The 114,662-nt window shown below is 72.8% G+C and carries 101 protein-coding genes, 2 pseudogenes and 1 riboswitch (1 of these 104 running past the window's edge); of the genes and pseudogenes, 57 read left to right on the forward strand and 46 right to left on the reverse strand.

Annotated features, from left to right (window positions below; all coding sequences use genetic code 11):
• Positions 1-852 (forward strand): annotated as a pseudogene (locus ACIP67_RS36385) (glucose-6-phosphate isomerase); the annotation flags it as partial.
• A 71-nt stretch (positions 853-923) separates the two neighbouring features.
• Complete coding sequence (locus ACIP67_RS36390) at positions 924-1,826, forward strand: hypothetical protein (RefSeq protein ID WP_401697664.1); 903 nt, start codon at positions 924-926, stop codon at positions 1,824-1,826.
• 32 nt (positions 1,827-1,858) lie between these two features.
• On the opposite strand, the gene pgl is transcribed toward ACIP67_RS36390, so the two are convergent.
• From pgl to tkt, 5 genes are read right to left on the reverse strand one after another with little or no spacing between them, the layout of a single operon-like run.
• Entirely contained in the window at positions 1,859-2,641 is a 783-nt protein-coding gene (pgl, locus tag ACIP67_RS36395) for a 6-phosphogluconolactonase (RefSeq protein WP_401697666.1), read from the reverse strand.
• The gene (gene opcA / locus ACIP67_RS36400) at positions 2,638-3,798 is read right to left on the reverse strand and encodes a glucose-6-phosphate dehydrogenase assembly protein OpcA (RefSeq protein WP_401697668.1); all 1,161 of its coding nucleotides are present in this window, start codon (positions 3,796-3,798) and stop codon (positions 2,638-2,640) included. The genes pgl and opcA overlap by 4 nt, the downstream gene beginning before the upstream one ends.
• Positions 3,795-5,333, reverse strand: coding sequence for a glucose-6-phosphate dehydrogenase (gene zwf / locus ACIP67_RS36405; protein WP_401697670.1), 1,539 nt, complete (start codon positions 5,331-5,333; stop codon positions 3,795-3,797). The genes opcA and zwf overlap by 4 nt, the downstream gene beginning before the upstream one ends.
• 4 nt (positions 5,334-5,337) lie before the next feature.
• The gene (tal, locus tag ACIP67_RS36410; RefSeq protein WP_401697672.1) at positions 5,338-6,456 is read right to left on the reverse strand and encodes a transaldolase; all 1,119 of its coding nucleotides are present in this window, start codon (positions 6,454-6,456) and stop codon (positions 5,338-5,340) included.
• Positions 6,457-6,489: 33 nt separating this feature from the next.
• Positions 6,490-8,577, reverse strand: a complete 2,088-nt coding sequence (gene tkt / locus ACIP67_RS36415) for a transketolase (RefSeq protein WP_401697674.1) — start codon at positions 8,575-8,577, stop codon at positions 6,490-6,492.
• A 658-nt stretch (positions 8,578-9,235) separates the two neighbouring features.
• On the opposite strand from tkt, the gene ACIP67_RS36420 reads away from it, so the two are divergent.
• From ACIP67_RS36420 to ACIP67_RS36430, 3 genes are all read left to right on the forward strand, one after another.
• A complete protein-coding gene (locus ACIP67_RS36420; protein WP_401697861.1) occupies positions 9,236-10,189 on the forward strand; it encodes a heme o synthase in 954 nt (317 codons plus the stop codon).
• A gap of 99 nt (positions 10,190-10,288) precedes the next feature.
• Complete coding sequence (locus ACIP67_RS36425; protein ID WP_401697675.1) at positions 10,289-10,621, forward strand: hypothetical protein; 333 nt, start codon at positions 10,289-10,291, stop codon at positions 10,619-10,621.
• Between the two features lie 92 nt (positions 10,622-10,713).
• Positions 10,714-11,823 carry an amidohydrolase family protein gene (locus ACIP67_RS36430; protein WP_401697677.1) on the forward strand — a complete coding sequence of 370 codons (1,110 nt, stop codon included), beginning with the start codon at positions 10,714-10,716 and terminating at the stop codon, positions 11,821-11,823.
• A 118-nt stretch (positions 11,824-11,941) separates the two neighbouring features.
• Here the strand turns inward: ACIP67_RS36430 and ACIP67_RS36435 are convergent, their stop codons facing one another.
• Genes ACIP67_RS36435 through ACIP67_RS36445 form a run of 3 tightly spaced genes read right to left on the reverse strand, consistent with a single transcriptional unit; the run spans position 11,942 to position 14,703 of the window.
• Complete coding sequence (locus ACIP67_RS36435) at positions 11,942-12,955, reverse strand: heme A synthase (protein WP_401697862.1); 1,014 nt, start codon at positions 12,953-12,955, stop codon at positions 11,942-11,944.
• A 57-nt stretch (positions 12,956-13,012) separates the two neighbouring features.
• Entirely contained in the window at positions 13,013-13,729 is a 717-nt protein-coding gene (locus ACIP67_RS36440; protein ID WP_401697863.1) for an ABC transporter permease, read from the reverse strand.
• Between the two features lie 50 nt (positions 13,730-13,779).
• A complete protein-coding gene (locus ACIP67_RS36445) occupies positions 13,780-14,703 on the reverse strand; it encodes an ABC transporter ATP-binding protein (protein WP_401697678.1) in 924 nt (307 codons plus the stop codon).
• A gap of 361 nt (positions 14,704-15,064) precedes the next feature.
• On the opposite strand from ACIP67_RS36445, the gene ACIP67_RS36450 reads away from it, so the two are divergent.
• The 10 genes from ACIP67_RS36450 (at position 15,065) to dapD (ending at position 23,319) form a co-directional block, all read left to right on the forward strand.
• Positions 15,065-15,808: a helix-turn-helix transcriptional regulator gene (locus ACIP67_RS36450; RefSeq protein WP_401697680.1), complete on the forward strand. Its 744-nt coding sequence runs from the start codon at positions 15,065-15,067 to the stop codon at positions 15,806-15,808.
• Entirely contained in the window at positions 15,805-17,226 is a 1,422-nt protein-coding gene (gene sufB, locus ACIP67_RS36455; RefSeq protein WP_389524438.1) for a Fe-S cluster assembly protein SufB, read from the forward strand. The genes ACIP67_RS36450 and sufB overlap by 4 nt, the downstream gene beginning before the upstream one ends.
• A gap of 93 nt (positions 17,227-17,319) precedes the next feature.
• Positions 17,320-18,540 (forward strand): Fe-S cluster assembly protein SufD, encoded by a 1,221-nt coding sequence (gene sufD / locus ACIP67_RS36460; RefSeq protein ID WP_401697681.1) that lies wholly within the window; start codon positions 17,320-17,322, stop codon positions 18,538-18,540.
• Positions 18,537-18,857 (forward strand): non-heme iron oxygenase ferredoxin subunit, encoded by a 321-nt coding sequence (locus ACIP67_RS36465; RefSeq protein ID WP_401697682.1) that lies wholly within the window; start codon positions 18,537-18,539, stop codon positions 18,855-18,857. Before sufD ends, ACIP67_RS36465 begins: the two co-directional genes overlap by 4 nt.
• A 7-nt stretch (positions 18,858-18,864) precedes the next feature.
• The gene (sufC, locus tag ACIP67_RS36470) at positions 18,865-19,629 is read left to right on the forward strand and encodes a Fe-S cluster assembly ATPase SufC (RefSeq protein ID WP_401697683.1); all 765 of its coding nucleotides are present in this window, start codon (positions 18,865-18,867) and stop codon (positions 19,627-19,629) included.
• The gene (locus ACIP67_RS36475; RefSeq protein WP_401697684.1) at positions 19,626-20,882 is read left to right on the forward strand and encodes a cysteine desulfurase; all 1,257 of its coding nucleotides are present in this window, start codon (positions 19,626-19,628) and stop codon (positions 20,880-20,882) included. Before sufC ends, ACIP67_RS36475 begins: the two co-directional genes overlap by 4 nt.
• Positions 20,883-20,898: 16 nt before the next feature.
• On the forward strand, positions 20,899-21,363 hold the full coding sequence (sufU, locus tag ACIP67_RS36480; RefSeq protein ID WP_389524451.1) for a Fe-S cluster assembly sulfur transfer protein SufU: 465 nt from the start codon (positions 20,899-20,901) through the stop codon (positions 21,361-21,363).
• Positions 21,360-21,692 carry a metal-sulfur cluster assembly factor gene (locus ACIP67_RS36485; RefSeq protein ID WP_004989638.1) on the forward strand — a complete coding sequence of 111 codons (333 nt, stop codon included), beginning with the start codon at positions 21,360-21,362 and terminating at the stop codon, positions 21,690-21,692. Before sufU ends, ACIP67_RS36485 begins: the two co-directional genes overlap by 4 nt.
• 228 nt (positions 21,693-21,920) lie before the next feature.
• Positions 21,921-22,241, forward strand: a complete 321-nt coding sequence (locus tag ACIP67_RS36490; RefSeq protein WP_401697685.1) for a DMT family transporter — start codon at positions 21,921-21,923, stop codon at positions 22,239-22,241.
• Positions 22,242-22,329: 88 nt separating this feature from the next.
• Positions 22,330-23,319: a 2,3,4,5-tetrahydropyridine-2,6-dicarboxylate N-succinyltransferase gene (dapD, locus tag ACIP67_RS36495; protein ID WP_401697686.1), complete on the forward strand. Its 990-nt coding sequence runs from the start codon at positions 22,330-22,332 to the stop codon at positions 23,317-23,319.
• A 58-nt stretch (positions 23,320-23,377) separates the two neighbouring features.
• Here dapD and ACIP67_RS36500 read toward each other — a convergent pair whose 3' ends face one another.
• Both ACIP67_RS36500 and dapA read right to left on the reverse strand, forming a co-directional pair.
• Positions 23,378-23,884, reverse strand: a complete 507-nt coding sequence (locus tag ACIP67_RS36500) for a hypothetical protein (protein WP_401697688.1) — start codon at positions 23,882-23,884, stop codon at positions 23,378-23,380.
• A gap of 40 nt (positions 23,885-23,924) precedes the next feature.
• The gene (gene dapA, locus ACIP67_RS36505; RefSeq protein WP_401697689.1) at positions 23,925-24,881 is read right to left on the reverse strand and encodes a 4-hydroxy-tetrahydrodipicolinate synthase; all 957 of its coding nucleotides are present in this window, start codon (positions 24,879-24,881) and stop codon (positions 23,925-23,927) included.
• Between the two features lie 175 nt (positions 24,882-25,056).
• Between dapA and ACIP67_RS36510 the strand changes: the two genes are divergently transcribed.
• Complete coding sequence (locus ACIP67_RS36510; RefSeq protein ID WP_401697691.1) at positions 25,057-25,476, forward strand: phage holin family protein; 420 nt, start codon at positions 25,057-25,059, stop codon at positions 25,474-25,476.
• The gene (locus ACIP67_RS36515) at positions 25,473-26,102 is read left to right on the forward strand and encodes a DUF3618 domain-containing protein (RefSeq protein ID WP_401697693.1); all 630 of its coding nucleotides are present in this window, start codon (positions 25,473-25,475) and stop codon (positions 26,100-26,102) included. The genes ACIP67_RS36510 and ACIP67_RS36515 overlap by 4 nt, the downstream gene beginning before the upstream one ends.
• 154 nt (positions 26,103-26,256) lie before the next feature.
• Here ACIP67_RS36515 and ACIP67_RS36520 read toward each other — a convergent pair whose 3' ends face one another.
• The gene (locus ACIP67_RS36520) at positions 26,257-28,080 is read right to left on the reverse strand and encodes an endonuclease/exonuclease/phosphatase family protein (RefSeq protein ID WP_401697694.1); all 1,824 of its coding nucleotides are present in this window, start codon (positions 28,078-28,080) and stop codon (positions 26,257-26,259) included.
• Between the two features lie 251 nt (positions 28,081-28,331).
• Between ACIP67_RS36520 and ACIP67_RS36525 the strand changes: the two genes are divergently transcribed.
• Both ACIP67_RS36525 and ACIP67_RS36530 read left to right on the forward strand, forming a co-directional pair.
• Entirely contained in the window at positions 28,332-29,759 is a 1,428-nt protein-coding gene (locus ACIP67_RS36525; protein ID WP_401697696.1) for a hypothetical protein, read from the forward strand.
• A gap of 184 nt (positions 29,760-29,943) precedes the next feature.
• Entirely contained in the window at positions 29,944-31,413 is a 1,470-nt protein-coding gene (locus ACIP67_RS36530; RefSeq protein WP_401697697.1) for an alkaline phosphatase PhoX, read from the forward strand.
• Positions 31,414-31,462: 49 nt separating this feature from the next.
• Here ACIP67_RS36530 and ACIP67_RS36535 read toward each other — a convergent pair whose 3' ends face one another.
• The 7 genes from ACIP67_RS36535 to ACIP67_RS36565 all read right to left on the reverse strand — a co-directional run bounded on the left by ACIP67_RS36535 (position 31,463) and on the right by ACIP67_RS36565 (position 39,097).
• Positions 31,463-32,677 carry a TerD family protein gene (locus ACIP67_RS36535; protein WP_401697865.1) on the reverse strand — a complete coding sequence of 405 codons (1,215 nt, stop codon included), beginning with the start codon at positions 32,675-32,677 and terminating at the stop codon, positions 31,463-31,465.
• A gap of 178 nt (positions 32,678-32,855) precedes the next feature.
• Positions 32,856-33,845 (reverse strand): zinc-dependent alcohol dehydrogenase family protein, encoded by a 990-nt coding sequence (locus tag ACIP67_RS36540; protein WP_401697698.1) that lies wholly within the window; start codon positions 33,843-33,845, stop codon positions 32,856-32,858.
• Positions 33,842-34,684 (reverse strand): carbohydrate ABC transporter permease, encoded by an 843-nt coding sequence (locus ACIP67_RS36545; RefSeq protein WP_401697700.1) that lies wholly within the window; start codon positions 34,682-34,684, stop codon positions 33,842-33,844. Before ACIP67_RS36545 ends, ACIP67_RS36540 begins: the two co-directional genes overlap by 4 nt.
• Positions 34,681-35,619 (reverse strand): carbohydrate ABC transporter permease, encoded by a 939-nt coding sequence (locus ACIP67_RS36550; RefSeq protein WP_401697702.1) that lies wholly within the window; start codon positions 35,617-35,619, stop codon positions 34,681-34,683. The genes ACIP67_RS36545 and ACIP67_RS36550 overlap by 4 nt, the downstream gene beginning before the upstream one ends.
• Positions 35,616-36,989 carry an ABC transporter substrate-binding protein gene (locus ACIP67_RS36555; protein WP_401697704.1) on the reverse strand — a complete coding sequence of 458 codons (1,374 nt, stop codon included), beginning with the start codon at positions 36,987-36,989 and terminating at the stop codon, positions 35,616-35,618. Before ACIP67_RS36555 ends, ACIP67_RS36550 begins: the two co-directional genes overlap by 4 nt.
• A 106-nt stretch (positions 36,990-37,095) precedes the next feature.
• Entirely contained in the window at positions 37,096-37,866 is a 771-nt protein-coding gene (locus tag ACIP67_RS36560) for a DeoR/GlpR family DNA-binding transcription regulator (RefSeq protein ID WP_401697705.1), read from the reverse strand.
• A gap of 421 nt (positions 37,867-38,287) precedes the next feature.
• Positions 38,288-39,097, reverse strand: a complete 810-nt coding sequence (locus tag ACIP67_RS36565; protein WP_401697706.1) for an NAD-dependent epimerase/dehydratase family protein — start codon at positions 39,095-39,097, stop codon at positions 38,288-38,290.
• A 251-nt stretch (positions 39,098-39,348) separates the two neighbouring features.
• Between ACIP67_RS36565 and ACIP67_RS36570 the strand changes: the two genes are divergently transcribed.
• From ACIP67_RS36570 to ACIP67_RS36670, 21 genes and pseudogenes are all read left to right on the forward strand, one after another.
• Complete coding sequence (locus ACIP67_RS36570; RefSeq protein ID WP_401697708.1) at positions 39,349-40,299, forward strand: 5-dehydro-4-deoxyglucarate dehydratase; 951 nt, start codon at positions 39,349-39,351, stop codon at positions 40,297-40,299.
• Positions 40,300-41,502 carry a hypothetical protein gene (locus ACIP67_RS36575; RefSeq protein WP_401697710.1) on the forward strand — a complete coding sequence of 401 codons (1,203 nt, stop codon included), beginning with the start codon at positions 40,300-40,302 and terminating at the stop codon, positions 41,500-41,502.
• 148 nt (positions 41,503-41,650) lie between these two features.
• On the forward strand, positions 41,651-42,247 hold the full coding sequence (locus ACIP67_RS36580; RefSeq protein ID WP_401697711.1) for a TIGR03086 family metal-binding protein: 597 nt from the start codon (positions 41,651-41,653) through the stop codon (positions 42,245-42,247).
• A 125-nt stretch (positions 42,248-42,372) separates the two neighbouring features.
• A pseudogene (locus tag ACIP67_RS36585) lies at positions 42,373-43,160 on the forward strand (MBL fold metallo-hydrolase).
• 169 nt (positions 43,161-43,329) lie between these two features.
• A complete protein-coding gene (locus ACIP67_RS36590; RefSeq protein ID WP_401697713.1) occupies positions 43,330-43,998 on the forward strand; it encodes a GntR family transcriptional regulator in 669 nt (222 codons plus the stop codon).
• Positions 43,995-44,906: a dihydrodipicolinate synthase family protein gene (locus ACIP67_RS36595; protein WP_401697714.1), complete on the forward strand. Its 912-nt coding sequence runs from the start codon at positions 43,995-43,997 to the stop codon at positions 44,904-44,906. The genes ACIP67_RS36590 and ACIP67_RS36595 overlap by 4 nt, the downstream gene beginning before the upstream one ends.
• On the forward strand, positions 44,903-46,639 hold the full coding sequence (gene araD, locus ACIP67_RS36600) for an L-arabinonate dehydratase (protein WP_401697716.1): 1,737 nt from the start codon (positions 44,903-44,905) through the stop codon (positions 46,637-46,639). Before ACIP67_RS36595 ends, araD begins: the two co-directional genes overlap by 4 nt.
• Positions 46,640-46,887: 248 nt before the next feature.
• A complete protein-coding gene (locus ACIP67_RS36605; RefSeq protein WP_401697717.1) occupies positions 46,888-47,823 on the forward strand; it encodes a carbohydrate ABC transporter permease in 936 nt (311 codons plus the stop codon).
• A complete protein-coding gene (locus ACIP67_RS36610; RefSeq protein WP_401697718.1) occupies positions 47,820-48,719 on the forward strand; it encodes a carbohydrate ABC transporter permease in 900 nt (299 codons plus the stop codon). Before ACIP67_RS36605 ends, ACIP67_RS36610 begins: the two co-directional genes overlap by 4 nt.
• On the forward strand, positions 48,716-49,999 hold the full coding sequence (locus ACIP67_RS36615) for a polysaccharide lyase family 1 protein (protein ID WP_401697720.1): 1,284 nt from the start codon (positions 48,716-48,718) through the stop codon (positions 49,997-49,999). The genes ACIP67_RS36610 and ACIP67_RS36615 overlap by 4 nt, the downstream gene beginning before the upstream one ends.
• Positions 49,996-51,174: a Gfo/Idh/MocA family protein gene (locus ACIP67_RS36620; protein ID WP_401697721.1), complete on the forward strand. Its 1,179-nt coding sequence runs from the start codon at positions 49,996-49,998 to the stop codon at positions 51,172-51,174. The genes ACIP67_RS36615 and ACIP67_RS36620 overlap by 4 nt, the downstream gene beginning before the upstream one ends.
• Entirely contained in the window at positions 51,174-52,022 is an 849-nt protein-coding gene (locus ACIP67_RS36625; RefSeq protein WP_401697723.1) for a PmoA family protein, read from the forward strand. The genes ACIP67_RS36620 and ACIP67_RS36625 overlap by 1 nt, the downstream gene beginning before the upstream one ends.
• Positions 52,019-53,545, forward strand: a complete 1,527-nt coding sequence (locus tag ACIP67_RS36630; protein WP_401697725.1) for a glycoside hydrolase 43 family protein — start codon at positions 52,019-52,021, stop codon at positions 53,543-53,545. The genes ACIP67_RS36625 and ACIP67_RS36630 overlap by 4 nt, the downstream gene beginning before the upstream one ends.
• 40 nt (positions 53,546-53,585) lie before the next feature.
• Positions 53,586-55,565: a pectinesterase family protein gene (locus ACIP67_RS36635; RefSeq protein WP_401697726.1), complete on the forward strand. Its 1,980-nt coding sequence runs from the start codon at positions 53,586-53,588 to the stop codon at positions 55,563-55,565.
• 51 nt (positions 55,566-55,616) lie between these two features.
• Entirely contained in the window at positions 55,617-56,960 is a 1,344-nt protein-coding gene (locus ACIP67_RS36640) for an ABC transporter substrate-binding protein (protein ID WP_401697728.1), read from the forward strand.
• 150 nt (positions 56,961-57,110) lie between these two features.
• Positions 57,111-57,908, forward strand: coding sequence for a rhamnogalacturonan acetylesterase (locus ACIP67_RS36645; RefSeq protein ID WP_401697729.1), 798 nt, complete (start codon positions 57,111-57,113; stop codon positions 57,906-57,908).
• Between the two features lie 47 nt (positions 57,909-57,955).
• The gene (locus tag ACIP67_RS36650; RefSeq protein ID WP_401697730.1) at positions 57,956-59,269 is read left to right on the forward strand and encodes a polysaccharide lyase family 1 protein; all 1,314 of its coding nucleotides are present in this window, start codon (positions 57,956-57,958) and stop codon (positions 59,267-59,269) included.
• A 98-nt stretch (positions 59,270-59,367) separates the two neighbouring features.
• Positions 59,368-60,498 carry a pectinesterase family protein gene (locus ACIP67_RS36655; RefSeq protein WP_401697732.1) on the forward strand — a complete coding sequence of 377 codons (1,131 nt, stop codon included), beginning with the start codon at positions 59,368-59,370 and terminating at the stop codon, positions 60,496-60,498.
• Position 60,499: 1 nt separating this feature from the next.
• A complete protein-coding gene (locus ACIP67_RS36660) occupies positions 60,500-61,525 on the forward strand; it encodes a pectinesterase family protein (RefSeq protein ID WP_401697734.1) in 1,026 nt (341 codons plus the stop codon).
• Positions 61,512-62,669 (forward strand): dienelactone hydrolase family protein, encoded by a 1,158-nt coding sequence (locus ACIP67_RS36665; RefSeq protein ID WP_401697735.1) that lies wholly within the window; start codon positions 61,512-61,514, stop codon positions 62,667-62,669. The genes ACIP67_RS36660 and ACIP67_RS36665 overlap by 14 nt, the downstream gene beginning before the upstream one ends.
• 60 nt (positions 62,670-62,729) lie before the next feature.
• Positions 62,730-63,842: a pectate lyase gene (locus ACIP67_RS36670; protein WP_401697866.1), complete on the forward strand. Its 1,113-nt coding sequence runs from the start codon at positions 62,730-62,732 to the stop codon at positions 63,840-63,842.
• 5 nt (positions 63,843-63,847) lie between these two features.
• On the opposite strand, the gene ACIP67_RS36675 is transcribed toward ACIP67_RS36670, so the two are convergent.
• Entirely contained in the window at positions 63,848-66,010 is a 2,163-nt protein-coding gene (locus ACIP67_RS36675) for a family 43 glycosylhydrolase (protein ID WP_401697736.1), read from the reverse strand.
• A 236-nt stretch (positions 66,011-66,246) separates the two neighbouring features.
• Between ACIP67_RS36675 and ACIP67_RS36680 the strand changes: the two genes are divergently transcribed.
• Positions 66,247-67,407: a right-handed parallel beta-helix repeat-containing protein gene (locus ACIP67_RS36680; RefSeq protein WP_401697738.1), complete on the forward strand. Its 1,161-nt coding sequence runs from the start codon at positions 66,247-66,249 to the stop codon at positions 67,405-67,407.
• A 194-nt stretch (positions 67,408-67,601) separates the two neighbouring features.
• On the opposite strand, the gene ACIP67_RS36685 is transcribed toward ACIP67_RS36680, so the two are convergent.
• Positions 67,602-68,459 (reverse strand): hypothetical protein, encoded by an 858-nt coding sequence (locus ACIP67_RS36685; protein WP_401697740.1) that lies wholly within the window; start codon positions 68,457-68,459, stop codon positions 67,602-67,604.
• Complete coding sequence (locus ACIP67_RS36690; protein WP_401697741.1) at positions 68,456-69,025, reverse strand: SigE family RNA polymerase sigma factor; 570 nt, start codon at positions 69,023-69,025, stop codon at positions 68,456-68,458. Before ACIP67_RS36690 ends, ACIP67_RS36685 begins: the two co-directional genes overlap by 4 nt.
• Positions 69,026-69,305: 280 nt before the next feature.
• Between ACIP67_RS36690 and ACIP67_RS36695 the strand changes: the two genes are divergently transcribed.
• The gene (locus ACIP67_RS36695; protein WP_401697743.1) at positions 69,306-70,757 is read left to right on the forward strand and encodes an NCS2 family permease; all 1,452 of its coding nucleotides are present in this window, start codon (positions 69,306-69,308) and stop codon (positions 70,755-70,757) included.
• Between the two features lie 86 nt (positions 70,758-70,843).
• On the opposite strand, the gene ACIP67_RS36700 is transcribed toward ACIP67_RS36695, so the two are convergent.
• The 3 genes from ACIP67_RS36700 to ACIP67_RS36710 form a co-directional block, all read right to left on the reverse strand.
• The gene (locus tag ACIP67_RS36700; protein ID WP_401697745.1) at positions 70,844-72,295 is read right to left on the reverse strand and encodes a peptidoglycan D,D-transpeptidase FtsI family protein; all 1,452 of its coding nucleotides are present in this window, start codon (positions 72,293-72,295) and stop codon (positions 70,844-70,846) included.
• A gap of 104 nt (positions 72,296-72,399) precedes the next feature.
• Entirely contained in the window at positions 72,400-72,864 is a 465-nt protein-coding gene (locus ACIP67_RS36705) for a GNAT family N-acetyltransferase (RefSeq protein ID WP_401697747.1), read from the reverse strand.
• Positions 72,865-72,867: 3 nt separating this feature from the next.
• Positions 72,868-73,641: an IclR family transcriptional regulator gene (locus ACIP67_RS36710; RefSeq protein WP_401697749.1), complete on the reverse strand. Its 774-nt coding sequence runs from the start codon at positions 73,639-73,641 to the stop codon at positions 72,868-72,870.
• Between the two features lie 111 nt (positions 73,642-73,752).
• Here ACIP67_RS36710 and ACIP67_RS36715 point away from each other — a divergent pair, with 111 nt between their 5' ends.
• The 3 genes from ACIP67_RS36715 (at position 73,753) to ACIP67_RS36725 (ending at position 77,578) form a co-directional block, all read left to right on the forward strand.
• Complete coding sequence (locus tag ACIP67_RS36715) at positions 73,753-75,282, forward strand: aldehyde dehydrogenase (NADP(+)) (RefSeq protein WP_401697751.1); 1,530 nt, start codon at positions 73,753-73,755, stop codon at positions 75,280-75,282.
• A 45-nt stretch (positions 75,283-75,327) separates the two neighbouring features.
• On the forward strand, positions 75,328-75,936 hold the full coding sequence (locus ACIP67_RS36720) for a DUF1349 domain-containing protein (RefSeq protein ID WP_401697753.1): 609 nt from the start codon (positions 75,328-75,330) through the stop codon (positions 75,934-75,936).
• Positions 75,937-76,381: 445 nt separating this feature from the next.
• Positions 76,382-77,578: an aminotransferase class V-fold PLP-dependent enzyme gene (locus tag ACIP67_RS36725; protein ID WP_401697755.1), complete on the forward strand. Its 1,197-nt coding sequence runs from the start codon at positions 76,382-76,384 to the stop codon at positions 77,576-77,578.
• Between the two features lie 37 nt (positions 77,579-77,615).
• Here ACIP67_RS36725 and thpD read toward each other — a convergent pair whose 3' ends face one another.
• The 5 genes from thpD to ACIP67_RS36750 all read right to left on the reverse strand — a co-directional run bounded on the left by thpD (position 77,616) and on the right by ACIP67_RS36750 (position 82,324).
• Complete coding sequence (gene thpD / locus ACIP67_RS36730) at positions 77,616-78,542, reverse strand: ectoine hydroxylase (protein ID WP_401697757.1); 927 nt, start codon at positions 78,540-78,542, stop codon at positions 77,616-77,618.
• Between the two features lie 7 nt (positions 78,543-78,549).
• Positions 78,550-78,960 (reverse strand): ectoine synthase, encoded by a 411-nt coding sequence (locus ACIP67_RS36735; RefSeq protein ID WP_401697758.1) that lies wholly within the window; start codon positions 78,958-78,960, stop codon positions 78,550-78,552.
• A 29-nt stretch (positions 78,961-78,989) separates the two neighbouring features.
• Complete coding sequence (ectB, locus tag ACIP67_RS36740) at positions 78,990-80,261, reverse strand: diaminobutyrate--2-oxoglutarate transaminase (RefSeq protein ID WP_401697759.1); 1,272 nt, start codon at positions 80,259-80,261, stop codon at positions 78,990-78,992.
• Positions 80,262-80,300: 39 nt separating this feature from the next.
• Complete coding sequence (ectA, locus tag ACIP67_RS36745) at positions 80,301-80,810, reverse strand: diaminobutyrate acetyltransferase (RefSeq protein ID WP_401697760.1); 510 nt, start codon at positions 80,808-80,810, stop codon at positions 80,301-80,303.
• 413 nt (positions 80,811-81,223) lie between these two features.
• Positions 81,224-82,324 (reverse strand): pyridoxal-phosphate-dependent aminotransferase family protein, encoded by a 1,101-nt coding sequence (locus ACIP67_RS36750; protein WP_401697867.1) that lies wholly within the window; start codon positions 82,322-82,324, stop codon positions 81,224-81,226.
• A gap of 170 nt (positions 82,325-82,494) precedes the next feature.
• On the opposite strand from ACIP67_RS36750, the gene ACIP67_RS36755 reads away from it, so the two are divergent.
• The gene (locus tag ACIP67_RS36755) at positions 82,495-83,586 is read left to right on the forward strand and encodes an amidohydrolase family protein (RefSeq protein ID WP_401697762.1); all 1,092 of its coding nucleotides are present in this window, start codon (positions 82,495-82,497) and stop codon (positions 83,584-83,586) included.
• 69 nt (positions 83,587-83,655) lie between these two features.
• Here the strand turns inward: ACIP67_RS36755 and cobC are convergent, their stop codons facing one another.
• Genes cobC through cobM form a run of 6 tightly spaced genes read right to left on the reverse strand, consistent with a single transcriptional unit; the run spans position 83,656 to position 90,126 of the window.
• Positions 83,656-84,717: an Rv2231c family pyridoxal phosphate-dependent protein CobC gene (gene cobC, locus ACIP67_RS36760; RefSeq protein ID WP_401697764.1), complete on the reverse strand. Its 1,062-nt coding sequence runs from the start codon at positions 84,715-84,717 to the stop codon at positions 83,656-83,658.
• Positions 84,707-85,654, reverse strand: a complete 948-nt coding sequence (locus ACIP67_RS36765) for a sirohydrochlorin chelatase (RefSeq protein ID WP_401697766.1) — start codon at positions 85,652-85,654, stop codon at positions 84,707-84,709. Before ACIP67_RS36765 ends, cobC begins: the two co-directional genes overlap by 11 nt.
• Positions 85,651-86,337 (reverse strand): precorrin-8X methylmutase, encoded by a 687-nt coding sequence (locus ACIP67_RS36770; RefSeq protein WP_401697868.1) that lies wholly within the window; start codon positions 86,335-86,337, stop codon positions 85,651-85,653. The genes ACIP67_RS36765 and ACIP67_RS36770 overlap by 4 nt, the downstream gene beginning before the upstream one ends.
• Before the next feature lie 5 nt (positions 86,338-86,342).
• Positions 86,343-88,046, reverse strand: coding sequence for a precorrin-3B C(17)-methyltransferase (gene cobJ, locus ACIP67_RS36775; protein ID WP_401697767.1), 1,704 nt, complete (start codon positions 88,044-88,046; stop codon positions 86,343-86,345).
• Complete coding sequence (gene cbiE, locus ACIP67_RS36780; protein WP_401697768.1) at positions 88,043-89,311, reverse strand: precorrin-6y C5,15-methyltransferase (decarboxylating) subunit CbiE; 1,269 nt, start codon at positions 89,309-89,311, stop codon at positions 88,043-88,045. The genes cobJ and cbiE overlap by 4 nt, the downstream gene beginning before the upstream one ends.
• Positions 89,308-90,126, reverse strand: coding sequence for a precorrin-4 C(11)-methyltransferase (gene cobM, locus ACIP67_RS36785; protein WP_401697769.1), 819 nt, complete (start codon positions 90,124-90,126; stop codon positions 89,308-89,310). The genes cbiE and cobM overlap by 4 nt, the downstream gene beginning before the upstream one ends.
• Positions 90,127-90,655: 529 nt before the next feature.
• Here cobM and ACIP67_RS36790 point away from each other — a divergent pair.
• Positions 90,656-91,384 carry a ZIP family metal transporter gene (locus ACIP67_RS36790; RefSeq protein ID WP_401697770.1) on the forward strand — a complete coding sequence of 243 codons (729 nt, stop codon included), beginning with the start codon at positions 90,656-90,658 and terminating at the stop codon, positions 91,382-91,384.
• Positions 91,385-91,395: 11 nt separating this feature from the next.
• Here ACIP67_RS36790 and cobI read toward each other — a convergent pair whose 3' ends face one another.
• The 9 genes from cobI to ACIP67_RS36835 form a co-directional block, all read right to left on the reverse strand.
• Positions 91,396-92,127, reverse strand: coding sequence for a precorrin-2 C(20)-methyltransferase (gene cobI / locus ACIP67_RS36795; protein WP_401697772.1), 732 nt, complete (start codon positions 92,125-92,127; stop codon positions 91,396-91,398).
• Positions 92,124-93,524 (reverse strand): cobyrinate a,c-diamide synthase, encoded by a 1,401-nt coding sequence (locus tag ACIP67_RS36800; RefSeq protein WP_401697774.1) that lies wholly within the window; start codon positions 93,522-93,524, stop codon positions 92,124-92,126. Before ACIP67_RS36800 ends, cobI begins: the two co-directional genes overlap by 4 nt.
• Positions 93,518-94,117, reverse strand: a complete 600-nt coding sequence (gene cobO / locus ACIP67_RS36805; protein WP_401697775.1) for a cob(I)yrinic acid a,c-diamide adenosyltransferase — start codon at positions 94,115-94,117, stop codon at positions 93,518-93,520. The genes ACIP67_RS36800 and cobO overlap by 7 nt, the downstream gene beginning before the upstream one ends.
• The gene (locus ACIP67_RS36810; protein WP_401697776.1) at positions 94,117-96,189 is read right to left on the reverse strand and encodes a putative cobaltochelatase; all 2,073 of its coding nucleotides are present in this window, start codon (positions 96,187-96,189) and stop codon (positions 94,117-94,119) included. The genes cobO and ACIP67_RS36810 overlap by 1 nt, the downstream gene beginning before the upstream one ends.
• A gap of 169 nt (positions 96,190-96,358) precedes the next feature.
• Positions 96,359-100,012 carry a cobaltochelatase subunit CobN gene (gene cobN / locus ACIP67_RS36815; protein WP_401697778.1) on the reverse strand — a complete coding sequence of 1,218 codons (3,654 nt, stop codon included), beginning with the start codon at positions 100,010-100,012 and terminating at the stop codon, positions 96,359-96,361.
• Positions 100,009-101,517 (reverse strand): cobyric acid synthase, encoded by a 1,509-nt coding sequence (locus tag ACIP67_RS36820; protein ID WP_401697780.1) that lies wholly within the window; start codon positions 101,515-101,517, stop codon positions 100,009-100,011. The genes cobN and ACIP67_RS36820 overlap by 4 nt, the downstream gene beginning before the upstream one ends.
• Positions 101,514-102,458: a cobalamin biosynthesis protein gene (locus ACIP67_RS36825; protein ID WP_401697782.1), complete on the reverse strand. Its 945-nt coding sequence runs from the start codon at positions 102,456-102,458 to the stop codon at positions 101,514-101,516. Before ACIP67_RS36825 ends, ACIP67_RS36820 begins: the two co-directional genes overlap by 4 nt.
• A gap of 99 nt (positions 102,459-102,557) precedes the next feature.
• Positions 102,558-102,678: riboswitch (cobalamin riboswitch) on the reverse strand.
• Positions 102,679-102,892: 214 nt separating this feature from the next.
• Positions 102,893-103,114 (reverse strand): hypothetical protein, encoded by a 222-nt coding sequence (locus ACIP67_RS36830; RefSeq protein WP_401697784.1) that lies wholly within the window; start codon positions 103,112-103,114, stop codon positions 102,893-102,895.
• Positions 103,115-103,148: 34 nt separating this feature from the next.
• Complete coding sequence (locus ACIP67_RS36835; RefSeq protein ID WP_401697786.1) at positions 103,149-104,405, reverse strand: anion permease; 1,257 nt, start codon at positions 104,403-104,405, stop codon at positions 103,149-103,151.
• A 148-nt stretch (positions 104,406-104,553) separates the two neighbouring features.
• Here ACIP67_RS36835 and ACIP67_RS36840 point away from each other — a divergent pair, with 148 nt between their 5' ends.
• From ACIP67_RS36840 to ACIP67_RS36850, 3 genes are all read left to right on the forward strand, one after another.
• Positions 104,554-105,246 (forward strand): class II aldolase/adducin family protein, encoded by a 693-nt coding sequence (locus ACIP67_RS36840; RefSeq protein WP_401697788.1) that lies wholly within the window; start codon positions 104,554-104,556, stop codon positions 105,244-105,246.
• 282 nt (positions 105,247-105,528) lie between these two features.
• Positions 105,529-106,656: an alpha/beta hydrolase family protein gene (locus ACIP67_RS36845; RefSeq protein WP_401697790.1), complete on the forward strand. Its 1,128-nt coding sequence runs from the start codon at positions 105,529-105,531 to the stop codon at positions 106,654-106,656.
• A gap of 320 nt (positions 106,657-106,976) precedes the next feature.
• Positions 106,977-108,410, forward strand: coding sequence for a hypothetical protein (locus tag ACIP67_RS36850; RefSeq protein WP_401697792.1), 1,434 nt, complete (start codon positions 106,977-106,979; stop codon positions 108,408-108,410).
• Positions 108,411-108,454: 44 nt separating this feature from the next.
• Here the strand turns inward: ACIP67_RS36850 and ACIP67_RS36855 are convergent, their stop codons facing one another.
• Positions 108,455-108,868, reverse strand: coding sequence for a VOC family protein (locus tag ACIP67_RS36855; protein ID WP_401697794.1), 414 nt, complete (start codon positions 108,866-108,868; stop codon positions 108,455-108,457).
• A gap of 231 nt (positions 108,869-109,099) precedes the next feature.
• Between ACIP67_RS36855 and ACIP67_RS36860 the strand changes: the two genes are divergently transcribed.
• The 3 genes from ACIP67_RS36860 to ACIP67_RS36870 all read left to right on the forward strand — a co-directional run bounded on the left by ACIP67_RS36860 (position 109,100) and on the right by ACIP67_RS36870 (position 112,220).
• Positions 109,100-110,698 carry an ABC-F family ATP-binding cassette domain-containing protein gene (locus ACIP67_RS36860; protein WP_401697796.1) on the forward strand — a complete coding sequence of 533 codons (1,599 nt, stop codon included), beginning with the start codon at positions 109,100-109,102 and terminating at the stop codon, positions 110,696-110,698.
• 335 nt (positions 110,699-111,033) lie between these two features.
• The gene (locus tag ACIP67_RS36865; protein ID WP_004002281.1) at positions 111,034-111,255 is read left to right on the forward strand and encodes a helix-turn-helix domain-containing protein; all 222 of its coding nucleotides are present in this window, start codon (positions 111,034-111,036) and stop codon (positions 111,253-111,255) included.
• Between the two features lie 161 nt (positions 111,256-111,416).
• Positions 111,417-112,220: an enoyl-CoA hydratase/isomerase family protein gene (locus ACIP67_RS36870; RefSeq protein WP_401697798.1), complete on the forward strand. Its 804-nt coding sequence runs from the start codon at positions 111,417-111,419 to the stop codon at positions 112,218-112,220.
• 109 nt (positions 112,221-112,329) lie between these two features.
• Here the strand turns inward: ACIP67_RS36870 and ACIP67_RS36875 are convergent, their stop codons facing one another.
• Complete coding sequence (locus ACIP67_RS36875; RefSeq protein ID WP_401697800.1) at positions 112,330-113,073, reverse strand: nucleopolyhedrovirus P10 family protein; 744 nt, start codon at positions 113,071-113,073, stop codon at positions 112,330-112,332.
• 87 nt (positions 113,074-113,160) lie between these two features.
• Between ACIP67_RS36875 and ACIP67_RS36880 the strand changes: the two genes are divergently transcribed.
• The 4 genes in view from ACIP67_RS36880 to ACIP67_RS36895 are tightly spaced (at most 35 nt apart) and all read left to right on the forward strand, a layout consistent with a single transcriptional unit that may run on beyond the window.
• On the forward strand, positions 113,161-113,643 hold the full coding sequence (locus ACIP67_RS36880; RefSeq protein ID WP_401697801.1) for an Asp23/Gls24 family envelope stress response protein: 483 nt from the start codon (positions 113,161-113,163) through the stop codon (positions 113,641-113,643).
• Between the two features lie 35 nt (positions 113,644-113,678).
• Positions 113,679-113,864 carry a hypothetical protein gene (locus tag ACIP67_RS36885; protein ID WP_389524663.1) on the forward strand — a complete coding sequence of 62 codons (186 nt, stop codon included), beginning with the start codon at positions 113,679-113,681 and terminating at the stop codon, positions 113,862-113,864.
• Complete coding sequence (locus tag ACIP67_RS36890; protein WP_401697803.1) at positions 113,861-114,280, forward strand: Asp23/Gls24 family envelope stress response protein; 420 nt, start codon at positions 113,861-113,863, stop codon at positions 114,278-114,280. The genes ACIP67_RS36885 and ACIP67_RS36890 overlap by 4 nt, the downstream gene beginning before the upstream one ends.
• Positions 114,277-114,662: the 5' portion of a DUF6286 domain-containing protein gene (locus ACIP67_RS36895; protein ID WP_401697804.1), read on the forward strand. Its footprint extends 265 nt past the window's final position; 386 of the gene's 651 nt are visible here — the first part of the coding sequence; its start codon is at positions 114,277-114,279; the stop codon falls past the right edge of the window. Before ACIP67_RS36890 ends, ACIP67_RS36895 begins: the two co-directional genes overlap by 4 nt.

Genomic DNA, 114,662 nt, shown 5'->3' on the forward strand with positions numbered 1-114,662 from the left:
GACTGGGTCGGCGGCCGCTACTCCTACGACTCCGCGATCGGCCTGTCCCTGATGATCGCGATCGGCCCGGAGCGGTTCCGTCAGATGCTGGACGGCTTCCACACCGTCGACGAGCACTTCCGCACCGCGCCCGCCGAGGCCAACGCGCCGCTGCTGCTGGGCCTGCTGGGCGTCTGGTACGGCAACTTCCACGACGCCCAGGCGCACGCGGTCCTCCCGTACAGCCACTACCTGTCGAAGTTCACCGCCTACCTCCAGCAGCTGGACATGGAGTCCAACGGCAAGTCGGTGGACCGGGACGGCCGTCCGGTGGAGTGGCAGACGGGTCCGGTGGTGTGGGGCACGCCGGGCACCAACGGGCAGCACGCCTACTACCAGCTGATCCACCAGGGCACCAAGCTGATCCCGGCCGACTTCATCGGCTTCGCCCGGCCCGTGGACGGGCTGAGCGACGGGCTCAAGGCGCAGCACGACCTGCTGATGGCGAACTTCTTCGCCCAGACCCAGGCCCTCGCTTTCGGCAAGACCCCCGAGGAGGTCCGTGCCGAGGGTGTGCCCGAGGAGCTGGTCGCCCACAAGACCTTCCGGGGCGACCATCCCACCACCACCGTCCTCGCCAGCGAGCTGACCCCCTCGGTCCTCGGCCAGCTCGTCGCCCTCTACGAGCACAAGGTGTTCGTCCAGGGAGCCGTCTGGAACATCGACTCCTTCGACCAGTGGGGCGTCGAACTCGGCAAGGTCCTCGCCAAGCGCGTCGAGCCCGCGCTGACCGAGGGCGCGGACGTGCCAGGCCTGGACCCCTCGACCCAGGCCCTGGTCGCCGCGTACCGGGAGCTGCGCGGGCGTAGCTGAGCGGGCGTAGCTGAGCGGGACTCTTGTAGACTCCCCGGCGGTCATGAACACGATCGTCGGGGGAGTGCAACGTGGCGCGTGCGCGGGGGAGTTGGACCGGCGGCAGCCTGACCGCCGGCTCCTTCCTCAAGCCCCACCGGGTGGCACGGGCGGTGTTCCACCCGGTGTGGATCCCGGCGGCGCTCGACCCGACGGTGGAACGCCTCAAACGGATCCGGGTCGTCGCCGGAGTGGTCGCGGCCCTCGGCGTCTACTCCTTCATCGAGGGCGGTTTCGCCTTCGACGAGATGCTGGACAACGCGGTGACCGCCTCCGCCGTCCTGTTCCTCCTCACGCCGCTCACGGTCGGCGTGATGCTCCTCGTCTGGCGGCGCACCGGCGCCGTGAGCCAGTTGAGGACGCCGCTCGTCAACTCGCTCAAGCTGCTGCTGCTCTTCGTCGCCTCGGTCGTCATGACCCTGGTGCTGTTCCGGCTGGGCGACACGCTGGGGGCGGTCGCGAGACTGGTCTCGACGCTGCTGGGCCTCTGGGCGGCCTTCTTCGTGGTCGCGGGCGCGATCCGGCTCACCGGGAACTTCTTCGGCACCGCCGCCGTGCACCGCTGCCTGCCGCCGCTGCTCGCCACGGTGACGACCTGGCTGATGGCCGTCCCCGATCTCGTCACGGGCGATCTGCACGGCCTGGGACTCACCCTCGGCGTCGTCTTCATCCTGGGAGCACCGGTGACGGTCACCGCGATCGCCCTCCTGGAGACCCGTCGCCTCGGACGGCGCTACGGCATCCGTCTGACGGCTCACCCGGCGACCCTCCCGCCCGTCCCGGCACCGCCCCCGCCGGCCTCACCCACCCCTCCGGCGCCGATGCGACCGACGGCACCCCCGTCGGTCCCCCGGCAGGGGCAGCCGTACGGCCCGTACAGCCACCCGTACGGCTCCTCCGGCCCCCACAACGGACGGAACCCGTACGGCCGTTGACCGTACGGGTTCCGGGAGGGGGCGGGTTTCCGTCAGGGGGACGCCGGCGGATACAGCGCCTTCGGGAGCTGGGAGGCCGCCGCCGAGTCCAGGAGCCACAGGGTGCGGGACCGGCCGCGGGCTCCCGCCGCCGGGGCCTGGATCTCGCCCGCGCCGGACAGGGCGATGGCGACCGCCTGCGCCTTGTCCTCGCCGGCCGCGAGCAGCCACACCTCACGGGCCGCCCGGATCGCCGGGAGGGTGAGGGTGACGCGGGTCGGCGGGGGCTTCGGCGCGCCGCGCACGCCGACCACCGTGCGCTCGGTCTCCCGTACGGCCGGCAGCTCCGGGAAGAGCGAGGCCACATGGGTGTCCGGGCCGACGCCCAGCATCAGGACGTCGAAGGTGGGGACGGCGCCGTGGTTCTCCGGGCCGGCCGCCCGGGCCAGCTCGTCGGCGTAGGCGGCCGCGGCCGCCTCCACGTCGGTGCCGTGGGGACCGTCGGACGCGGGCATGGCGTGCACGCGCTCGGGGTCCACCGGGACGGAGTCCAGCAGCGCCTCGCGGGCCTGTGTGACGTTGCGCTCCGGGTCGCCCTCGGGCAGGAAGCGCTCGTCACCCCACCACAGGTCGAGCCGGGCCCAGTCGACGGCGTCCCGGGCGGGAGCGGACGCCAGCGCGGCCAGCAGGCCGTTGCCGTTGCGGCCACCGGTGAGGACCACGGACGCGTGGCCCTGGGAGGCCTGCGCGTCCACGATCTTCGTGATCAGGCGGGCCGCGGCGGCCTGTGCCATCAGTTCCTTGTCGTGGTGCACGACGAGCTGCGGAACGCTCACTTCGCCGCAGCCTTCTTCGTCGGCACCTTGCGGGCGGTCTTCTTCGCCGCCTGCTTGGCGGGCGCCTTCGCGGCCTCCTCGACGGGAGTCCCGACGGCGACCGGCTCACCCGACGCCACCGGTTCTCCGCCGGGGGCGGCCTCCTCACCGGAGACGGCCTGTTCCCCGTCGGCGGCAGGCTCGCCGGGCGCCGCCGACGGTTCCTCCACGGCGGCGTTCGGCGCGGAGACGACCGCGTTCAGCCGCTCCACCCCGAACCGCAGCGTGGCGGCGTACGTGTCGTCCGGGTCGAGCCGGCGCAGTTCCTCCGCGATCAGCTCGGCCGTGTCCCGGCGCTTGAGCGCCACCGCACGGTCGGGCTGGCCCTCGATGGACAGCGTGGCCAGCGAGCCGTCGGCCCGGTCCAGCGCGATCGGCCCGCAGTCGGTGGACAGGCGCACCGCCGTGAGACCCGGCCCGCCGGACAGCGAGCGCTGGACGGGGACGCCCAGCCGGTCGCCGAGCCACATCGCGAGCAGCTCGCAGCTCGGGTTGAACTCCTCGCCCTCCACCTCGACCGCCTCCACCGTGCAGGTGACCTGGTCCAGGGCCGCGGCCAGCATCGAGCGCCAGGGCGTGATGCGGGTCCACGACAGGTCGGTGTCGCCCGGGGTGTAACGCTCGGCGCGGGCCACCAGGTCCCGTACCGGCTGCTCGGCGGCGTAGGTGTCGGTGACACGGCGCTGGGCCAGTGCGCCGAGGGGGTCCTGGGCCGGGTCGAGGGGCGCGCTCACCGGCCACCAGACGACGACGGGCGCGTCGGGCAGCAGCAGCGGCAGCACCACCGACTGCGCGTGGTCGGCCACCTCGCCGTACAGCCGCAGCACGACCGTCTCGCCGGTGCCCGCGTCGGCACCCACCCGCACCTCGGCGTCGAGCCGGGACTTCGTGCGGTCGCGGGGCGAGCGGGAGACCCGCTTGATGACCACCAGCGTGCGCGAGGGGTGCTCGCGCGACGCGTCGTTGGCGGCCTTGAGCGCGTCGTAGGCGTTCTCCTCGTCCGTGACGATGACCAGCGTGAGCACCATGCCCACGGCCGGTGTGCCGATCGCCCGGCGGCCCTTCACCAGCGCCTTGTTGATCTTGCTGGCCGTGGTGTCCGTGAGGTCTGTCTTCATGGCCGGCGCCAGCTCCGTCCGTCTCGTTCGAGCATCTGGTCCGCCTCGACGGGTCCCCAGGTGCCGGCCTGGTACTGGGCCGGCGTGCCGTTGGCGTCCCAGTACTCCTCGATCGGGTCGAGGATCTTCCAGGACAGCTCGACCTCCTCCGTGCGCGGGAAGAGGTTGGAGTCGCCGAGGAGCACGTCCAGGATCAGCCGCTCGTACGCCTCCGGCGAGGACTCGGTGAACGACTCGCCGTAGGCGAAGTCCATCGACACGTCCCGGATCTCCATCGAGGTGCCCGGCACCTTGGAGCCGAAGCGGACGGTGACGCCCTCGTCGGGCTGGACGCGGATGACGATCGCGTTCGACCCGAGTTCCTCGGTGGCCGTGGTGTCGAAGGGGGAGTGCGGGGCCCGCTGGAAGACGACCGCGATCTCGGTGACGCGGCGGCCCAGGCGCTTGCCGGTGCGCAGGTAGAACGGGACGCCCGCCCAGCGGCGGTTGTCGATGTTCAGCTTGATCGCGGCATAGGTGTCGGTCTTCGACTTCGCGTCGATGCCCTCCTCCTGGAGGTAGCCGATGACCTTCTCGCCGCCCTGCCAGCCGGCCGCGTACTGGCCGCGCACGGTGTCCTCACCGAGGTCCCTGGGCAGCTTCACCGCGCCGAGCACCTTGGTCTTCTCCGCGGCGAGGGCGTCCGCGTCGAAGGAGGCGGGCTCCTCCATCGCGGTGAGCGCCATCAGCTGGAGCAGGTGGTTCTGGATGACGTCACGGGCGGCGCCGATGCCGTCGTAGTACCCGGCCCGGCCGCCGATGCCGATGTCCTCGGCCATGGTGATCTGCACGTGGTCCACGAAGGACCGGTTCCAGATCGGTTCGAACATCGTGTTGGCGAAGCGCAGCGCCAGGATGTTCTGGACGGTCTCCTTGCCCAGGTAGTGGTCGATGCGGAAGACCTGGTCCGGGGCGAAGACCTCGTGCACGATCGCGTTGAGCTCCTCGGCCGACTCCAGGTCGTGGCCGAACGGCTTCTCGATGACCGCGCGCCGCCACGAGCCGTCCTTCTGGTCGGCGAGACCGTGCTTCTTCAGCTGCTGGATGACCACCGGGAAGGACCGCGGCGGCACGGACAGGTAGAAGGCGAAGTTGCCGCCGGTCCCCTGTGCCTTGTCGAGCTCCTCGATGGTGGCCCGCAGCCGCTCGAAGGCGTCGTCGTCGTCGAAGGTGCCCTGCACGAAGCGCATCCCCTGGATGAGCTGCTGCCAGACCTCCTCGCGGAAGGGCGTGCGGGCGTGCGCCTTGACGGCGTCGTGCACCTCGGCCGCGAAGTCCTCGTGCTCCCACTCACGGCGGGCGAAGCCCACCAGGGAGAAGCCCGGCGGCAGCAGACCCCGGTTGGCGAGGTCGTACACGGCCGGCATCAGCTTCTTGCGGGAGAGGTCCCCCGTGACGCCGAAGATGACCAGGCCCGACGGCCCCGCGATGCGCGGGAGCCGTCGGTCCGCGGGGTCACGGAGCGGGTTCGCCCCGGAACCGGAATGAGGGGACAAATCCTCAGCCCTCCGAAGGGGCGAGGCGCTCCAGCTCCGCCTCGGTCGACTTGAGCAGGTCGTTCCAGGACGCCTCGAACTTGTCGACGCCCTCGTCCTCGAGCAGCTGCACGACCTGGTCGTAGGAGATGCCGAGCTTCTCCACCGCGTCGAGGTCGGCGCGGGCCTGCTCGTAGGTGCCGGCGACGGTGTTGCCGGTGATCTCGCCGTGGTCCTCGGTGGCGTACAGCGTCGCCTCCGGCATGGTGTTCACCGTGTTCGGCGCCACCAGCTCGTCCACGTACAGCGTGTCCTTGTACGCCGGGTCCTTCACACCGGTGGAGGCCCACAGCGGACGCTGCTTGTTGGCGCCCGCCTGCTCCAGCGCGCTCCAGCGGTCGGAGGAGAAGACCTCCTCGTAGGCCTGGTAGGCGAGCCGGGCGTTGGCGACACCGGCCTTGCCGCGGGCGGCCTTGGCCTCGTCGGTGCCGAGCGCGTCGAGGCGCTTGTCGATCTCGGTGTCCACGCGGGACACGAAGAAGGAGGCCACGGAGTGGATCTTCGACAGGTCCAGGCCGCGCTCCTTGGCCTTCTCCAGGCCGGCCAGGTACGCGTCCATGACCTGGCGGTAGCGCTCCAGGGAGAAGATCAGCGTGACGTTGACGCTGATGCCGAGGCCGATGACCTCGGTGATGGCCGGCAGGCCGCCCAGGGTCGCCGGGATCTTGATCAGCGTGTTCGGCCGGTCGACCAGCCAGGCCAGCTGCTTGGCCTCGGCGACGGTCGGCTTGGTGTGGTGGGCCAGGCGCGGGTCGACCTCGATCGACACCCGGCCGTCCTGGCCGCCGGTGGCGTCGAAGACCGGGCGCAGGATGTCGGCGGCGTCCCGGACGTCCGCCGTCGTGATCATGCGGATGGCCTCTTCGACGGTGACCTTGCGGGCGGCGAGGTCCGACAGCTGCTGGTCGTAGCCGTCGCCCTGGGAGATCGCCTTCTGGAAGATCGACGGGTTGGTGGTGACGCCCACGACGTGCTGCTGGTCGATCAGCTCGGCGAGGTTGCCGGACGTGATCCGCTTGCGCGACAGGTCGTCCAGCCAGATCGCGACGCCTTCCTCGGAGAGGCGCTTGAGTGCGTCTGTCATGGAATTACATCTCCTACAGGTCGTGTGTGAGCGTCAGCGCTGGGCGGCCGCGAGCGATTCCCGGGCCTGGGCGGCCACGTTCTCGGCGGTGAAGCCGTACTCGCGGAAGAGGACCTTGCCGTCGGCCGAGGCACCGAAGTGCTCCAGGGAGACGATGCGGCCGGCGTCCCCGGTGTACTTGTGCCAGGTCAGTCCGATGCCCGCCTCGACGGCGACACGGGCCTTCACGGACGGCGGCAGCACGCTGTCCCGGTACCCCTGGTCCTGCTCCTCGAACCACTCGACGGACGGCATCGACACGACCCGCGTCGGCACCCCGCCGGCCTCCAGCCGCTCGCGCGCCTCGACGGCGACGTGCACCTCGGAGCCGGTCGCGATCAGGACCACCTCGGGGGTCCCGGTGGACGCCTCGAACAGCACGTATCCGCCGCGCGCGGCGTTCTCGTCCGGCTCGTAGGTCGGCACGCCCTGGCGGGTCAGCGCGAGGCCGTGCGGGGCGCCCTTGCCGAACTCCTTGGTCCAGCGGCGCAGGATCTCGCGCCAGGCGATGGCGGTCTCGTTGGCGTCGGCCGGGCGGACCACGTTCAGGCCCGGGATGGCGCGCAGGGAGGCGAGGTGTTCGACGGGCTGGTGGGTGGGGCCGTCCTCGCCCAGGCCGATGGAGTCGTGGGTCCACACGTAGGTCACCGGCAGGTGCATCAGCGCCGACAGCCGCACGGCGTTGCGCATGTAGTCGGAGAACACCAGGAAGGTGCCGCCGTAGATGCGGGTGTTGCCGTGCAGGGCGATGCCGTTCATCTCCGCGGCCATGGAGTGCTCGCGGATGCCGTAGTGGACCGTGCGGCCGTACGGGTTCGCCTCGGGCAGCGGGTTGCCGGCCGGGAGGAACGACGACGTCTTGTCGATCGTGGTGTTGTTCGAGCCGGCCAGGTCGGCGGAGCCGCCCCACAGCTCGGGGATGACCGCGCCGAGCGCCTGGAGGACCTTGCCGGAGGCCGCGCGGGTGGCGACGGCCTTGCCGGGCTCGAAGACCGGGAGCTTCTCCTCCCAGCCGGCCGGCAGCTCGCCCGCGGCGATCCGCTCGAAGTCGGCGGCGCGCTCGGGGTTGTTGTCGCGCCACTGCTGGAAGGACTTCTCCCAGACCGCGCGGGCCGCCTGGCCGCGTTCCAGGGCCTTGCGGGTGTGGGTGATGACCTCGTCGGTGACCTCGAAGGTCTGCTCCGGGTCGAAGCCGAGGACGCGCTTGGTGGCGGCGACCTCGTCGTCCCCCAGGGCGGAGCCGTGGGCGGCCTCGGTGTTCTGCGCGTTCGGGGCCGGCCAGGCGATGATGGAGCGCATCGCGATGAACGACGGCCGGTCGGTGACCGCCTTGGCGGCCTCGATCGCGTCGTAGAGGGCGTGCGGGTCCAGGTCGCCGTCCGGCTTCGGCGCGACGCGCTGGACGTGCCAGCCGTAGGCCTCGTAGCGCTTGACGGTGTCCTCGGAGACGGCCGTCTCGGTGTCGCCCTCGATCGAGATGTGGTTGTCGTCCCACAGCAGGACCAGGTTGCCCAGCTTCTGGTGGCCGGCGAGGGAGGACGCCTCGGCGGAGATGCCCTCCTGGAGGCAGCCGTCACCGGCGATGCAGTACACGAAGTGGTCGAACGGGGACTCGCCCTCGGCGGCCTCCGGGTCGAACAGACCGCGCTCGTAGCGGGCGGCCATCGCCATGCCGACGGCGTTGGCGACACCCTGGCCCAGCGGGCCGGTCGTCGTCTCCACACCCGTGGTGTGCCCGTACTCCGGGTGGCCCGGGGTCTTGGAGCCGTGCGTCCGGAACGCCTTCAGGTCGTCCAGCTCCAGGCCGAAGCCGGCCAGGTACAGCTGGGTGTAGAGGGTCAGGGACGAGTGGCCCGCGGACAGCACGAAACGGTCGCGGCCGACCCAGTCGGCGTCCGCCGGGTCGTGCCGCATCACCTTCTGGAAGAGCGTGTACGCGGCCGGCGCCAGGCTCATCGCCGTACCGGGATGGCCGTTGCCGACCTTCTGTACGGCGTCGGCGGCCAGGACACGCGCGGTGTCCACGGCCCGCTGGTCCAACTCGGTCCACTCGAGGTCTGTGGTGGTCGGCTTGGTGCTCACCCTGGGTCAGGGCTCCTCTCCACATGTCGAATACCGGCTGCTTCGGGCGCGCGCCCACCGGCTGCCGGTGCACTGGGTGCCCACCGGCCGCTGTCGAGCCTACCCCCGTAAGGACGTGCGTTTTTTCGAGTCATTCCAGACTGCCGGGCCTCACCGCGATCCGCCTCCCGACCGGCCGGAACCGCATTCGGCACATGAATACGGAGCCGCTCATCTGACTGCTCAATCGAGCTTCCGGGCGACCGATGAGCGGGCCGGTCGCGCGCCCCTCGGACACCCGGCACACACGCTCGGTGGCACCCCCCCCGTCGCGGTGCCTGCGACTCCCCCCGGGCGGTCCTGGGGATCGCTGCGACTCCCCCCGGGCGGTCCTGGGGATCGCTGCGACTCCCCCCCCGGGGGTCCCGGGGATCGCTGCGACTCCACCCCCCGGAGGCCCCGGGGATCGCTGCGACCTGCCCCCGGCGGCCCAGGGAATCTCTGCGGTCGCACCCCGGGCGGCCCCGGGGACCCCTGCGACCACACCCCCGGGTGGCCTCTCCCAACACGACCCCACCCCCGCGAAGAGCGGGGTATGGGCAACGTCTACAGTGGCGTGGTACGCGCGAGCTTTACCGGGACTTCACACGGGGGGCTTGCAAGGATGTCTCTGTCAGGGGTGTGCGTGACGGCCGTTGAATCCCGTCCAGCGGGGGTTATCGGGACGAGCCAGAGCCCGAGTCGGCGGCCGGTCGGGGCCCGGGTCAAGGCGTTCGTGGCGCTGACCAAGCCACGGATCATCGAGCTGCTGCTGATCACCACCGTTCCGGTGATGTTCCTGGCGCAGCGGGGTGTGCCGGATCTGAAGCTGGTCCTGCTCACCTCCATCGGCGGCTACCTGTCCGCGGGCGGCGCCAACGCGCTCAACATGTACATCGACCGTGACATCGACGCGCTCATGGACCGCACCTCCCAGCGTCCGCTGGTGACCGGCATGGTCAGCCCGCGCGAGTGCCTCGCCTTCGGCATCACCCTCGCGGTCGTCTCGACCCTCCTGTTCGGCCTCACCGTCAACTGGCTGTCCGCCTGGCTCGCCCTCGGGGCACTCCTCTTCTACGTCGTCGTCTACACGATGCTCCTCAAGCGCCGTACCTCGCAGAACATCGTGTGGGGCGGCATCGCGGGCTGCATGCCGGTGCTGATCGGCTGGTCGGCCGTGACGAACTCGCTGTCGTGGGCCCCGGTCGTCCTCTTCGCGGTCATCTTCTTCTGGACCCCGCCGCACTACTGGCCGCTGTCCATGAAGGTGAAGGAGGACTACGCGCGCGTGGGCGTCCCGATGCTGCCGGTCATCGCCTCCAACAAGGTGGTCGCCCGGCAGATCGTGATCTACAGCTGGGTCATGGTCGGCGTGTCGCTGCTGCTCACCCCGCTCGGCTACACCGGCTGGTTCTACACGGCGGTCGCGCTCGCGGCCGGCGGCTGGTGGCTGTGGGAGGCGCACGCCCTGCAGAACCGCGCCCGGGCGCAGGCCACGGGCGTGAAGCTGAAGGAGATGCGTCTCTTCCACTGGTCCATCACCTACGTCTCGCTGCTGTTCGTGGCGGTGGCGGTCGACCCGTTCCTGCGCTGACCCTTCGACATCATGTACGGCCGGACGGCCGGGGTGGGTGGCCAAGGCCACCCACCCCGGCCGTCGCCGTTCGGTCTACCCGTCGGTAGCATCCTGGCCATGGCAGACACCAAGCAGGTTGAGGCGAAGGGCGGCCGCGAGGTCGCCCGGCTCGCCAAGCGGATCGGCGCCTTCTCCACGGCGCACGGCGGGGCCGAGGGCCAGATCGCCTACCTCGGGGAGCGCGGCGCCCGGATCGTGCTGGTCGGCGCGGACGGCGGCTGGGGCGACCTGGTGGCGACCTCGGTCGACACCGCCCGCAAGGCCGTCGAGAAGGCCGGGATCACCGTCCACGAGACGTTCGACGGCGAGTTCGCGGCCAGGGTGCGCACCGGGCCGTACGAGTGGACGCGTATGGCCGGGATCCAGATCGGCGGCCCGTCCAACAGCTGAGCACCGGCCGACCAACACCTGACACCGGGTTCACCCGTTAGGCCGTGTGAGGAGCACGCCGAACACACGGTCCAGCCGTCGGGGAGTCCCGGATGATCGAAACGCCGTCCCTGGTGGACCAGTACTGCCACGGCGTCCTGAGAACGGAGCTGGGCCTCGGCACCTTCGAGGCCCAGCTGGCGCGCACCGCGGGCCCGCCCGCCCCGGGCACCACCCTCTTCGACACCCAGACGGGCTTCGCGGTACGCCGCTGGTGCCCCCCGCTCCTCGGCCTGGAGCCGCACTGCCCGCCCGCCCGCTACCTCGCCCGGCGTCGTGAGATCGGCGTACTGGAGGCGGGCCGCCGGCTGCTGCGCGGCAGCGGCATCACGACCTACCTGGTCGACACCGGGCTGCCCGGCGACCTGACGGGCCCCGACGAGATCGCCTCCGCGGGCGGAGCGCAGGCCCGCGAGATCGTGCGTCTGGAACTCCTCGCCGAGCAGGTGGCCGACACCTCCGGCACCGTCGAGTCCTTCCTCGCCAACCTCGCCGAGGCCGTGCACGCCGCCGCCGTGCACGCCGTCGCCTTCACCTCCGTGGCCGGCGCCCGGCACGGCCTCGCGCTCGCGCCGGAGCCGCCCGGGCCGGGGGAGGTGCGGGGCGCGGCGGGACGCTGGCTGGCCGCACGCCGGGTCGGCGGGGAGCTGAGCGACCCGGTGCTGCTGCGGCACCTGCTGTGGATCGCCGTCGCCTCGGGGCTGCCGCTGCAACTGCACGCGGGGCTCGGCGCGCCGGGCCTGCGCGTCGACCGCACCGACCCCGTCCTCCTGACGGACTTCGTCCGTGCGACGGCCGGACTGGGCACGGACCTGGTGCTGCTGCACGGCTACCCCTACCACCGCCACGCCGCCCACCTCGCCGGCGTCTTCCCGCACGTCTACGCCGACTCCGGCGCGGCGCTCGTGCGCACCGGTGCCCGCGCGGCGGCGATCCTGGCCGAGATCCTGGAACTGGCGCCCTTCGGGAAGATCCTGTTCTCCACGGGCGCCCAGGGCCTGCCCGAACTGCACGTGGTCGGCGCCCGGCTCTTCCGCGAGGCCCTCGGCCGGGTGCTGGGCACCTGGGTCGCGGAGGGCGCCTGGTCGCCGGCGGACGCGCATCGGGTCGCGGGGTTGGTGGCGGCGGGGAACGCGCGGCGGGTGTATGGGCTGGGTGACTGAGGAACAGTCCGATCGTCGAGACGGCAGGCGTGCGCCGCCTGCGGGGATGGTCCGTACTGGACGTACCCGATCACGCCTTGGGCGAGTTCGTCCCCGCCTCGCGCGGCGCACGCTCCCGTCAGCTCGAAGCGGGCTCCAGCCGGTCTCCGGGGGCGGCAGCAGGAAGGTCAGGGCCGGTGTGCAAGCGTTCACGCAACGACAGGAGCACCCGCACCACCCAGATCCACATCACGGCGGAGCCCAGCATGTGGAGGCCCACCAGAGCTTCGGGAAGGTCCGTGAAGTACTGGACATAGCCCACCGCACCCTGGCACAGCAGGATGACGAACAGCTCGCGGGTGCGATGCAGCGGGGCCTTCGGGGCGTCGACCGCCTTGAGGACGAACCACAGGGCGAACGTCAGCGACACCACGATCCAGGCCAGCACGGCGTGCATCTTGGTGACCGTCTCCCAGTCGACCGGCATCCGCTCGACCTCGCTGGAGTCGCCCGCGTGCGGGCCCGCGCCGGTGACGACCGTGCCGACCAGGATCAGCAGCACCGAGGCCGCCACCAGGAACCACACCAGCTGCCGCACCGCCCCGCCGACCAGCGGGCGGGGTGCCGCGTCGCCCTCCCCGGCGCGCTGCCACATCACGGTGGCGATCGCGATCAGGGCCGACGTGGCCACGAAGTGCGCGGCGACGGTGTACGGGTTGAGGCCGACGAGGACCACGATCCCGCCCAGGACCGCGTTGCTCATCACGACCCAGAACTGCGCCCAGCCCAGCCGGGTCAGACCGCGCCGGGACGGCTTCTGCGCGCGGGCGGCGATGATCGCCCAGCCGACCGCGGCGCACAGCACGTAGGTGAGCATGCGGTTGCCGAACTCGATGGCGCCGTGCAGGCCCATCTCGCTGGTCGCGGTGAGGGAGTCGGCGGTGCACTTGGGCCAGGTCGGGCAGCCGAGCCCGGACCCGGTGAGCCGCACGGCACCGCCGGTGACCACGATGATCACCGACATCACGAGCGCGGAGAGGGCCGCCCGTCGGACCGTCCGGGGGGCGGGGGTCCAGCGTTCGGCGATGAAGGCGAGGGGGTTGCGGACAGCCGCTGCGGCGTCTGCACGGGTCACGTTCGGCACGCCCTCCATCGTAGGGGGCCGCTTGTGCACGCGTTCACGAGGGGCCCCGCCGGCGTTCGGAGCGGGCTACTCCCAGCGGAAGAACCGCCCGGCGGCCGCCAGGCCCGCCACCGCCCACACCGCCAGCACACCGAGGTCGCCCCACGGCATGCCGGCCCCGTGCTGGAGCACGTCGCGCAGTCCGCCGGAGAGGGCGGAGATCGGCAGCAGGCCCAGGACGTCCTGCGCGGCCGGCGGGAACTTCTCCAGCGGCACGACGACCCCGCCCCCGACCAGGAGCAGCAGGAAGACCAGGTTGGCGGCGGCCAGCGTCGCCTCCGCCCGCAGTGTGCCCGCCATCAGCAGGCCGAGCCCGGAGAAGGCGCCCGTGCCCAGGACCAGCAGGAGCAGCACGGCGAACGGGTTGCCGTGCGGGGACCAGCCCAGCGCGAAGGCGATCGCCGTCAGCAGGGCGACCTGGAGGACCTCCGTGACCAGCACGGACAGCGTCTTCGCGGTCATCAGGCCCCAGCGGGGCAGCGGGGAGGACGCCAGCCGCTTCAGCACCCCGTACCGGCGTTCGAAGCCGGTGGCGATCGCCTGGCCGGTGAACGCGGTCGACATCACGGCGAGCGCGAGGACGCCGGGGGTGAGGAAGTCCACCGCCTCGCCCTCGCCCGTGTCGACGATGTCCACCGAGCTGAACAGCACCAGCAGCAGGGTCGGGATCACGACGGTGAGCAGCAGTTGCTCGCCGTTGCGCAGGAGCATCTTCGTCTCCAGCGCCGCCTGGGCGGCGATCATGCGCGGGAGAGGGGCCGCCCCGGGGGCGGGGGTGTAGGTGCCGGCGGTGGTCACGAGCGCAGCTCCTTGCCTGTGAGCTCCAAGAACACGTCCTCCAGGGTGTGCCGCTCCACCGAGATCCGGTCCGGCAGCACGCCGTGCTGCGCGCACCACGAGGTCACGGTCGCCAGCAGCTGCGGGTCGATCTTGCCGGTCACCCGGTACGAGCCCGGCGTCGGCTCGGCGGCGGTGGAGTCCGCGGGCAGGGCCTTGAGCAGCGAGCCGACGTCCAGTCCGGGGCGGCCGGTGAAGCGGAGCGTGTTCTCGGCGCCGCCGCGGCACAGCTCGTCGGGGGAGCCCTGGGCGATGACCCGGCCGGCGTCGATGATCGCGACGTCGTCGGCGAGCTGCTCGGCCTCGTCCATGTAGTGGGTGGTCAGGATGACCGAGACGCCGTCGGCGCGCAGGTCGCGGACCAGGTCCCAGGTGGCGCGGCGGGCCTGCGGGTCGAGGCCGGCGGTCGGCTCGTCCAGGAACACCAGCTCCGGTCGGCCGACCACGGCCATCGCCAGCGCGAGCCGCTGCTGCTGCCCGCCGGACAGCCGCCGGTAGGCGGTCCGGCCGCAGCTGCCGAGGCCGAGTCGCTCGACGAGGGCGTCCACGTCCAGGGGGCGGGCGTGCAGCCGGGCCACGTGCCGGAGCATCTCGTCGGCCCGCGCGCCCGAGTACACGCCCCCCGACTGGAGCATCACGCCGATCCGGGGGTGCAGCGCGCGGGCCTGTCCCACCGGGTCGAGCCCGAGGACGCGCACGGTGCCGGAGTCCGGCGCGCGGTACCCCTCGCAGGTCTCGATCGTCGTCGTCTTGCCGGCGCCGTTCGGGCCGAGGACGGCGGTGACACCGGGCCGGGCCGTGAGGTCCAGGCCGTCCACCGCGGTCTTCGTCCAGTACCGCTTCACCAAGGCCCGTACCTCGACGACAGGCTCAGTTCGCATGGCTCCAGAGTCTAGGTTCGCGGGCGGGCGCCCGGACGGGCGGGTGCCCGCTCCCTCCTCGCGGTGCCGGGCACAGGCCACCCCGCGCGGGCGCAGACGATTTCTCCTCTTTCGCACCTCCGTGTGCCGAGCTGTGCGGAGAGAGGGTCGCGGGCGGCAAGTGGGCCGGTCGGAGGGGGTGTGGGCGGGGTCCGGCAGGGCTCTGGAGGAGGTGCTCCGGGAGGGGTGGGGCAGGTGTGGCTCTGATCGATCAAAGATCGTTTCCGCAGGTCAGATTAGGTTTACCTAAGTGACGCAGGGCACCGTCCACCCGTCCGGGTGCGGCTTGCCTGGCTCCGATGAATTACGCAACAATGGCGTTGTGAAAAACGTCGGCGAGGCTCGGGAGACCCCCACGGGGGCCCCTCAGGAGGAGCTAGCGACCGGTGAGCGCTCCACGCGCAACCGGGTCGCGCGGTCCATCCTGGACCACGGGCCGTCGACCGTCGCCGAGCTGGCCGGACGGCTGGGACTCACCCAGGCGGCCGTACGCCGGCACCTCGACGCGCTGGCCGCCGACGACGTCGTTCAGGCCCGTGAGCAGCGGGTGTACGGAGCGCGGACCCGCGGACGCCCCGCCAAGGTCTTCGCCCTCACCGACTGCGGCCGGGACGCCTTCGACCAGTCGTACGACAAGCTCGCCGCGGACGCGTTGCGGTGGATCCAGCAGCGGTTCGGCGGGGACGAGGCCGTCGTCGCCTTCGCGCGCGCGAGGATCGCCGAGCAGGCCGCCGCCTACCGCGAGGCGGTCGAGGCCGCCGCGCCCGAGGAGCGCACCGAAGCGCTGGCCAAGGCCCTGAGCGTGGACGGGTACGCTGCTACGGCGCGCAGCGCCCCCCTCCCGCAGAAGGGCGAGCAGTTGTGCCAGCACCACTGCCCGGTGGCCCACGTCGCGGAGCAGTTCCCGCAGCTGTGCGAGGCGGAGACCGAGATCTTCTCCCAGCTGCTCGGAACACACGTCCAGCGGCTGGCGACCATCGCGCACGGCGACGGCGTCTGCACGACGTTCATCCCCAAGATTTCCCACAACGCATCTGCAAGCACGGCCGGGAGGAACCCCGCATGACTCTCCCCACGGAGACTGCCCACCCCGAACTCGAGGGCCTGGGCAAGTACGAATACGGCTGGGCCGACTCCGACGAAGCCGGCGCCTCTGCGAAGCGCGGTCTGAACGAGGACGTCGTCAAGGACATCTCGGCGAAGAAGTCCGAGCCGGAGTGGATGACGAAGCTCCGCCTCAAGGGCCTGCGGCTCTTCGAGAAGAAGCCCATGCCCACCTGGGGCTCGGACCTGTCGGGCATCGACTTCGACAACATCAAGTACTTCGTGCGCTCCACCGAGAAGCAGGCGGAGTCCTGGGAGGACCTGCCCGAGGACATCAAGAACACGTACGACAAGCTCGGCATCCCCGAGGCGGAGAAGCAGCGCCTCGTCGCCGGTGTCGCGGCCCAGTACGAGTCCGAGGTCGTCTACCACCAGATCCGCGAGGACCTGGAGGAGCAGGGCGTCATCTTCCTCGACACCGACACCGCCCTCAAGGAGCACCCGGAGCTCTTCAAGGAGTACTTCGGGACCGTCATCCCGGTCGGTGACAACAAGTTCGCCTCGCTGAACACCGCCGTGTGGTCGGGCGGCTCCTTCATCTACGTGCCGCCGGGCGTGCACGTCGAGATCCCGCTCCAGGCCTACTTCCGTATCAACACGGAGAACATGGGCCAGTTCGAGCGGACCCTGATCATCGTCGACGAGGGTGCCTACGTGCACTACGTCGAGGGTTGTACGGCCCCGATCTACAAGTCGGACTCGCTGCACAGCGCCGTGGTCGAGATCATCGTCAAGAAGAACGCCCGCTGCCGCTACACGACCATCCAGAACTGGTCGAACAACGTCTACAACCTGGTCACCAAGCGCGCCGTCGCCTACGAGGGCGCGACCATGGAGTGGATCGACGGCAACATCGGCTCCAAGGTGACGATGAAGTACCCGGCCGTCTACCTGATGGGCGAGCACGCCAAGGGCGAGACCCTCTCCATCGCCTTCGCGGGCGAGGGGCAGCACCAGGACGCCGGCTCCAAGATGGTCCACATGGCGCCGAACACCTCCTCCAACATCGTCTCCAAGTCGGTGGCGCGCGGCGGCGGCCGTACCTCCTACCGGGGTCTCGTCGAGATCGGTGAGGGCGCGGCCGGATCGAAGTCGAACGTGCTGTGCGACGCGCTGCTCGTCGACACCATCTCCCGCTCCGACACCTACCCCTACGTGGACGTCCGCGAGGACGACGTGTCCATGGGGCACGAGGCGACCGTCTCCAAGGTCTCCGAGGACCAGCTCTTCTACCTGATGAGCCGTGGTCTGAGCGAGTTCGAGGCGATGGCGATGATCGTGCGCGGCTTCGTCGAGCCCATCGCCAAGGAGCTGCCGATGGAGTACGCGCTGGAGCTCAACCGGCTGATCGAGCTGCAGATGGAGGGCGCGGTCGGCTGACGACCGCACAGCCCTTCCGGCAGCACCGGCCCGCCCCCTCCGGGCGGGCCGAGGATCACCCACTGACGTAGGAAAGAGAGCACAACGACAGCCATGGCTGAGGCCCAGAACTCCCCCACCTCCGGCTCCGCTCCGGCGGGGGGAACCCCACCCGTGGGGTCCACCACCGCCGGCGCGATCGCGGTCGCCGCGGAGTCGACCGTCGTCTCGCGCATGAGCGCCCCCCCGTCCTTCGACGTGGCGGACTTCCCCGTCCCGCACGGCCGTGAGGAGGAGTGGCGGTTCACCCCGCTGGAGCGCCTGCGCGGGCTGCACGACGGCACCGCCGTCGCCTCCGGCGAAGGCGTGAAGGTCACGGTCGAGGCCCCCGAGGGCGTCACCGTCGAGAGCGTCGGCCGCGACGACGCCCGCCTCGGCCGGGCCGGCACCCCCGTCGACCGGATCGCGGCGCAGGCCTACTCCGCCTTCGAGCAGGCCGGCGTGGTCACCGTCCCCAAGGAGACGGTGCTCACCGAGCCGGTCCGCATCGCCGTGCACGGCGAGGGCGGCACCGCCTTCGGCCACCAGATCATCGAGCTGGGCGCCTTCGCCGAGGCCGTCGTCGTCATCGACCACACCGGTGACGCCGTGCTCGCCGCCAACGTCGACTACATCCTGGGCGACGGCGCCAAGCTGACCGTCGTCTCGGTCCAGGACTGGGACGACAAGGCCGTCCACGTCGCCCAGCACAACGCCCTCATCGGCCGCGACGCCTCCTTCAAGTCCGTGGTCGTCACCTTCGGCGGCGACGTCGTCCGTCTGCACCCGCGCGTCGAGTACGCCGGCACCGGCGGCTCGGCCGAGCTCTTCGGCCTGTACTTCACCGACTCCGGCCAGCACCAGGAGCACCGCCTCCTGGTCACCCACAACACCCCGCACTGCACCTCGAACGTCGTCTACAAGGGCGCGCTCCAGGGCGAGGACGCGCACGCGGTGTGGATCGGCGACGTGCTGATCGAGGCCAAGGCCGAGGGCACCGACACCTACGAGATGAACCGCAACCTGGTCCTCACGGACGGCGCGCGCGTCGACTCGGTCCCCAACCTGGAGATCGAGACGGGCGAGATCGTCGGCGCGGGCCACGCCTCCGCCACCGGCCGCTTCGACGACGAGCAGCTCTTCTACCTGATGGCCCGCGGCATCCCGGAGCACGACGCCCGCCGTCTCGTGGTCCGCGGCTTCTTCGCCGAGCTGGTCCAGCAGATCGGTGTCCAGGACATCGAGGAGCGCCTCATCGCCAAGATCGAAGAGGAGCTGGAGGCGTCGGTCGCATGACGTCGTTCGTACGCGCCTGTGGGCTGAGCGAGCTGGAGGAGGACACCCCCAAACGGGTGGAACTCGACGGCACGCCGGTCTCGGTCGTCCGTACCGAGGGGGAGGTGTTCGCCATCCACGACATCTGCTCCCACGCGAACGTCTCGCTCTCCGAGGGCGAGGTGGAGGACTGCCAGATCGAGTGCTGGCTGCACGGCTCCTCGTTCGACCTCCGCACCGGCAAGCCGTCCGGCCTTCCCGCGACGCGCCCCGTCCCCGTATACCCCGTAAAGATCGAAGGGGACGACGTGCTCGTCTCCCTCACCCAGGAGTCCTGAGGCACCCATGGCAACGCTTGAAATCCGAGACCTGCACGTCACCGTCGAGGCAGACAACGCCACGAAGGAGATCCTCAAGGGCGTCGACCTCACCGTGAAGCAGGGCGAGACGCACGCCATCATGGGCCCCAACGGCTCCGGCAAGTCGACCCTCGCCTACTCGCTCGCGGGTCACCCGAAGTACACGATCACCGGCGGCACCGTCACCCTCGACGGCGAGGACGTCCTGGAGATGTCCGTCGACGAGCGCGCCCGCGCCGGCCTGTTCCTGGCGATGCAGTACCCCGTCGAGGTCCCCGGCGTCTCGGTCTCCAACTTCCTGCGCACCTCCGCCACCGCCATCCGCGGCGAGGCCCCCAAGCTGCGCACCTGGGTGAAGGAGGTCAAGGAGGCCATGGAGCGCCTCAACATGGACTCCTCCTTCGCCGAGCGCAACGTCAACGAGGGCTTCTCCGGCGGTGAGAAGAAGCGCCACGAGATCCTCCAGCTGGAACTGCTCAAGCCGAAGGTCGCGATCCTCGACGAGACCGACTCCGGTCTCGACGTCGACGCCCTGCGCATCGTCTCCGAGGGCGTCAACCGCGTCCGCGAGACCGGCGAGGTCGGCACCCTGCTGATCACGCACTACACGCGCATCCTGCGCTACATCAAGCCCGATTACGTGCACGTCTTCTCCGGCGGCCGGATCGTCGAGTCCGGCGGTGCCGAGCTCGCCGACAAGCTGGAGAACGAGGGCTACGAGGCCTACTCGAAGGGTGGCGCATCCGCGTGACGCAGTTGCCGGGCCTCCTCGACACCGAGGCGATCCGCAAGGACTTCCCGATCCTGGACCGTCTGGTCCACGGCGACCGGAAGCTCGTGTACCTGGACAACGCGGCGACCTCGCAGAAGCCGCGCCAGGTGCTGGACGCCCTGAGCGAGTACTACGAGCGGTACAACGCCAACGTCCACCGCGGTGTGCATGTGCTCGCCGAGGAGGCCACGGCGCTGTACGAGGGCGCGCGCGACAAGGTCGCCGCCTTCATCAACGCGCCCAGCCGCGACGAGGTGATCTTCACGAAGAACGCCTCGGAGTCGCTGAACCTCGTGGCGAACATGCTGGGCTGGGCCGACGAGCCCTACCGGGTGGACTCCGAGACCGAGATCGTCATCACGGAGATGGAGCACCACTCCAACATCGTGCCGTGGCAGCTGCTGTCGCAGCGCACGGGCGCGAAGCTGAAGTGGTTCGGCCTGACCGACGACGGCCGGCTCGACCTGTCGAACATCGACGAGGTCATCACCGAGAAGACGAAGATCGTCTCCTTCGTGCTGGTGTCGAACATCCTCGGCACCGTCAACCCGGTCGAGGCGATAGTCCGCCGAGCGCAGGAGGTCGGGGCCCTGGTCCTGATCGACGCGTCGCAGGCGGCGCCGCACATGCCCCTCGACGTGCAGGCCCTCCAGGCCGACTTCGTGGCCTTCACCGGTCACAAGATGTGCGGCCCGACGGGCATCGGCGTCCTCTGGGGCCGCCAGGAGCTCCTGGAGGACCTGCCCCCGTTCCTCGGCGGCGGCGAGATGATCGAGACGGTGTCGATGCACTCCTCGACCTACGCCCCCGCGCCGCACAAGTTCGAGGCGGGCACGCCGCCGATCGCGCAGGCGGTCGGCCTGGGCGCGGCGATCGACTACCTGTCCTCCATCGGCATGGACAAGATCCTCGCGCACGAGCACGCGATCACCGAGTACGCGGTGCGGCGGCTGGCGGAGGTCCCGGACCTGCGCATCATCGGCCCCGCCACGGCCGAGGACCGCGGCGCCGCGATCTCCTTCACGCTGGGTGACATCCACCCGCACGACGTGGGCCAGGTGCTGGACGAGCAGGGCATCGCGGTACGGGTGGGCCACCACTGCGCCCGCCCCGTCTGCCTGCGCTACGGAATTCCCGCGACCACGCGAGCGTCGTTCTATCTGTACTCCACGCCTGCCGAGATCGACGCGCTGGTCGAGGGGCTGGAGCACGTACGGAACTTCTTCGGCTGACGGGACGAGCGATCGCATGAAGCTGGACTCCATGTACCAGGAAGTCATCCTGGACCACTACAAGCACCCGCACGGGCGGGGCTTGCGGGATGGCGACGCCGAGGTGCACCACGTCAATCCGACGTGCGGCGACGAGATCACCCTCCGTGTCAAGTACGACGGCACCACGGTCGAGGACGTCTCGTACGAGGGCCAGGGCTGTTCCATCAGCCAGGCCTCGGCCTCCGTACTGAACGACCTGCTCGTCGGCAAGGACCTGTCCGAGGCGCAGCGCATCCAGGAGACGTTCCTGGAGCTGATGCAGTCCAAGGGCAGGATCGAGCCGGACGACGCGATGGAGGAGGTGCTGGAGGACGCCGTCGCGTTCGCTGGTGTCTCCAAGTACCCCGCCCGGGTGAAGTGCGCCCTCCTGAGCTGGATGGCGTGGAAGGACGCGACGGCCCAGGCGCTGGGCGCCGACGCCGAAAGGAAGACGGCATGAGCGAGACCGTGGAGATGAAGCCGGCCTCGGAGGAGGAACTCCGCGAGGCCCTGATGGACGTCGTCGACCCCGAACTGGGCATCGACGTCGTCAACCTCGGCCTGATCTACGGCATCCACGTCGACGACTCCAATGTGGCGACCGTCGACATGACCCTGACCTCCGCGGCGTGCCCGCTGACGGACGTCATCGAGGACCAGGCCAAGTCCGCCACGGACGGTCTGGTCAGCGAACTGCGGATCAACTGGGTCTGGATGCCGCCGTGGGGCCCCGACAAGATCACGGACGACGGGCGCGAGCAGCTCCGGGCGCTCGGCTTCAACGTCTGAGGCCGCCCGACCGAGGTCGCGCGGGAGCGGCGGCACCCGGCCCGGGTGCCGCCGCTCCCGGCTGTCCGGGGTCTCCCGCACTGTCCGGGCCGCATCGGCCCGGTTCCGGGGACGCAACCGCCCCGTCCAGGACCGCATCCACCCTGTCCGGGGTCGTTCGTGACGGCCCGTCACCGTCCGCCCTGCCGGGCGGGAGGGGCGCGTGCCGTGTTGAGTACGCTCCTGCGCATGGGATACGTGACGCTCGCCGGAGCCATCGCCGCCGAGGTGGCCGCGACGACCGCCATGAAGTACAGCCACGGTTTCACCCGACTGTGGCCCTCCCTGGTGACGGCCCTCGGGTACGTCGTCTCCTTCTCCCTGCTCTCCCGGACCCTGAAGACGGTCGGCATCGGCACGGCGTACGCCATCTGGTCCGGCGTCGGGACCGCGGCGATGGCCGTCCTCGGGCTGCTGCTCTTCGGCGAGGCCCTCACCCTCACCAAGGTCGCCGGAATCCTGCTGATCGTCGCGGGAGTGGTGGTGCTGAACGTCGGCGGAGCCCACTGAGGCCGGGCCGCCGGTGCCCCCCGCCCGCCACCTGAGACGCCGCCCGGCTGGTTGGCCTCCACGGCCTCCCGCCGGTTAGGTTTCCCTCATGACCGACACGACTGCTCCTCGCACCACCGGCGCCGCGGCCGCCGGCCTCGCCACCATCGCCGCCGACGGCACGGTTCTCGACACCTGGTTCCCCGCGCCCGAGCTCGTCACCGAGCCCGGCCCGTCCGGCACCGAGCGCCTGTCCGCCGAGAAGGCCGTGGAGCTGCTCGGTGACGGCGCCGCCAAGGCGATCGGCCCGGACGCCCGCCGGGGCGTCGAGGTGGTCGCGGTCCGCACGGTCATCGCCTCGCTCGACGACAAGCCGATCGACACGCACGACACCTACCTGCGTCTGCACCTGCTCTCCCACCGCCTGGTCGAGCCGCACGGTCAGAGCCTGGACGGCATCTTCGGCCTGCTCGCCAACGTCGCCTGGACCTCCCTCGGCCCGGTCGCGGTCGAGGACCTCGAGAAGGTCCGCCTGAACGCGCGCGCCGAGGGCCTGCACCTCCAGGTGACGTCGGTCGACAAGTTCCCGCGGATGACGGACTACGTGGCGCCCAAGGGCGTCCGCATCGCCGACGCCGACCGCGTCCGCCTCGGCGCGCACCTCGCCGCGGGCACGACCGTCATGCACGAGGGCTTCGTCAACTTCAACGCCGGCACCCTCGGCACGTCGATGGTGGAGGGCCGTATCTCCGCCGGTGTCGTGGTCGGCGACGGCTCGGACATCGGCGGCGGCGCGTCCACCATGGGCACCCTGTCGGGCGGCGGCAACGTCCGGATCACCATCGGCGAGCGCTGCCTCGTCGGCGCCGAGGCGGGCGTCGGCATCGCCCTCGGTGACGAGTGCGTGGTCGAGGCCGGTCTGTACGTCACCGCGGGCACCCGGGTGACGATGCCCGACGGTGAGATCGTCAAGGCCCGTGAGCTCTCCGGCGCCTCCAACATCCTCTTCCGCCGCAACTCGGTCACCGGCACGGTCGAGGCCCGCCCGAACAACGCGGTGTGGGGCGGACTGAACGAGGTCCTGCACAGCCACAACTGACCCGACCCGTCCGGCCGAAGCGCCTTCCCGCCCGCCGGGAGGGCGCTTCGTCGTGCGGTCAGGGCGCGGTCAGGCCCGCGGCGAACCGGCCCAGCGCCTCGAAGTCCTCCGTGCGCAGCCCGATCCGGGGGTCCACGTGGTGCAGCAGGGCCGGCGCGGGGTGGTGGCGGGCGACGTACGCCGTGTCGGCGGCCGACTGCTCGTCGTCCACCCAGGCGAAGGGGCGCCCCGCGGCGTGGGCGACGAGCGCCTCCGTCTTCCAGTGCACTCCGTCGGGCCGCTCGGCGAACAGCCCGCGCCCGAAGTCGACGTACGGCAGCTCGGGCAGGCCGACGACCGGGGCGATCCAGCGGTTGGCCTCGCCCCTCCACGTGGTCGCCCAGCACAGCTCGTAGGGCAGTGCCAGCAGGGCGGCCCCGTGCCCGGGGTGGAGCCACACCCGCAGGGGACGGCCGGGCCGCACGGTGGCCCTGATCGTCGTGTAGCCCTGCGGCCGGCGCTCCGGCTTGGCCGCGTACGGGTTGAGCGGTCCGTCGACGTCGAGGTAGAGCAACGGCCGGCGCATGAGGCCACCGTAAGTCCGAACGGCGCGGCCGCGCCCGGACTTATGGCAGGGACTCGGCGGTGAACCGTTCGTAGGCCTCCCGCAGGGTGTCGAGTGCCTCCGGGCCCGCCTCGCGCAGGGGTGCCCGGACCGGGCCGGCCGGCAGGCCGAGCAGGTTCAGGAGGGCCTTGGCGGTGACCGTTCCGGGCAGGTCCGCGGCCATCATCGGCTCGATGAGCGTGAGGGCCCGCTGCTGGAGCCGGGCGGCCCGCGCGGTGTCGCCGGTGTCGAACGCGTCGAGGACGGCGCGGAGCCGGGCCGGCGCGACGTTGGCGACGGTGCTGATGTACCCGGCGGCGCCCACGGCGTACAGGGCGAGGTTCTGTTCGTCGCAGCCCGCGTAGGAGGCCAGCCCGGTGCGGGCCAGGACCTTCTGGGTGCCGAGGAGGTCGTAGGAGCAGTCCTTGACGGCGACGATCCGGGGGTGCTCGGAGAGCCGGATCACCGTCTCCGGCTCGATGCGGGTGCCGGTCCGCCCGGGGATGTCGTACAGCATGACGGGCAGCCCGCATCCGTCCGCCACCTCCCGGAAGTGCGCCTCCAGGGCGTCCTGCGGGGGCCTGCTGTAGTAGGGGCTGACCACCAGCACCCCGTCGGCGCCGGCCTTCTCGGCGGCGAGGGCGAGGCCGACGGTGTGGCGGGTGTCGGCGGTGCCCACGCCCGCCACCAGGGGGACGCGGTCGCCGACGGCCGCGCGTACGGCCCGCACCAGCTCCGTCTTCTCGGCGTCCGTGGTGGTCGGGGACTCACCCGTCGTCCCGGACAGGACGAGTCCGTCGCACCCGGCCGCCAGCAGGTGGTCGGCGAGCCGCTGGGCGCCGTCGAGGTCGAGGGCTCCCGTCGGGGTGAAGGGCGTGACCATCGCGCAGAGGGCGCGGCCGAAGGGCGCGGCGCGGGAGGGAGTGGGGGCGGTGGCAGGGGGCGGGGCGGGGTGCGGGTGCGGGTGCGGGTGCGTCATGAGGGTAGTCTCAGGCCGCCGATGGTGTAGCTCTACTTAAATTTATTACCAGATATACGTAAGCAATGCTACGCTTTCATGGTGATCGGGGGCGCGGCGCTGCGGGGCGTCGCAGGGGTAGCGGCGGGCTGCCGGGGTACACGGGTGTCTCCGAACCGAGAGGAGGCGGAACACCGTGACCGGGACCATGGACACCCGGCCCGTCCACGACGGGCACCGCACGGTCGGCGAACTCGTCGGCCAGGCCAGCGAGCAGCTCTCCCGGCTGGTACGGCAGGAGATCGCCCTCGCCAAGGAGGAACTGACCGAGAAGGGCCGTCGCGCCGGCCGCGGCGGCGGCCTGCTGGGAGCGGCGGGCGCGTTCGCCTACGCCGGTCTGCTCGCCCTCGCGGGCACGGGCGTCGCCGCCCTCTCGCTGGCGCTGCCCGTGTGGGCCGCGGCGCTCATCGTCACGGCGGTGCTGTTCGTGATCGCCGCCGTTCTGGCCGTGACCGGCCGCGGACAGCTGCGCCGGGCCACGCCCCCCACCCCCGAGGAGGCTCTCGGCAGCGTCAGGGCCGATGTCGAGGAGATCAGGGAAAGGGCGCACCGATGACGGACAGGGCAGGGGCCGACGGCACGGCGGCCGGCGCGGACGGCGCCGCGGAGCTGCGCCGGCAGATAGCGCAGACCAGGAGCCAGCTGGGGCACACCGTGGAGGAACTGGCGGCGAAGACGGACATCCGCGGCCGGGCCCGGGCCCGGGCGGCCGATCTGCGCGACCGTGCCGGCGCCATGACGGTCCAGCTCCGCAGCACGGCGGCCCAGGCGGGCCACGCCGTCCAGGACAGGGCGAAGGGAACCGGTCACGCGCTCCAGGGGAAGGCGAAGGGAACCGGTCACGCCCTCCAGGACAGGGCGAAGGGAACCGGTCACGCGCTCCAGGACAGGGCGAAGGGCGCGGGACACACCGTCCAGGACCGGGCGCGGGAGTCCGGGCACGCCCTCCAGGACCGGGCACGGGAGACCGGCCATGCCCTCCAGGACAGGGCGAAGGAAACCGGTCACGCTCTCCAGGACAGGAGCGTGCACGCCGGGCAGACCGTGGAGCAGCGCGTCCCCGAGCGGCTGCGCCCGCCGGTGCGGTCCGTGGCGCGGCACCCGGGGGCGGTCGTGCTCGTGGTGGCGGGCGCGACGCTCGTCGCGGCCGGCGTGCTGACGTGGCGCCGGACCCGGCACTGACGGGCCGTCACCGGACCGCCCCCGGGGCGCGGTCGAGCGCCGGAGGGGCGACAGCCGGGCCCGGCACCCGTGGGGCGGGTGCCGGGCCGCCGTCCGCGGCGGGGCCGGTCCGGACACCCGTCCGGACCGGCCCCGCACGTTCACCGCTCCCTGGTCACGGCCGGAAGCGCAGCACCTGCGGGTCGTGGTCGCTGATCTGGTCGTTGAACTCGGCGTTGAGGTGCACGCTGTCGTACGCGAAGGCGCCGCGCCGGATCGCCGGGCTGACCAGGATCTGGTCGAGGACCTGGCTGTTGCCCTGGTAGACGTACGAGTACCGCTCGCTCCTCGGCAGGGACTTGACGGCCGACCACAGCGCGCCGCCGTCCTCCAGGATCCGGGCCGTTTCGGAGAACTCGTAGTCGTTGATGTCGCCGAGGGCGACGACGTCCGCGTTCTTCTGGACGGCGAGGACGTCCTTGACGAAGGAGTTGACGAGCGCCGCCTGCTGGTGGCGCTGGGTCTCGGAGCTGCGCACCACCGGCTGGTACTGCGCGGTCAGGCCCTGGTCGCCGCCCTTGGAGTTGAAGTGGTTGGCGATCACGAAGACCGTCCGGCCGCGGAAGACGAACTCGCCGACCAGCGGCTTGCGGCTGGAGTCCCAGGCGCTGTCCGCCGGGGCGATGCGGCCGGGGGAGACCGTCAGCGCGGCCTTGCCCCGCTCCTCGGTGACGCCGACGGCGGTCGTGGCGTCCCCGCCCGCGCGGTCGGTGAAGGAGACCCGCTCCGGGTCGAACAGGAACACCTGACGGATGTTGCCGCCCGGCTCGCCGCCGTCGGTGCCGTCCGTCGGGTCGACCGAGCGCCAGTCGTACCGCGGGCCGCCCGCCGCGACGATCGCCTCGATCAGCCTGCCCACCGTCAGATCGGCGGCGACCGTGCCGTCGTCCGTGGCGCCGTTGTTGTCCTGGATCTCCTCCAGGGACACGATGTCGGGCGACTTCAGGTTGTTCACGATCGCGGAGGCGTGCTCCTCGAACGTGGCGTCGGACGGGTCGAGGTTCTCGACGTTGTACGTCGCGACCGCGAGCTCGCCGCTCTTCTGCCTGCGGGTCGTCTCGCGCTCCAGACCGGCGCTGTCCAGTGTGCCGATCCGGTTGGCGACGAGGGTGTAACCGCCGTACTGGTTGTAGTCCAGCGGGCCGGCGGTGGTGCCGGTGAGCGTGTCGCCGACGTTCGCCACCGGGAAGTCGGCGACCGCGCCGAGCGACTGGATCTGGAGCCGGCCGGTGTTCTGGGAGTCGTAGGAGCCGTAGAGCGCGCCGCCGCGGCGGGTGCGGTTCTCGCCCGGCTTCACCGTGACCCACAGCTCCGTGTACGGGTCGGTGGCGCCGACCACGCGGACGTCGGCGACCTGGATGTTCATGCCCTCCAGGGACTCGTAGAGGTCCAGGGCGTACGTCTCGGGCCGCAGGGTGAGGCCGTTGACGGAGTTGTTCGCGGCCGGGTCGCCCGCCGGGGCGTACGCCGCCGGGACCGACCGCGCGCTCACGACGGTCGCGGCGGGGACCGTGTTGCCGCTGGAGACGACGGTCACGGTCGGGCGGACGATCTCCGTCAGCGCCTGGTTGCCGGTCGAGGTGCCGCCCGGCACGTACTCCGAGACCGTGCCGGTGACGGTGACCGCGTCACCGACGGCGACCTTCGGGGTGGAGCTGGTGAAGACGAAGACGCCCTCACTGGTGGCCGGGTCGGCGTCCGGGTCCGGGTCCTGGATCCAGAAGCCTCTGGAGGAGCCGTAGGTGCGCACGCCGGTGACGATTCCGGTCACGTCCGTGACCTGTTGGCCGGCGTACGGCGAGACGCGTGTGGTGCCCTGGATGTCGTGGATGCGCACGGAGTCGGCCTGCGCGGGCGCGGCGACGACGACGGTGGACGCCGCGGAGCACACGGCGGCGACGGTGAGCGCGGCGAGCCGCGCGGAAGACCTGCTAGGCAACGGGTTCCCTCCGGGGACGTACGAGAGCGCCGGGACGAGGGTGAGGCGTGGGGCGCGGCGACGCGCGGAGACGATCGGTGAACACCTGTCCCCCCAACTTCTACGCGCGTCAATCTCCTGCCTGGCCACGCCTGTTGTCAAGGTTTCGGCCACGTACGGATGGCGACGGGGAGATGAACCGGGCGGCTTGGGTTGATACCCGTCTAGGCTGAGCGGTCGAGTGGCACGACCCGTCCGAGGAGAACCAGCCGATGTCAGACAGCTCCCCCCTGCCGCCCGTGCGGCTGCACCCCGAAGCGGAGCTGGCGCGCGACGCGCTGTCGACCCCGTTGCTCTCCCGGGCCGTCCGGCTCGCCCGCTGGGCCGGCCCCGACACCCGTGTCGACGCCGGGGGCGGGCTCGTCGACGAGCAGTTGCCGGCCGCCGCCGAGGTGCTCGGGCTGACCGGCGACGAGGCCGCCGCGTACGCGAGCGAGGCCTGGCGGATCGCCGTGGACGCCGGACTCGTCGAGGTCACCGACGAGGAGGCCGGCACCGTCGCCGCCGGCGCGGACCTGGCCCTGCTGACCGGCGGTTCCCCGCACGACGTGCTCGCCGTCTGGCTCGGCGCCCTGGAGACGGTGCTCGCCGACGCGACCGTGCCCGACCTCGACGAGCTGATGGAGGTCATGGACGAGGGCGGCGAGGTCGACTTCTCCCGGCTCGACTGGGACCCCGAGGCCGAGGCCGCCTTCCTCGACGGCGTCCTCGGCAACCTCTACCTGCTCACGGTCGGGGAGGACGGCCCCGGTGACGGCCCCGTGCCGCTGCCCGCGCTCGCCGCCTCCATGCTCGTCCCCGGTGACATGGCCGAACCCACCAACGACGTGCTGGAACAGGTCTCCGACGCGATGATGCGCCTCGACGACCAGTTCCGGCTGCTGGAGCCGATCGGCCTGGTCGCCTACCAGCCCGTCGACGAGGCCCTGATGGGCGACCCCGACGAGGAGCCCGCCGCCCCGGTCGACGAGACCGACGTCTCCCGCTACGGCATGGTCCGCCTCACCCCGCTCGGCCTGTACGGCCTGCGGGCCCGGCTCCAGGAGGCAGGCTTCCAGGCGCCCGCCGTCGGTGACCTCGCCGACAAGGGGGCCGACGTCCTGCTCGACGGCAGCGCCGCCTACGGGCCGCGCGCCGCGCGCGCCGAGACCGAGCAGTGGCTGCACCTGCGGGAACCCGTCGACGCCGCGCGGGAGCTGCTGGCCGCCGCCCGCGGCTCGGACGAGGGCGCGCCGCTGCGCCGGCTGCGCTGCCAGCAGGCGCTCTCCCTGGTCGGCGGCCAGGCCGAGCCCGCGGTGCGCGAGGTGCTCGACGACCCCGAACTGGGCGGCCTCGCCCGGGTCTGGCTGAGCGAGCTGGGCGCCACCGACGTACCGCCCCCGTCCGAGGCGATGGTCTTCTGGCTCACCATCGACACCGTGGCCGCACAACTGGCCGCCGAGGGCAACTCGGAGGAGCTCCAGGGCCTCGTCGAGGGGCTCGCCCAGCAGCACGGCGGCTTCTTCGCGGCGGCCTGGCGGGTGGACCACCCGGCCACCGCCGACGTCCTGGAGGCGATGGGCCGGCTGCACCCGGACAAGCGGATCGCCAAGGAGGCGCGCAAGGCCGCGTTCAAGGCGCGGTCGCAGCAGGGCGGATGAGCGCCCCCTCCCGGTGAGGGAGCCGGTGAGGGAGCCGGTGAGGGAGCCGGCGGTGGCGCGGGTTCACGCAAGCGGGCCCGCGGTGGCCGTCCGCCGTTCAACCCCCGTTCAGACCTGGGCGGGACGGTGTCGCCGACCGAGGACCGCCGGCCTCCACGGCACTCCCACCGTCTCAGGAGACACCATGTCGCTCACCCGCAGGGACTTCGCCAGGACATCAGCGGCCACCGGCGCGGGGGTCGCGCTGGCGGGCAGCGTCGGGGCCCTGGCCAGCGCGCCCAACGCGCTCGCGTCGACGGACACGGACGCGGACGCGGACGCGGACAGCGGGGACGGGACGTCGGCGGCCGGGCACGGCGGGGTCGGCTACGGGCCGCTGCTCCCCGACCCGGACGGCATCCTCGCGCTGCCCGCCGGCTTCACCTACCGCGTCATCACCCACAGCGGGAAGACCAAACTGGAGTCGGGCGAGTTCACGCCCTCCAACCACGACGGGACGGCCACCTTCGACGGCCCGCGCGGCACCACCCTCCTCGTCAACAACCACGAGCTCAAGGGACCGCGCGCCGGCTGGACCCACCCCGTGCCGCTCACCGAGGGCCTGGTCTACGACCCGGCCGCGGCCGGCGGCTGCACGGTCGTCGAGGTGCGCCCCGACGGACAGGTCGCCGAGTGGGTCGGCATCGCCGGCACCTCCACCAACTGCGCGGGCGGCCGCACCTCCTGGGGCACCTGGCTGACCTGCGAGGAGAACTCCGACCGGGCCGGCACCAACGGCATGACCAAGGACCACGGCTACGTCTTCGAGGTCGACCCCCGCGACCGCCGCGCCAACCAGGACCCCAAGCCGCTGAAGTTCTTCGGCCGCTACGACCACGAGGCCGTCGTCATCGACCCCAAGCGCGGCCACGCCTACCTCACCGAGGACGCCTCCGGCCCCAACGGCCTGCTCTTCCGCTGGACCCCGCCGCAGGGCTTCGAGCACGGCCGCGGCAGGTTCCGCACCCTCGCCGACGACGCCGGCGTCCTCCAGGCCCCCCGGTGCTTCGACTCCGGCGGCACGTTCGTCGACGACCTGTCCCGGGCCACGAAGACCGGCACGGTGTACGGCGTGGACTGGGTCGACGTCCCCGACCGCGACGCCACGACCGTCGCCGTGCGCAAGCAGTTCGCCGACGGGGAGATCACCCGCGCCCGCAAGCTGGAGGGCATGTGGTGGGCCGACGGCGGCGCCTACGTCGTCTCCTCCTACGCCCGCTCGGAGAGCCCCGGCACCCCGCACGACGGCCAGGTCTGGTTCTACGACCCCCGGCGCCGCACCCTCACCCTGAAGGTCCTCCTCGGCGTCAACCCCGACCCGTCGGCCGACGGCGCCTTCGACGGCCCCGACAACATCACCGTCTCCCCCTACGGCGGCCTCGTCATCGCCGAGGACGGCGAGGGCGTCCAGCACCTCTTCGGCGCCACCGACAGCGGCCGCACCTACCCCATCGCCCGCAACGAGCTGAACCTCGGCACCGAGGAGGAGCCGGAGTACAGCGAGTTCACCGGCGTGACCTTCTCGCCCGACGGCCGGACCCTGTACGCCAACATCCAGACGCCCGGCATCATGCTGGCGATCACGGGGCCGTGGAAGCGGCAGAAGCGCGGCTGACCGGGCTCCGGGCGGTGGGCGCGGTACCGAGCGCCCACCGCCCGTCGTCTCAGAGAGCCTGGGCGGCCGGCTTCACCATGTTGCGGACCGTCCGGGCCTTCACGAAGTCGCCCAGGGCCGTCATCTCCCACTCGCCGGAGAACTGGCGGATCAGCTTCGCCATCATCACGCCCGTCTGCGGCTCGGCGCCGGTGAGGTCGAAGCGGACGAGCTCCTCACCGGTCGTGGCGTCCACGAGGCGGCAGTAGGCCTTGGCGACCTCGGTGAACTTCTGGCCGGTGAACGAGTTGACGGTGAAGACCAGGCCCGTGACCTCCTGCGGCAGACGGCCGAGGTCGACGGTGATCACCTCGTCGTCGCCGCCGCCCTCACCGGTGAGGTTGTCACCGGAGTGCTTGATCGCGCCGTTGACGATGGCCAGCTTGCCGAAGTAGCAGCTGTCGATGTGGTTGCGCTGGGGGCCGTAGGCGATGACCGAGGCGTCCAGGTCGATGTCCCGGCCGCGGAAGGCGGGCTCCCAGCCGAGGCCCATCCTGACCTGGGCGAGCAGTGGGCGGCCGCCCTTCACGAGGGAGACCGTCTGGTTCTTCTGGAGGCTGACGCGGCCCTTGTCGAGGTTGATCTTCCCGGCGCCGGGGGCGGGCGGGGCCGGGGGAGCGGGCGGCGCGGCCGGGGCGGACACCGCGGGCGCCGGCGGCGGCACGGCGGGCATGGGCGGGGCGGCCGGCGGCACCGGGGCCGGGGCGGGGACCGGGGCCGAGGCCGGGGCGGGCTCCTCCACCGTGACGCCGAAGTCGGTGGCGATGCCGGCCAGGCCGTCGGCGTAGCCCTGGCCGACCGCGCGGGCCTTCCAGGCGCCGTTGCGCCGGTAGATCTCCACGATGACGAGCGCCGTCTCGGTGCCGAGCCGCGGGGGCGTGAACGTGGCCAGGACGCTGTTGTCGTCCGCGTTGCGGATCGTGGCCGTCGGTTCGATGCCCTGGAACGTCTGGCCCGCGGCGTCCGGGCTGGCGGTGACGACGATCTTCTCGATGCCCGGGGGGAGGGCGGAGGTGTCGACGGTGATCGCGTCGGGGGCGGCGCCGCCGCCCGAGCGGTACGCCACGCCCGGCCCGCTCGGCTGGTTGTAGAAGATGAAGTCGTCGTCGGAGCGCACCTTGCCGTCGGCGGTGAGCAGCAGGCCCGAAACGTCGAGCCGCACGGGGGCCGCGACGTCCACCGTCACACGGACGGCGGGGAGCGGGATGTTCGAGCCGGGGGTCATAGCTGTCATGCCGGATGAACGAGCGAGGCCGTTTTGCCGTTCCCTTACTTTCCCCGTTCGGAGGGACCGGACTCTCCCCGTTCGGAGGGACCGGACTCTCCCTGCTCGGAGGGACCGGACTCTCCCTGTCCGGCGGGCCGGGCGGGGGCTCCGCGGTCCGGAGCCCCGGCCGGGTTTCTCACGGCACCACGACGATCTTGCGCCCCACTCCCGCCGCGAACTGCTCCAGCGCCGCCGGGTACCGCTCCAGCGGCAGGCGGTCGCTGATGAAGACGTCCGGGTCCAGCACGCCGCCCGCGAAGAGTTCCGCCGCGCGTTCGAAGCTGTGCAGGACGGCCATCGAACCGGTGATGGTGATCTCCTGGTTGTAGATGCGGTACGGGTCGATGGTGACGCGCGTCGCGTAGTCCGCCACCCCGAACTGCAGGAACGTCCCCGCCTTGGCCACCCTGCCCAGGCCGTCCTGGATCGCCGCCGCGTTGCCCGTCGCGTCGACCACCACGTCCCAGCCCTGCGGCCGGTCCAGCTCGTCCGCGTCCGCCGCCGACCCCGACACGCCCAGCCGGCGCGCCGTCTCCAGCCGCGCCGGGTTCACGTCCACCACGTCGACGCTCGCCGCGCCGGTCCGCTTGGCGAGCTCCAGCATCATCAGGCCCATCGTCCCGGAGCCGTAGACCAGGACGTGGGCGCCGAGGCGCGAGCGCAGGACGTCGTAGCCGCGCACCGCGCACGACAGCGGCTCCACCAGGGCCGCGTCCTGGGTGCGCACGTGCTCCGGCAGCTTCACGCAGTTCGCCACCGGGGCCACCGCGTACTGGGCGGCGCCTCCGGCCGTCGTCACGCCGATCGCCGCCCACCGCTCGCAGAGGTTGTTGTGGCCGGTGCGGCAGTAGCGGCACTCGTGGCAGTACAGCGACGGGTCCACGGCGACGCGGTCGCCCACCGACACCTCCGTGACCTGCGTGCCGACCCCGACGACCTCGCCCGCGAACTCGTGCCCCGGCACGATCGGCAGCTTCGGCGCGAACTCGCCCTGGAGGATGTGCAGGTCCGTGCCGCACAGGCCGCAGGCGGCGACCTCGACGACGACCTCGCGCGGCCCGGGCGTCGGGTCCGGGACCTCGGCGACGACGGCCCGGCCCACGGACTCGATGACGGCGGCCTTCATTTCACGGCTCCCAACGACAGGCCCTGGACCAGTTTGTCCTGGGCGGCGAACCCCGCGGCGAGCACCGGCAGGGAGACGACGAGCGACGCGGCGCACACCTTGGCCAGGAACAGGCCCTGGCTGGTGATGAAACCGGTCAGGAAGACGGGGGCGGTCCCGGCGACCACGCCGGTCAGCACCCGGGCGAACAGCAGCTCGTTCCAGCTGAAGATGAAGCAGATCAGCGCTGTCGCGGCGATGCCCGGCAGGGCGATCGGGGCGACCACGCGCGCGAGGACGGTCGGCAGGCGCGCGCCGTCCACCCGGGCCGCCTCGATGACCGCCACCGGGACCTCGGCGAGGAAGGACTGCATCATCCACACCGCGATCGGCAGATTCATGGAGGTGTAGAGGACGACCAGCAGCCAGATGTTGTCGAGCAGGCCCGCGTTCTTCGCGAACAGGTAGACCGGCAGCAGGCCCGCCACGGCCGGCAGCATCTTCGTCGACAGGAAGAAGAACAGCACGTCCGTCCACTTGCGCACCGGGCGGATCGACAGCGCGTACGCGGCGGGCAGCGCCAGCAGCAGGACCAGCAGCGTCGAGGCGACCGACGCCACCGTCGAGTTGATCAGCGCCGGCCAGGGGCTCGCCCCGCCGTCCGCGCCGAAGAACTCGCGGTAGCCGTCCAGCGTCAGCGCCGCGGCGAAGGAGGGCGGGTTGGTCGCCGCGTCCGTCTCCGAGTGCAGGGACGTCAGCGCCATCCACGCGATGGGCAGGAAGAACACGATCCCCGCCAGCCAGGCGACCAGGCCCAGGCCGGCGGCCTTGCGGCGGACGCGTGCGGTGGTTGCGCTCATGGACGGGACCCCTCCTCGCGGAACAGGGACGAGACGACCCGCAGGGCGAAGGTCGCGATGACGATCGAGCCGATGACGACCAGGACGCCCGCGGCGGAGGCGAGGCCGTTCTCGTGGGCCTGGTAGAAGCTCTGGTAGACGGTGTAGGGCAGGTTCGCCGTGCCCAGGCCGCCGGAGGTCAGGGTGAAGACGGCGTCGAAGTTCTGGACGATGTAGATCGAGCCGAGGAGGGCGCCGAGTTCCAGGTAGCGGCGCAGGTGCGGGAGCGTCAGGTGGCGGAAGATCTGCCAGTCGCTCGCGCCGTCCACCCGGGCGGCCTCGATCTGCTGCTGGTCCCGGCTCTGCAGGCCGGCCAGCAGGATGAGCATCATGAACGGCGTCCACTGCCACACCAGCGAGGCCTCCACCGCGAGCAGCGGAGTCGAGGAGATCCAGTCGGGCTGCGGGCCGCCGACGTAGTGGAGCAGGCCGTTGAGCAGGCCGTACTCGGGGTTGTACAGCACGTGCTTCCACAGCAGGGCCGCCGCCACCGGGACCACGAGGAACGGGGCGATCAGCAGGGTGCGGACCACGCCCCGGCCCCGGAACCTGCGGTCCAGCAGGAGCGCGAGGAGCAGGCCGAGGACGAGACTGGCCAGGACCACCGCCACCGTGAGGAGCAGGGTCGTCCACACCGAGTGGCGCAGGTCGGCGTCGGTGAGGACCTGGTGGTAGTTGTCGAGGCCGGTGAAGCGGCGGGCGTCGGGGTAGAGGGCGTTCCAGTCGAAGAAGGAGATCACCAGCGTGGCCACGAACGGCAGCTGGGTCACGGCGATCATGAAGATCAGGGCGGGCAGCAGGGGGGCGCGGGTGGCCCAGGCGCGCAGCCGGGCGGAGGGCTGCCGTGCGGCGGGTGGCGCGGTGGTGGCCGCGGGGGCCGTCGTGGTGGCGGTCATCGTCCCTCGTACTCCTCGGAGATCCGCTCGGCGAGCTGCTGGGACTTCTTCAGGGCCGACGCGACGGACTGGCGTCCGGCGATGGCCGCGCTGATCTCCTGGGAGACCTTGGTGCCGAGGTCGGTGAACTCGGGGATGCCGACGAACTGGATGCCCGGCGCGGGCCGCGGCTGGACGCCGGGGTCGTTCGGCCGGGCCGCCTCGATGGCCGCCCTGGTCGTCTCCTGGAAGGCGGCGGCCTCCGCGGCGTAGGCGGCGTTCTCGTAGGTCGAGGCGCGTTTGCCCGCCGGGACGTTCGCCCAGCCGATCTCCTCGCCGACGAGTTCCTCGTACTCCTTGCTCGACGCCCAGGAGACGAACTGCCAGGCCTTGTCGGTGTTGCGGGAGGCCTTCTGGATGCCCCAGGCCCAGGTGTAGAGCCAGCCGGAGGAGTCGGTCTTCTCCACGGGTGCGGGGACGTAGCCCACCTTGCCCTTGACCGGGGACTTCGCCGCTTCCAGGGAGCCGGCGGCGGAGGTGGCGTCGTACCACATGGCGACCTTGCCCTGGGTCATGTTGTTCAGGCACTCGGCGAAGCCGGACTGGGCGGCGCCGGACTCGCCGTGCTCGCGGACGAGATCGACGTAGAACTCCGTCGCCTCCTCGAACTCGGGGGAGTCCAGCCGGGCCTTCCAGTCCTTGTCGAACCAGGTGCCGCCGAAGGTGTTCACCACGGTCGTGAGCGGGGCCATGACCTCGCCCCAGCCGGGCAGGCCGCGCAGGCAGATGCCCTTCATGCCGGATTCGGCGCCGTCCACCTTCGCCGCGAGGTCGGCGACCTGGGTCCAGGTGGGGTGGGCGGGCATGGTCAGCCCCTGCTCGGCGAACACGTCCTTGCGGTACATCAGGAAGGACGACTCGCCGTAGAAGGGCTGGCCGTAGAGCTTGCCGTCGTCGCCGGTGAGGGACTCGCGCATCGGTTCGAGGACGTCCTGCTCGTCGTAGTCCGGGTCCTCGCCGGCGTAGGAGTCCATCTCGTGCAGCCAGCCGTTGCGGGCGTAGATGGGGATCTCGTAGTTGGAGAGGGTGGCCACGTCGTACTGGCCCGCCTGGTTGGCGAAGTCCTGGCTGATCTTGTCGCGGACGTCGTTCTCGGGCAGCACGGTGAAGTTGACCTTGATGCCGGTCTGCCGGGTGAAGTGGGCGGCGGTGAGTTTCTGAAGCTCCGTCATCTGGGGGTTGTTGACCATCAGGACGTTGATCGAGTCACCGCCCGATCCGGCTCCGCCCGCACCGGCCCAGCAGCCGGAGAGCAGCGGGGCGAGCAGCGTCCCTGCGACGGCCAGGGCGAGCGGGGCTCGCGCTGGCCGTCGTCGGCTCTGGGTTCGCATGGATCGCTCCATCAGGTAGGGGACGTGGGGTGATGAAAAGGGAGATATGGGGTGCGACTGGGGAGGGGGGTGCCCGGGACGGGGGCGGGGCCGGTGGGCGGGTTCCTCAGACCCTGATGACCTGGGGCCCCAGCAGCGAGTAGCGGTGGGCCTCCGACGCCGGCAGCAGGGTGCTCGTCACGATCGCCTCCAAGGTGCCGACCTCGGCGAACCGGCAGAAGCTGACCGCGCCGAACTTGGTGTGCACGCCCGCGAACACCGTGCGGCGCGCCGCCCGCACGGCCTGTGCCTTGACCTCGCCGACGGCCGGGTCGGGCGTGGTCAGCCCGTGGTCGCGGGTGATGCCGTTGGCGCCGATGTACGCGAGGTCGATGACGAAGCCGGCCAGCATCTTCGTCGTCCAGTGGTCGACGGTCGCCAGGGTGCCGGCCCGGACCCGGCCGCCGAGCAGCAGGACGGAGACGGTGCCGGCCTCGGCGAGGGCTCCGGCGACCGGCAGGGACGCGGTGACCACCGTGAGCGGCCGGTCCCGGGGCAGTGCCTCGGCGATGAGCTGCGGGGTGAAGCCCTCGTCGACGAAGACCGTCTCGGCGTCCCCGAGGAGTCCCGCCGCGGCGGCGGCGATCCGGCGCTTCTCGGGCACGTGGCTGGTGGCGCGGAAGGCGAGGGTCGTCTCGAAGCCGGCGCTCTCCACGGGGTAGGCGCCGCCGTGCGTGCGGCGGACCAGACCGTGGTCCTCCAGGGCGCGCAGATCCCGCCGTACGGTCTCCTTGGCCACGCCCAGCCGGGCGGCGAGCGCGGTGACGTCGACCGATCCGGTGGCGCGCGCGACCCGTACGATCTCCCGCTGGCGCTCCTCCGCCGTCCTCACGGTCATCCCGACACCTCGCTCTCCCCTGCCCGTTCGGGCCCGGTGCGGCCCATGGGGGAAGTTGTACAGCGGGGCTGCGGCACTGACCAGGTCTGTTGCGGGCCCGATGCCGCCCGTTCGTGCCCGTTCCGCGGGGGCCGTGCCCGCCGCGGACCTGCGTGGCCGCGGCGCGGGGCGTGGGACCGGGCGGCGCGGATGCCCGAACGCGGTGCCGGGCGGGCCCGTTCGGTGCCCGCCCGCCACCGCGAACGATGCTTTTCCGCCGTGCCGGTGCCGGTGCCGGTGCCGGTGCCCGTGCTGGTGTCGTGCGTGTGCCGCGCCGGTGGCGTCGGTGCCGGTCCGGTGACGGCCTTCCGGCGGCTTCCGGCGGCGTTCCGGCGGCGTTCCGACGGCTTTCCGGCGGCTTTCCGGCGGCGTTCCGACGGTGTCAGTACGGCCAGATCGGCGGGTCGTTGACGAAGTGTCCGCCCAGGTGGGCGTGCGCGACGTTGTCCGGGTCCAGTTCACCCTGCTCGGCGATGAGCTTCTCGGCGTAGGGCTCGGAGTCGTCCTGCGGCTCGTAGCCGAGGGCCCGCGCGCTGGTGAGGTCCCACCACAGGCGGGTGTTGGCGGACGAGCCGTGGACGACGGTGTGGCCGACGTTCTCGGCGGTCAGTGCCGCGTGGAACAGGCGGGCGCCGTCGGCGGGGCTCATCCACACCGACAGCATGCGCACGCTGGTCGGCTCGGGGAAGCAGGAGCCGATGCGCACCGACACGGTCTCCAGGCCGTGCTTGTCCCAGTAGAACTGGGCGAGGTCCTCGCCGAAGGACTTGGACAGGCCGTAGAAGGTGTCCGGGCGGCGCGGGGTGCTGATGGGGATCAGCGGGTCGTCGCCCCGGGGGCGGGGGGTGAAGCCGACCGCGTGGTTGGAGGAGGCGAAGACGATCCGGCGTACGCCCTCCTCGCGGGCGGCCTCGTAGACGTTGTACGTCCCCTCGATGTTCGCCTTGAGGATCTTCTCGAAGGGGGCTTCCAGGGAGATGCCCGCGAGGTGCATGATCGCGTCGACGCCCCGTACGGCCTCCCGGACGGCGTCCTTGTCGGCGAGGTCCGCGACGATGGCGTCCGGTTCGCCCTCGACGGGGCGCAGGTCGAGCAGACGCAGTTCGTAGCCGTAGTCGGGCAGCAGGTCCCGCATGAGGGTGCCGAGGCCGCCTGCGGCGCCGGTGAGCAGGACGGTGCGCGGAGCGGGCATCCTCGGGTCTCCTTGGATCGGCGGGGCGGCGGACGAGCGACCCGGCGGCCGTATGCATGGACCTTATTCACATTCGTGGACACGCTAAGGATCTCGCGCTCACTCCGTCAAGTGGGGCGCGGGGGCGCGTACTTCACCCCTCACCTGCCGTCCGTGCGCTTGACCGGGCCGGAAACGGCTCCTTAGGGTGACCGTGTTCAGAAATGTGGACACCAGTCATAAGAATGCACGCGTCGTCCTAGGGAGAACCCGTGACGCCAGCCCCGCTCGCCGCACGACTGCGCGTCCCCAGCGGACCGCTGTTCTTCCCCGTCACCGCCTTCGGTCCCGACGGCTCCGTCGACCTCGACACCTACCGGGCGCACGTCCGCGCCGGAGTCGAGGCCGGTGCGGCGGCCGTCTTCGCGTGCTGCGGCACGGGGGAGTTCCACGCCCTCTCGCCGGAGGAGTTCGAGGCCTGCGTGCGCGCGGCCGTGGCGGAGACCGGCGGCCGGGTGCCGGTCGTCGCGGGCGCCGGCTACGGGACCGCCCTCGCGGTGCGGTACGCGCGGCTCGCGCACGACGCCGGCGCGGACGGGCTGCTCGCGATGCCGCCGTACCTCGTCGTCGCCGGCCAGGAGGGACTGCTGCGCCACTACCGGGAGATCGCGGCCGCCACGCCCCTGCCGGTGATCGTCTACCAGCGGGACAACGCGGTCTTCACCCCGGAGACCGTCGTCGGGCTGGCCCGCACCGAGGGCGTCGTCGGACTGAAGGACGGGCTCGGCGACCTGGACCTCATGCAGCGCATCGTCAGCGCCGTCCGCACCGAGGTCCCCGGCGACTTCCTCTACTTCAACGGACTGCCGACCGCCGAACAGACCCAGCTCGCCTACGACGCCATCGGCGTCACCCTCTACTCGTCCGCCGTCTTCTGCTTCGCCCCCGAGATCGCCCTCGCCTTCCACCGGGCGCTCACCACCGGCGACCGGGCCACCGTGCACCGCCTGCTGGACGGCTTCTACCGGCCGTTCGTCGAACTGCGCGCCCGCGGCCGCGGCTACGCCGTCTCCCTCGTCAAGGCCGGCGTACGGCTGCGCGGCCTCGACGTCGGCGAAGTCCGCCCCCCGCTGAACGAGCCGGGCGAGGATCATCTCAAGCAGCTCGCTCAGGTGATCGAGCGCGGATACGCGCTGCTCGCGCGGGACACGACGGAGGACTGAGTGAAGGCGTCGACATTCGTCTACCCCTGGGACGTCAACGGGGACCCCGGGGCACCGGACCGCATCGCCGCGCTGGGCGTGGACCAGGTGACGCTCGCCGCCGCCTACCACTCCACCCGCGCCCTCACCCCCCGCCACCCCCGCCACCGCGTCGTCACCGCCGAGCACGCGGCCGTGCTGTACCCCGGCGACCCCGACCGCTGGGCCGGCCGCGCGCTGCGCCCGTACCCGGCCGGCGACTGGGCCCCCGGCGACGCCTACGGGGAGGCCGCCGACGCGCTCGCGCGCGCCGGTCTGGAGGTGCACAGCTGGGTCGTCCTCGCGCACAACTCCCGCCTGGGCGCCGAACATCCGGACACCTCGGTCGTCAACGCCTACGGCGACCGCTACCCGTGGGCCCCCTGCATCGCGCAGCCCGCCACGCGCGCGTACCTCGTCGACCTGGCCGCCGAGGCCGCGGTACGGCCCGGCGCGGCCGGCACCGAGCTGGAGTCTCTCGGCTGGTACGGCTTCCAGCACCTGCACGCCCACGACAAGACCGGCGGGGTCGGACTCGGCGACGCCGGGCACTACCTGATGGCGCTCTGCTTCTGCCCGGCCTGCCGGGAGGGCTACGGCGCGCAGGGCCTGGACGCGGACGAACTGGCGGCGGCCGTGCGGGCCGCGCTGGAGCCGCTGTGGCGGGGGGCGCCCGACGGCGGGGGCACCGCCCCGTCGGGCGGACCCGAGCCCGGGGGAGGGTGGGCGGGCATCGAGAAGCTCCTCGGCGAGGGGACGGCCGCGGCCACGCGCGCGTGGCGCGACGACACCGCCCGCACCCTCCAGGAGGCCGCGGTCGCCGCCGTCCGCACGGCGGCCCCGGACGGCTTCCAGGTCCTCCTGCACGCCGACCCGGTGGCCTACCACGTCGGCGCCAACGCGGGCGTCGACCCGGCGCACATCCTGTCCGTCGCGGACGGCGTGGTCGTGCCCTGCGCGGGCGGCCCCGGCCTGCTCGCCCCCTTCGCCGAGCAGGGCCGCGAGGATGCCGTGATCGCCGCCAACCTCACCGTCGTCGTCGGCATGGGCGGCAGCCCCGGCACACTCGCGGCGGACGCGGCCCGCGCGCGGGAGCTGGGCGCCACGGAGCTCCGGCTCTATCACGCGGGGCTGGCGTCGGACGGCGACCTGGAGGCCGTCCGCCAGGGGCTCGGCGCGCTCTGAGCCGGCGCCGCGGGCTGCGCTGTGCCGCGGGGACGCCACGCGCGGGGCACGGCCGTTTCCCGGCCGCGATGAGTTCGCGCGGTGCGGCCGGTCCACCCTCCCGGGGATACACGCCCCCTCTCGGGGCACACCACCTGGAGGAGCAGCCATGACCACCGACACACCGGCCACCCTCGACCTCGGAGCGCAGGCCCGGATCGTGGCCCGCCTCGCGGCGGGCGTGCCGGACGACCGGCTCGCGGACCGGACGCCCTGCCCCGGCCACGCGGTCCGCAACCTGCTCGGGCATCTGACCGGTCTGGCCGTCGCCTTCCGCGACGCCGGCCGCAAGCAGCTGGGCCCGACGACGGACACCGACCCGACGGCCGCCGTACCGGACATCGGGCCCGGCTGGCGCGAGGAGCTGCCCCGCGTGCTCGACGAACTCGCCGCCGTCTGGCGTGACCCCGCCGCCTGGACCGGCGCGACCCGCGCGGGCGGCGTCGACCTGCCCGGCGCGGCCGCGGGCGCGGTCGCCGCGGACGAGCTGGTCATCCACGGCTGGGACCTGGCACGCGCCACCGGCCAGGCGTACCGGCCCGACCCGGCCGCGCTGCGCCTGTCGTACGCCTTCCTGCTGGCGGCCGCGGACGGGACGGACCGGGGCGGTGGTCTGTTCGGCCCGGTGATGCCGGTACCGGACGACGCCCCGCTGCTCGACCGGGCGGTGGGCCTGAGCGGGCGCGATCCCGGCTGGACACCGTAGGGGTACGCCGGTCGTCGTAGATCCGGCTACGACGGCGGCCGGCCGGGATGGACGGTCCTCCCGGCACGCCGTAGACGTGGTGGAACGGGCACGGTCGGGCCATGCCGAAACGTCCCCTCCTCACCATGCCCCTCAGCCCCACCGTCCTCGGCACCGCCTCCCCGCATCCCGGGCCCGGCCGCCCCTGCTCCGGTTACCTGCTGCGGGGCGGGGGTGCCGAGGTGCGGATGGACGCGGGGACGGGGACGTTCGCCGAGTTGCAGCGGCACACGGATCCGCGGTGGCTCACCGCGATCCGGATCTCCCCTCTGCACGCCGGCCTCCCCCGGTCTCGGCTGCGCTCGACCGGGTGGTGCCCCCACCGCCGATCTCCTGGCCGCCGCCTACGCCCTCGCCTTCGGCGGCCTCACCCCGCCGGCGCCCGTCCCGGTGTACGCCCCGCGGGACTGCGCCCGTCGGGTCGCCGCGTTCCTCGGACACCCGGACATGCGGTTCCTGAGCGGCGTGCTCGACTTCCGGCCGCTGCACGACGGCCATGCCGTCCGACACGGGAACCTCCGGCTCACCTCGCGCGCGGTGGCGCACGACACCGAGGCGTACGGGCTGCGCGCCGAGTGCCAGGGCAGTGTCCTCGCCCACTCGGGGGACAACGGACCGTGCGCCGCGCTCGCCGAACTCGCCTCGGGGGCCGGCCTTCCTGTGCGAGGCGGACATCGACCGGCATCGCGAGGGCGAACAGGTCCATCTGACGCCGGAGGACGCCGGCGACGCCGCCCGTGCGGCCGGGGTGCGGGAACTGGCCGTCACCCATGTCGGGCCCACGCTGACCAGGGAGTTGGCGACCGCGCGGGCCGGTGCCGCGTTCGGCGGCCCGACCAGGGCGGCGGCCGAGGGTGCCACCTTCTCCCTCTGACGCCCGCCCGGCCCGTATCCGGCGCAACCGCAACTTCCTCTGTCAGAAGCATTGACGAAACACAGGGCCCCTCCTAGTTTCAACGCGTCGTACTTCGTACGTCATATATGAGACGCGATACGCGAGATCCGATACGCGACGTCAGGTTCGCGACATCCGAGAGGCGCGCATGACCTCTGTGCCCACGCCGATCCCGTCCCGCACGCAGTACGTGCTGGAGGAGATCAAACGCCGCATCCTCACCGGGCAGTTGACGCCCGGGCAGGCGCTGGTCGAGACCGAGCTCGCCGCACGGTTCGGGGTGTCCAAGACCCCCGTGCGCGAGGCGCTCAAGACGCTCGCCGGCACCGGACTGGTCGTGATGAGCCAGTACAAGGGCGTCACGGTGCGCATGGTGGACGCGGACATGGCGCGCGAGGTCTACGACGTGCGGCTGCTCCTGGAACCCGAGGCGCTCAGGCGCGCGGTGCGGCGCGGCGCCTCCCTGGAGGCCGCGCGCGAGGCGCTGACCAGGGCCGACCAGGCCACCGACACCGCCGAACGGTCCCTGGCCAACCGGGAGTTCCACCGCGCCCTGTACCTGCCGTGCGGCAACCCGCTGCTCGGCCGGCTGCTCGACGAGGTCCGCGACCAGGCGGCCCTGGTCTCCGCCGTCGCCTGGGCCGCCTCGCCCTCCTGGGAGCGGGAGGCCGGCGAGCACCGCGACATCCTGCGGCTCGCCCTGGACGGCGACGCCGACGGCGCGGCCCGCGCCCTGCACGCCCACATCGCGTCGTTCGTCCACCGAGCGTTCCCCGAGGCCCAGGCAGCGGCCCAGGCAGAGGAAGGTAAGGAATGAGCAGCGTGGCGTTCGAGACCCAACGGGCGGCCCTGGCCGATGTGGTGGCCATCCCGGTGACCCCCTTCGCCGAGGACGGCTCCGTCGACCACGACGTCCACCGGGCCCTGCTGCGCCGGCTGCTCGACGGCGGGGTCACCACCCTCACGCCCAACGGCAACACCGGCGAGTTCTACGCGCTCACCCCCGAGGAGCGCCGCACGGTCACCGAGCTGACCGTCGACGAGGCCGGCGACCGCGCCGTGATCCTGGTGGGGGTCGGCCACGACGTGCCCACCGCCGTCGCCTCCGCCCGGCACGCCCGCGAGCTGGGCGCCCAGATGGTGATGGTCCACCAGCCCGTCCACCCCTACGTCTCGCAGAGCGGCTGGGTCGACTACCACCGTGCCGTCGCCGAGGCCGTGCCCGAACTGGGCGTGGTCCCCTACATCCGCAACGCGCAGCTGGCCGGCGTCCGCCTCGCCGAACTCGCCGACGCCTGCCCGAACGTGATCGGCGTGAAGTACGCCGTGCCGGACGCCGCCCGCTTCGCCGCCTTCGCCCGCGACGCCGGGCTGGAACGGTTCGTCTGGGTCGCGGGCCTCGCCGAGCCGTACGCCCCCTCCTACTTCTCCGCGGGCGCCACCGGCTTCACCTCCGGACTGGTGAACGTCGCCCCGGCCGTTTCGCTGAACATGATCGAAGCGCTTCGATCCGGCGACTACCCGGCCGCGATGAAGGTCTGGGAGCAGATCCGCCGCTTCGAGGAGCTGCGCGCCGCCAACGGCTCCGCCAACAACGTCACCGTCGTCAAGGAGGCCCTCGCCTCCCTCGGGCTGTGCCGCCGCGAGGTCCGCCCGCCGAGCCGGCCGCTGCCGGAGGACGAGCGCGCCGAGGTCGCCGCCATCGCCGCCGGGTGGTCCATATGACCGAGCCGCAGCGCAAACGCCCCGAAGAGCTCCGCAGCCACCAGTGGTACGGCACCGAGGGACTGCGTTCCTTCAGCCACCGGGCCCGCACCCGCCAGCTCGGCTACCTGCCCGAGGAGCACCTCGGCAAGCCCGTCATCGCGATCCTCAACACCTGGTCCGACATCAACCCCTGCCACGTCCACCTGCGCGACCGCGCCCAGGCCGTGAAGCGGGGGGTGTGGCAGGCGGGCGGCTTCCCGCTGGAGTTCCCGGTCGCCACGCTGAGCGAGACCTTCCAGAAGCCGACCCCGATGCTCTACCGCAACCTGCTCGCCATGGAGACCGAGGAGCTGCTGCGCTCGTACCCGGTCGACGGGGCGGTCCTGATGGGCGGCTGCGACAAGACGACCCCCGCCCTGCTCATGGGGGCGGCCAGCGCCGACCTGCCGGCCGTCTTCGTGCCGGCCGGGCCCATGCTGCCGGGCCACTGGCGCAACGAGGTCCTCGGCTCCGGCACCGACATGTGGAAGTACTGGGACGACAAGCGGGCCGGTCTCATCGGCGACTGCGAGATGGCCGAGCTGGAGAACGGCCTCGCCCGCTCGCCCGGCCACTGCATGACGATGGGGACGGCGTCCACGCTCACGGCCGCCGCGGAAGCCCTCGGCGTGACCGTCCCGGGGGCGTCCAGCATCCCGGCCGTCGACTCCGGGCACGACCGGATGGCCGCCCGGGCCGGTCTGGCCGCCGTCGAACTGGTCCACCGGGACCGGAAGCTGAGCGAGATCCTCACCCGTGACGCCTTCGAGGACGCCGTCACCACCGTGCTCGGCCTCGGCGGCTCCACCAACGCGGTGATCCACCTGATCGCCATGGCGGGCCGGGCCGGCGTCGAGCTCACCCTCGACGACTTCGACCGTATCGCCCGCACCGTCCCCGTCCTCGCCAACGTCCGCCCCGGCGGCCGGAAGTACCTCATGGAGGACTTCCACTTCGCCGGCGGTCTGCCCGGCTTCCTCTCCCGGATCCCGGACCTGCTCCACCTCGACCGGCCGACGGTCGCCCACGACACCCTGCGCGAGCAGCTCGCCGGTGCGCGGGTGCACCACGACGACGTCATCCGGACCCGGGACAACCCGGTCGCGGACGAGGGCGGGGTGGCCGTACTGCGCGGCAACCTCTGCCCGGACGGCGCGGTGATCAAGCACATCGCCGCCGAGCCGCACCTGCTCAAGCACACCGGTCCCGCGGTCGTCTTCGACGACTACAGGACCATGCAGCGCACCATCAACGACCCGTCGCTCGGCATCACCGCGGACAGCGTCCTGGTGCTGCGCAACGCCGGCCCCAAGGGCGGCCCGGGCATGCCCGAGTACGGCATGCTCCCGATCCCCGACCACCTGCTCAAGCAGGGCGTTCGGGACATGGTCCGCATCTCCGACGCTCGGATGAGCGGCACCAGCTACGGCGCGTGCGTGCTGCACGTGGCGCCCGAGTCGTACGTCGGCGGGCCCCTCGCCCTCGTGCGCACCGGGGACTCGGTCACCCTCGACGTCGAGGCCCGTCTGCTCCAGCTCAACGTGGACGACGAGGAACTCGCGCGGCGCCGGGCGCTGTGGACACCGCCGCCCACCCGCTACGAGCGCGGCTACGGCGCGCTCTACAACGAACAGATCACCCAGGCCGACACCGGCTGCGACTTCGCCTTCCTGGCCCGCCCCGGCGCGGTGCAGGACCCGTACGCCGGCTGAGCCGGAGCAGCACCACCGCGCACACCCCTGTACATGGAGAAAGCGCTTCCTGTGCAGGTGCGGCGCGACAGCACGCGCGCAAGCCCGCACCAGAGCACGCCCGCAAGCACGCAGAAACGCACGTCCGCAAGCACGCAGAAACGCACCTCCGCAAGCCCGCGCACATGCACCCCGCAAGTCCGCACACCTGCACGCACGAAAGCACACACGCTAGACGCACGCACGACGCACCAGAACGGAGAACAGTCATGGCCCAAGCCGCAGCCGTGGCGAAACCGCCCGCGCCACCCCGGCGGCGCCGTGCCTCCGCCACGCCGCGCAGGCTGCCGTACCTGCTGATCGCCCCGGCGGCCCTGCTGATGCTCGGGTTCATCGCCTACCCGGTCATCAGCGTCTTCTACTACAGCCTCCAGAACTACAACCCCACCAAGCCATGGCGGAACGGCTACGCGGGCTTCGACAACTTCGTCCATGCCTTCACCGACGACCCGGTCTTCTGGGACACGCTGACCTTCAGCGCCCAGTGGGTCGTCGTCGAGGTCGGGCTGCAACTGCTGTTCGGTCTGGCGCTGGCGCTCATCGTCAACCAGACCTTCGTGGGCCGGGCCCTGGGACGCGCCCTGGTCTTCTCCCCGTGGGCCGTCTCCGGTGTGCTGACCTCCGCGATCTGGGTGCTGCTCTACAACTCCCAGACCGGCATCACCCGTTACCTCGCGGACCTGGGCATCGGCTCCTACGGCACCAGCTGGCTGTCGGACACCTCCACCGTGTTCCCGGCGGCGGTCGTCGCCGACCTGTGGCGCGGCGTCCCCTTCTTCGCGATCCTCATCCTCGCCGACCTCCAGTCCGTCTCCAAGGACCTGTACGAGGCCGCCGAGGTCGACGGGGCGAGCCGGCTCAAGCAGTTCTGGCACATCACGCTGCCCCACCTGAAGGACGCCATCGTCCTGTCCACGCTGCTGCGCGCGGTGTGGGAGTTCAACAACGTCGACCTGCTCTACACCCTGACCGGCGGCGGCCCGGCGGGCGAGACCACGACCCTCCCGCTCTACATCGCCAACACCTCGGTCGACGCCCACAACTTCGGTTACGCGTCCGCCCTGACGACGGTCGCGTTCGTGATCCTGCTCTTCTGCTCGATGGTCTACCTGCGGCTGAGCAAGTTCGGAAGGGAGGCCAAGTGATCACCAAGGAGGCCACCGAGGTGGCGCCCCCGCCGGTGAGCGCCCCCACCGCGCCCGAGCAGCGGCCGCGCGGGAGGAACCGCTCCTGGGACGAGGTCCCGCGCTGGCAGATCTACCTGCCCCTGTCGGTCTACCTCGTCTTCACCCTGATCCCCTTCTACTGGATCCTGCTCTTCGCCCTGCGCCCGGCCGGCTCGACCTCGCTCGTGCCCTGGCCGATGACCCTCGACCACTTCGACAAGGTCTGGACCGAGCGGTCCTTCGGCACCTACTTCCAGAACAGCCTGCTCGTCGGCCTGGCCACGCTGGTCATGACGACGGTGATCGCGCTCGCCGGCGGCTACGCGCTCGCCCGTTTCGACTTCAAGGTCAAGCAGGCGTTCATGCTGGCGCTGCTCTGCTCGCAGTTCGTCCCGGGCGCGCTGCTCCTGGTCCCGCTGTTCGAGATCTTCGCCGAGCTCCGGATGATCAACTCGCTGGGCAGCGTCATCATCGCGGAGACCGTCTTCCAGCTGCCGCTGTCGATGATCCTGATCAGCAACTTCATCAAGAACGTGCCGTACTCGCTGGAGGAGGCGGCCTGGGTCGACGGCTGCAACCGCCTGACGGCCTTCCGGATCGTGGTCCTGCCGCTGCTGCGGCCCGGCCTGATCGCCGTCGGCTCCTTCGCCTTCGTCCACTCCTGGAACCACTTCCTGTTCGCCCTGATGTTCCTGAACAACCAGGCCAAGCAGACCATCCCGGTCGGACTCAACACCCTGATGAGCTCGGACAGCGTCGACCTCGGCGCGCTCGCCGCGGGCGGCATCATCGCCGCCGTCCCCGTCGTGATCGTCTTCGCCTTCATCCAGAAGTGGCTGATCACGGGCTTCAGCGCGGGGGCGGTGAAGGGGTGAGAGCACGTCACATCGCCGCCGCCGCGGGGCTGCTCGGACTGCTGTGCGTCCCCGCCCACGCCGAGGCCCGCGACATCTCCCGGGACACCCTCGCCGCGAACGACGGCTGGGCCTCGTACGGCACCGGCACCACGGGCGGCGCCGCCGCCGACGACGACCACGTGTACACCGTCACCGACCGGGCCGGCCTGGTCCGTGCCCTCGACCACGGCAGCGACACCCCGAAGATCATCAAGATCGCGGGAACGATCGACGCCAACACCGCCGACGACGGCACCCCCCTCGACTGCTCCGACTACGCCACCGACGGCTACGGCCTGAACAAGTACCTCACCGCCTACGACCCCCGCACCTGGGGCTCCGCCAAGCCGTCCGGCCCGCAGGAGGAGGCCCGGCAGGCGTCGGCGGCCCGGCAGGCCGAGCGGATCGTGCTGCCCGTCGGGTCCAACACCACCCTCGTCGGTCTCGGCTCCCAGGCCGTCCTGAAGGGCGCCGGTCTCCAGGTCAAGAACGCGGACAACGTCATCGTGCGCAACCTCGACCTGCGCGACGCCTACGACTGCTTCCCCGTCTGGCAGCCCAACACCGGCGGCCTCGGCGACTGGAAGACGGCCTACGACAACATCTGGCTCACCGGCGCCACCCATGTGTGGATCGACCACGTGACCGCCTCCGACCAGGGCCACCCGGACGCCGCCGAGCCCACCTACTTCGCCCGCAACTACCTCCGCCACGACGGCCTGCTGGACATCACGAACGGTTCCGACCTGGTCACCGTCTCCTGGAGCCGGTTCGCCGACCACGACAAGGCGATCCTCATCGGCAACGGCGACACCGCCACCGGCGACCGGGGCAAGCTGCGGGTGACCCTGCACCACAACGCCTTCACGTCCGTGGTCCAGCGCGCGCCGCGCGTCCGCTTCGGCCAGGTGCACCTCTACAACAACCGGTACGAGGTCACCGACGGCCACCGCTACTCCCTCGGCGTCGGCACCGAGTCCGCGGTGTACGCCGAGAACAACGCCTTCCACGCCCCCGGCCACATCGAGGTCGCCGACCTGGTCAAGAGCTGGAACGGCACCGCCCTGCACCAGAGCGGCACCCTCTTCGACGGCTATCCCGTCGACCTCCTCGCCATCCACAACGCCTACAACTCCGGCAGCGAGCGCGACCTCACCGCGGACGCCGGCTGGACGCCCACCCTGCACACGACCGTCGACAGCGCCGCGGTGGCCGACCGCGCGGTGGCCCGCGGCGCGGGCGCGGGGAGGCTGTCATGAGCACCGCCGAACCGAGGAGCAGGGCCGTCCCCGTCGTCCTGGCGGGCGCCCGCGGCCACGGCCGCTGGCACCTGGACAACCTCCGCCGGCTCCAGGACAAGGGCATCGTCCGCCTCGCGGGCGTCTGCGAGCTGACCCCGCTCACCCCCCACGAGATCCCGGAGGGGCTGGGCGCGCCCGAGCAGTCCGCCGACTTCGGCGCGCTGCTCGACTCCACCGGCGCGCGGATCGCCGTGATCTGCACCCCGATCCCCACCCACACCGACCTGGCCCTGACCGCGGCCCGCAAGGGCGTGCACCTGCTGCTGGAGAAGCCGCCCGCGCCGTCGTACGCCGCGTTCCGCCGGATGGCCGACGGGGTCGCCGAGGCGGGCGTGGCCTGCCAGATCGGCTTCCAGTCGCTGGGCTCGCACGCCCTGCCCGCGATCCGCGAGCTGATCGCCGAGGGGGCGATCGGCGAGGTGACCGGGGTCGGCGGGGCCGGCGCCTGGGCGCGCGCCGAGTCGTACTACCGGCGGGCGCCCTGGGCGGGCAGACGGCGCCTGAACGGCGTCGACGTGATCGACGGCGCCCTCACCAACCCGCTCGCGCACGCCGTCGCCACCGCCCTCGCGCTGGCCGGCGCCACCCGCGCCGACGACGTCACCGGCATCGAGACCGAGCTGGCGCACGCCAACGCCATCGAGGCCGACGACACCTCCTGCGTCCGGGTCACCACCGCCGACGGCCGCCCGGTCGTCGTGGCGGCCACGCTGTGCGCCGAGGACCCGGACGACCCGTACGTCCTCGTCCACGGCAGCCGCGGCCGGATCACCTTCTGGTACAAGCAGGACCGCGTCCTGCTCCAGCGCGCCGGCCACGGCCCCGAGGAGTCCGAGCACGGCCGCACCGACCTGCTGGAGAACCTCGTCGACCACCTCACCGACGGGGTCCCGCTGCTGGTCCCGCCGGCCGCGACCGAGTCGTTCATGCGGGTCGTCGAGGCGATCCGGCTCGCCCCCGACCCGCTCCAGCTCCCCGAGGACGCCTGGCACCGGCTGCCCGGCGAGGACCGCCGGGTGGTCCCCGGCATTGACGGCCTGGTCGCGGCCGCCGCCGACTCCCTCGCCCTCTTCTCCGAACTGGGCGCCGCCTGGGCGTCCCCCACCGAGCTCGCGAAAGAGGTGAGGACCTGATGACGGCACCCGACGCACCGGTCGTCCTGCGTGTCGCGGGCCGCCCGGTCGGCCGCTACGTCACCCGGCCCGAGCTGCCCGCCCGGCTCTCCCCGCGCCCCTACCTGCACCCCGTCACCACCCTGGCCGGCACGGCGGTCACCGAGCTGAGCCCCGCCGACCACATCCACCACCTCGGCGTCGGTGTCGCCGTTCCCGACGTCGAGGGGCACAACTTCTGGGGCGGGCGCACCTTCGTCCGCGACCGGGGCCCGACCGAGCTCGACAACCACGGCGCCCAGCGGCACACCGGCTTCCAGCTGCGCGACCCCGACGGCTTCGTGGAGGAGCTGCGCTGGGTCGCCGCCGGGGCCGAGCTGCTGCGCGAGCGCCGTACCGTCGCGGCCACCGGACTCACCGACACCGCCTGGGCGCTGGACTTCACCTTCTCGCTCACCAACGTCACCGCGGAGCCGGTGACCATCGGCAGCCCCGCCACCAACGGACGGCCCGGCGCGGCCTACGGCGGCTTCTTCTGGCGGGCCCGCAAGGAGGCCTCGGCGCCGGACGTCTTCACCGCCGCGGCCGAGGGCGAGGCCGGGGTGCACGGCCACCGCGCCGACTGGGTCGCCCTGGCGGGCGCCGACTGGACCCTGGTCTTCGCGGGCGCCACCGACACCACCCGCCGCGACCCGTGGTTCGTGCGGACCGCCGAGTACCCGGGCGTCGGCTCCTCCCTCGCCTGCGCCGAACGGCTCGCGATCGCGCCCGGCGACACCGCCGTCCGCCGGATCGTCACCGTCGTCTCCGACGGCCGGCTGGGCCACGCCGACGCGGCGGCCCTCGCCCGGAAGGCGGTCAGCCAGTGACCCGCGGAACGCCCTCCACCCAGGAGACCTACGACAACCCCGTCCTGAACGCCGACTGGTCCGACCCGGACGTCGTACGCGTCGGCGACGACTTCTATCTCACCGCGTCCAGCTTCGGCCGGGCCCCCGGACTGCCGCTGCTGCACTCGCGCGACCTGGTCAACTGGACCCTGGTCGGCCACGCCCTCGAACGTCTGCGGCCGGCGGCCGAGTTCGCGCGGCCCCGGCACGACTGCGGGGTCTGGGCCCCCTCGCTCCGCCACCACGACGACCGTTTCTGGATCTTCTGGGGCGACCCCGACCAGGGCATCTTCCAGGTCAACGCCCCCGGGATCAGGGGACCGTGGACCCACCCGCACCTGCTCAAGGAGGGCAAGGGCCTGATCGACCCCTGCCCCCTGTGGGACGAGGAGACCGGCGAGGCCTACCTGGTGCACGCCTGGGCCAGGTCACGCTCCGGGATCAAGAACCGCCTCACCGGACACCGCATGCACCCCGACGGCACCTCGCTGCTCGACGAGGGCAAGGTGATCGTCGACGGCGACCGCATCCCCGGCTGGTTCACCCTCGAAGGCCCGAAGCTCTACCGGCACGACGGCCGGTTCTGGATCCTGGCGCCCGCCGGGGGAGTGGAGACCGGCTGGCAGGGCGCCTTCCGCGCCCGGGACTTCTTCGGCCCCTACGAGGAGCGGATCGTCCTGGAGCAGAAGGACACCCCCGTCAACGGCCCCCACCAGGGCGGCTGGGTGCGCACCCCGTCCGGCGAGGACTGGTTCCTGCACTTCCAGCAGCGCGGCGCGTACGGCAGGGTCGTCCACCTCCAGCCGATGCGGTGGGGCGCGGACGGCTGGCCGGTGATCGGGGACGACGGCGCCCCCGTCGCCGCGCACCGGCGCCCCGCGCTGCCGCCGCAGCCGCCCGCCGCCCCCGCCACCGACGACGACTTCCCCGGCGGCCGGTTCGGCCGGCAGTGGCAGTGGACGGCCAACCCCCAGGACGGCCGGGCCACCCACCACTCGGGGGACGGGCTGCGGCTGAGCTGCGTCCGCACGGCCGACGCGCACGACCTGCGCCGACTGCCGAACGTGCTCACCCAGCGGCTGCCGGGCATCCCGTCCGTCGCCGAGGTCGCGCTGGAACTGCACGCCGAGGAACCGGGCGCGCGGGCCGGCCTCGCGGTCCTCGGGGACTCCTTCGGCTGGATCGGTCTGCAACGCGGCACCGACGGCACGGTCCACCTCGTGCACCGGTTCGCCGAGGCGGTGGCCGAGCACGAGCGGGACGCCGGCCATCCGCGGCTCGCCCCCGCCGGACGGGCCCGGCTGCGCGTGGAGATCGGCGCCGGTGCCCGCTGCCGCTTCGCCTACGACCTCGGCGAGGGCTTCCGTTCCTCCGGTCCCGTCTTCGCGGCCACGCCGTGGCGCTGGGTGGGCGCCCTGCTCGGCCTGTTCGCCGTCGCCCCCGACGGAGCGGGTCACGCCGGGGCGGCCACGTTCACCGAGTTCCGGATCAGACCCCTCTGACCCTTTTCGTCCGTACGCCTTACGCCTGTGGGGAGCCGCAATGACGCACTTCCGTAACAAGCGCTTGCCGAGACCGGGTGCGGTGCTGGCCGCCGTGGCGGGCCTGATCGCCGCGCTGGGCCTCGGCGTGGTCGGCGAGGCGCACGCGGCGTCCGCGCCGGCCGCCGCCGCCCCGCGGTGGTCCGACCGGGCCCACGGCTTCGCCTCCCTGGCCGGCGGCACCACCGGCGGCGCCGGCGGCAAGGTCGTCACGGTCACCGACCAGGCCTCGCTGGAGCGGTACGCGGCCGCCGAGGAGCCGTACGTCATCCGGGTGGCCGGGTCCATCGCCGTGGAGCCGTTCGGCGCGGAGATCGACGTCGCCTCGGACAAGACCGTCATCGGCGTCGGCGACACCGGCGAGATCGTGCACGGGGAACTGCACCTGAACCCGGGCACGCACAACGTGGTCATCCGCAACCTGACCATCCGCGACTCGGCGATCGAGGGGAACTGGGACTGCAAGGACACCGACTTCGACGGCATCCAGATGGACACCGTCCACCACGTGTGGGTCGACCACAACCGCTTCTCGCACATCTGCGACGGCCAGCTCGACATCCGCAAGGACAGCGAGTACGTCACCGTCTCCTACAACCGCTTCGAGAACAACAACAAGACCTTCGGCCTGGGCTGGACCAGCAACGTCAGGACGCAGATCACCGTCGACCACAACCTGTTCGCGCACACCAAGCAGCGCAACCCGTCCGTCGACAACGCCGCCTACGCGCACCTCTACAACAACTACCTGACGGCCCAGGAGGATCCGGGCGACCCCGTGTGGACGTACGGGAACTGGTCGCGCGGCCGGACGAAGATGGTCATCGAGAACAGCTACTACCGGGACGTCCAGCACCCCTACCAGGCCGACGCCACCGCGGAGCTGGTCCAGCGCGGGTCGATCCTGAAGAACACCACGGGCCGGCACGACGAGTGGGGTGAAGCGTTCGACCCGCGGGACTTCTACGCCTACCGGCTGGACCCGGCGGCGGCCGTGCCCGCGCTGGTGACGCGCTGGTCCGGGCCGCAGAAGCGGATCGGCGCCTCGGTGACGCTGCACGTCCCGGCGGACCACCCGACGGTCCAGGCCGCCGTGGACGCCGTGCCCGAGGGCAACACCCTGCCCGTGACCATCGCGGTCGCGCCCGGCACCTACCGCGAGAAGGTGTTCGTCCCGGCGACCAAGCCGAACATCACGTTGCAGGGGACTGGACAGGACCGCTCCGACACCGTCATCGTCTACGACACGCCCGCGGCGTACGGCGGTTCGACGGGCAGTGCCACGGTACGGATCGCGGCCCACGACGTCACCGCCCGCCATCTCACCTTCAGCAACGACTTCGACGAGGCCGCGCACGAGCTGAACGGCGAGCAGGCGCTGGCGGTGAAGACGACCGGCGACCGGATCGTCTTCGAGGACACCGCCTTCCTGGGCAACCAGGACACCCTGATGACCGACAGCCCCAGGCTGGACGTGATCAGCCGGGTCTACATCCGCGACTCCTACGTCGAGGGCGACGTCGACTTCGTCTACGGGCGGGCGACCACCGTCATCGAGCGCTCCGTGATCCGGGCGCTGAGCCGTGGCTCGGCCGACAACAACGGCTACATCACGGCCGCGTCCACCTGGACGGGCAACCCGTACGGGTTCCTGATCACCCGGTCGAGGATCGTGAGCGACGCGCCGGACGGCACCTTCCACCTCGGCCGGCCCTGGCACCCGGGCGGGGAGCCGGCGGCGGTCGCCCAGGTGCTGATCCGGGACACCGAACTGCCCGCCGCGGTCAAGTCCGCACCCTGGACGGACATGAGCGGCTTCTCCTGGCGGGACGCCCGGTTCGCCGAGTACCGCAACACCGGACCGGGGGCGGCCCAGGCCGCGGACCGGCCGCAGCTGAGCGACGAGGAGGCGCGGACCCGCACCGTCGCGCACTACCTCGCGGGTACGGACGACTGGGCTCCGTACGCCCGCCACCACTGACCCCCACCACGTCACAGAAGTCCGTTGGATCCAGAAGAAGAGAGCCGACCAATGAAGATCAGCATCCACAGAAGCAGGCGCGCCGCCACGGCCGTCGCCCTGGGGGCCGTGCTCGCCCTGACCGCCACCGCCTGCGGTGACGACGGCAGCGGCGCCGGCGGCGACAAGGGTTCCGAGGGCAGCGGCAAGGGCAAGATCGTCTTCTGGGACAACAACGGCGGTGTGCGCACCGACATCTGGAAGGAGATCATCGCCGACTTCGAGAAGGCCAACCCCGACATCGACGTCGAGTACGTCGGCATCGCCTCCACCGAGTACCAGTCCAAGGTCGACACCGCCATCCAGGGCGGCGGCCTGCCCGACGTCGGCGGCGTCGGCGCGGCGATGCTCGCCGGGATCGCCGCGCAGGGCGCGCTCGACCCGCTCGACGACCGGCTCGGCTCGTCCTCCCTCAAGGGCAAGCTGAACGAGGACATGGTGGAGTCGCTGAAGGCGGCCGGCGGCGGCGACGGCACCCTCTACTCGGTCCCGACCTCCGCCAACAACGGCGTCCTGTACTACCGCACCGACCTGTTCAAGGCCGCGGGCCTGGCGGACCCGACGACCTGGGACGCGTTCTACGCGGCGGCGGAGAAGCTCACGAACTCCAAGAAGAACGCGTTCGGCTACACCATCCGCGGCGGCGCCGGCTCCATCGCGCAGGCGCTGGACGCGATGTACGGGCAGAGCGGGATCACCTCGTTCTGGAACGGCGACACGACCACGGTCAACGACCCGAAGAACGTCGCGGCGCTGGAGAAGTACGCCGCCCTCTACAAGAAGGTCACCCCGGCGGCCGACCTCAACAACGACTTCACCAAGATGGTCGCCCAGTGGGACTCGGGCACCATCGGCATGCTCAACCACAACCTGGGCTCCTACCAGGACCACGTGAAGGCGCTCGGCGCCGACAAGTTCCGCGGCATCCCGCAGCCGACGGGCGCCGACGGCAAGCGCGTCCAGGTCTCCAACCCGGTCGACGGGCTCGGGCTGTTCAAGAGCTCCAAGAACAAGGAAGCCGCCTGGAAGTTCATCGAGTTCGCCGTCTCGAAGGCGGAGAACTCCAAGTTCAACGAGTCCGCCGGGCAGGTGCCGGCCAACACCGAGGCCGCGTCGGACACCTGGGTCACCGAGTCCGAGCCGACGAAGCTGGCGGCGCAGGCGCTGTCGGACGGGTCGACGACGATCGTGCAGCTGCCGTACTACCTGCCGGACTGGAACACGATCTCCAAGGCGGACAACGAGCCGAACTTCCAGAAGGTGCTGCTGGGCAAGATGAGCGCCAAGGACTTCCTCGACACGCTGGCTGACCAGCTGAACGCGGCGCAGGCCGAGTGGAAGCAGCAGGCCGGCTGAGTCGGCGCGTTCGCTGGATCTCGCCGTGGGGCGGCCTGTGGTTGCAGGCCGCGGGCCGTCCCCGGCTGTTCGCGCGCACGCGGCGGAAGCCGCATGTCGATACAGCCCCGCGCCCCTTAGTGACTCGCCCTGAGTTGAAAGGTCCAACCCGTGTCCCTCACGCGTCGACAAGTCGCTTCCGCCGCTCTCGCCGCCCTCCCGCTCGGCGCTGCCGTGACCGCCCCCGCGCACGCTTCCGGTCGCCGGCCCCGCACCCTCTACATCGCCGGCGACTCCACCGCCGCGCAGAAGTATGCCGATGCCGCGCCCGAGACCGGGTGGGGCATGGCGTTGCCCTTCTTCCTCCACGAGGACCTGCCCGTCGCCAACCACGCGGTCAACGGGCGCAGTTCGAAGAGCTTCGTGGACGAGGGGCGGCTCGACGTCGTCCTCGCCTCGATCCGGCCGGGTGACTTCCTGCTCGTGCAGTTCGCGCACAACGACGAGAAGACAGCCGACCCCACGCGGTACACCGAGCCCTGGTCGACGTACCAGGAGTATCTGCGGCTGTACGTGGACGGGGCCCGTGCCCGTGGGGCGCGGCCCGTGCTGCTGACGCCGGTCGAGCGGCGGCGGTTCGACGCGGAGGGGAACGCCGTGCCGAGCCACGGCGAGTACCCGGCGGCGATGCGCGCGCTGGCCGAGGAGGAGGGCGTCGCGCTGATCGACGTCCAGGCGCTGTCGCTCGCGCTGTGGCAGGAGCTCGGGGTCGAGGGGACGAAGACGTACTTCAACTGGACCGAGACCGAGCAGGACAACACGCACTTCAACCCGCCGGGCGCGATCGCCGTGGCCCGGCTCGTCGCCTCCGGGCTGCTGCACCGCCGGGTGCTGCGGCCCCGGGACGTGCGCCGGCTCGACGAGGAGATCCCCGACTCCTGGATCACCTGGCCGCCGGCCACCGCGTGACCACCCCTTCGGCACCACCCCTTCGGCAACCGGAAGAGAGCCGCACAATGCACGCACAGAAATGGCATGGGCACGTCACAAGTGTCGTGGTGGTGGGCTGCACCGCCCTCGCGCTGACGGTCACCGGCACCACGGCCCAGGCCCAGGCGCGGGACGCCGCCCGGCAGACCCTCCCGGCGAACGACGGCTGGGCCTCCTACGGGACCGGCACCACCGGCGGGGCCGCCGCCGACGCCGAGCACGTGTACACCGTCACCACCTGGGCCGAGTTCAAGGCCGCCCTCGCCGCCGGGGGCGACGCACCGAAGATCATCAAGGTGAAGGGGATCATCGACGCCGTCGCCGACGGGTGCGACGCCCTCGCCGCGCCCGGCTACGACTTCGACGCCTACCTCGCGGCGTACGCGCCGGAGACCTGGGGGCTCGACACCGACCTCAGTGCCGAGCCCGACGACAGCCCCGAAGGGCTGCGCCGCCTCTCCGCCGCCAACCAGGACCAGGCCATCAAGGCGAACATCCCCGCCAACACCACCGTCATCGGGGTGGGGAAGAACGCCGGCTTCAAGGGCGCCAGCCTCCAGATCAAGGCCGTCGACAACGTGATCATCCGCAACCTGGCCTTCGAGAGCCCCGTCGACTGCTTCCCGCAGTGGGACCCCACCGACGGGGACACGGGCAACTGGAACTCCGAGTACGACACCGCCGTCGTCTACGGCTCCACCCACGTCTGGCTGGACCACAACACCTTCACCGACGGCAGCCATCCCGACAGCGCGGCGCCCACCTACTTCGGCATGCTGTACCAGCAGCACGACGGCGAGCTGGACATCGTCCGCGGCGCGAACTACGTCACCGCCTCCTGGAACGTCTTCACCGAGCACGACAAGACGATCCTGATCGGCAACAGCGACAGCGAGTCCACCGCCGTCGGCGACCGCGGCAAGCTGAAGGTGACCTTCCACCACAACCTGTTCTCGAACCTGGTCGAGCGCGCGCCCCGGGTCCGGTTCGGCCAGGTCGACGTCTACAACAACCACTTCGTCGCCGACGACTCGTACTCCTACAGCTTCGGCGTCGGCAAGGAGTCCCAGCTCGTCGCCGAGGACAACGCGTTCACGCTGCCGACGGGCGTCAGCGCCGCCAAGGTGCTCAAGAAGTGGAGCGAGGCGCCGGTCACCGCCGACGGCAACCTCGTCAACGGCACGGCCGTCGACCTGATCGCCGTGCACAACGCGGAGATCCCCGCCGAGACCCTCCAGTCCGGCGCGGGCTGGACGCCCACCCTGCGCGCCGACGTCGACCCGGCCAAGGCCGTCCCCGGCCTCGTCCGCGCCCACGCCGGCGCCGGCGACCTCTGCTGACACCCCCCCGGTGAACGGGCCGGGGCCCGCCGCCCCGGCCCGTCGACCCCCCACCCCGAGGACCCCATCTCACGAGCCGCATCGCAAGGAGCACCGACATGTCCTCGCCCCACAGCCGACTCCCTCTGAACCGCAGGGGCTTCCTCCTGGCGAGCGCGGGCGCGGGAGCCGCCCTCGCACTCCCGGCCGGCCCCGCCCGCGCGGCCACCCGGCGGCCCTTCGGCCGCTTCGGCTCCCCGGCCGCCCGCCTCACCCCGCGGACGCTCTACGTCGACGCGCAGGGACGCGGCGACCACACCACCGTCCGGGACGCCGTCACCGCCGCCGCCGGCAGCGGCTGGACCCTCGTCCTCGCCCCCGGCACCTACCGAGAGACGGTCGCCGTCGACACCACCCGCACCGAGGCCACCTGGATCGGCGCCGCCGAGGACCCACGGGACGTGGTGATCGTGTACGACAACGCGGCCGGCACCACCAAGCCCGACGGATCCGGCACCTACGGCACCACCGGCTCGGCCACCACCACCGTGCAGGCCGACGGCTTCACCGCCCGCTGGATCACCTTCGCCAACGACTGGCTGCGCGCCGACCACCCCGGCATCACCGGCACCCAGGCCGTCGCGATCAAGGTCCAGGGTGACCGGTCCGCCTTCCACCACTGCCGCTTCCTGGGCCACCAGGACACCCTCTACGCCGACTCGATCTCGCTCACCACCTTCGCCCGCCAGTACTTCTCCCACTGCTACGCCGAGGGGGACGTCGACTTCGTCTTCGGCCGGGGGACCGCCGTCTTCGAGCAGTGCCACTTCCGCACCCTGGACCGCACCGACCTGGCCGCCGCCCCCTACGGCTTCGTCTTCGCGCCCTCCACCGCCGGCGCCAACCCGCGCGGCTACCTGGTGACGCGGAGCCGGGTCACCAGCGAGGCCCCGGACGCCTTCTACAAACTGGCCCGCCCCTGGGTGCCCAGCTCCGACACCACCGCCCGCCCCATGCTCACCGTCCGCGACACCCACCTCGCTGCCGGCCTCGACGCGGTCGAGCCCTACACGAACATGTCGGCCTCCTACCCGTGGCAGGACCAGCGGTTCGCCGAGTACCGCAACACCGGGCCGGGCGCCCGCGTCAGCGTCCCGGAGAACCGGCCCCAGCTCACCGCCGAACAGGCCGCCTCCGCGACCCGCGAGACCTACCTGGGCGACTGGACCCCGTGGAAGGAGACCTGCTGACATGCGCAGGCGCACCCTCCTGGCCGGTCTCACGGCCGGCGCCCTGACGGCGGCGTCCCCCGCCCACGCACGGTCGGACCGCGTCCTGCACGTCCGCCCCGGCGACTCCCTCCAGGCCGCCGTGGACGCCGTCGACGGACCCGGCCGGACGATCGTCGTGCACCCCGGCACGTACCGCGAGGTCGTCAGCGTCCCGGCGGACACGGCGGACCTCACCCTGCGGGGCGCCTCCCGCGACGCCCGCGCCGCCGTCGTCGTCTTCGACCACGCGGGCGGCACGACGAGACCCGACGGCACCACCTACGGCACGGCCGGCTCCGCCACCTTCACCTCCGCCGCCCCCGGCCTCACCGTCCGCGACCTCACCCTCGCCAACGACTGGCTGCGCGCCGACCACCCCGACATCACCGGCACCCAGGCGGTGGCCGCGTACGTCACCGGCGACCGCTCCCGCTTCGACAACGTCCGCTTCCTGGGCCACCAGGACACCCTCTTCGCGGACACCACCGCCCTGGACGCCTTCGACCGGCACTACTACCGCGGCTGCCACATCGAAGGAGACGTCGACTTCGTCTTCGGGCGGGCCCGGGCCGTCTTCGACACCTGCCGCTTCCACACCCTCGCCCGGGACGTGGACTTCACCCCCAAGGGCATGGTCTTCGCGCCCGCCACCGCCCGTGCGAACCCCTACGGCTTCCTCGCCGTCCGCTGCCGGATCACCTCCGGCGCCGAGGACGGCGCGTACAAGCTGGCCCGGCCCTGGGTGCCGACGTACGAGACGACCGCCTGGCCGTCGCTGGTCGTGCGGGACACCTGGATCGGCCCCGGCATCGACGCCGCCGCCCCCTACACCAACATGCGGGACGCCTACCCCTGGCAGAGCATGCGCTTCGCCGAGTACGCCAACTCCGGTCCGGGCGCGGCCGTCACGGCACCGGAGACGCGGCCGCAGCTGACGGCGGCCGAGGCGGCCGCGCACACCCCGCGGACCTACCTCGGCGACTGGAGGCCGTATGAGCGCCCGTGACGCGGTGGGACGGCGGGCGTTCGTGGTCGGCACGGGGGCCGCGCTGCTGGCGGGGACGGCGGCGAGCGGGGCGGAGGCCGCCGTCGTCGACGGACCGCTGCCCGACTTCCACCCCGCCCTCAAGGACGCCCTCACCTTCCCGCTCGCCTGGGGGAACTCCCCGATCCGCGACTTCGGTGCCTGGCGCCGGGCGGCCCGCGCCCAGGTGGAGGAGGCGCTCATCGCCGACCGGGAGGACGGCACCCCGTACGCCCCGGAGTTCGGCGCGCCCGTCCAAGGTGACGGGTACACCAGGGAACTGGTCACCCTCTCCCTCACCCGGTACGAACGCGTCCGCGCCGCGCTGCTCACCCCGGACGGCCCCGGCCCCTTCCCGGCCGTGCTGCTCCTGCACGACCACGGAGCCAAGTTCGACATCGGCAAGGAGAAACTGGTCCGGCCCTGGTACGACACCACCCGGCTCGCCTCCGCCCAGGCATGGACGGAGAAGTACTTCAGCGGCCGGTTCGTCGGCGACGAACTGGCCCGCCGCGGGTACGTGGTGCTGGCCGCCGACGCCCTCGGCTGGGGCGACCGCGGCCCCCTCGCCTACGACCAGCAACAGGCCCTGGCGAGCAACTTCTTCAACCTGGGCTCCTCCCTGGCCGGTCTCATGGCCCGCGAGGACGCCCGCGCCGCCGGCTTCCTCGCCCGCCTCGACCGCGTGGACCGGCGCCGGATCGCGGCCGTCGGCTTCTCCATGGGCGCCTTCCGCGCCTGGCAGACGGCGGCCCTCACCGACGACGTCGCCGCCACGGCCGCCGTCTGCTGGATGACCGGCCTGAAGGAGATGATGGTCCCCGGCAACAACACCCTGCGCGGTCAGTCCTCCTACTACATGCTCCACCCCGGGCTGCCCCGCCACCTCGACTTCCCCGACGTGGCGAGCATCGCCGCCCCCCGGCCGATGCTCTTCTTCCACGGCGGTCTCGATCCGCTGTTCCCCGCCGACGGCGTCCGCACGGCCCACGACAGGCTGCGCGCCGTCTGGCGCTCCCGCCACGCCGAGGAGCGGCTGCACCTGAAGACCTGGCCCGACCTCGGCCACGTCTTCGTCGACCGCATGCAGGACGAGGTCTTCACCTGGCTGGACCGCGTCCTGTAACCCCTCCACCTCCCCCCTCCCCCCTCACCACGACGGAAAGGACCGCACTCCATGTCTCGTCTGTCTCGTCGTACCGCTCTCACCGCCCTCGCCGCCCTGTCCCTGGGCGCCGGTCTCGCCGTCCTGCCCGCCCCGGCGCAGGCCGCGACCGTGGTCGTCGACACCACGGCCGAGCTGACCAGCGCGATCTCCGGCGCCACCGCGGGCACGGTCATCCAGGTCCGCGGCGGCACCTACTACCCGACCGCCACCCTCCAGTCGACCACCAACGGTTCCTCCTCCTCGCCGGTCACCCTCACCGCGTACGGCTCGGAGACGGTGAAGATCGACGGCTCCTCGCTCCCCGACGGCGACTGGATCTTCAAGCTGACCGCCGACTACTGGAACGTCTCGAACATCACCTTCCAGAACTCCCCGGACAGCGCGGTCGTCTGCCAGTCCTGCACCGGCACCACCTGGAGCAACATCAAGACCATCAACGGCGGTGACTCCGGCTTCACCCTCACCGGCGACGGCACGGTGAACAACACCGTGAAGAACATCGACAGCTACGGCCACTACGACGCCGCCAACCACGGCGAGAACGCCGACGGCATCGCCGTCAAGTACGGCTCCGGCACCGGCAACCTCATCACCGGCGCCCGCCTCTACAACAACTCGGACGACGGGATCGACTTCTGGTCGTTCTCCTCGCCCGTGACCGTCGAGCACACCTGGGCCTTCGGCAACGGCGAGAACCGCTGGAGCGACTCCGCCTTCGCGGGCGACGGCAACGGCTACAAGCTGGGCGGCGACGGCGAGGTCGTCGCCCACGTCGTCAACAACTCCGCCGCCTGGGACAACGCCGGCAACGGCTTCACCGAGAACTCCAACACCGGCGCCATCGTCATCAACCGCACCACCGCCTACGCCAACGACAAGTGGGGCTACTACTTCGCCACCGGAGCGGCCCGGCTCGGCAAGAACCTCGCCGTCGGCAACGGCAGCGGCCTGGTCAGCAAGGGCTCCTCCGTCGTCTCCGCCGGCAACAACTGGGACTCCGGCATCGCCACGCCCGCCTTCGTCTCCACGAACGCGTCCACCACCTACAACGCCCGCCAGTCGGACGGCAGCCTGCCCGTGACCACCTTCCTGACCACGGGCAGCACCACGATCGGCGCGACGATGGACTGACCGGGTCAGCCCGTGCGCACCGGCCCGATCGACTCCAGCGTCGGCACGACCGGCTCGATCGTGCCGTCGGCGGCGAACTCCAGCCGGTCGACGGTGGTCTCCCGGTGCATGCCGTCGCCGCCCGGCCGGCCGGGGCCGTCGAGGGCGAACCGGTGGTAGACGGCGTACCAGTCGTCGGTGCCGGGCACGTTCACCACGGAGTGGTGGCCGGTGGCGAGGATGCCGTACTCCGGACGCTTGGACAGGATCGTCCCCCGCTCGGTCCACGGGCCGAGCGGGGACGGTCCCGTCGCGTAGGCCACGTGGTAGTCCTCGCTGCGGGTGTCGTCCTCGGACCACATGAAGTAGTACGTGCCCCGCCGCTTCACCACGAAGGAACCCTCCCGGAAGTTCGCCGGGGTGATCTCCCGCACCTGTGCCGGGTCGAACGACACCATGTCGTCGGCCAGCGGCACCACGTAGGCATGGCTGTTGCCCCAGTAGAGGTACGACCGGCCGTCGTCGTCCGTGAAGACCGCCGGGTCGATCATCTGGCCGGACCAGGGGCCGTCCTTCGCCACCAGCGGCTTGCCCAGCGCGTCCGCGAAGGGACCGGCGGGCGAGTCCGCCACGGCCACGCCGATCTGCTGCTCGGCGCAGAAGTAGAGGTAGTACCGGCCGTCGCGCTCGGCGATCGCCGGCGCCCAGGCGTAGGCGTCCGCCCAGGTCACGTCCGGCCCCAGGTCCAGGACGACGCCGTGGTCCGTCCAGTGCACCAGGTCCTCGGAGGAGTACGCCGAGAAGCGCGTCCCGCCCCAGCCCTGGAAGCCGTCCGTCGTCGGGTAGATCCAGTACGCGCCGTCCAGGTAGCGCACGTCCGGGTCGGCGGTGAGGCCCGGCAGGAGCGGGCTGCGGGTGTGGACGGCCTCCACGGTCCAGGTGCGGGCCGTGCCGTCGGCGGCGGTCACGGTGTACGTCCGCGGTGTGCGGAAGTCACGCGGTGTGCCCGGCTCCGGGGAGACGGACGCGCCCTCGGCCGCCCACAGCGTCGGCGCGAGGTGCCGCAGGTCGGCGTCGGGCTCCATCGGCAGGACGACCTTGGAGGAGGCCTCGGTGACGATCGCGTACCCCTTCTGGTCCTTCGCGGTCACGTCCATCACGGAGGCGGGCGTGGCCGGGTAGGCGGCCAGCAGCCGGTCGTACTCCTCCCGCGTCACCGGCAGGACCGTGCCGTGCCGGGGGCTCGCCGGGAGCCGGTGGCCGGCGCACGCCGTCCAGCGGCCCGAGCCGAGGTCGGTGGTCTCGAACGGGACGTAGCCGCGGCCGCCGTACTCGTCGATGAACAGGTACCACTTGTCCTCGGTGTTCGACCTGAAGACCGTGGGCCCCTCGCCGCGGCCGACCGTGCCGCTGCCGAGGCGGTCGGCGACGAAGCCGTACGCCGTGTCCGTCAGGCTCGTCGACTTCTCCGCGGTGATGAACTTCGAGCCGGGGGAGCCGGAGGAGGGGTCCCGCTCGTCCTTGGTGTAGCGGTAGTAGGTGCCCTCGTGCGCGATGACCGTGGAGTCGATCACCGAGTGGCCGGGGTCGTGCCAGACCGTCGGCTCGCCGAAGGCGCGGAAGTCCTTCGTCGTCGCGTACAGCATCCGGTTGTACGTCTGGCCGGTGTGCGCCGGGTCGTCGTCGGCGTACAGCTTCGACGCCCAGAAGACGACGTACTCGCCCAGGGTCTCGTCCCAGTGGGCCTCCGGCGCCCAGGTGTTGCCGGCGGTGTCGGGGGAGACCTTCACCAGGCGCTGGTCGGTCCAGTGGACCAGGTCGGTGGAGTCCCACACCATGACCGACTTGCTGCCGTGGCGCTGGACCTCGTCCCAGCTGCCGCTGCTGTCGCGGTACATGCGCAGGTCGGTGGCGATCAGGTGGAAGCTGTCGCCCTCGGGGGAGCGGATCACGAAGGGGTCGCGCAGACCCCGCTCGCCGATGGTGGAGGTCAGGACGGGCCGCCCGCCGTTCAGCTCCCGCCAGTGCAGCGGGTCGTTGCCGCGGCTGAGGGCGTAGCGGATCTGCTCACCGTCGGCGGTGCCCTCGCCGGTGAAGTAGACGAAGAGGTAGCCGGCGTACTGCGGGTGTGTCACGGGGGGTGCTCCGGTGGTCGCGGTGCTGGGAGGGGAGGCCAGGACGCATGACACATCCTGTGTGAGTGTGGTGGATTCTGTTGGATGACGTGCCCTGGGGAGTCTCACCAGCCGTGGTCCGGGGCGTCAACCGGGGGCGCGGGGGCGGGCGGGGAGCGAAAGTTTCGATCTTTTCCGCGCGGACCCGGCAACCTCTCCGGCCGGGGCGGCGACTGGGGTGCGGAGCCGGACCGGGGCGGCCCCTCCGGTCCGGCTCCGCACCCCCCGCCCCTCCAGGAAAGGAACGCCCCGTGCGTTTGAGCACCGGACGCCACCGCAGGACGCGCACCCTCTCGATCGCCGCCGCGGTGGCGCTCGCGGCGGGGGCGGGCGGCGTCCACCTCGGCCTGGCCCAGGGAGGCGCGCGGGCCGTGTCGACGACGGTCACCGTCTCCACCACCGCGCAGCTGGAGTCGGCCGTGAGGAACGCGGTCGCCGGCACGGTCATCGAGGTCCGCGGCGGCACCTACCACCCGACGGCCACCCTGACGTCGACGGCCAGCGGCACCTCCACGCAGCGGATCACCCTCCGGGCCCACGACGGCGAGAAGGTGAGGATCGACGGGTCCGAGCTGCCCGCCGGCTCCTGGCTCGCCGGGATCCACGGCAGCTACTGGACCGTGCAGGACCTGACCTTCCGGAGGGCGCCGGCGCAGGGACTCGTGGTGACCTCCTCGACCGGCGGCGTCTTCGAGGACCTGGTCACCGCCGACAACGGCGGCTCCGGGTTCACCCTGCGCGGCGACGGCACCGTCGGCAACCTCGTGCGGAACCTGGACAGCCACGGCAACCACGACGCCACCGGGCACGGCCGGACCGCGGACGGCATCGCCGTCACGTTCGGCTCGGGAGGCGGCAACCGGATCACCGGCACCCGTCTCCACGACAACGCGGACGACGGGCTCGACCTGTGGCAGTTCTCCACACCGGTGACCGTCGAGCACTCCTGGGCCTTCGGCAACGGCGGGAACCGCCGGGGCGACACCGCGCTCGAGGGCAACGGCAACGGCAACGGCTTCGAGCTGGGCGGCGGGGGCGTCGCGGTCGGACACGTCGTCAACGACAACGCGGCCTGGGACAACGCGCTCGACGGGTTCGCCGAGAACTCCAACACCGGGGCCGTCGCCCTCCACCGCAACACGGCCTACGCCAACGCGCGGGCCGGGTTCTCCTTCGCGACCGGTACGGCCCGCCTGACCCGGAACCTCTCCGTGGGCAACCAGGGCGGCCCGGCGGCACGGGGCTCGTCGACGGTGTCCGCGGCCAACAGCTGGGACAGCGGCGTGAGCACCCCGTCGTTCAGGTCGACGGACGCGACGACGGCGTACGGCCCGCGCGCGTCCGACGGCTCGCTGCCCTCGACGACGTTCCTGACCACCGGCTCGACGGCGATCGGTGCCGCCATGGACTAGGGCGCTTCTGACGGATCTCCGCGGCGTCGCGACGCCCGGCACGCTCCCCCACTGCCTGAACGGCGTGGGCGGTACCCCCACTCACCGCACGGCGCGAAGGGCCAGGTGGCTCCGCCACATGACCCTTCACACCGCACGCCGAGGGCACGCACCGAACGCCGCTCCTTCTCCCACGGAGATCCGTCAGAAGCGCCCTAGTCGTCGTGGACGGCGAAGTCCCCGCCCAGGGAGCGTTCCTCTCCGTCGGCCTCGCCCGCGATCACATAGCTGTCGTCCTTGGCGTCGCGGCCGCCGCGGTCGTGGTCGTACTGCCCGGCGAACACCCACTCGCCCGCGGCGATCGTACGGCCCTCCTTGAGCACCCAGGTGTAGACCAGGAAGCCGTCCTGCTCGGTGACGGTCAGGGTGAAGTCGTCCTCCGGCAGCGAGCGCCAGGCGCCGGTCGAGGAGACCCCGCCGGTCTGAGCGATCCTCAACTGCACGGTGAGCGCGGTGATCTCCTTCTTCGCCCTCACCGTGACGTTGCTCTGCGCCCAGAAGTCGTTGCTGTGGGGGTCGATGGAACCGTCGGACCACAGCGGCCCGTCGTCGTCGTCATCGTTGGGCGGCAGCAGCGTGACGGCGGGCGGTGCCGAGGTCGTCGGCTCCACGGTCCTCGGCGGGGAGGTGCTCGGCTCGGCCGGTTCCTCCTCCGCGCCGCCGGAGCCGGGCGTCGCCGACGGGGAGGCCGGCGGGCGGCTCGTGGCGCTGGGGGACTCCACCGGCGGCGGCGAGACGGCCACCGACTGCGGCCGCGGGGGATCGTCCTTCACCGCGGACGCCACCGCGTAACCGCCGACCGCGAGCATGCCCGCGACCGCGGCCGTCGCGCCGACGATCCGCGCCCAGCCCCACAGGGGCGGCCGGGTCGCCCGGTGGCCGGCGGCCCGGTCCTGCCCCGCCATGCCGCGCTCGATCCGGGCCAGGATGCGCGCGCGGTCGGGCTCGTGCGCCTCGGCCGCCTCGTGCAGCCGGGCGCGCAGCTCGTCGTGCACGTCCTGCCGCATCGTCATCGGTTCCTTCCTCCGGCCTCACCGGTGCGTGCCGCCATCACGGCGTGCACCTTCTGCGGAGCTCCTTGAGCGCCGAGCAGTCTTTGCAACTCGGCCATTCCCTTCGAGGTCTGGCTCTTCACCGTACCCACCGAGACCCCCAGGGCGAGGGCGGTGTCCTTCTCCGAGAGGTCGAAGGCGTGCCGCAGCACCACGCAGGCCCGTTTGCGGAAGGGGAGTCTACGCAGCGCCGACTGCACGTCCACCACGCCCGCGACGTCGGGGTTCTCCGTCTTCTCCTCGCGGTGCGACCAGAAGAGGGAGATCCTGCGGCGTTCGCGGACGGCGCTGCGGATACGGGTGCGGGCCAGGTTGGCGACGACGCCCCGCGCGTAGGCCACCGGATGGTCGGCCGCGCGCACCCGGTCCCAGCGGTGCCACAGCGCCAGCAGCGCGTCCGCCGCCAGATCGTCGGCCGCGTCCGCCTCGCCGGTCAACAGATGAGCGAGACGGGACAGTTCGGCGTAGTGGCGTTCGAAGAAGGCATGGAACTCCACGGAGGCTGCGTCGTCGACGACTGTGCCCACGGGTGACCTCTTCTCGGTGACTACCGGCACCCGGCGGGGCGCCTGCCGTGCGTGTCATGTAAATGACATGAAGATGTCCCGAGAGGGTGCCGGGACGAGAGCCGGAAGCGTAGCAGCGATCTCTGTCGGTTCTTGATCGGGGGTTCGAACGCCGTATGACGGTCCGAACGTTGTCCCACCCCGATTCCGTAACACGGCGAAAACCCGAAGCGGGTTCGACGCGGGAACAATCCAGCCAGCATCCGCACACTGATCCACCAGGACACGAGGAGGGCCCGTCATGTCAGACGTGCAGAAGGCGGCCGACCGGTCGACTGTCCCGCCCCCGGCGGTGAACGGCGTCGACCGGTTCTTCAGAATCTCCGCACGGGGATCGACGTTCGGCCGGGAGATACGCGGCGGCTTCGCCACGTTCTTCACGATGGCCTACATCCTTGTCCTGAATCCCCTCGTCCTGGGAAGCGCGAAGGACAAGTTCGGGCACTCCCTCGACGTCGTCCAACTCACCACCGCCACCGCCCTGGTGGCCGCCGTGATGACGATCGTCATGGGGGTCGGCGGCAATCTGCCGCTCGCGCTCGCCGCCGGCCTCGGCCTGAACGCGGTGGTCGCCTTCCAGATCGCCCCGCTGATGAGCTGGGACGACGCGATGGGCCTGATCGTGCTGGAAGGCCTGCTGATCTGCGTCCTGGTGGTGACCGGTCTGCGCGAGGCGGTCATGCACGCCGTCCCGCAGCCGCTGAAGCACGCGATCAGCGTCGGCATCGGCCTGTTCATCGCCTTCATCGGCTTCGTCGACGCCGGCTTCGTCAGCCGCGTCCCGGACGCCGCGAACACCACGGTCCCCGTCCAGCTCGGCGGCGGCACCCTCTCCGGCTGGCCGGTCCTGGTCTTCTGCCTCGGCGTGCTGCTGACCGTCGCGCTGCTCGCCCGCAGGGTCAAGGGCGCCATCCTGATCGGCATCGTGACCATGACGGTGCTCGCGATCGTCATCGACTCGATCGCCGACGTCGAGTCCTGGGGCCTGACCACCCCGTCCTGGCCCGACGAGGTCGTCTCCACCCCCGACTTCGGGCTGATCGGTCACTTCAGCCTGTTCGGCGCGTTCGGCGAGACCACCGCCGTCACCGTCGTCCTGCTGGTGTTCACCCTGCTCCTGTCGGACTTCTTCGACACCATGGGCACGGTCGTCGGCATCAGCGCCGAGGCGAACCTGCTCGACGAGGACGGCAAGGTGCCCCACCTCGGCCGAGTGCTGCTCATCGACGGCGCGGCGGCGGTCGCGGGCGGCGCGGCCTCGTCCTCCTCCGCGACCTCCTACATCGAGTCCGCCGCCGGCGTCGGCGAGGGCTCCCGCACCGGCTTCTCCAACCTGGTCACCGGCGGCCTCTTCGCCCTCGCCCTGTTCCTCACCCCGCTGCTCACCGTCGTCCCGCTCCAGGCGGCCGCGCCCGCGCTGGTCGCGGTCGGCTTCCTGATGATGAGCCAGGTCAAGAACATCGACTGGGACCGGTACGAGATCGCCGTCCCCGCGTTCCTGACGATCGCCGTGATGCCGTTCACCTACTCCATCACCAACGGCATCGGCGCGGGCTTCCTCGCCCACGTGGTGCTCAAGACGGTGCTGGGCCGGGCGAAGGAGGTCCACTGGCTGCTGTGGGGGGCCTCGGCCCTGTTCGTCGTGTACTTCGCGATCGACCCCGTCGAGCAACTGCTCGGCGTCGGGCGGTGACTCAGGCGACGGGCGCGCCCTGAGGGGCGCGGGGGAACTGCGCGACCGGCCGCGGCGGACCGCACGCCGGTCGCGCAGCCCCCGCCTCAACCGCTCAGCGCCGCCTGCATCATGGCCTTGGCGACCGGCGCGGCCAGTCCGTTGCCGCTGACCTCCGACCGCGCCGCGTCCGACTGCTCCACGACCACCGCCACGGCGACCTGCTCGCCGTCGGCCTCGCCGTACGACGTGAACCAGGCGTACGGCGTCTTGCTGTTGTTCTCGCCGTGCTGGGCGGTGCCGGTCTTGCCGCCGACGGTGACCCCGTCGATCAGCGCGTTCGTGCCCGTGCCCTTCTCGACGACCGTCTGCATCGCCGACCGCAGCTGCTCGGCCGTGCCGGAGCTGACGATCCGCGTGGTCGAGGCCTCGTCGTCGTAGTTCTCCAGCACATCGCCGCCGCCGTCGGTGATCTGCGCGACCATATGCGGCGAGACCAGCTCCCCGCCGTTGGAGATGGCGGCGGACACCATGGCCATCTGGAGCGGGGTCGCCGTCACGTCGTACTGGCCGATACCGGTCAGGGCGGTCGACGACTCGTCCATGCCGGACGGGTACACGCTCGGGTACGCCCGCACCGGCACGTCCTGCGTCTCGTCGTTGAAGCCGAACTTCTCGGCCATCGCCTTCACCGTGTCCTGTCCGAGCTGGACCGCCAGGTGCGCGAAGACGTTGTTGCACGAGTACTGGAGGGCGACCCGGATGGAGGCGTCCTCGCAGGGCGCGGACGTGTTCTCGTTCTTCAGGACCGTCGTCGTGCCCGGCAGCGTGTAGGGGTCCGGGCTGTCCGTCTTCTCGTCCACCGACGCGTACAGCCCGTCCTCCAGCGCGGCCGCCGCGACCACCAGCTTGAACGTCGAGCCCGGCGGCAGCGGCTGCCGCAGCGCGCGGTTGGTGAGCGGCTTGTCCTCGTCCGCGGTGAGCTTCTTCCAGGCCGTGCCGGCGGAGTCGGCGTCGGTGAGGGACGACGGGTCGTACGACGGCGTCGACACGACCGCGAGGATCCTGCCGGTCGACGGGTCGATCGCGACCGCCGCGCCCTTGGTGTCACCGAGCGCGTCGTAGGCCGCCTTCTGCACGTCCGGGTCGATCGTGGTGATCACGTTGCCCGGGTCGGCCCGCCGGCCGGTGACCGTGTCCATCGCGGTCGTCAGCCGGCTGTCCGTTCCGTTGAGCAGGTCGGCGTAGATGCCCTCCAGCTGCGTCGGGGCGTAGCTCTGCGAGGCGTAACCGGTGACCGCCGCGTACAGCTCGCCGTCCGTGTACGTGCGTCTGTACTCCAGGTCGCTGCCGGCCGTGGCCGCCGAGCCGGTGACCGCCTTGCCGGCCACGATGATGTTCCCGAGCGGCTCCGCGTACGTCTTGATCGCGCCCCGCCGGTTGTCGTTGTCGTCCGCGAGCGCCTGGCCCTCGTAGAACTGCACCCAGGTCGCCCGGATCAGCAGGGCGAACACCAGCAGCAGCGCGAAGACCGAGGCGCGCCTGATCGTTTTGTTCATGGCGTCCGGAAGACGAACGGGCGGAGGGGAAACGTTCCCATCCGCCCGGTTTTCTCATCGTCCGTTCATCTGGCGCCCGTCGGGGCCGGGGCAGCGGACCGGCCTCACTCCAGCAGCAGCACGACCTCGTCGATCTCCGCACCCCGCGCGGGCGCGTACCCCCTGGCCCGCGTCGTCGCCCGGAACCCGCACTTCTCCAGCACGCGCAGCGAGCCGGCGTTGTCCGCCGCCGCCCGCGCGTACAGCGGCCGCTCCGTCACCTCGGCCAGCAGCCCGCGCAGCGCGGCCGTCGCCACGCCCCGCCCCCAGTAGGCGCGGTCCACCCAGTACGTCACCTCGCGCTCGCCGGGCTCCCCGTACACCGCCGCGTTCCCGATCACGTCCCCGTCGGCCAGGACCGTGCGGACCAGAGCGGTCGACCGGAGGCGTTCCCAGCGCGCCTCGAAGGCGGCCCGGTCGGCCGGGTCCTTTGGGGTGAACGCGGCCATGCGCAGCGCCTCGGGATCGTTGAGCTGCCGGAAGAAGACCGGCAGGTCGCTGTCGTGGACCTCGCGGAGCACCACCCGCACCGTTCAGAGCCTCCGGGTCGCCAGGGTCAGCCGGTCGCGCGCGTCGAACAGCGCGTCCTTCACCAGCTGCTCGTGCGCGGGGGTCAGCCGGGCCACCGGCACCGAGCAGCTGATCGCGTCCCGCGCCGGGGTACGGTACGGGATCGCCACGCCGAAGCAGCGCAGGCCCAGCGTGTTCTCCTCGCGGTCCACGGCGAAGCCCTGCTCGCGGATCTGGTGCAGCTCCTCGATGAGCTTCTCCCGGTCCGTGATGGTGTGCTCGGTGAGCGCCGGGAGCGTCTCGGGGAGGATCTTGCGGACCTGCTCGTCGGTGTGCGTGCTCAGCAGCGCCTTGCCGAGGGAGGTCGAGTGGGCCGGGAGGCGGCGGCCGACCCGGGTGAAGGGCCGCAGGTAGTGCTGGGACTGGCGGGTGGCGAGGTAGACGACGTTGGTGCCGTCCAGGCGGGCCAGGTGGATGGTCTCGGTGGTGTCGTCCGAGAGCCGGTCCAGCGTCGGCCGGGCGGCCGCGACCACCTCGTCGCCGTCGATGTAGGAGGTGCCCACCAGCAGGGCCCGCACGCCGATGCCGTAGCGCGTGCCCGTGGCGTCGGTCTCCACCCAGCCCAGCTCCACGAGTGTGCGCAGCAACATGTACAGGCTCGACTTGGGGTAGCCGACGGCCTCCTGGACCGCCGCGAGGGAGTGCATGCCGGGGCGACCGGCGAAGTATTCCAGCAGTTCAACCGTCCGTACCGCGGACTTGACCTGCGCCCCGCCCCCCGTCTCGCCAGCCGACATCGCCCTTGACCCCTTCCATCGACGGAAATAGTCTCCAACAGCATATTCATCATCAGAGACGGCGTTCAGTATATCGAACGCCTATGAGACAGAGCGCGTGGAGGACCCGCGGTGGCAGCAGCACCAGTCTGGAGTGTCGACCCCCGAACCGGGAAGCAGCGGGAACAGGTCGCGGTGGAGGCGACGGCCCAGGAGGTGGACGCCGTAGTCCGCGCCGCCCACGCCACCCGCGAGGCGCTCGCCGACCGCACGGTCCGCGCGGCCTTCCTGCGCACCGCCGCCGACCGGCTCGAGGCGGCCAAGGACCACCTGGTCGAGGTGGCCGACGCCGAGACCGCGCTCGGCCCGGTCCGCCTCGGCGGCGAACTCGCCCGCACCTGCTACCAGCTGCGCGCGTTCGCCGGCATCGTCGACGAGGGCGCCTTCCTCGACGTCGTCATCAACCACCCCGACGACACGGCCACCCCGCCCGTCCCGGACCTGCGCCGCTACAAGGTGTCCCTGGGCGTCGTCGCCGTCTACTCGGCCTCCAACTTCCCCTTCGCCTTCTCCGTCGCCGGCGGCGACACCGCGAGCGCGCTGGCCGCGGGCTGCCCGGTCGTCGTCAAGTCCCACCCCGACCACCCGGCCCTGTCCGAGCTGGTCGCCCAGGTGCTGCGGGACGCCGCCGCCGAACACGGCGTCGACCCGGCCGTCGTCGGTCTCGTGCACGGCTTCGAGGCGGGCGTCGAGCTCATCCGCCACCCGCTGGTCGCCGCCGCCGGCTTCACCGGCTCCATCCGGGGCGGCCGCGCGCTGTTCGACGCGGCGGCGGCGCGGCCGGTGCCGATCCCGTTCCACGGTGAGCTGGGCTCCCTGAACCCCGTCGTCGTGACCGAGGCGGCCGCCGCCGAGCGCGCCGAGGCGATCGGCACCGGCCTCGCCGGGTCGATGACGCTGGGCGTCGGACAGTTCTGCGTGAAGCCGGGCCTCGTGCTGGTGCCGTCCGGCGCCGCCGGCGACGGGCTGGTCAAGTCGCTGACGGACGCGGTCGGCGACACGGACGCCGGCGTGCTGCTCGACCACCGGATGCGGGACAATTTCATCGCGGGGGTCGCCGAGCGCACCGAGCTGCCCGACGTCGAGTCCCCGGTGACGCCGGGCGCCGGCGGCGAGCACACCGTCAGCCCCGGGTTCCTGACCGTCCCCGCGGCCCGGCTGGCCGAGGAGGGCGAGTACGACCTGCTCCTGGAGGAGTGCTTCGGGCCGGTCACCGTCGTGGCCCGCTACGACTCCGACGGCGAGGTCAAGGCGGTCCTGTCGCGGCTGCCGGGCAACCTCACGGCGACGGTCCAGCTCTCCGAGGGCGAGGCGGCGGGCGAGGGCCGCGGCTCCGAGATCCTCGCCGACCTCACCCCGCTCGCGGGGCGCGTCCTGGTCAACGGCTGGCCGACGGGCGTCGCCGTCGCCCCGGCCCAGCACCACGGGGGGCCGTACCCGGCCACGACGTCCACGTCGACCTCCGTGGGCGGCACGGCCATCGAGCGGTGGCTGCGGCCGGTCGTCTACCAGAACGCCCCCGAAGCGCTGCTGCCGCCCGAGCTGCGCGACGACAACCCGCTCGGTCTGCCCCGGCGCTTCAACAACCACCTCGAGCGCTGAGACACCCGTTGCCACGCGGAGAGAGGGAACCGGGACACTCCGATGATGGACGTCGAACTCCCCGAACTGCCCTTCCCCCTCCGCACCTACGGTCCTGACGGGCACTGGTCCTACGAGGACGGAGTCCTCACCGGATGGGCCGGTCCCCGGCAGGACCGGTTCGTGCCGCCCACCGGGGAGGCGCTGGACCCCGCCACCGACGCGCCCCGGCTGCTCGGGGCGCCCGAAGGGGACTTCCAGCTCGTCGCACGGGTCACCGTCGGGTTCAACGGGGCCTTCGACGCGGGCGTGCTCTACGTCCACGTCGGCGAGCGGGCCTGGGCCAAGCTCTGCCTGGAGTACTCCCCGGACGTGCCCACCGTCTGCACGGTGGTCACCCGGGGGCACTCCGACGACGCCAACTCCTTCACGGTGGACGGCAGCACGGTCTGGCTGCGGATCAGCCGGACCGGGCGGGCCCTCGCCTTCCACGCCTCCCGGGACGGCGAACGCTGGACCTTCGTCCGGCTGTTCACCCTGGGCGACGAGAAGGAGACGGGCGCGGCCCTGGTCGGCTTCATGACGCAGTCACCGATGGGCCAGGGCTGCGTGGTCACCTACGACCGCCTGGAGTACCGGCCGACATGGCCGGACGACCTGCGCGACGGGAGCTGAGCGCGGCGGTCGCCGCGGGCAGGGCCGCCCATGCGGAAGATGGGGTGACCGCGTGCACGAACGGTCTCATCGATCTCCCAAGAACCAACTGGGTGGCGTGATCGGCGTGCAGCTTCGGTACAGCTTCCGCTCGTACCCGGCCGCCGGTCAGCGCACAGCGCTGGCGAGGGCATTCGGGTGTGGATCCCACCCGAAGTCCTCACCCATCCGGTGGGAGCAGGCGGGAATCCCCGGCCTTCGGGCCAGGGAGGATGCCAAGTGGGCAAGGCCCGCTTCTTCGCACGTCGACGCGGGCGACGCCGGGGCCTGTGGTCCGGACGGGTGTGCGGTGCCGCGGCCCTGAGGCGGGACGGCGCAGGTGGCGCGCGTCTCATAAGCGTTCCTTGGGGGCACAGCGTAGGAATACGCGATGGACTGCGACTTCCGCGGGCCGCAGAGTGGAGCCATGGAGACCACGGAGAGCACCGGGAGCGAGACCGGCGGGACCACCGGGAGCGCGCGCACGACCACCGCGAGCACGACCATCGGGAGCGCGAGCACGGAGACCGCGCGGCGCCCGCGGGCCGGGCGGAGCAGCCCGAGTCCGCAGACCTTCGACACCCTCGTCCGCGCCGAGTTCGCCCCGAAGGGCACCTACCTCAACACCGCGAGCAACGCCCTGCTCCCGGCCCGTACGGTCACCGCCCTGCACGAGGCGGCGGTGCTGCGGGCCGAGGGCAGGCCGCTGACCCCGCTGTACGAGGACGTGGAGGCCTGCCGGGCCGCGTTCGCCCGGCTCGCCGGCGTCCCCGCGACCCGGGTGGCGGTCGGCTCCTCGGTCGCCGCGCACACCGGGATCATCGCCGCCTCGCTGCCCGCGGGCGCCGAGGTGCTCACCGCCGAGGACGACTTCACCTCGGTGCTGAACCCGTTCCACGTCCGCGGCGACCTCAAGGTCCGTACCGTGCCGCTGGAGCGGATCGCGGAGTCCGTCCGGCCCGGCACCGCGCTCGTCGCGGTCAGCGCCGCCCAGTCCGCGGACGGCCGGATCACCGACCTGTCCGCCCTGCGGGAAGCGGCCCGGACACACGGCGCACGCACCTACGTCGACCACTCCCAGTCCGCGGGCTGGCTGCCGATGCACCCCCACGTCGCCGCCGACGACTTCACCGCGGCCGTCTCCTTCAAGTGGCTGCTCGGCCCGCACGGCGCGGCCTTCCTCGTGGTCCCGGAGGACCTCGGCGGGCTGACGCCGCTGCTCGCGGGCTGGGTCGCGGGCGAGGCGCCGTGGGACAGCTGCTACGGCCCCGTGGCCGAACTCGCCCACTCCGCACGGCGCTTCGACCTCAGCCACGCCCTGTTCACGTTCGCGGGACTGCGCCGCTCCCTGGACCTAGTGGAGGAACTCGGCGTGGCCGCCGTCCACGCCCACGACGTGGCCCTCGCCGACCGGTTCCGGGCCGGGCTCGCGGACCTCGGCCACGAGCCCGTGCCCGCCCCCGGCTCGGCGATCGTCTCGGTGCCCGGACTCGGCGTCCGGCAGCGGGAGCTGAGCGGCGCGGGCATCGAGGTCTCCGACCGCGCGGGCAACCTGCGCGCGTCCTTCCACCTGTACAACACGGCCCGGGACGTGGACCGCCTGCTCGACGCGCTGTCGGGCTGAGCCCGCGGCGCGCCGGGCGGGCGGCCCCCGGCTCACCTCACCGGACGGGGGTGAAGTCCCGCGCCCCGATGAACTCGGGCCGCCGCACCGGCGCCGCGAACGGCTCCATCGCCGCGTTCTCGACGCTGTTGAACACGATGAAGACGTTGCTGCGCGGGAACGGCGTGATGTTGTCGCCGGACCCGTGCATGCAGTTGCAGTCGAACCAGGTCGCCGAACCGGCCCGGCCCGTGAACAGCCTGATGCCGTACTCGGAGGCCATCGTGGTGAGCGCCTCGTCGGAGGGCGTGCCCGCGTCCTGCATCTGGAGCGACTTCTTGTAGTTGTCCTTCGGCGTGGCGCCGGCGCAGCCGAGGAACGTCTTGTGCGAGCCCGGCATGATCATGAGCCCGCCGTTGGTGTCGTGGTTCTCGGTCAGCGCGATCGAGACGGACACCGTCCGCATCCGGGGCAGACCGTCCTCGGCGTGCCACGTCTCGAAGTCGGAGTGCCAGTAGAAGCCGGAGGCGCCGAAGCCCGGCTTGACGTTGATCCGCGACTGGTGGACGTACACGTCGGAGCCGAGGATCTGCCGGGCCCGGCCGACGACCCGCTCGTCGCGCACGAGGCGGGCGAAGACCTCGCTGATCCGGTGCACCTCGAAGACGGACCGGATCTCCTGGGACGCCGGCTCGACGATCGACCGGTCGTCGGCCCGGATCGCCGGGTCGGCCACCAGGCGGTCCAGCTCCCGCCGGTAGACGGCGACCTCGTCGTCCGTGAGGAGCTCGTCGACGGTGGCGAAGCCGTCCCGCTCGAAGGAGTGGAGGTCGAGCGGCTCGAACGGGCCGGGTGCGTCGGGCGCGCCCCAGACGACCGGGTCCTGGCGGGGGACGGTCACCTCGGTGGCGCCGCGGCTGGGGTAGAGGTCGGGGAAGCCGGTCGCGGCGGGGGCGGCGGTCGCGGGGGTCAGGTGAGTGGTCATGGGTGTCTCACACCTCCTCGGGCTCGGGTTCGGTGAGCAGCGGATAGACGCCGTTCTCGTCGTGGTCCTCCCGTCCGGTCACGGGCGGGTTGAACACGCAGATGCAGCGGAAGTCCTCCTTGACGCGCAGCGTGTGCCGCTCGTGCCCGTCGAGGAGGTACAGGGTGCCGGGCGTGATGGTGTGGGTGAGCCCGGTCTCGTGGTCGGTCAGTTCGGCCTCGCCCTCGACGCAGACGACGGCCTCGATGTGGTTCGCGTACCACATGGACGTCTCGGTGCCCGCGTAGAGGACCGTCTCGTGGAGGGAGAAGCCGACCCTCTCCCTGGCCAGGACGATGCGCTTGCTCTCCCATGTCCCGGAGGCCGACTTCACATGCCGGTCGGTGCCTTCGATGTCCTTGAACGAGCGGACGATCACGGTGGGTATTTCCTTCCTGACCAGGGATTTCAGACGGTTTCCCGGACGGCGCGGGCGAGGATGCCCAGGCCCTCGTCCAGCTCCTCCGGGGTGATGGTGAGGGCGGGCAGCAGCTTGACGACCTCGCTCTCGGGTCCGGACGTCTCGATCAGCAGCCCGAGCTCGAAGGCGCGCCGCGCCACCCGCTCGGCGCGCGCCTTGTCGTGGAACTCCAGGCCCCAGACCAGTCCGCGGCCCCGGTACTCCTTGACGTCGGCGAGGTTCTCCTCGGTGAGGGAGATCAGCGCCCGCTCGACCTGCTCGCCGCGGGTACGGGTCTGCTTCTCCATGGCGGAGCCGTCGGACCAGTACGTCTCCAGGGCGGCGGTGGCGGTGACGAACGCGGGGTTGTTGCCGCGGAAGGTGCCGTTGTGCTCGCCCGGCTCCCACACGTCCAGCTCGGGCTTGAACAGGCACAGCGACATGGGCAGCCCGTAGCCGCTGATGGACTTGGACACGGTGACGACGTCCGGGACGACACCGGCCTCCTCGAAGGAGAAGAAGGCCCCGGTGCGGCCGCAGCCCATCTGGATGTCGTCGACGATCAGCAGCATGTCCTGCCGCTCGCACAGCTCCGCCAGCGCCCGCAGCCACTCGGGACGGGCGACGTTGATGCCGCCCTCGCCCTGCACGGTCTCGACGATCACGGCGGCGGGCTTGTTCAGCCCGGACCCCTGGTCCTCCAGCAGCCGCTCGAACCAGAGGAAGTCGGGGACGGTGCCGTCGAAGTAGTTGTCGAACGGCATCGGCGTGCCGTGCACGAGCGGGACGCCCGCGCCCGCCCGCTTGAACGCGTTCCCGGTGACGGCGAGCGAACCCAGCGACATCCCGTGGAAGGCGTTGGTGAACGACACGATCGCCTCGCGCTCCTTCACCTTGCGCGCCAGCTTCAGCGCGGACTCCACGGCGTTGGTGCCGGTCGGACCCGGGAACATGACCTTGTACGGCAGGTCGCGCGGCCGCAGCACCAGGTCCTGGAAGGTCTGGAGGAAGGACCGCTTGGCGACGGTGGACATGTCGAGCCCGTGGGTGACGCCGTCGCGCAGCAGATAGTCGATCAACGCCCGTTTGAGGACGGGGTTGTTGTGGCCGTAGTTGAGGGATCCGGCACCGGCGAAGAAGTCGAGGTACTGGTGGCCGTCCTCGTCCCGCATACGGCTGCCCCGGGCGCGGTCGAAGACGACCGGCCAGCCGCGGCAGTAGCTGCGCACCTCGGACTCGAGGGTCTCGAAGACGCTGAGGTCGGGCTGGGTGATGGTCACGGCGGAACGCTCCTCGGTGTGACGGTGTGGGGGGTGAGCTCAGGCGGAGGTCAACGGGCCGATGCGGTAGAGGACTTCCGGGTCGTGCGGGCCGTCCGGGAACAGGCCGGCGCCGAACAGCGGCTCGCGGGTGACGTCCGCCCCGTGCCGGGCCGCGTAGGAGGTGAACAGCCGCTCGGAGGCGGTGTTGCCCGGGGTGATGGTGGTCTCGACGGTGGTGACGGGGTGCTCGGCGGTGATCCGTGCGGTCAGTCCGTCGAGCAGGGCGGCCGCGAGTCCGCGGCCGCGGTACGCGGCGTCGACCGCCACCTGCCAGACCAGCAGGGTGTGCGGGGCCTCGGGCCGGACGTATCCGGTGACGAACCCGACGGGCCGCCCGTCCTCCGCCCGCGCCACCGCCGAGGTGGCGGCGAAGTCACGGCACCACAGCAGATAGCTGTAGGAGGAGTTCAGGTCGAGCTTTCCGGATTCCTTGGCAATGCGCCAGAGCGCGGCCCCGTCGGCCACCGACGGGCGGTCGATCAGCAGGTCTGCTTGTGTGGCAGTCATGCGGATGGAACTTACCGAGGCGAATTAGAAAATGCATGGAGAGGGGGCGCTGGTTGTGTGATGCCCCTGTGATCGTCGAGGGGTATGTACGGTTTTGCACCGCGCAAAATGGTGCATAAAGGTAGCGCTGTGCGATGCGTCACGCGCTCGCAATCCCACCGAAAATCTCTCGCGTTTAGCTACTGTGATTCCGGGCAGAAGAACCCGGGAAAGCCGTCGGCAAGTAATTGGGTTGGGGTGGATTGCGGAATTGCCGTGAATTCGGAATCCGGTGGACCGTCTTTCGGTGGGCCGTCATCCGGGGGGCTGTCATTCGGTGGCCGTCCGCATGCGGGAGCTCGTCCGGCCGTTTCCGGGTACGCGAACGGCGCCGGGTCGCCCCGGCGCCGTCGACGCAGAACCCGCGGGACGTCCTACTGCCAGGCCGCGTCCGCCGCCCGCAGCGCGCCCTGGAGGTCCACGTCGCGTCCCTCGTCGGCGAGGGCCCCGGCCAGGGCCGTCAGGGAGCCGCGGACCGCGCCCGGCGTGGCGTCGGCGCCGTAGTGGTTGACACGGATCATCTCCTCGGCCAGCGCGCCCCCGCCCGCCGCGAGCGCGAGCGCCGGGTCGCTCGCCAGGGCCCGGGCCACCAGCTTCACGGCGGAGACACCCGACGGGGAACGCAGGGTCGTGGCGACCGGCGCCGCGTGCGCCGCCTCGTGCACGTACGGCTCCAGGCCGCCGCCCAGGGCCGCCGCGCCCGCGCGGGTCGCCGCGGCGGCGGACGCGTGCCGGGCCATCACCCGCGCCGGCCCCTCCGCCTCGATCCGTTCCACGCACGCCTCCAGCGCCAGCATCTCCAGCTGCGCCGGCGCGTGCAGCAGCGCCTTGCGGCCGCCGTCGACCCAGCGCTCCTTCCAGTCGAGGAGGGAGAGGTACGAGCGGCGCGGCGCCCGCGGGTTCGCGGCCATCCGCGCCCACGCCCGCTCGCTCACCGACACCGCCGACACGCCCGCCGGGCCGCCCATCGCCTTCTGTGCGCCGATCACGCACAGGTCCACGCCCCACGCGTCCGGCAGCACCGGCTCCGCCCCCACGGAGGCGACCGCGTCCAGGTAGAACAGCGCGCCGTGCTCCTTCACCACCTCGCCGATCTCCGCGACCGGGTTGGTGTTGCCGGTGGCCGCCTCCGCGTGCACCAGGGACACGAAGTCGATCTCCGGGTGCTCGGCGAAGGCCCGGCGGATCTGCTCGGCGCCGACCGCCGTGTGGAACGGCACCGCCAGGTCGACCACCGTGGCGCCGCAGTCCCGCAGCCAGTCGCCGAAGGTCTGCCCGTACGGGCCGGTGATGACGTTCAGGGCGGTCGTGCCGGGCCCGGCCGTCGCCCGGATCGCCCCCTCCAGCGGCAGCAGCGCCTCGCCCTGCATGATCACGACGTTCTGCTCGGTGCTCAGCAGGCGCGCCACGCGGTCCTCGATCGACGCGAAGCGGCCGGCGCTCAGCGGGGCCAGGTCCAGGAACGGGTGTGTCACGGCGGTGCTCTCTTCACTCACGGGGTGGACGTGACGAGGGTAACCGGCACGTCCCGCAGCGGCCCGGCCCGCCCGAGAGGGCCGGCACCGGCCCGCTGCTCCCTCCCCGGGGAACGTCCGGCCCGGCGGGGGCGACGGCGCCCGGCCGGTGCCTGACTAAGGTGCCGTACATGAGCGATGAGCCGGTGCTGCACGTGACGGGCCGGGTCCTGGCCGGACCCGACGACGTCCGCGACGAACTGTGGATCGTCGGCGGACGGATCTCCTACGACCGCCCCGCCGGCGCCCGGGACGTCCGCACGGTGACGGGCTGGGCCCTGCCCGGCCTGGTCGACGCCCACTGCCACGTCGGCCTCGGCGCGCACGGGCCCGTCGACCGGGACGTGGCGGAACGGCAGGCGCTGACCGACCGGGACGCCGGGACGCTCCTCATCCGCGACGCGGGATCCCCCTCCGACACCCGCTGGACCGACGACCGCGAGGACCTCCCGAAGATCATCCGGGCGGGCCGGCACATCGCCCGCACCCGCCGCTACATCCGCGGCTACGCCTGGGAGGTCGAGCCGGAGGACCTGGTGGCGTACGTCGCCCGGGAAGCCCGGCGGGGCGACGGCTGGGTGAAACTCGTCGGCGACTGGATCGACCGCGACGCGGGCGACCTGGCCGCCTGCTGGCCGCGCGGAGCCGTCGAGGCGGCGATCGCCGAGGCCCACCGGCTGGGCGCGCGCGTCACCGCCCACTGCTTCGCGGAGGACAGTCTGCGGGACCTGGTCGAGGCGGGCATCGACTGCGTCGAACACGCGACGGGGCTGACGGACGACCTCGTCCCGCTCTTCGCCTCGCACGGCGTGGCGATCGTCCCGACCCTGGTCAACATCGCCACCTTCCCCAAGCTCGCCGCCGGCGGCGAGACGAAGTACCCCCGCTGGTCGGCCCACATGCGCCGCCTCCACGAGCGCCGCTACGACACCGTCCGCAACGCCCACGACGCCGGCATCCCGGTCTTCGTCGGCACCGACGCGGGCGGCACCCTGCCCCACGGCCTGGTGGCGGAGGAGGTCGCGGAGCTGGTGGCGGCCGGTATCCCGCCGGTCGAGGCCCTCGCCGCGGCCACCTGGGCCGCCCGCGCGTGGCTCGGCCGCCCCGGCCTGGACGAGGGCGCGGCGGCGGACCTGGTGGTGTACGAACGGGACCCCCGCACCGACGTACGCGTGCTGGGAGCCCCGCTGCGGGTGGTGCTGAACGGGCGGGTCGTGGGCTGAGGAGGCTGAGCGGGCGGCGCGTGCGGGCTGGGGGAGCGTGTACCGGGGCCCTCCTCGCCCCTCCCCGCCTCACGGCGACACGGTGGCCAACGCCCGTTCCAGCGCCCGCAGGAACCCGTTCACCGTCGCCCGGTCCCGCACCGCGAGCCGCAGCCACTCCTCCCCGAGCCCGGGGAAGGTGTCCCCACGCCGCACGGCATAGCCCAGGCCGCGCAGACGCTGCCGTACCGCCGCCGCGTGCTCCAGCCGCACCAGCACGAACGGGCCCTCCGCCGGGCCCGCCACCCGCACCCCGTGCCCGGCGAACTCCTCCAGCCCGGCGACGAGGTGGGCCCGGTCCGCGGCGACGCGACGGGCCGCGTGGGCGGCCTCGGCCAGCGCCCGCGGCGACACACACGCCTCAGCCGCCGCCAGCGCCGGCGTCGACACCGGCCACAGCGGCTGCGCCCGCTCCAGTTCGGCGATCGTGTCCGGCGCAGCGAGGACGTAGCCGATGCGCAGCCCGGCCAGCCCCCATGTCTTCGTCAGACTGCGCAGCACCACCAGACCGGGCACGTCCGTCCGCCCGGCCAGCGCCTCCCGCTCGCCCGGCACCGCGTCCATGAACGCCTCGTCGACCACCAGCGTCCGCCCCGGCCGGGCCAGCCCGGCGAGCACGGACGCGGGGTGCAGCACCGACGTCGGGTTCGTCGGGTTGCCGACGACCACCAGGTCGGCGTCCTCGGGGACGGCCGCGGCGTCCAGCCGGAAGCCGTCCTCCTCCCGCAGCAGCACCCGCTCCACCACGTGCCCGGCGTCCCGCAGCGCCGCCTCCGGCTCCGTGAACTGCGGATGCACCACCACCGCCCGACGGATCTTCGAAGCGCGCGCCACCAGCACGAACGCCTCCGCGGCGCCCGCCGTCAGCAGCACCCGCCCCACCGGCAGCCCGTGCCGCGCCGCCACCGCGGCCCGCGCCGCCCGCCCGTCCGGATAGGCCGCGAGCCCGGCCAGGGACGCGGCGACGTGCTCCCGCAGCCAGGCCGGGGGCGTGTCCGCGCGGACGTTGACCGCGAGGTCGACCAGCGCGGAGCCGTCGTCGCGGACCTCCGCGTCACCGTGGTGGCGCAGGTCGTGCCCGTCAGTGCGCATGGGAGTGCGTGTGCCCTCCGTGAGGGTGGTGCCCGTGCCCGTGGCCGTGCCCGTGGTGGTGGCCGTCGTCGTCCGGGTGGAAGTGCGGCTGCTGCGGCATCCCCACCTTGTCCTCGAAGCCCGGCAGCGCGATGCGGTACACGCACGAGTCGCAGTTCATCCGCAGATCGCCCTCGACGGCCTCCGCGTACCGCTCCATCACCAGGTCCAGCAGCTCCGGCTCGGGCCCGATGACGTCCGCCGACCGCACCTCGACCTCCGGGTGCGCGGCCGCCCAGCCCTCGGTCTGCTGCCGCACCCGGTCCGGCAGGATCCCGGTGAACAGAAAGTAGGGGAGCACGACGATCCGCCGCGCGCCCAGCATCACGCACCGGTCCAGGCCGTTCGGCACGTCCGGCGCGGCCAGCGACACGAACGCCGTCTCCACGCCCGCGTACCCGCGCCCCTCCCACAGCAGCCGCGCCGCCTTGTGCACCTCGGCGTTGGCGTCCGGGTCGGTCGACCCGCGCCCCACCAGCAGCACGGTCACGTCCGCCCGGTCCCCGGGTGTGCGCCCGGACGTGCCGAGCGCCTCGTCCAGGCGCCGCTCCAGCACGTTCAGCAGCGCCGGGTGCGGTCCCAGCGGACGCCCGTAGGCGTACGAGATCCCCGGGTGCCGCTCCTTCTCACGGGCGAGCGCCGCCGGGATGTCGCCCTTGGCGTGCCCGGCGGACACCAGCATCAGCGGGACCGCGGCGAAACGCCGTACCCCCCGCTCCACGAGCTCGGCGACGGCCTCGCCCAGCGGCGGCGGGGACAGCTCGATGAAGCCGCCCGCGACGGGCAGCTCGGGGTGGCGGCGCCCCAGCTCCCGCACGAAGGCGCGGAACGCCTCGGCTCCGGCATCGTCCCGGGTGCCATGGCCGGCGATGAGCAGGGCGGGCGGCGGGGTGGTCACTGTTTCTCCTCGGAGTGGGAAGCGGAGGGGGAAGCCGGGCGGGGAGCCGGGTGGGAAGCGGAGGGGGAAGCCGGGTGGGAAGCGGAGGGGGAAGCCGGGCGGGGAGCCGGGTGGGGAGCGGGGTGGTACAGCAGGGCGTTGAGCGCGGCGGCGGCGACCGCCGACCCGCCCTTCTCGGACACGTTGCTCACGGCGGGCAGCCCGCTCTCGCGCAGCGCGGCCTTCGACTCGGCCGCCCCGACGAACCCGACGGGCAGACCGATGACGAGCGCGGGGGAGGCGTCCAGCGTCAGCAGCTCCTCCAAGGCGGTCGGCGCACAGCCGATCACCCAGAGCGCGCCCGGCCCGACCTGTTCGTACGCCAGCCGCACGGCGTGCGCCGAACGGGTCAGCCCAGGGCCGGACACGGCGTCGCTCAGCCGGCAGACGGTCTCCCGCCGGGTGATCCCGGCCGCGACCATCTCCACGTCCACGACCACCGGCGCCCCGGCGTGCAGCGCGGCGTGCGCGCCGGCCAGGTCCGCCTCGTCCAGGACGAGATCGTCCGCGTACTCCAGGTCGGCGGCGGAGTGGATCACCCGCTCCACCACCGCCCGGGTCAGCGGAGGGAAGTGCGAGGTGTCCAGGCGGGCGCGCAGCCGCCGGAACGACTCCTGCTCGATCGGGTGGACCACCCGGGTCACCTGCGTCACCGTGCCTCCTCCTGCGAGCTCTCCTGCCAGCGGTAGCCGCGCGGCGTCACCATGCGGCCCGCGATGTTCCGGGTCGCGGTGTTGCCCACCGTCACGACCGTCATCATGTCGACCGTCGCCGGGTCGAGGGCGGCGAGCGTCGTCACCCGCGCCGACCCGTCCGGACGCGAGGCGTTGCGCACGACACCCACCGGCGTCGCCGGTTCCCGGTGCCCGGCGAGGAGCGCGAGCGCCTTGGGCAGCTGCCAGTCGCGGCCCCGGGAACGGGGGTTGTAGAAGGTGACCACGAGGTCCGCCTCGGCCGCCGCCCGCACCCGCCGCTCGATGACCTCCCACGGCGTGTGCAGGTCGGACAGGCTGATCGACACGTGGTCGTGGCCCAGCGGAGCGCCGAGCAGCGCCGCGGCGGCCAGCGCCGCGGTCACCCCCGGCACCCCGACCACGTCGATGTCGTCGGACGCCTCGGCGAGCGCCGGCGAGGCCATGGCGTACACGCCCGCGTCCCCGCTGCCGATCAGCGCGACGGCGTGCCCGCGACGAGCCTCCGCCACGGCCGTGCGGGCCCGCTCCTCCTCCGCGCCGAGCCCGGACTCCAGGACGCGGGTGCCGGGCCGCAGCAGGTCGCGGATCTGGTCGACGTACTGGTCGAGCCCGACGAGCACCGAGGCCCGCCGCAGCTCCGCCCGCGCGCGCGGGGTGAGCAGGTCCCGGGCGCCGGGCCCGAGCCCGACCACCGCGAGCCGCCCGCGCCCCGGACGCCGTACGACGGCACAGGTCGCCATCGCGGGACGGCCGTCGCCGCGCCGCGACTTCCGCTTCGGCACGAGGAGGGTGCCCCCGCGCGCCAGCGCCGCCGCCTCCGCGACGGACGGGGTGCCGACGGCGGCCAGGGGCGCGTCGGACGGGTTCGGCACCGGCACGGCGGCCAGCTCCTCGGCGGAGTACGTCACCACCGGCACCCCGAGCCGCTCGGCCGCCCCCAGGATGCCCGGCTCCTCGCGCTTGGCGTCCACGGTGGCCAGCTCGGCGACGCTGCGCGCGGACAGTCCCGCGTCCCGCAGAGCACCTTCGATCACGTCGAGCACTTCCCCGGCCGGGGCGCCCCTGGACGCACCCACCCCCACCACCAGGGACGGCGGACGCAGCAGGACCTCGCCGGAGCCGGCCGCGACCGCCCGGTCCGTGACCCGCACGGTGCACGCGCCCTCCGCGGCGAACGGCACCGGCGGCAGCGGCCACGCCACCTCCGCGTCCAGCACCACCGGCTCCCCGTCCAGCAGCGCCCGCGTCACCCCGGCGACATCGCCCTCCACGGGCAGCCCGAGGGTGTCCAGGCCGGGGATGCCGACGGCGTCCGTCGCCGTCGTCACCACGGGCCGGGCCCCGAGCAGCTCGCCCACCCGCAGGGCCAGCGCGTTGGCGCCGCCCGCGTGCCCGCCGACCACCGGGACCGCGAACCGCCCGGCCTCGTCGACGCAGACCACACCCGGGTCGGACGCCTTGTCACCGAGCAGCGGCGCGATCAGCCGTACGACGGCGCCCGTCGCCAGGAAACACACGAGCTGCTCGCACTCCGCGAACGCCCGCCGGACGGCGTCCCCGACGGGACCGTCGTACACCCGGGTGCGGTCCGGCCACGCCGCGGCCAGCCGGTCGCGCGCCGCCGCCCCCGCCGCGGTGGCGGAAATGAGGCCGATCACTGGGGAACTCCTTCTTCAGGTTCTTCAGGTTCTTCAGGGACGGGGGCTCTGGTCCCCCACAGCAGGAAAACGGGATTGGCGGCCGCCAGCCGGGTCACGTCGCCCGGCAGCGGCGCGAGCCGCGAGGACTGGAGCAGGACGCCGTCGCAGACGAGACCGGCGTCCGTGAGCGCGGCCCGCGCCGCCGGCACCCGGTCCAGCGCGGCCATCGCGACGACCACGCTCCGCCGGGCCCGCCGTGCGCACACGCCGACGATCTCCGCCAGCTCACGCCCCCCGCCCCCGACGAACACGCTGTCGGGATCGTCCAGCCCGGCCAGCGCGTCCGGCGCGGTCCCGTGCACGACGTGCACGTCGACCTCGTGCGCGGCGGCGTTGGCGCGGATCCGCGCGACCCCGTCCGCGGCCCTCTCCACGGCGCTCACGGCGGCGCCGAGCCGCGCACACTCCACGGCCACCGACCCCGAACCGGACCCCACGTCCCACACCAGGTCACCGGGGCGCGGCCCGAGCCGGGCCAGTGCCAGCGCCCGCACCTCGAACTTGGTGATCATCGAGTCGCGGTGGGCGAAGCCGCCCTCGTCCAGCGCCCACCCGGCGGGGCGGCCGGCCGGTCCCGCGACGGTCCGCACCGGACCGAGCAGCCGCCCCTCGTCCAGGCACAGCACGACGCTCACCGCCGTACCCCAGTCGCGGGCCGCGGCCTCGGCCGGGGTGACGCGCTCCACGCGCTCGCCCACCGGGTCGCCCAGCGCGGACGCCACGACCAGGACCCGCCCCGGGGCGGTCCGGGCGAGCGCGGTGCCCAGTTCGGCCGGGCCCGCGCCGGGACCGGTCAGCACCGCGACCTTCGGATACGCCCGGCACAGGTGGACGGCGGTGCGCGGATCCCGCCCGTGCGCGCTGACGACCACGGCGTCGTCCCAGGTCAGCCCGAGCCGGGCGAAGGCGGCGGCGACGGAGGAGACACCGGGCCGCACCTCGAGCCGGTGCGGTCCGAACCGCTCGGCGAGCGCCCGCACGATCCCGAAGAACCCCGGGTCGCCCGAGGCCAGCACGACCACCCGCCGCCGTGCCGCGACGTACTCCTCCATCGCGTCGAGAGCGGGCGCCAGCGGCCCGAGCACGATCCGCCCGGCGCCCTCGGGCAGCCGTACGGCGTCCAGGTGCCGACGCCCGCCGACGACCAGGCCGGCGCCCGCGAGGACGCCGTCGTCCGGCGGTGACCCGGTGCCCGTGCCGACGACGGTGATCGGACGGCTCACGTACCGGCACCCCGCTCGCGCAGCGCCTTGCGGGCGGCCGGGTCGGCCCTGCGGTAGCCGTGGAAGTGGCCCGGGTGGTACAGGTGCGAGCGGGTGCCGTGCGCGTCGAGGGCCGGCCCGACCAGGAACAGCGTGTGCTTCCAGAGCTTGTGCTCCTTGACGGTCTCCTCCAGCGTGCCGATCGTGCACCGCACGACCAGCTCCTCCGGCCACGTCGCCTGGTAGGCGACGACGACCGGCGTGGCGGTCGGATAGCCGCCCTCCAGCAGCTCCCGCACGAGCTGCCCGCTGCGGGCGGCCGACAGGAAGAGCGCCATGGTGGTGCCGTGCCGGGCGAACTCCCGGACCTCCTCCCCGGGCGGCATCGGCGTCTTGCCGCCGCCGAGCCGGGTGAGGATCACCGACTGCGCGACCTCCGGGATCGTCAGCTCCCGCTGGGCGAGCGCGGCGACCGCGGAGAACGAGGAGACCCCGGGCACGACCTCCGTCTCGATGCCGATCTCCCGGCACCGGTCGAGCTGCTCCTGCGTGCCGCCCCACAGCGCGGGGTCACCGGAGTGGATCCGGGCGACGCGCAGCCCCGTGTCACGGGCCCGCTCGTACACGGCGACGACGTCCTCCAGGGACATGGCCGCCGAGTCGAGGATCTCGGCGCCGTCACGGGCGTGGTCGAGGACCTCCGCCTGCACCAGGCTCGCGGCCCAGATCACGACGTCGGCCTCGGCGATGGCGCGCGCGGCACGGAACGTCAGCAGGTCGGCGGCGCCGGGGCCGGCACCGACGAAGGTCACCTTGCCGGCGGGGGCGTCGGCCATGGGTTCGGGTCCTCTCATGACGGAAGGGGGACCGGCCCGGTGGACCGGGCCGGAGCGGAGCGGGGGTGCCGCATCAGAACAGGGCGGCGGGGCCGGGCGCACACGGCAGCGGGGGGCGGGCGGGAGCCGGCGGGCCGGGCACTCCGTGCGCGCGGGTGCCCGCACGCGGCCGTGCGGTACGGGAGCGGGCGAAGGGGACGGGGGCGTGGTGCGCCCGGGCGTTCGCGCGCGGCCGTGCGGTGCGGGAGTGGGCGAGCGGGAGGGGGGCGTGGTGCGCCCGGGCGTTCGCGCGCGGCCGTGCGGTGCGGGGGACGGCCGTCCGGGGCGGAGTGCCGTGCGTCCGGGCGTTCGCGTGGGCTCGTGCGGTGCGGGAGGAAGCCGGGGCGCCGGCGGCGCCGTGCGCGCGGGCACGGCCGGCCCGGACGGGGGCACCGGCCGAGGCGGGCGCCGTCTGCGCGGGCCGCCGGACGGTGCCCGCGCGCGGGGGCCGGAGGTGCGCCGCCGGGGCGTGATCGGATACGAAGGGCGCATGGCGGTGTTCGTCGCGCTCGGCGCGTTCCTGATGACGTTGGCCGGCGGCTGGACGGCACAGCGGGTGACCGACCGCCGCCATCTGGTGCTGGGCCTGGCCGGCGGCCTGATGCTGGGCGTGGTCGGCCTGGACCTGCTGCCCGAGGCCCTGGAGGCGGCCGGCACCGAGGTCCTCGGCGTCCCGGCCGCGCTCCTGCTCTTCGTCGCGGGGTTCCTGTTGGCCCATCTGGTGGAACGCCTGCTGGCCCACCGGCAGGCGGCGCACGGCGCGGAGGAGCACGACGGCCGCACCCCCGAGGTGGGCCTGACGGCTGCCGCGGCCATGGTCGGTCACAGCGCCATGGACGGTGTGGCGATCGGCGCCGCCTTCCAGGTGGGCGGCGGCATGGGCACGGCCGTCGCGCTCGCCGTCGTCGCTCACGACTTCGCGGACGGCTTCAACACGTACACGATCACCAGCGTGTACGGGAACGACCGCCGCAGAGCCCTGGCCATGCTGTGCGCGGACGCGGTGGCCCCCGTGCTGGGCGCCGCCTCGACCGTGTTCGTCACCATCCCCGAACCGCTGCTCGGCGCCTACCTGGGGTTCTTCGGCGGCGCGCTGCTGTACCTCGCGGCCGCCGAGATCCTCCCCGAGGCCCACCACACGCACCCGGCCCGCTCGACCCTGCTGTGCACGGTCGCGGGCGTGGCGTTCATCTGGCTGGTGGTGGGCCTGGCGGGCTGACCCGGCCGGACTCACAGCTTGCCGCCCCGCCCGCCGTCGCGCCGGGCCGGCGCGATGAGCGTGGAGAGGTAGGGGAGGGGCTCCGCACCGAGGTCGGCGGCGGGCCGGACGGACTCCTCGGGCAGCCCCAGCGAGGCCCCCCACACGGCGTCCTCCAGCCGCCCGGTCTCCCGCAGCGCCTCGGCGACCTCGGCGGCCTGCCGCCCGAACTTGTAGGCGACGACGGTGCCCGGCCCGGCCAGCGCGTCCTTCAGCACGGCGGACCCCGCGGTCACCGGCACCAGCGTCAGCGGCTCGGTGCCCTCCGTGAGCACGGCCCCCGACCGCGCCGCCAGGTCCTGCATGGCGGTGATCCCGGGAACGGTCTCCACGACCACCCCCGGCACCGCCCCGGCGACGGTCTGGGCGAGATACGTGAACGTCGAGTACACGTTGGGGTCCCCGATGGTCGCGAACGCCACACTGCCGTGCCGGCGCAGCAGCGCGGCCACCCGCTCCCCGGCGGCGTCCCAGGCGGCCTCCCGGCGCGCCCGGTCGCTGCGCTCGTTCAGCGCGAACACCACCCGGACGACCTTCTCCCCGGGCACGTAGTGCAGCACGGTCGCCTCGGCCCGGCCGCGCTCCCCGCTGTCCATGACCGGCACGACCACGACCTCGGCCGCGCGCAGCGCGTTGACGCCCTTGACGGTCACCAGCTCCGGATCGCCCGGACCGACCCCCACTCCGATCAGCTTGCTGCTCATGACGTCCGGCACCTCTCCACGAACCGACGGGCCGCACCGGGCTCGGCCGCCCAGTGCGTGTGCAGATAACTCGCGTGCACACCCTGCTGTACAAAACCTTCGACCTGCCGCCGCGGGACGCGCAGCCCCCAGGCGGGATCCGCCCCCGAACCCGGCTCGACGACCGTCCGGTGGAACTCGTGCCCCCGCATCCGCGTCCCCGCCGCGGCCAGCACACTGTCGCTCACCGCCACCGCGTCCCGGTACCCGAGCGTGAGCCGCTCCGACATCCGGGCGGTGGCGTCCAGCACCCCGCACATCGGCCGGCCGTCCAGCTCCCGGCACAGATAGAGCAGCCCCGCGCACTCGGCGGCGACCGGGGCGCCGCTCAGCGCGAGCTCCGCGACCGCCGTGCGCAGCGGCTCGTTGGCGGACAGCTCGCCGGCGTACACCTCGGGGAAGCCGCCACCGATCACCAGGCCGCCCGTCCCCTCGGGCAGCCGCTCGTCGCGGAGGGGGTCGAAGGGGACGACGTCGGCACCGGCGGCGGTGAGCAGCTCGGTGTGCTCGGCGTAGGAGAAGGTGAACGCGGGGCCGCCGGCGACGGCGACCCTCACCTCGCCCCCGGGGGCGGCCGCCCCCGGGGACGGGGAGGACGGGGGCGGAGGGGGCGGACCGGCCACGGCCCCGGCCGCGTCCCAGGCCGCGCACGACAACGCGCCGGACCCCCGGGCCAGCGCCACCAGCCCCTCCAGATCGCAGCCCGCACTCACCTGCGCGGCCATCGCGGCCACCGCCTCGACCGCCGCGGCCCGCCGCTCGGCGACCGGCACCAGCCCGAGATGCCGCGACGGCGTGTCCACCTGCCGCACCCGCCGCAGGACACCGAGCACCGGCACCCCGGCCGACTCCAGCGCCTCCCGCAGCAGCTCCTCGTGCCGGTCCGACCCCACCTTGTTCAGGATCACGCCGCCGATCCGCACCTCCGGGTCCCAGGTCACGAACCCGTGCACCAGCGCGGCGACGGACCGGGACTGCGACGACGCGTCCACGACCAGCACCACCGGCGCCCGCAGCAGCTTCGCCACCTGGGCGGTGGACGCCAGTTCGCCCTCGCCCGCGGCCCCGTCGTAGAGCCCCATGACCCCTTCGACGACGGCGATGTCGCACCCGCGGGCCCCGTGCAGGAACAGCGGCGCGACCAGCTCGGGCCCGCACAGGTAGGCGTCCAGGTTGCGCCCCGCGCGCCCGGTCGCGAGCGCGTGGTACCCGGGGTCGATGTAGTCCGGCCCGACCTTGTGCCCGGACACGGCGAGCCCCCGCGCGGCGAGCGCGGCCATCAGCCCCGTGGCCACGGTGGTCTTGCCGCTGCCCGAGGAGGGCGCGGCGACGACCAGCCGGGGCACCGAACTCACCACTCGATGCCCCTCTGGCCCTTCTGCCCGGCGTCCATCGGGTGCTTGACCTTGGACATGTCGGTGACGAGGTCGGCGAGGTCCACCAGCTGCGCGGGCGCGTTCCGCCCGGTGATCACGACGTGCTGGGTGCCCGGCCGCGCCCGCAGCACCTCCACGACCTCGTCGGTGTCGACCCAGCCCCAGTGCATCGGGTACGCGAACTCGTCGAGCACGTACAGCCGGTACGTCTCGGCGGCCAGGTCGCGCTTGACCTGCTCCCAGCCCTCGCGGGCCTTGTCCTCGTTGTCCATCTGCGCGTCGCGCTGGACCCAGGACCAGCCCTCGCCCATCTTGTGCCAGTCGACGCTGCCGCCCTCGCCGGAGGCGCCGAGGACCCGCAGGGCGTTCTCCTCGCCGACCTTCCACTTCGCCGACTTGACGAACTGGAACACCCCGATGGGCCAGCCCTGGTTCCAGGCGCGCAGCGCCAGCCCGAAGGCGGCGGTGGACTTGCCCTTGCCGATGCCCGTGTGTACGACGACCAGCGGCCGGTTGCGCCGCTGACGCGTCGTCAGACCGTCGTCCGGAATCACACTCGGCTGTCCCTGCGGCACTACGCGGCCCTCCTCGACGTTCCCTGCACATCCCTGACCAGCCCGGCGATGGAGTCCGCCCGCAGCTCGTCCAGCGTCACCGCCGTACCGCCCAGCTCGTCCGCGAGCCGTCCGGCGAGTCCCAGCCGCACCGGCCCCGACTCGCAGTCCACGACCACCGAGGCGACCGACTCCGCCGCGAACAGCCGCGCCGCTCGCGAGGCCAGCGCCACCGGCTCGGGGCCGCCGGTGGCCCGCCCGTCGGTCACCACCACGACCAGGGCCCGGCGCGCCGGGTCCCGCAGCCGCTCCACCCGCAGCACCTCGTGCGCCTTGAGCAGCCCCGCCGCGAGCGGTGTCCGCCCGCCCGTCGGCAGCGACTGAAGCCGGACCGCCGCCGCGTCCACCGACGAGGTCGGCGGCAGCGCGACATCGGCCGCCGACCCGCGGAAGGTCACCAGCCCCACCTTGTCCCGCCGCTGGTAGGCGTCGAGCAGCAGTGACAGCACGGCGCCCTTCACGGCGCCCATCCGCTGCCGCGCCGCCATCGACCCGGAGGCGTCCACGACGAACAGCACCAGGTTGCCCTCGCGCCCCTCCCGCGTCGCCTGCCGCAGATCGTCCCGGCGGATCACCAGCCCCGGCCCCGACCGGCCGCGCGCCCGCTGGTGCGGGGCGGCGGCCAGCACGGTCGCCGCCAGGTGCAGCTTGGTCAGCGCACCCCGGGGCCGCCGGGCCCCGGTGGTCCGCCCGTGCTCGGTCCGCGCCCGCGAGCGCCGTCCGGCGGCCCCGTCGCCGAGACCCGGCACGCTCAGCACCTTCGTACGGAACGGCTCCGAGGCCCGCGCGGGCCGCTGCTCATCCGACCCGGCTCCGGACGGCCGGGGCTCCCGGCCCTCCCCGGCCTCCGGCCGCGCGGCGGCATCGCCCCCCTCGGTGCCCCCCGAGGTGCCCTCCGAGGGGCCCCCCGAGGTGCCCCCCGAGGTGCCCTCCGAGGGCCCGTCCGACGGCGGGCGCCCGCCACCGCCGCCGGGCCCGTCGGGATCGGGGTCGTCGTTGCCCTCGCCCTCGCCCTCGTCCTGCCCGCCGAACCGCTCCAGCGTCTCGTCCAGCTTGTCCTCGTCCAGCCCCGGCGCGTCGAACGGGTTGCGCCGCCGCCGGTGCGGCAGCGCCAGCAGCGCGGCCTGCCGCACGTCCTCCGCCAGCACCTGAGTCCGCCCGGCCCACGCGGCCAGCGCCGTCGCCGTGCGCGCCATCACGATGTCGGCGCGCATGCCGTCCACCTCGAAGGCCGCACAGGTCGCCGCGATCTGCCGCAGCGCCCCGTCGCCGAGCCGCACCGACGGCAGCAGGTCCCGCGCCGCCGTGATGCGGGCCCGTACGGAGGCTTCCTCGTCCGCCCAGCGCGCGGCGAAGCCGTCCGGGTCGTCGTCGTACGCCAGCCGCCGCCGGACGACCTCCACCCGCTGCTCGGGTTCCCGCGAGGCCGCGACCTCCACGGTCAGCCCGAACCGGTCGAGCAGCTGCGGCCGCAGCTCGCCCTCCTCCGGGTTCATCGTGCCGACGAGCAGGAAGCGGGCGGCGTGCCGCACGGAGACGCCCTCGCGCTCCACGTACGAGGCGCCCATCGCCGCCGCGTCCAGCAGCAGGTCGACCAGGTGGTCGTGGAGGAGGTTGACCTCGTCGACGTAGAGGATCCCGCGGTGCGCGTCGGCGAGCAGGCCCGGCTCGAACGCCTTCACGCCCTCGGCGAGGGCCCGTTCGATGTCCAGTGCGCCCACGAGCCGGTCCTCGGAGGCGCCGACGGGCAGCTCGACCATCCGCGTCGGCCGGGACTCGAAGGCCCCCGGCTCGTGCGGGCCGTCCGGGCAGCCGGGGTCGGGGGAGCCGGGGTCGCAGGAGAAACGGCACCCGGAGACGACGTCGACCCGCGGCATGAGCGCCGACAGGGCGCGCACGGCCGTGCTCTTCGCGGTCCCCTTCTCTCCGCGCACCAGGACGCCGCCGACCGCCGGCGACACGGCGTTCAGCAGCAGCGCGAGCCGCAGGTCGTCCTGGCCGACGACGGCCGTGAACGGGAACGGGGTGGTCACTGCGCGCTCACTCCTTCGGGTGCTTCTTGCGGCGACGGCAGCTTCTGCGTCGGCGACGCAGCCATCATCGAGACCTGGTCCTCGCCGTCGCGGGGGTGGTCCGACGTACTCGGCACGCAGTTACTCGTACATCCAGTGGTCCCCGCCGTCGCGGGGGTGTTGAGGGCGCTCATTCGTCGCCCTCCAGATCTCCCTCAAGTTCGAGGTAGGTCGCTCGGAGCCGGTCCAGGGTCTCCTGGTCCGGCTCCGCCCACAGCCCCCGGTCCGCCGCCTCCAGGAGCCGTTCCGTGATGCCCCTCAGCGCCCACGGGTTGGACTTCCGCATGAACTCCTGGTTCTCCGCCGAGAAGACGTACTCAGACGCGAGCCGCTCGTACATCCAGTCGTCCACCACCCCGGCCGTGGCGTCGTACCCGAACAGGTAGTCCACCGTGGCGGCCATCTCGAAGGCCCCCTTGTAGCCGTGCCTTCTCATCGCGCTCATCCAGCGCGGGTTGACCACCCGCGCCCGGAACACCCGGTGCGTCTCCTCGCCCAGCGTCCGGGTCTTCACCTGGTCGGGCGTGGCCGAGTCGCCGACGTACGCCTCCGGGGAGGCGCCCGTCAGGTGCCGGACCATGGCGACCATGCCGCCGTGGTACTGGAAGTAGTCGTCGGCATCGACGATGTCATGCTCCCTGGTGTCGACGTTCTTCGCCGCCACCGCGATCCGCCGGAACGCCGTCTCCATGTCCCCGCGCGCGGCCCGCCCGTCGAGTCCGCGCCCGTAGGCGTAGCCGCCCCACACCGCGTACACCTCGGCGAGGTCCGCGTCCGAGCGCCAGTTCCGCGCGTCGATCAGCGGCAGCAGACCGGCACCGTACGCGCCCGGCTTGGAGCCGAAGATCCGGGCGGTCGCCCGCCGCCGGTCGCCGTGCGCGGCCGTGTCCTCCTCGACGTGCGCCCGCACGTAGTTGGACTCGGCGGGCTCGTCCAGCCCGGCCACCGCCCGGACCGCGTCGTCGATCAGCCCGACGACGTGCGGGAAGGCGTCCCGGAAGAAGCCGGAGATGCGGACCGTGACGTCGATGCGGGGCCGGCCGAGCTCCGCGAGTGGGACGACCTCGAACCCGGTCACCCGGCGCGAGGCGTCGTCCCACACCGGACGGCAGCCCAGCAACGCCAGGATCTCGGCGATGTCGTCGCCCTGGGTGCGCATCGCCGACGTGCCCCAGACCGTCAGGCCGACGGACTTCGGGTACGCGCCGGTGTCCTGGAGGTACCGCTGGACGAGGGAGTCGGCGAGCGACTGCCCGACCTCCCAGCTGAGCCGCGAGGGAATGGCCTTGGGGTCGACGGAGTAGAAGTTCCGCCCGGTCGGCAGGACGTTGACCAGCCCGCGGGTGGGGGAGCCGGACGGTCCCGCGGGGACGTAACCGCCGTCCAGGGCGCGCAGGACGTTCCCGATCTCGTCGGTGGTGCGGGCCAGCCGCGGCACGACCTCGGCGCAGGCGAACTCCAGCACGGCCACGGCGTCCGGGAGTTCGGCGCCGATCACCTCACGGACCAGGCCCGGGACGGCCGCGGTGTCCCACCCGCGCGACTCCGAGCCCTCGGCGAGCCGCCGGCACAGCTGCTCCAGCAGGTCGATCGCGTCGGCGGCCGTGCGCGACGGCCCCGCCACCAGGTCCGTCAGCTCGACGGGCACCTTCACCGGCGCCCCCGGCTCGGCGAGCAGCTCCTTCTCCACCAGCCCGAAGTGCGCGGCCAGCGAGGCCCGCAGGCCCGGCAGCGCGTTCGCCTGCCCGCCCCACACCTGCGAGGCCCGCAGCACCGCGAGCACCAGGTTCACCCGCGGCTCACCGACCGGGCCGCCGCCCAGGACGTGCAGCCCGTCCCGGATCTGCACGTCCTTGATCTCGCACAGGTAGCCGTCGATGTGCATGACGAACTCGTCGAAGTCGTCGTCGCCCGGCTGCTCGGCCACGTGCAGGTCGTGGTGGAGCTCAGCCGCCTTGACCAGCGTCCAGATCTGGGCGCGCACGGCCGGCGCCTTGACCGGGTCCAGGTCGGAGACGAGCGCGTACTCGTCGAGGAGCTGCTCCAGCTTCGCCAGGTCGCCGTAGGTGTCGGCGCGCGCCATCGGCGGCACCAGGTGGTCGACGACGGTGGCGTGTCCGCGCCGCTTGGCCTGGGTGCCCTCGCCGGGGTCGTTGACGATGAAGGGGTAGACCAGCGGGAGTTCACCGAGGACGGCGTCCGGGGCACAGCCGCCGCTGAGGCCGAGCCCCTTGCCCGGCAGCCACTCCAGCGTGCCGTGCTTGCCCATGTGGACGACCGCGTCGGCGCCGAAACTGTTCTCCAGCCACCGGTACGCGGCCAGGTAGTGGTGCGACGGCGGCATGTCGGGGTCGTGGTAGATCGCGATCGGGTTCTCGCCGAAGCCGCGCGGCGGCTGGATCATCACCACGACGTTCCCGAACCGCAGGGAGGCCAGCACGATGTCGTCCCCGTCGACGTACAGCGAGCCCGGCGGCTCCCCCCAGGCCTCCAGCATCGCCTCCCGCAGCTCCGGGTCGAGCCGGTCGAACCAGGCCCGGTAGTCGGCCAGCGGCACCCGGGCCGGCGCGGCGGCGAGCTGCTCCTCCGTCAGCCACTCCACGTCGTGCCCGCCGGCCTCGATGAGCCGGTGGATCAGCTCGTCGCCGCCGGACGGGTACTCGGTCAGCGCGTACCCCGCGTCCCGCAGCGCGTCCAGGACCCGCACCGCCGACGCGGGGGTGTCGAGGCCGACCGCGTTGCCGACGCGGGAGTGCTTGGTCGGGTAGGCGGTGAAGACGAGCGCGATCCTTTTCTCGGCGTTCGGCTTGTGCCGCAGCCGGGCGTGCCGGACGGCGATCCCGGCGACCCGGGCGGCCCGCTCGGGGTCGGCGACGTACACCGGCACGTCGTCGGGCCCCTGCTCCTTGAAGGAGAACGGCACGGTGATCAGCCGCCCGTCGAACTCCGGGATGGCGACCTGCATCGCCGCGTCCATGGGGGACAGGGCGGCGTCGGAGGCGTCCCAGGCGGCCCGGGAGGAGGTCAGGCAGAGCCCCTGGAGGACGGGCACGTCGAGGTCGGCCAGGGCACCGATGTCCCAGGCCTCCTCGTCGCCGCCCGCCGATGCCTGCGAGGCGTGCGTGCCGCCGGCGGCGAGGACGGTGGCGACGAGCGCGTCGGCCCGGCCGAGGATCTCGTACAGCGCGGGGTCCGCGCCCCGCAGCGAACCGCAGTACACGGGCAGCGCGTTGGCACCCCGCGCCTCGATCGCCTCGCACAGCGTGTCCACGAAGGCGGTGTTGCCGCTCAGCTCGTGGGCCCGGTAGAAGAGCACGCCGACGGTCGGCCGGCCCGCGACGAGGTCCCGCTCCCCGCGCACCCCGAACTCGGGCATCGTGCGCGGCTCGTCGAACCCCTCGCCGGTCAGCAGCACGGTGTCCGACAGGAACCGCGCCAGCTCGGTCAGGTTGGCCGGGCCGCCCTCGACGAGGTACCTGAGGGCCTCCGCGACGACACCGGCGGGCACCGACGACTCGGCCATCAGCTCGGCGTCGGGCACGCTCTCCCCGCCGAGCAGCACGGTCGGGATCCCGGACGCCCGCAGCGCGGCCAGCCCGTCCTCCCAGGCCCGCTTGCCGCCCAGCAGCCGTACGACGGCGAGGTCGGCGCCCTCGAGCAGCCCCGGGAGGTCCCGCTCGACGTCCACCCGGGTCGGGTTGCCGATCCGGTAGGAGGCGCCGGAGGCGGACCGGGCCGCCAGCAGATCGGTGTCGGCGGTCGACAACAACAACACTGTGCTCATGCGGGCGCTCCCGGTGGAATGAAAGGCAGTCCTTGCGGCGCGCCCGACTCGATGAGCCGCCGGAGCGCGTCGGTGTCCGCGTGCTGTTCGATCAGGTCGCCGAGCCGGTCGAGCTGCTCCTCGCGCAGCGCGGCGAACGAGGTGCCGGCGGCGGGCACGAAGCGACGGCCCGCGGCGGCCGCCACCTCGCGCAGGAAGGCCCGCCGGAATCCGTCCGACTCCAGCGAACCGTGCCAGTGCGTGCCCCAGACCTGCCCGACCCGGCAGCCGTCGAGGAAGGGCTCCCCGCCCAGGACCTCGGCGACCCCGTGGTGGATCTCGTAGCCCTCGACCGGCTCCCCGAGGGCCTCCCCGACGGGCCGGGTGAGGGTCTTCTCCCGGGCGAAGCGCACACGTACGGGGAGGACGCCGAGCCCGTCCACCCGCCCCCGGCGGCTCTCGACCTCGTCGTCGATGCGCTCGCCGAGGAGCTGGAAGCCGCCGCAGATGCCGAGGACGGGCCGCTGTTCGGCCGCCCGGCGGACCAGGGCGTCGGCCAGCCCCCGCTCCCGCAGCCACTCCAGCGCCCGCACGGTCCCCCGGGTGCCGGGGACGACCACGAGGTCGGCGTCGGCCAGTTCCTCCGGCCGGTCCACGAACCGCACCACGACGCCCGGTTCGGCGGCCAGCGCGTCGACGTCGGTGAAGTTGGACATGTACGGCACCGCGCAGACGGCGACCCGCAGCACGTCCTCCCCGACGGGAGGCGCGACGGCCGACTCCCGGACCGTGCCGCGCAGCGACACCCCCATTCCGTCCTCCTCGTCGATGCCGAGCCCGTGCCGGAACGGCAGCACCCCGTACGTCCGCCGCCCGGTCAGCCCGTGCAGCATGTCCAGGCCCGGCTCCAGCAGCGAGACGTCGCCGCGGAACTTGTTGACGAGGAACCCGGCGACGAGCGCCTGGTCCTCGGGGGAGAGCAGGGCGACGGTCCCGAAGAACGACGCGAAGACGCCGCCCCGGTCGATGTCGCCGACGACGAGCACGGGCAGCCCGGCGCCCCGCGCGATCCCCATGTTCACGATGTCCGTCCGCCGCAGGTTGATCTCGGCGGGAGAACCGGCCCCCTCACAGATCACCGCGTCATACGTGCCCCGCAACGTCTCGAGGCACTCCAGCACGGTCCCGAGCAGCTGCCGCTGCCGTCCCCCGTGGTACCCGCGGGCGCTCATCTCGCCGACCGGTTTCCCGAGCAGCACGACCTGGCTGCTCTGCTCGCCACCGGGCTTGAGCAGCACGGGGTTCATCAGCGCGGTCGGCTCCACCCGGCATGCCTGGGCCTGCATGGCCTGGGCGCGCCCGATCTCGGCGCCCTCCCGTGTCACGAACGAGTTCAGCGACATGTTCTGCGCCTTGAAGGGCGCGACCTTCACTCCCTGCCGCACCAGCCACCGGCAGATCCCGGCGGTGACGACGCTCTTGCCGGCGTCGGAGGTGGTGCCGGCGACGAGGAGACCCCCGCTCATGACGTACGCCCCTTCGCGACGAGGCGCGCGGCGACGGTGACGCCGAGCGCGAGGAGGCCGACACGGCGGGAGAGCCGCGCGGCGCGTTCGATGTCCCGCGCGGCCACGGGCCGCCCGGCCGGCCCGTTGAGCACGGGCCGGTGCTCGACCCGGCCGCCGTAGGACAGGGTCCCGCCCAGCCGCACCCCGAGGGCGCCGGCGAAGGAGGCCTCCACCGGGCCGGCGTTCGGGCTGGGGTGCTTGCGCGCGTCGGCCCGCCAGGCCCGTACGGCCCCGCGGGGATCGTCCCCGGCGACGGCGGCGAGGACGGCCGTCAGCCGTGCCCCCGGCCAGCCGGCGAGGTCGTCCAGGCGTGCCGAGGCCCAGCCGTAGCGACGGTGACGCGGAGACCTGTGGCCGACCATGGCGTCGAGGGTGTTGACGGCCCGGAAGCCGAGCAGCCCCGGCACGCCGCCCACGGCGCCCCACACCAGCGCGCCGACCACGGCGTCGGAGGTGTTCTCGGCGACGGACTCGACGACGGCGCGGGCGATCCCGTCCGCGTCCAGGGCCTGCGGGTCCCGCCCGCACAGATGCGGCAGCCGGGCCCGCGCGCCCTCGACGTCCCCCGCCTCCAGACACCGCCCGATGGTCCGGGCCTCGCGCACGAGGGAGGTCCCGCCGACGACGGCCCAGGTGGCGGTGGCGGTCAGGGCGACGGAGGCGGCGGCCGACGACCGGACGGCGCGTGCGGCGCCGGCGCCCAGGGCCACGGCCCCGCCGACGCACACGGCGGTGTGCAGCGCGCCCCACCCGCGGTGGTCGTGCCACAGCACCCGCTCCACGCCGGCCGCGGCCCGCCCGAACACGGCGACCGGATGTCCCCGGCGCGGATCGCCGAGGAGCAGGTCCCCCAGGAGGCCGGCGGCGGCGCCGTACGCGTGAACGCGATCGGCACCCATCGGCTCAGCCGGCCGCGGGGTCGGGCAACGACCGGGTACGTGACCTCGAACGGCAGCCGAGCATGGCGATATGTCCTCACTCAGGGTGTCCACGCCCTGGTTCGACGAGACCGGCGACGAGAGTTCCTGGCTCCCGGGGGTGTCTACCCCGGTGACAGTGGCGGGACCGCGCCGGATTCACACCGGCTTCCTCTTCCTGTCGCCGTACATGGCTCCGGCAGTCCACCACGGGCCCGGAACGGCCGTCAACTTGGTGTTGACCTGCACGGGGAGAGTGTGCAGAACCCCACACCGGCCGTCCGGGACGGCCCGCGTGGACGTGTGTCCGCCCCGCCGGGACCGCCGGTGAGGCGGACGCCGACAGGGCGGGGGAGAGAGGGACGGGAGGGGGAGGAGAGGGAGTGGGGGAGGGGCGGGGACCCGTGGCGCGTGGCTCAGGCCACGATCAGCGAGATGCCGTACGCCACCGCGGCCGCGCACGCGGCGAAGCACGCGTACGCGCCGGTGACCGCGAGCGCGGCCGTCCCGCCCTGCGCCGCGGCCCGCTCGCGCCGCGACAGGCCCATGATGCCGAGGGTGAAGAGCGTCACCAGGGCCACCGTGACCACGAGGCTGACGCCGAAGACGGAGCCCAGGGCCGCCCAGTCGATCTTCATGATGCTTCTCTTCCTTCGTGCCGGGTGGGCGGGCTCAGGCGGCGGGAGCCGTCGGCTCGGTGGCGATGGCCGGTGCGGCCGGCGTCGGGACGGCGGCGATCGGCCCGTCCGGGATCGTGCCCGCCGGGACCGTGCCCGCCGGGGGCGGGGTGACGGCCGCGATCGCCGTGGTGACCACGCCGGCCGGCTCGTCGGTGCCGTTGACGTTCGACGCGTCCACGACCTCGTTCCGGGACCGCTTCCAGATCGCGGCGCTGGAGGCGACGAGGAAGACCGCGACAAGGCCCGTGCCCCAGGCGCCGAGGCCGGTGACGTACTCGGCGAGCGCGCCGACGACGGCCGCGGCCGGCAGGGTCAGGCCCCAGGCGACGAACATCCGGGTGGCCGTCGACCAGCGGACGACGCCGCCCTTGCGGCCCAGCCCCGCGCCCATCACCGCGCCGGAGACCGAGTGCGTGGTGGAGAGGGAGAAGCCGAGGTGGGAGGAGGCGAGGATGACGGTGGCCGCGCTGGTCTGGGCGGCGAAGCCCTGCTGCGGCTGGAGGTCGGTCAGGCCCTTGCCCATGGTGCGGATGATGCGCCAGCCACCCAGGTAGGTGCCGAGCGCGATGGCGAGGCCCGCGGAGAGGATGACCCACATCGGCGGGTCGGAGTCGGGGGCGACGGCGCCGCCGGCGACCAGGGCGAGGGTGATGATGCCCATCGTCTTCTGCGCGTCGTTGGTGCCGTGGGCGAGGGAGACCAGGCCCGCCGAGGCGATCTGGCCGGCCCGGTAGCCCTTCTCGGCCGCCTTGCCGTCGGCCTTCCGGCCGAGCGTGTACGACAGGCGGGTGGCGAACATCGCGGCGACGCCCGCCACGATCGGGGCGGCGACCGCCGGGAGCAGCACCTTGGTGACGAGCACGTCGCCGTGGACCGCGCCGACGCCCGCCGAGGCGATGGTGGCGCCGATCAGACCGCCCATGAGGGCGTGCGAGGAACTGGAGGGGAGTCCGACCAGCCAGGTCAGAAGGTTCCAGAGGATCGCGCCGACCAGGGCGGCGAAGATGACCTCGGGACGGATGCCGGTCTCGTCGACGAGACCCTTGGAGATCGTGTTGGCGACCTCCACCGAGAGGAATGCGCCTACAAGGTTGAGCACGGCGGACATGGCCACCGCGACCTTGGGCTTGAGTGCGCCGGTCGAGATGGTCGTGGCCATCGCGTTGGCGGTGTCGTGGAAACCGTTCGTGAAATCGAACGCGAGTGCGGTTACCACCACAATCGCGAGGATCAGCGAGAAGTTTTCCATTTACCCAGGCAATCGTTCGAGGTCATTGGCTGGATGAACGTAGGTAACCTGGGTGAACGGAAGGTGAACTGAGTCGGGCTTCGTGATGACTGTCTGCGGAGTCTCGTATTCCGGCCGTCCGGGCGCCGCCCCTGGCAGGATCATGGGCATGGCTGAACTGCGACGTGACCCCCGCCACGACACCGCCGGCACACCGGGGACGGAGGAGGCCCTGGCCTGGGCGGACCTGCTGGCGACGGCCCGCCGCACCGCCGCCGACGGGCTGGTCGTCGGCACCTCCGGCAACGTCTCGGTCCGGGTCGGCGACACCGTGCTCGTCACCCCCTCCGGCGTGCCCTACGACCGCCTCACCGCCGACGACATCACCGGCGTCCGCCTCGACGGCCGGCAGGTCCTCGGCACCCTGGTCCCCACCAGCGAACTGCCGATGCACCTCGCCGTCTACCGCACCACCGACGCCCGCGCCGTCGTCCACACCCACGCCGTGCACGCCACGGCCGTCTCCACCCTCGTCACCGAACTCCCGTCCGTGCACTACATGGTCTGCGCCCTCGGCGGCTCCGTCCGGGTCGCCCCCTACGCGACCTACGGCACCCGAGAACTGGCGGACAACATGCTCCGGGCCCTCGACGGCCGCACCGGCTGCCTCCTCCAGAACCACGGCACCCTCACCTACGGCGCCACCCTCGACCAGGCCTACGACCGCACCGCCCAGCTGGAGTGGATGTGCCGGCTGTGGCTCACCGCGTCCTCGGTGCCCGGCCTCACCCCGACCCTCCTGACACCGGAGCAGCTGTCGGCGGTGGCGGAGCGGCTGGGGGGCTACGGGCAGCGGCCCTGACCGGGCGGCCCACGGCACGCCGTGCTCCGGCGCGTGGCGCGTGTTCCGGCCCGTGGCGCGCCGTGCTCCGGCACCCGTCCCGCGCCGTGCTCCGGCGCGTGGCGCGTGTTCCGGCCCGTGGCGCGCCGTGCTCCGGCACCCGTCCCGCGCCGTGCTCCGGCCCCTGGCGCGCCGTGCTCCGGCCTCTGGAACGCCGTGCTCCGGCTTCTGGCACGACGCCGTGCTCCGGTCCGTCCCGTGCCACCACTGGCCGGTCGGACGATCGGCCGGGACACTGGACGGGTGCGCACTGTCACCGCGACGGCCGCCGCCGTCACCGCAGCCCTGGCCGCCGGCGCCGCCAGTGTCGCCGCCGGCCGGTTCGCCAGCGACGCCGCGCTCAAGGCGCCGCCCGGCCGCCCCCTGCCCACCGAACCCCGGCTCACCGTGCACGGCACCGCCGCCGGCCAGATCGTGCTCACCCGCGACCTGGCCACCCTGCGGCCCGGCACCTACGGCCTCGCCGGGAACGGCTCCCACGCGGTCGTCGGCCCGGTCCTGGCCACCGCGCCCCCCTCCGCCGACACCGTCGTCCGCCGCCTGGAACGCGTCACCCACGGCACGCTGAGCCCCGGCGACGCGGTGTGGCTCACCCCGAACCTGTACGTCGGCACCCCGAGCGGCGCGCTCGGCCTCGACCACGCCGACGTCCACGTCCCCGGCGAGCTCGGACCGCTGCCCGCCTGGTTCGTCCCCGGCGCCCGCCGCACCTGGGTGATCGCCGTGCACGGCCTGGGCACCACCCGGGAGCACGCGCTCAACCTCGCCCGCTTCCTGCACCGCCGGGGCTTCCCGGTGCTCGCCCTCGCCTACCGCGGCGACCTCGGCGCGCCCCGCCCCCCGGACGGCCTCAACCACCTCGGCGCCACCGAGTGGCGGGACGTCGACGCGGCCCTGCGCTACGCCGCGCGCCACGGCGCCGAACGCGTCGTCCTGCTCGGCTGGTCCACCGGCGCCACCATGGCCCTGCGGGCCGCCGCCCACTCCGGTCTGCGCGACCTCGTCTCGGGGCTGGTGCTGGACTCCCCGGTACTCGACTGGCAGGCCACCCTGCGCGCCCTCGCCGCCGCCCGCCACACCCCCGGCGCGCTGCTGCCCCTCGCCGTCCGCGCCGCGCAGGGCCGCACCGGCCTGGACGCCCACCACCCCGACGAGGCGGCGGACCCCATCCGCCTGCGCGTCCCGGCCCTGGTCCTCCACGGCCCCGACGACACGGTCGCCCCCTGGGAGGCCACCCGCCGGCTCGCCGCCCGGCGCCCCGACCTCGTCACCCTCCACCCAGTCCGGCAGGCCCCCCACGCCGCCATGTGGAACGCCGACCCCGCCGCCTACGAGGAAGTCCTCCGCCGCTTCCTGACCCCGCTGATGTGACCTCCGCCGCAGGGCAGCGCGGCGGGGCTCCGCCAAGGGGCCGCCACCCTCCCCGCCCGCGGGCCACCCTGCCCGTTGCCGAGGGGCACCATCGTCCCGCCCGAGGCGCCGCCGCCTCCTTCCGCTCACCGGCACCAGGCGTCCCCGCGCCCCCGCGCGCACCGGGCCGCGCACCCCGTCCCGAAGGTTCCGTTTAACCCCGTACCAGTGGCTTGATCACGTCTCCTCACCCGTCTCCGGCCCCCGTCCCGGGACCGGGTCCCCGCCCTGCCAGGGCATTCCGTTTGGGTTTTCGGACCGTCAACCGGAAGACTGCACCCGTGACGTCCCGTATCCCGCGCGACTCCAGGCTTCGACTCGTCCGCCCGCGACCCCTGGCCGCCGCCCCCACAGCTGTGAACCAGCGGCGCCCGCGCCGCCCCGCACCCCGCCCGCCGGAGGGCACGCCGGCCCGGGCCGAACTGGCCGGAATGGCGCGCTCGAGGCTCGCCGCCGCCGCCCGCGTCGCCCGCTGGGCCGACGCCGCCCTGGGCCCCGGCCGCAACGGAGCGACCGACGACGGCAAGGCCACCTTCTCCGACACGACCGCCGAACGGGCGGCGGCCGATCTCGGCCTCACCCCGGCGCAGGTGCGCGCCGACTGGGACACCGCCCGGCTCGCCGGCCTCGTCGAGGTGCACGGCGACAGCGCCCGCCCCGGCTGGCGCCTGCGCGCCTGGGACCGCGACGACAGTGCGGTGCTGCGCGGCTGGGTGGCCCTGTTCGACGCCTGGTCGCTCGCCACCCCCGAGCCCCGGGAACAGGAACCCGGCGCCGTCGCCGAGGTCGTCTCCGCCATGCCGCAGGTCCTCTCCTTCCTCCAGCTGTCCGCCGGACCCGTCCCGGTGGACCAGCTCCTCGACCTCCTCGGCCAGCGCGTCACCGAACTGCGCACCGAACGCTGCGAGGTCTCCTACGGCCCCGAGGCCGCCACCGCGAAACCCGAGGCCCCGGCCTCCTCCGCCGACGCCGACCCGGCGGAGGAGGCCAGGGCCCCGGAACTCGCCCCGCTCCTCGACTGGGCCCTGGACGCCCTCGCCTCCGTCGGTGCCCTCACCTGCGGCGACGGACAGGCCACGCTCACCCCGCTCGGCAGCTGGGCGGTCTGGGTCAAGCTGGAGCAGATCTGCGTGGCCGCGCAGAGTCCCGCCGGCAACATCGAGGTCGCCGCCGAGGAGATGCTCCGCGGCTGCGCCCAGCTCCGCCCGAACGCGGCCCGCGCCGAGTACCGGGCCTGGCTCGCCGCCCGGCCCGTCGGCAGCGCCGTCACCGAGCTGCTGTCGGCCGCCCGCGGCGAGGACGCCCTGCTGCGCGGCCTCGCCTTCGAGGCGCTGCGCGTCGTCGGCGCCCCTGCCGAACCCGACGTCAGCGCCGTCGTCGAGGAGCCGGCCCTGAGGCCGTACGCCCTGCTCTGGCTCGCCGAGCACGACGGCGCCGACCCCGAGGACGCGCACGAGGTGCTCACCCGCGAGGAGGCGACCTGGCTGTGGGTCGACACCGCGGCCGCCGTCGCCGACCACGGCGAGGCGCCGATGCTGGTGCGGCACCTGGAGTCCGCGGTGCAGCCGACCGTCCCCGCGCTCCTGAACGAGGTGCGCGCCGTCGGACACCCGCGCACCGTGCAGGTCCTGGTCGCGCTCGCCGCCGCGCACCCCGACCCGGCGCTGGCCAAGGCCGTCCGCCGGGCCGCCTTCCAGGTCCACACCGGGGGCTGACCCCGACAGGGCCTACGGCCCCCCCGACGGCTCGGGGGCGGCCGTCAGCCCTGCACCTCGGGCGTGTACGTGCCGAAGCTCCAGATGTTGCCCTCGGCGTCCCGGGCCATGTAGTCCCGGGAGCCGTAGTCCTGGTCCGTCGGGGGCATCAGGATCTCCGCGCCGTGCTCCACGGCCCGCCGGTGGTGGGCGTCGACGTCGTCGACCACGACGTACACCCCCGCCGGGCCGGCGTCCTTCATCGCCGTGTCGAAGACACCGCCGCGCCCCTTCGAGCCGAGCATCACCGCGCCGTTGCCCTGCACCAGCTCGGCGTGGAGCACGGAGCCGTCCTCCCCCTCGTACACCGACAGCTCGGTGAAGCCGAACGCCTCGGTGAGCTGCCGGATCGCCGCCTTCGCGTCCCGGTACAGCACTGTCGGGAAGATGCTCGGACGCCCGCCGTTCGTCCCTGCCATGCCGATCACTCCCTCGTGATCCCGCCGGAATCCCTCATCCGCCGCCCAGTCTGGCAGCCGGCACCGACAACGCCCCGGAACGGCGCCCCGCCAAGATCGAACACCCGAACCAGAAAAACTGGTTGCACAACCCCGTTAGACTGGCCCCCATGGCCATTCTCCTCGCGCATTAGACGGCGGGAACGTCCTCAGCCGCCCATCCCGCCAACGACCCCGCACAGGAGTCTGACCGTGATCTCCGCCTCCGGCATCGAGCTGCGCGCCGGTGCCCGCATCCTCATCGAGAACGCCTCCTTCCGCGTCGCCAAGGGCGACCGCATCGGCCTGGTCGGCCGCAACGGCGCCGGCAAGACGACCCTGACCAAGGTCCTGGCGGGCGAGGGCATCCCCGCCGGCGGCCAGGTCACCCGCTCCGGCGAGGTCGGCTACCTCCCGCAGGACCCCCGCACCGGCGACCTCGACGTCCTCGCCCGCGACCGCATTCTCTCCGCGCGCGGCCTCGACGTCCTGATCCGCAAGATGCGCGAGAACGAGCAGCGCATCGCGGGCGGCCAGGGCTCCACCCGCGAGAAGGCGCTCAAGCAGTACGAGCGCCAGGAGACCGAGTTCCTCACCAAGGGCGGGTACGCCGCCGAGGCCGAGGCCGCCACCATCGCCGCCGCGCTCAACCTGCCCGACCGCGTGCTCGGCCAGCCCCTGCACACGCTCTCCGGCGGTCAGCGCCGCCGGGTCGAGCTGGCCCGCATCCTGTTCTCCGACGCGGACACCCTGCTCCTCGACGAGCCGACCAACCACCTCGACGCCGACTCGATCGTCTGGCTGCGGGACTACCTCAAGACCTACCGCGGCGGCTTCATCGTCATCTCCCACGACGTCGACCTGGTCGAGACGGTCGTCAACAAGGTGTTCTACCTGGACGCCAACCGCTCCCAGATCGACGTCTACAACATGGGCTGGAAGCTCTACCAGCAGCAGCGCGAGGCCGACGAGAAGCGCCGCAAGCGCGAGCGCGCCAACGCCGAGAAGAAGGCCGCCGCACTGCATTCGCAGGCCGACAAGATGCGCGCCAAGGCCACCAAGACGGTCGCCGCGCAGAACATGGCCCGCCGCGCCGACAAGCTGCTCTCCGGCCTGGAGGCGGTCCGCGTCTCCGACAAGGTCGCCAAGCTCCGCTTCCCCGAGCCCGCGCCCTGCGGCAGGACCCCGCTGATGGCGGAGGGCCTGTCGAAGTCGTACGGCTCGCTGGAGATCTTCACCGACGTCGACCTGGCCATCGACAAGGGCTCCCGGGTCGTCATCCTCGGCCTCAACGGCGCCGGCAAGACCACCCTGCTGCGCCTGCTCGGCGGAGTGGAGCGGCCCGACACCGGCAAGGTCGTCCCCGGCCATGGCCTCAAGCTCGGCTACTACGCCCAGGAGCACGAGACCCTGGACCCGGACCGCACGGTCCTGGAGAACATGCGCTCCGCCGCGCCCGACATGGACCTCGTCGAGGTCCGCAAGGTGCTCGGCTCGTTCCTATTCTCCGGCGACGACGTCGACAAGCCGGCCGGCGTCCTCTCCGGCGGTGAGAAGACCCGTCTGGCCCTGGCCACCCTCGTGGTCTCCTCCGCCAACGTGCTGCTGCTCGACGAGCCCACCAACAACCTCGACCCGGCCAGCCGCGAGGAGATCCTCGGCGCGCTGCGCACCTACAAGGGCGCCGTCGTCCTAGTCACCCACGACGAGGGCGCCGTCGAGGCCCTCCAGCCCGAGCGGATCATCCTGCTCCCCGACGGTGTCGAGGACCTGTGGGGCTCCGACTACGCGGATCTCGTCGCCCTGGCGTGATCGAACGGGTGATCCACGGCGTATGGATCATTCGGCCTACCGGTGATCCATCATCTGTGTGAGATCTCCTCGTATCGAGGTGTGTCCTACACCCATCTCCCGGCCGATCCCTTTGTCGACAAGGGATCGGCCGTCGTGCGTCCCTGACCTGGCACTTCTCGAATGCCCCCGTTCGGCCCCACGAACGCCGCCGCGCGGAATGGCGGATTCCACTTGTGGGGACGTGCTCCTGTCGTCACAACCCTGTCGCACGGACCTTGCCGAATGGGTGGCCATCACGCCCCGGAGGGGTGATCATGAGGAGACCAGAGCGCACTTCCCATGAGGAGGCACGGGTGGCCGAGACTCTGAAGAAGGGCAGCCGGGTGACCGGCGCCGCGCGCGACAAGCTCGCGGCAGACCTGAAGAAAAAGTACGACTCCGGTGCGAGCATCCGGGCACTGGCCGAGGAAACCGGCCGCTCGTATGGCTTCGTCCACCGGATGCTCAGCGAGTCGGGCGTCACGCTTCGTGGGCGTGGCGGTGCGACGCGGGGCAAGAAGGCCGCCTCGTCCTGATCCCGGGCGGCCCACCGGCTTCGATGGTGGCCACCCGGTCGATCTCCCCCCGGGCCCGTGAGGGGCCCGGGGGATCCGTGGACCGGCCGGGTGGTTACTGTGCAGTCACTTAGCGATGCTTCCCGCATCGCTCCGCGGACCGCACCCATCGGAGGCGCCCCATGGCTTCGCCCGACCAGGAACTCGCTCCCCTGCTCGACCAGGACGGCGTACGGCTCACCGTCGACGACGCGCTCGCCACGGTGACGCTGACCAACCCGGCCAAGCGCAACGCGCAGAGCCCCGCCCTGTGGCGCGCGCTCGCCGAAGCCGGGCGCCGGCTGCCGGGCTCCGTCCGGGTGGTCGTGCTGCGCGGCGAGGGCAAGTCCTTCTCCGCCGGGCTCGACCGGCAGATGTTCACGCCCGAGGGGATCGAGGGCGAACCCTCCTTCATCGACCTCGCGCGCAGTGGCGACGCCGAACTCGACGCCGCCATCGCCGGGTTCCAGGAGGGCTTCACCTGGTGGCGACGGAACGACCTGGTGTCGATCGCCGCCGTCCAGGGCCACGCCATCGGCGCCGGCTTCCAGCTGGCGCTCGCCTGTGACCTGCGCGTCGTCGCCGACGACGTGCAGTTCGCGATGCGCGAGACCAGCCTCGGACTGGTGCCCGACCTCACCGGTACGCACCCCCTCGTCAGCCTGGTCGGCTACGGCCGGGCCGTCGAGATGTGCCTGACCGGCCGTTTCGTGCACGCGGAGGAGGCGGTCGGCTCCGGCCTCGCCACCGTCGCCGTGCCCGTGGCCGAGCTGGACGCGACGGTGCGCGACCTGGCCACGGCGATCCTGGCCGCGCCCAGGGACGCGGTCGTCGAGACCAAGGCACTGCTGCGCGGCGCCGGCGACCGCACCTACGACGAGCAGCGGGCCGCCGAACGCGCCGCCCAGGCCCGACGGCTGCGGGATCTGGCGGGCGTCGGTGAATGAACGGGCAGGAGCGCACGGGCGCGCGGTCGCCGCACGCACGCACCGGTGAACGGGCGCCGGTGAAGGGGCGCGCGCCGGTGGCCGAGCGTGCGCCGGTGCACGAGCGGGCTCAGCTCACCGCGGTGACCAGCACCGCCACCGTCGGCTGCTGATCCCGCAGCACCTCCGCGACCGCGCCGCGGACCTCCCGGGCCACATCCAGGGCCCGGTGGTCCGCCCCCACCCCGAACTCCACGCGCGCGTGGGAGCGCGGCAGCGCGGCGGCCGTCCCGCCCCGCCGCGCCTCGATCCGCACCGCCCGTCCGAGCGCGGCCGTCAGCCCCGTCACCCCCGGCACGGCGAGAACCGCCGCGGCGACGCGCGCCTCGTCCCCCTCCCCGGCCGCCCCCGACAGCCGCAGGACGACCCGGCCGCCCGGCACCCACTCCGGTTCCCGGCCCCCCGCATCCTCCTCGCCCCGGTCGAGGAGGGCCGTCACCCGCAGGTCCACCTCCGCCACCTCCAGCCCGAGCCGCTCCGCCGCGACCGTCGCCAGCGCCGTCCGCAGCCGGGCCGCGACGGCCGGCAGGGGCTCGGCGGCCTCCGCGGCGAAGTCCGCCGTCACCCGGAGCGGCCCCGGCGGCAGCGCGCTCGGCGGCGCCGGGACGACCGGCTCGTACCCGCCCTCCGGATCGGCCGGCGCGATCCGCAGCACCCCCAGGCGCACGCCCCCCAGTCCCCCCACCGCCCGGCGCAGCACCACCTCCGCCGCGCTCTCCGCGATCCAGGCGCCGTCCCGCGGCCCACCCAGAGGGAGCAGCCTGCCCAGACCGAGCTGGTCCCGTACCGCACGCGTCCATCTGTCCGCCGTCATTCCTCCAGCCTGCCCCATCCCTGGCGCGCGCCCGGGCAACCGCGCTTACCGTGGTCGAAGGAATACGACCGAAAAGGACGTACGGTGATGAGCGAGACATCGGAGCAGAACCGGACGCAGACCCCGGACGTGGGAACCGATCCGGCGCAGACCCGCAGGCCCACCAGGCGCGGCGGGGGCGCCCCGGGCAGCCGGGGCCGCACCACCATCGCCGACGGAGTCGTGGAGAAGATCGCCGGACTGGCGGCACGGGACGTCGTCGGCGTCCATGCCATGGGCAGCGGTCTCAGCCGCACCATCGGCGCGGTGCGGGAGCGGGTGCCCGGCGGGTCGAAGTCGGTGACCCGGGGCGTCAAGGCCGAGGTCGGCGAGGTGCAGACCGCGCTCGACCTGGAGATCGTCGTCGACTACGGCGTCGCCATCGCGGACGTCGCCCGGGACGTGCGGGAGAACGTGGTCGCGGCCGTGGAACGGATGACCGGGCTGGAGGTCGTCGAGGTCAACATCGCGGTGAGCGACGTGAAACTGCCGGAGGAAGAAGAAGAGGAACCGGAAACCCGGATCCAGTGACACGCCACCCGGGCGACCGGTGAGGGGAGACCACCTTGAGCATGGCCGTGGTCGGCTTGATCGCCGGCATGGCGCTGGGCTTCGCCGGGTACTTCGGCGGGTTCGGGGCTTTTCTGCTGGTGGCGGCGCTGGGCGCCGTCGGCTTCGTCGTCGGCCGGTTCCTGGAAGGGGACCTGGAGCTCGGCGACCTCTTCCGCACGCGTGACGGCCGCCGCCGGTGACCTCCGTGAGCGTGGGAAACGACGCGCCCGGCCGGGGTCCGGACGTCGTCCCGCCGCGGGAGCGCGGCGCGACGCGGATCGCCGACCGGGTCGTCGCCAAGGTGGCGGCCCAGGCCGCCCGGGAGGCGGTGGGCCCCCTGCCGCCGGAGGCCGCGCGCCCGCACGCCACCATCGTCGTACGCCCCCACTCCTCCCACCGTTCGAGCGGGGGGACGCCCGTCGAGGCCGCCCACATCAGCGTCCACCTCGAACTCGGCTATCCGGCCGACATCGGCCCGCGCTGTCACGCGGTGCGTCGTCATGTCACCGAGCGGGTAGGCGCGTTGGTGGGAATGGAGGTGCCGGAAGTCGCCGTCAGGGTCGAACGGCTGCATCCGACGGCGGCACACGGCGTGGCACACGGGAGGACGCGATGAGCGAGCCCCGGGGCTCCGAGGGCACCACACAGCGGCTACCGGTCCTGGAGAAGACACCCGACGACGCACCGCAGACACCGGAGACCGAGCCCGCTCCCGCGGCGAGCAGCGGCCGCTTCTGGTCGGCGCGCCGCGTCCCGGCGGCCGTCGTCGCCCTCGTGCTCCTGGGCCTCGCGGGCGCGTTCCTGTACGACATCGCCGCCGTCCGCGCCGACCGGCCCGCCCTCCAGGCGCGCCGGGAACTCGCCCGGCAGCTCGCCGAACGGCCCCTGGACGACACCTGGGTGCTCGTCGGCGCGGGCGGCGCCGTCGCCGTCGGCCTGTGGCTGATCGTCCTCGCGATGACGCCGGGCCTGCGCGACGTGCTGCCCATGCGGCGCAG

The organism is Streptomyces sp. NPDC088812 (assembly GCF_044750285.1).
In the GTDB taxonomy this organism is placed as follows: domain Bacteria; phylum Actinomycetota; class Actinomycetes; order Streptomycetales; family Streptomycetaceae; genus Streptomyces.

Bases quoted from the DNA above. Each gene is read 5' to 3' on its own strand.
- ACIP67_RS36530 (WP_401697697.1), top strand. From the start codon at position 29,944: ATGTCGCTCACCCGCAGGGACTTCGCCAGGACATCAGCGGCCACCGGC.
- ACIP67_RS36650 (WP_401697730.1), top strand. From the start codon at position 57,956: ATGCACGCACAGAAATGGCATGGGCACGTCACAAGTGTCGTGGTGGTG.
- sufD (WP_401697681.1), top strand. From the start codon at position 17,320: ATGGCTGAGGCCCAGAACTCCCCCACCTCCGGCTCCGCTCCGGCGGGG.
- ACIP67_RS36840 (WP_401697788.1), top strand. From the start codon at position 104,554: ATGGCTGAACTGCGACGTGACCCCCGCCACGACACCGCCGGCACACCG.
- ACIP67_RS36535 (WP_401697865.1), bottom strand. From the start codon at position 32,677: ATGACCCCCGGCTCGAACATCCCGCTCCCCGCCGTCCGTGTGACGGTG.
- ACIP67_RS36595 (WP_401697714.1), top strand. From the start codon at position 43,995: ATGAGCAGCGTGGCGTTCGAGACCCAACGGGCGGCCCTGGCCGATGTG.
- ACIP67_RS36695 (WP_401697743.1), top strand. From the start codon at position 69,306: ATGTCAGACGTGCAGAAGGCGGCCGACCGGTCGACTGTCCCGCCCCCG.
- ACIP67_RS36660 (WP_401697734.1), top strand. From the start codon at position 60,500: ATGCGCAGGCGCACCCTCCTGGCCGGTCTCACGGCCGGCGCCCTGACG.
- ACIP67_RS36830 (WP_401697784.1), bottom strand. From the start codon at position 103,114: ATGAAGATCGACTGGGCGGCCCTGGGCTCCGTCTTCGGCGTCAGCCTC.
- ACIP67_RS36755 (WP_401697762.1), top strand. From the start codon at position 82,495: ATGAGCGATGAGCCGGTGCTGCACGTGACGGGCCGGGTCCTGGCCGGA.
- ectA (WP_401697760.1), bottom strand. From the start codon at position 80,810: ATGACTGCCACACAAGCAGACCTGCTGATCGACCGCCCGTCGGTGGCC.
- ACIP67_RS36490 (WP_401697685.1), top strand. From the start codon at position 21,921: ATGGGATACGTGACGCTCGCCGGAGCCATCGCCGCCGAGGTGGCCGCG.
- ACIP67_RS36540 (WP_401697698.1), bottom strand. From the start codon at position 33,845: ATGAAGGCCGCCGTCATCGAGTCCGTGGGCCGGGCCGTCGTCGCCGAG.
- cobM (WP_401697769.1), bottom strand. From the start codon at position 90,126: ATGGCCGACGCCCCCGCCGGCAAGGTGACCTTCGTCGGTGCCGGCCCC.
- ACIP67_RS36620 (WP_401697721.1), top strand. From the start codon at position 49,996: ATGAGCACCGCCGAACCGAGGAGCAGGGCCGTCCCCGTCGTCCTGGCG.
- ACIP67_RS36580 (WP_401697711.1), top strand. From the start codon at position 41,651: ATGACCACCGACACACCGGCCACCCTCGACCTCGGAGCGCAGGCCCGG.
- cobC (WP_401697764.1), bottom strand. From the start codon at position 84,717: ATGCGCACTGACGGGCACGACCTGCGCCACCACGGTGACGCGGAGGTC.
- ACIP67_RS36515 (WP_401697693.1), top strand. From the start codon at position 25,473: ATGACGGACAGGGCAGGGGCCGACGGCACGGCGGCCGGCGCGGACGGC.
- araD (WP_401697716.1), top strand. From the start codon at position 44,903: ATGACCGAGCCGCAGCGCAAACGCCCCGAAGAGCTCCGCAGCCACCAG.
- dapA (WP_401697689.1), bottom strand. From the start codon at position 24,881: ATGACGCACCCGCACCCGCACCCGCACCCCGCCCCGCCCCCTGCCACC.
- cobI (WP_401697772.1), bottom strand. From the start codon at position 92,127: ATGAGCAGCAAGCTGATCGGAGTGGGGGTCGGTCCGGGCGATCCGGAG.
- ACIP67_RS36665 (WP_401697735.1), top strand. From the start codon at position 61,512: ATGAGCGCCCGTGACGCGGTGGGACGGCGGGCGTTCGTGGTCGGCACG.
- ACIP67_RS36870 (WP_401697798.1), top strand. From the start codon at position 111,417: ATGGCTTCGCCCGACCAGGAACTCGCTCCCCTGCTCGACCAGGACGGC.
- ACIP67_RS36875 (WP_401697800.1), bottom strand. From the start codon at position 113,073: ATGACGGCGGACAGATGGACGCGTGCGGTACGGGACCAGCTCGGTCTG.
- ACIP67_RS36500 (WP_401697688.1), bottom strand. From the start codon at position 23,884: ATGCGCCGGCCGTTGCTCTACCTCGACGTCGACGGACCGCTCAACCCG.
- sufC (WP_401697683.1), top strand. From the start codon at position 18,865: ATGGCAACGCTTGAAATCCGAGACCTGCACGTCACCGTCGAGGCAGAC.
- ACIP67_RS36555 (WP_401697704.1), bottom strand. From the start codon at position 36,989: ATGCGAACCCAGAGCCGACGACGGCCAGCGCGAGCCCCGCTCGCCCTG.
- ACIP67_RS36825 (WP_401697782.1), bottom strand. From the start codon at position 102,458: ATGGGTGCCGATCGCGTTCACGCGTACGGCGCCGCCGCCGGCCTCCTG.
- ACIP67_RS36565 (WP_401697706.1), bottom strand. From the start codon at position 39,097: ATGCCCGCTCCGCGCACCGTCCTGCTCACCGGCGCCGCAGGCGGCCTC.
- dapD (WP_401697686.1), top strand. From the start codon at position 22,330: ATGACCGACACGACTGCTCCTCGCACCACCGGCGCCGCGGCCGCCGGC.
- ACIP67_RS36560 (WP_401697705.1), bottom strand. From the start codon at position 37,866: ATGACCGTGAGGACGGCGGAGGAGCGCCAGCGGGAGATCGTACGGGTC.
- ACIP67_RS36855 (WP_401697794.1), bottom strand. From the start codon at position 108,868: ATGGCAGGGACGAACGGCGGGCGTCCGAGCATCTTCCCGACAGTGCTG.
- ACIP67_RS36725 (WP_401697755.1), top strand. From the start codon at position 76,382: ATGGAGACCACGGAGAGCACCGGGAGCGAGACCGGCGGGACCACCGGG.
- thpD (WP_401697757.1), bottom strand. From the start codon at position 78,542: ATGACCACTCACCTGACCCCCGCGACCGCCGCCCCCGCCGCGACCGGC.
- ACIP67_RS36435 (WP_401697862.1), bottom strand. From the start codon at position 12,955: ATGGAGGGCGTGCCGAACGTGACCCGTGCAGACGCCGCAGCGGCTGTC.
- cobN (WP_401697778.1), bottom strand. From the start codon at position 100,012: ATGAGCACAGTGTTGTTGTTGTCGACCGCCGACACCGATCTGCTGGCG.
- ACIP67_RS36440 (WP_401697863.1), bottom strand. From the start codon at position 13,729: ATGATCGCCGCCCAGGCGGCGCTGGAGACGAAGATGCTCCTGCGCAAC.
- ACIP67_RS36625 (WP_401697723.1), top strand. From the start codon at position 51,174: ATGACGGCACCCGACGCACCGGTCGTCCTGCGTGTCGCGGGCCGCCCG.
- ACIP67_RS36880 (WP_401697801.1), top strand. From the start codon at position 113,161: ATGAGCGAGACATCGGAGCAGAACCGGACGCAGACCCCGGACGTGGGA.
- ACIP67_RS36685 (WP_401697740.1), bottom strand. From the start codon at position 68,459: ATGACGATGCGGCAGGACGTGCACGACGAGCTGCGCGCCCGGCTGCAC.
- ACIP67_RS36655 (WP_401697732.1), top strand. From the start codon at position 59,368: ATGTCCTCGCCCCACAGCCGACTCCCTCTGAACCGCAGGGGCTTCCTC.
- sufU (WP_389524451.1), top strand. From the start codon at position 20,899: ATGAAGCTGGACTCCATGTACCAGGAAGTCATCCTGGACCACTACAAG.
- ACIP67_RS36835 (WP_401697786.1), bottom strand. From the start codon at position 104,405: ATGGAAAACTTCTCGCTGATCCTCGCGATTGTGGTGGTAACCGCACTC.
- ACIP67_RS36430 (WP_401697677.1), top strand. From the start codon at position 10,714: ATGATCGAAACGCCGTCCCTGGTGGACCAGTACTGCCACGGCGTCCTG.
- ACIP67_RS36485 (WP_004989638.1), top strand. From the start codon at position 21,360: ATGAGCGAGACCGTGGAGATGAAGCCGGCCTCGGAGGAGGAACTCCGC.
- ACIP67_RS36545 (WP_401697700.1), bottom strand. From the start codon at position 34,684: ATGAGCGCAACCACCGCACGCGTCCGCCGCAAGGCCGCCGGCCTGGGC.
- tal (WP_401697672.1), bottom strand. From the start codon at position 6,456: ATGACAGACGCACTCAAGCGCCTCTCCGAGGAAGGCGTCGCGATCTGG.
- ACIP67_RS36425 (WP_401697675.1), top strand. From the start codon at position 10,289: ATGGCAGACACCAAGCAGGTTGAGGCGAAGGGCGGCCGCGAGGTCGCC.
- ACIP67_RS36790 (WP_401697770.1), top strand. From the start codon at position 90,656: ATGGCGGTGTTCGTCGCGCTCGGCGCGTTCCTGATGACGTTGGCCGGC.
- ACIP67_RS36525 (WP_401697696.1), top strand. From the start codon at position 28,332: ATGTCAGACAGCTCCCCCCTGCCGCCCGTGCGGCTGCACCCCGAAGCG.
- ACIP67_RS36590 (WP_401697713.1), top strand. From the start codon at position 43,330: ATGACCTCTGTGCCCACGCCGATCCCGTCCCGCACGCAGTACGTGCTG.
- ACIP67_RS36640 (WP_401697728.1), top strand. From the start codon at position 55,617: ATGAAGATCAGCATCCACAGAAGCAGGCGCGCCGCCACGGCCGTCGCC.
- ACIP67_RS36465 (WP_401697682.1), top strand. From the start codon at position 18,537: ATGACGTCGTTCGTACGCGCCTGTGGGCTGAGCGAGCTGGAGGAGGAC.
- ACIP67_RS36550 (WP_401697702.1), bottom strand. From the start codon at position 35,619: ATGACCGCCACCACGACGGCCCCCGCGGCCACCACCGCGCCACCCGCC.
- ACIP67_RS36605 (WP_401697717.1), top strand. From the start codon at position 46,888: ATGGCCCAAGCCGCAGCCGTGGCGAAACCGCCCGCGCCACCCCGGCGG.
- ACIP67_RS36700 (WP_401697745.1), bottom strand. From the start codon at position 72,295: ATGAACAAAACGATCAGGCGCGCCTCGGTCTTCGCGCTGCTGCTGGTG.
- ACIP67_RS36635 (WP_401697726.1), top strand. From the start codon at position 53,586: ATGACGCACTTCCGTAACAAGCGCTTGCCGAGACCGGGTGCGGTGCTG.
- sufB (WP_389524438.1), top strand. From the start codon at position 15,805: ATGACTCTCCCCACGGAGACTGCCCACCCCGAACTCGAGGGCCTGGGC.
- ACIP67_RS36720 (WP_401697753.1), top strand. From the start codon at position 75,328: ATGGACGTCGAACTCCCCGAACTGCCCTTCCCCCTCCGCACCTACGGT.
- opcA (WP_401697668.1), bottom strand. From the start codon at position 3,798: ATGAAGACAGACCTCACGGACACCACGGCCAGCAAGATCAACAAGGCG.
- ACIP67_RS36820 (WP_401697780.1), bottom strand. From the start codon at position 101,517: ATGAGCGGGGGTCTCCTCGTCGCCGGCACCACCTCCGACGCCGGCAAG.
- ACIP67_RS36710 (WP_401697749.1), bottom strand. From the start codon at position 73,641: ATGTCGGCTGGCGAGACGGGGGGCGGGGCGCAGGTCAAGTCCGCGGTA.
- ACIP67_RS36445 (WP_401697678.1), bottom strand. From the start codon at position 14,703: ATGCGAACTGAGCCTGTCGTCGAGGTACGGGCCTTGGTGAAGCGGTAC.